We start from the raw sequence: 114014 nt of genomic DNA, 5'->3' as shown, positions 1-114014 counted from the left end.
TTCGGCGGCGGTGGCCGTCTCGAGGGTGCCTTCAAGTCGACCTGGGGTGGCGACCTCGTCTGGGTCGAGGACTGCCACGGCGACACCTACTCGGTCGCCGCGAACAGCACGGCCGTCTACATCGCCGGCCACCCGCACTATTGCGGCAACATCGGCGGCCAGCCGCAGACCGACCCCTGGACCTTCCAGCGGGCGATGGCCTTCAGCGACTCGGCGACCCAGACGGTCACCAACGACCCCATGGGCTACTACAATTTCGCGGGCAACCCGGCCCCGAGCATCCTGAACTGGTTCCCCGACTTCGGCACCGGCAGCTACACCGGCCAGAACCAGGGCCCGTGGAGCGTCGCTGCGAACGACAAGTACGTGGTCTACGGCGGGGAGTTCCCGACGGTCAACGGCAAGGCCCAGTACGGCCTGACCCGCTTCGCCGTGTCGAGCATCGCGCCGAACAAGGAGGGCCCGGTGTACTCGGGTGCCCTGTTCGAGCCCACCCTCGTCTCCCTCGAGTCCGGCAGCGTCCGGGTCGCGTGGCAGTCCAACTGGGACCGCGACAACGCCAACCTGGCCTACCAGGTCTACCGCGACGGCAACCTCACGACGCCCGTCTACTCGACGACGGCGTCCTCGACCTTCTGGAAACGCCCCTCCATCGGGTTCGTCGACAAGGGGCTCACGCCGGGCAGCACGCACGATTACCGCGTGCGCGCCACCGACCCGCTCGGCAACACCGTCCTCGGTGACACCGTCTCGGTGACGGTGTCGACCACCGCCCCCTCGCCCTACCAGCAGCAGGTGTCCGCCGACGGCGCCACGTCCCTCTGGCGCCTCGGCGAGAAGAGCGGCTCGACCGTCTACGACTCGATCGCGTTCGACGACCAGCAGGCCCAGGCCGGCGTGACACGCGGGGCCAGCGGCCAGGCGTCGACCGACTCGGACGGCTCGAGCACCTTCTCGGGCACGGACACCGGCCTCTCGTCGACGACGTCGGCCATCACCGCCCCCCAGACGTTCTCGGTGCAGGCGTGGTTCCGGACGACGTCGACGACCGGCGGCAAGATCGTCGGCTTCGGCAGCAACCGGACGGGCCTCTCGGGTTCGTACGACCGCCACCTCTACATGGACCCGCAGGGCCGCGTGTCGTTCGGCGTCTACCCCGGCTCGTCGCGCATCATCACGAGCCCGACCGCCCTCAACGACGGCCAGTGGCACCAGGTGGTCGGCACGCTGAGCTCGGCCGGCCAGTCGTTCTACGTCGACGGCAAGAAGATCGCGACCGACGCCGGGACCACCAGTGGCCAGGACTACACCGGCTTCTGGCGCATCGGCGGCGACAACAACTGGAACGGCGCCCCGTACTTCCAGGGCGACATCGACGACGTGTCGATCTACCCGACGGCCCTGAGCGGCAAGCAGGTCGACGGCCAGTGGGTCGCCTCGGGACGCGCGAGCAGGCTGCCGAAGGCCCCGACCGACGCCTACGGTGCCCGGGTGTTCCAGGACGACCCCGAGGCGTACTTCCGCCTCGACGGCGACGGGGGCTCCGTGGCGGCCGACTCCTCGCCCGTCGGCACCGACGGCCTGGTGAGCGGCGGCGTCACGACCGGTGACGCTCCGGCGATCTCGTCGGGGTCGGGCCACTCGGCGCGGTTCGACGGCTCGTCCGGCGGCGTCTCGACCACCACCTCGTACGACGCTCCGAACACCTACTCGCTCGAGACCTGGTTCAACACGACCACGACCTCGGGTGGCAAGCTGATCGGCTTCGGCAACCAGCAGACCGGCTACAGCGGCAACTACGACCGCCACGTCTACATGGAGCAGGACGGTCGCCTCCAGTTCGGCATCTGGACCGGTCAGATGAACCTGGCGAGCAGCACGGCCAGCTACAACGACGGCCGCTGGCACCACATGGTCGCGACCCAGGGCCCCGACGGGATGAAGCTCTACGTCGACGGCGCCCAGGTCGGGTCGAACCAGGCCACCGGGTCGGACGGCTTCCGCGGGTACTGGCGCCTCGGTGGCGACAGCTCGTGGAACTCGGGCTCGGGCTACTGGGCCGGCAGCCTCGACGAGGCCGCGGTCTACGCCCGCCCCCTCGACGCCACGACGGTCGCGCAGCACTACGCGCTCGGCGCGGACAAGCCGAACGCTTCGCCCACGGCGGCCTTCACCTCGTCGACCACCGGTCTCGGTGCCACGTTCGACGGCAGCACCTCGGTCGACGGTGACGGCTCGGTCGCCTCGTACGCCTGGGACTTCGGTGACGGCAGCGCCGCGGCGTCGGGGGTCAAGCCCTCGCACACCTACGCGGCGGGCGGCACCTACACGGTCACGCTGACCGTGACGGACGACCGGGGTGCGGTCGGCACGTCGACCGCGAGCGTGACGGTGACGGCGCCCCGCGTGAACCAGGCGCCCAGCGCTTCCTTCGCCTCGACCGTCGACCACCTGGTCGTCGCCGTCGACGGGACGGCCTCGACCGACCCCGACGGCAGCATCGCGTCGTACCGTTGGGACTTCGGCGACGGCACGGCGGCAGCCACCGGCTCCACGGCGAACCACACGTATGCCGTAGCGGGCACCTACACCGTGACCCTCACGGTGACCGACGACGAGGGCGCCACCGGCACCTCGACCGGCACGGTCACCGTCGCCCCGGCCCCGCCGGCGAACGTCGCCCCCACGGCGTCGTTCTCGAGCGCCTCGACGGGCCTGGCGGTGTCGACCGACGCGTCGGCGTCGTCCGACCCCGACGGGACCGTGGCCGGCTACGCCTGGACCTTCGGGGACGGCGGCACCGCCACCGGGAAGACCGCCTCGCACTCGTACGCGGCGGCCGGCACGTACACCGTGACCCTCACGGTGACCGACGACAAGGGTGCGTCGGGCAGCTCGACGGGAACCGTCACGGTCGCGCCGATCCCCAACGCGGCCCCCACGGCGTCGTTCACGACAGCCACCGACAAGCTCGCGGTCTCCACCGACGGACGCGCCTCGAGCGACTCCGACGGCACCGTCGCCACCTACGCCTGGGACTTCGGCGACGGCGGCACGGCGACCGGCAGCACGGCGAAGCACGACTACGCCACCGGGGGCACGTACACGGTGACCCTCGTCGTGACCGACGACAAGGGCGCCACGGGGACCCGCACCTCCACGGTGACCGTCACCGCGCCTCCCGTGGTCACGGCAGTCGCCCAGGACGGCTTCGGCCGCTCGGCGAGCAACGGCTGGGGTTCGGCCGACGTCGGCGGCGCGTGGACGCGCACCGGCCAGGCCTCGCAGTACGCGGTCGCGAAGGGCGTCGGCACCCAGTACCTGGGCGCCGCCGGCTGGAGCACCTCGATGTCCCTCACCGGCGTCAGCGCGACCGACAGCGACCTGCGCACCAGCGTCAGCCTCGACAAGGCGGCGACCGGAGGCGGCACGTTCGTCTACGTCACGGGCCGCAAGGTGGCGACGAACTCCGAGTACCGCGCGACCCTGCGCTATCGCTCGGACGGACGCGTCGTCGTCGCTCTCAACGCGTACAAGGGCACGTCGACCAACGTCACCCTGGTGAACGAGACGCTGGTGCCGGGCACGGTCACGCCGGGCGCCAAGGTCAACGTCCGACTCGAGGTCAGCGGCTCCGGCACGACGACGATCCGGGCGAAGGTCTGGATCGACGGCACGACCGAGCCCACGGCCTGGACCGTCTCGACGACCGACACGTTCGCCGGCCTGCAGGCCCCGGGCTCGGTGGCCCTGGCCGCCTACGCCTCGGGCTCCGCCACCAACGCCCCGCAGACGGTCTCGTTCGACGACCTGAGCGTCTTCAAACCGTGACCGACGTCGCCCCGGAGCACCCGAGCGGGCTCGTCGTCCAGCAGTCGTTCCCCCGACCGCGACCGACGACGAACCCCTACCTCGTGATGCTCCGGGACGCCGTCGGCGCGGTCCCCGGGGTCGAGGTGCGCACCTTCGACTGGAGGGGCGCGCTGTTCGGCCGTTACGACGTGTTCCACGTGCACTGGCCCGAGATCCTCGTCTCGGGGCAGAGCCCGCTCAAGGCGCTCGTGCGTCAGGCGTTGACCGTCGCCCTGGTGACGAAGCTGCGACTGACGCGCACCCCGATCGTCCGCACCGAGCACAACCTCGAGCTGCCGAGCGGCATCTCCCGCCGCGAGCGCGTCCTGCTGCGCTGGATCGAGCGACGCACCGCGCTCTGGGTGCGACTGAACGACGAGACGCCCGAGCACCCCGACGCCCTCGGCGCGCTCATCCCCCACGGCCACTACGTCGACTGGTTCGCGCGCTGGCCGTGGCCGTCGCGCGAGGCCGGCCGGGTGTCGTACTTCGGCTTCATCCGTCGCTACAAGGGGGTCGACGGCCTCGTCCGGGCCTTCCGTGGCGTGCGTGGCGACGACCGTCGACTGCACGCCGCCGGGAAGCCCTCCACTCCCGAGCTCGCCCACGGCCTCGAGCAGCTCGCGGCCGGCGACCCCCGGGTCAGCCTCGACCTGCGGTTCCTCGACGACGAAGCCCTCATCGACGTGGTGCGCCGGGCCGAGCTCGTCGTGCTCCCCTATCGCGAGATGCACAACTCGGGCGGTGTGCTGACGGCCCTGTCGCTCGGGCGGCCCGTGCTCGTGCCCGCCAACGAGGTCAACGCCCGCCTGGCCGACGAGGTCGGTGCCGACTGGGTCCGGCAGTACGCCGACGACCTCGGTCCCGACGACGTCGAGGACGCGCTCGACGCGGCCTCACGGCTGGACGACGACGCCCGCCCCGATCTGTCGGCCCGTGACTGGGACCGTGCCGGTGAGGCGCACGTCGCGGCGTACCGCCGGGCGATCGCCGCCACCCGAGGCCGAGGCGTCGGACGTCGGGTCCGCCCGTGAGGTCAGCCGTCGACGCGGCCGTACTCCCGGTACCCCGCGCCCCACGCGCCCGCCACCATGCCGGCGCCCCGGGCCATCGTGCGGACGCCGCGAGCGCGTTGCCCCAGCGACCGTCGCCCGAGGGGGCGGGTCACCGTGCCGATGGCGTACCGACCCAGACCGCCGACGACGCGCACGCCGCCCTTGGCCGACAGCCGGAGGCGCGTGCCCAGTCGCGAGGCCCCTCGCGCGGACAGCATCACCGAGGTGAGGCTCCAGCCGTTGCCGCTGCTGTAGGCGCGCTGCACGACCCAGCGCCGCGTGACCCGGTGTGCGGGGACGACGTCGGTGACGACCGCCTCGGCGCACCACAGGATCGTGCCGCCGCCCGCGACCAGGCTGCGGGTGAACAGCGTGTCCTCGCCGCCGAGCTGCCCGAGCGCGACGTCGAAGACCAGGCCCTGACGGCGCACCGCGGCGAGGTCGAGCAGCAGGTTGTTGGTGGCCGCGACGTCGACGGGCGTGCCGGTCGCGAGTCGGCGGCGCACGAAGAAGCGGCCCTCGACGATGAACGGCTCGGGCTCGACCTCGTACTCGCTGCGCACGGGGCCGACGACGGCCGCGGCACCGGTCTCGGCCTGGAGGGCGACCAGCGCGTGCAGCCACTGCTCGGACGGCCGCTCGTCGTCGTCGATGAAGACCAGCAGGTCGCTGTCGCCGCTCTCCGCGAGTGCCCGGTTGCGGGCCGAGGCGATGCCCGGGGTCGTCTCCACGACGTAGTCCACCGCCACGGGCTCGACATCGTCACCCGGGCCGGCCGCGGCGAGCGCCGCCGCCTCGACGCGCTCGCGCCCCGACCCGCTCGCGTCGTTGTCGACCACGAGCACGCGCGCCTCGACTCCGAGTCCGCGCACGCTGCGGGCCTGCTCGACGAGCAGCGGCAGCACCGCGTCGAGGTCCCGCGGCCGGCGGAAGGTCAGCACGGCGATGGTCAGGAGGCGCGGGGCGGTCGGGTCGGTCGTCACGGGCCCCAGCATGTCAGGTCGGTGACCGGTGTCGGGTCGGTCACCGCGCCTCCTGCGGGTGGACGGGGGACGAACCGTGGGTGAGTCGCTCGCCGGCCTCTCGGTGGTCGTCGTCAACTACGGCTCGACCGACCTGCTGCGGCAGAACCTCGTGCCCGTCTCGCGGGCGACCGAGGGTCTCGTCGTGGTCGTCGTCGACAACTGGTCGGGGGCGGCCGAGCGCGCCCGCGCGAGCGAGCTGGCCGCGGCCGAGGGCTGGCACCTCGTCGCGCCCGACGGCAACGAGGGCTTCGGCACCGGGGTCAACCTCGGCGTCGCCCGGGCCCGCGAGGCCGGGGCGCGCCACCACGTGCTGCTCAACCCGGACGCCCTCGCGGACGCGGGGGCCCTCGCCGCCTTGCACCGCGCCTCCTCGTCCGAACCGCTGACGATGGGCGCGCCGACCGTGCTGCGCCCCGACGGCAGCGTCTGGTCGGCCGGCAGCGACCTGTACCTGGACGACGGGCGCATCCGGTCGCGACGGCGACGACAGCCCGGCGCCCGCGTCGAGGAATGGCTCAGCGGTGCCTGCCTCGTGCTGAGCGACGAGCTGTGGCAACTCTGCGGCGGCTTCGACGACGACTACTTCCTCTATTGGGAGGACGTCGACCTGTCCCGCCGCGTCGTGAGCGCAGGAGGCGCGCTCCGGTTGCTCGACGACGTCACCGTCGTCCACGCCGAGGGCGGCACGCAGACCGCCGGCGGGGCCGACCGGTCGGGGCAGGCCAAGTCGGCCGGGTACTACCGGTACAACATCCGCAACCGTCTGCTGTTCGCGGCGAAGCACCTCGACGACGACGACCTGCGCCGGTGGCGACGCCTGACCCCGCGCATCGCGTGGGAGGTGCTGCTGCAGGGCGGTCGGCGGCAGTTCGTGCGGTCGCCGGGCACGCTGCTCGTCGGACTGCGGGCCGTGCTCGAGGGGCGTCGGATCGTGGCGGCCGAGCTGCGGCGCCGGGCCCGGTCGGCCCGCTGATAAATTTATCAAGGGTCGACCTCGACTCTGATAAATTTATCACCGTGCGATCTCCCCTCACCAACCCGTTCCAGGCAGGCTCCGACGTCGTGCCCGACGTCTGGGCCGGCCGAACCGAGCAGTTGAGCGACTGGCACCAGGTCCTGCGACCCCGTCGGCACGCCGGTCTCTACGAGACAGGACGGACGATCCTCGGCGAACCGGGCACCGGCAAGTCGAGCCTCGTCCGCCGCATCGCCCGCGACGCCGCCGAAGCCGGCGACTGGGTGACGCCGCAGCTGCGCATGCCCACCGGGGCCGATCCCCTCAAGATCATCGCCTCCGCCGTCCTGCGACTGGCCGACCGCGCCGGGCTCCGCACCTCGACCCGGAGGGGCGTCCTCGACCTGCTCGCCAGGGTCGAGCAGGTGGCCGTGACCGGGTTCTCGGTGACGACCCGCGGCGCCGACGGCCCCGAGCCGTTCACGGCCCTCTTCGAGCTCCTCGTCGAACTCGGCCAGGCGGCGATCGAGCAGGACGCCGTCGTGATGATCCACGTCGACGAGGTGCAGAACATCGGCGACGAGGCCGCCCTCTCGCAGCTCCTCATCGCCCTCGGCGACGCCCTGTCGCACGAGGTCGAGGTCACCGTGCCCGGCGGAGGCACGGTGTCCCGCTACCTGCCCGTCGCCGTCTACCTCACGGGCCTGCCCGACTTCGAAGACATGGCGGGTGCCCGGAAAGGGGCGACCTTCGCCCGACGGTTCCGCACCATCACGCTCGGTCCCCTCGACGAGGGCGACATCCTCGAGGCACTCCAGCCCTTCGTGATCGCGGGGTGGGAGACCGCCGGCGACCACGGTGCCGTCGAGACCGTCCGCATGGACCCTGCGGCGGCGAAGGCGATCGCGGCCCTCAGCTGCGGCGAGCCATTCCTGTTCCAGCTCGCCGGCCAGCGGGCGTGGAACGTCGCGACGGCACCCGTCGTCTCCGAGGAGGACGTCGTGGCCGGCTGGCGCGGAGCCGAGAGCGAGGCGTCGGCCCACGTCGAGCGCATCCTGAACCGCCTCCCCCCGCGTGAGCACGAGTTCTTGCGGGCCATGGCGTCGCTGCCCGCCGCAGAACGCACCCTCAACGCGATCGCCGAGGCGATGGGCCTGGCCTCGGGCGCCCAGCTCGGGCCCACCTCGCAACGGCTCGACACGGTGCGTGGCGTGGTCAGCCGGGGCAAGCCGTACGCGTTCCGCAACCGTGCCGTCGAGGCCTACCTGACGACGGACTGGCCCCGAGCGGGCTGAGTTCGAGCGGGCTGAGTTCGGGCACGGGCCGCCGCTCCTCGCGCACGGCGGCGCATCCCATGATCTCCGACCATCGGTCGATCCCCGCCCGCCGGCCGCTTCCTATGCTCGACCCATGAGCACAGCCACCGCACGACCCGCGACCGCGACGCCCGGGACCGACGACGGCGAGGGGTCCGCGGATGGTCCGCGGCCGTCCCGGGCCCGACGACTCTGGGCGGGGTCGTGGCGCCTCGGCGTGGCCCTGACGACCGGGCTGGTGGCCTTCGCCGTGGTCTGGCCGTCGACCGACATGAGCGGCTGGAGCGACGCCCGGGTCGGGGCCAGCATCGTCGGTGACGTGCTCGCCGGATCGGCCGCCCTCGTCCTCGTCCCGTTCCGCCACCGGGCACCGTTCGCCGTCACCCTCGTCGTCGTCGGCCTGGCGTCGTTCTCGACCCTCGCGGTCGGGGCCGCCGCCCTGGCCGTCGTGTCGCTGGCCACGCGCCGACGCCTCGGCGAGATCGTGGCCGCCGGAGCCGTGTTCGTCGCGGCCACGGTGGTCGCGGAACTCCTCGTGTTCCGCTCGACCGACGACGGGACCTCCGTCGGGTGGATGACCGTCGCCCTCGGTGCCGTCGTCCTCGCCTACGCGCTCCTCGCGCTGGTCGGCGTGGTGATCGGGTCGCGACGCGCCCTCGTCTCCTCGCTGCGCGAGCGGGCGCTCCTCGTCGAGCGCGACCAGGCACTCCGCGAGGAGCGGGCCCGGGACGGCGAACGGGCCCACCTGGCCCGCGAGATGCACGACGTCCTCGGGCACCGGCTCTCCCTCGTCGCCCTGCACGCCGGGGCGCTCGAGTACCGGGGCCGCGACCTCGACCCCGACGAGACCGTCGCCGCCGCGGCCGTCGTCCGGGCCGAGGCCCACTCGGCGCTCTCCGACCTGCGAGACGTGCTGGGGGTGCTGCGCGACCCGGACGCGGGCGGGGCCTCCGAGGTCACCGTCACCGCGCCTCCTCAACCCACGCTGCTCGAGCTCGACGCCCTCGTCACCGAGGCGCGTGAGGCGGGCTCGTCGGTCACGTCCTCGATCGACGACGCCGAGCGTCTGGCCGAGGTGCCGACCACCGTCGGCCGGCACGCCTACCGCATCGTCCAGGAGGCCCTGACGAACGCCCGTCGGCACGCACCCGGACAGCCGATCCGGGTGTCGGTCTCGATCGGCACGACGGACGTCGTCCGCATCCGTGTCACGAACCCCGCGCCCGACGCCACGGCCGAGAACCGCACGGGCCACGGCCTGGCAGGCCTGGCCGAGCGCGTGCGGCTGGTGGACGGCCACTTCGGGGCGGGCCCCGACGGGGACGACTTCGTCGTCGAGGCCGACCTGCCGTGGACGCGATGACCGGCCCGCGTCCGGTCCGGGTCGTGGTCGTCGACGACGACGCCCTGGTGCGGTCGGGACTCCGCCTCATCCTGGGCGGGCACGTCGACGTCGAGCTCGTGGGCGAGGCCGTGGACGGACTCGACGCCGCCGCCGTCATCGCCCGCACGGCACCGGACGTCGTGTTGATGGACATCCGCATGCCGCGCTGCGACGGGCTCGAGGCGACCGAGCGCGAGCTGGCCCGACGGCCCGACCTGCGGGTGGTCGTGCTGACGACGTTCGAGGCCGACGACCTCGTGCTGGGGGCGTTGCAACGCGGTGCCCGCGGATTCCTCGTGAAGGACACCCCGCCGGGTGAGCTCGTCGACGCCGTCCTCGCCGTCGCCCGCGGACGCTCGATCCTGTCGCCGAGCGTGCTCGATCGCGTGATCACCGCCGCCACCCGGGCCACCGGCCCGGACGAGTCCGCCTCGGCCGCCGATGCCCGGTCCCGGCTGGCCCTCCTGACCGACCGTGAGAGGGAGGTGGCCGTCGCGGTGGCCGAGGGTGCCACGAACGCCGAGATCGCCGCCGGCCTCTTCGTCAGCGTCGCCACCGTGAAGACCCACGTCGGCCACGCCTACGACAAGCTCGCCGTCACGAACCGGGTCCAGCTCGCGCTCGTCGTCCGCGCGGCCCGCCCTGACGGCACACGGCCCGTGCCGGCGACGACCGACTAGCGGAGCGCGGGCACGCCGCCGAGCAGAGCCGGACCCGACGCCCTCAGCCCGCGACGAACTCCGCCAGCGACGCCGCCAGGTCCCGCGTCGTCAGTCGTTCCTCGACGAGGGCCCGCCCCGCCACGCCGAACGCCCGGGCCTCGGCCTCGTCGTCGAGCAGCCGCAGCACGTGCGCCGCGAGCGCCGACGCATCTCCCACCGGCGCCAGCAACCCCGTGCGTTCGTGCTCCACGTAGTCCTCGATGCCCGGAGTGTTCGTCATCACGACGGGCCGCCCCGTCGCCATCGCCTCGAGGCTGACCGTCATGCCGGACGCGTGCAGGTTGTCGCGCGTCGCGACGGCCACGACCGACGCCCGTGCGTACAGCTCGGCCAGCTCGCGGTGCGAGACGTGCGGCACCACCGTGACGCCCTCGGGCGGTGCCGCGTCGCTCGTCGTCTGCACGACCAGCTCGACGTCCGGCCGCTCGGCGTGCACGCGCTCCAGCGTCGCGAACAGCGTCGCCGGGTCCCGGTCGCGGTCGCCCCCGATGCTCAGCACCATCGGTCGCGAGGGCCACGGACGCGCCGCGAAGAACTCCTCGTCGACCCCGAAGGTGAAGAACCCGACCGGGGGCCCGTCCTCACCGACGAACCGTCGCAGCGGCTCGACCTGCCCCCGGCTGATCACCCAGAGCCCGCTCATCCGTCGCAGCACGTCGCGCATGCGTCCGACGTCCTGCCCGCGCTCGACCCGGTCGGTCACCCAGATAACACCCGTGTACATCCGGTCGTGCGGCCGCGTCAGCAGCATCCGCCGCGCGACGTTCTCGTCCCAGGTCACCCCGACGTCACTCGACGGGACCCCGGACGAGGAGGCGCGGCGCGGCACCACCCGGTCGCGCAGCACCTGCAGGCGGCCGGGTTCCGCGACCGAGGCGATGCGCGCCTCCGGGTCCGAGTCGCGCAGCGCCTCGAGGCCGTAGGGCCAGAGGCCGGGCCGACGACCCGCCGCGTGGTCGGCGGCCCAGCCGGCCACGTCGCGTTCGGTCGCGAACAGGACCTCGATCACCGCGCCTCCTTCTCCTCGTCATCGGTGCGCTGGTCGTGCGCGCGCTCCTCGGCGGCCCGTTCGGCCACCGCTCGCTCGGCGATCGCCTGGTCGGTCGCGGTCTCGTCACCGCGCTGCTCGTCGACGTCGAGGCCCGCGGCCGCCGTGGCGCCCTCGCCGTCCGCCGACTCGTCGACCACGCCGCCGCCACCCGCACCGCCCGCCGCCGCCTCGGCCCGACGTCGACCCAGGTCGCGCGACACGTACCAGAGGTTCGGCACGAGCTGGCAGAGCGCCACCGAGATCGCCGAGCCCAGCACGGGTCCCGCCGCCCCGACCTGCCCGATGAACCACCACGACAGCCCGAGGTTGAGCGGGACCATCAGCACGATCGGCAGCACCTGGAAGACCAGTCCGGTCTTGTCGGTCATGTACATGCCGACCGGGTACTTGGCCGCCTGCAGGCCGACGAAGACCACGAAGCCGACGAGCATCCAGCCGTCGAGCGTGATCGCCCCGCCCGACACGAACCGCGCCAGGAACGGGCTGAGCACGGCGAGTGCCGTGCCCAGCACGAGTCCCCCGAGCAGGAACCACAGCGTCGGCACGGTCGGCGACTCGACGCGACCGGCCGACCGGGCCGCCGCGTAGACCGGCCAGAGGGCGATGCCCGCCGCGGCGACGGTCTGCAGCACGATGCCGAACAGCTGCGAGGCGAGGTTGTACTGGGCGAGCTCGTCGGGCCCGGCGAGGTGGCTGAGCAGCAGACGGCCGGTCTGCATCGCGACCGGCAGGGCGATCATCTGCACGAGCATCGGCCAGGCGAGGCCCAGGGCGGGCACGCCACGGTAGCTGCGGACGCGCGGCACGAGCTTGACGGCCGACCCGATCTGCGGCGACAGGGCGCGCGCCGCCACGATCAGGCAGATCACCGAGACGAGGCTGTTGGCCACGTACGAGACGACCGCGAGGTAACTGCCGATCGGCGCGCTGAACATGACGGCCGAGCCGATCGCGAGCAGCATGAACGGCGCCACGACGGCCTGGCTGGCCACCTGCGTGCTGGTCTTCTTCAGCCCCACGAGGATGCGCTGGCCGACCGTCAGCGGGATCACCAGGCCGAACACCGCCAGGCAGAGACCGGCCGCGAGCGAGCCGCCGTCGGGCAGCAGCCCTTCGCCGAGCAGCACCGGCCACCAGCCGGCGAGCGTGATGATCAGTGCGACGGCGACCATGATGCCGCCCGACACCAGCAGCACGCGGAAGGCCGTGACGATCGAGCGCTTGACGAAGTCGTCGGTGCGGACCGACGACGACCCGGCCACGGCGTTGATCACGATCGCCGCGATGCCGAGGTCGGCGAACGGTAGCAGGGTCGGGAACGTCGAGAGCAACCCGTACTGGGCGTAGGCGTCGGTGCCGAAGTTCTGGATGATCATGCGGCTCGTGATGATGCCGAGTACGCCCGACAGGCCCATCACGATCACCTTGATCGCCGCGGTCGATCCCACGGCGGCCATCGCGCCGCCCCGACGAGGACGACCGGCCGAGCCCGTCGTCGACCGGCTCACGAGGCGCGCCCGAAGAGTCGGTCGTCCGCGGCGAGGCGTCCGTCGCGGTCGGGCAGGTCGGCCAGCACGTCGTCGGCGGCGCGGCTCGCGTCGAGCGCCGCGACGATCGCGTCGGCCAGCACCTGGGGGGAACGCGGGTCGGACGCGACCACGTGGCCGTGGGCGTCGAGCCAGTCGGCGAGGCCGGTCTCGGTCGTCGTCACGACGGTGCAACCGTGCGACAGCCCCTCGACGATCGGCAGCCCCACCTGCTCGCGCCAGGTCGGGCTCGGCTGCGACCACAGCACGAGCACGCGCGCGTCGTCGAGCACGGAGTGGATGCGCGGGCGCGGCGGGTCGACCTCGAGGGTGACCGAGGGCTGCGCGACCGACAGGGCCCGCGCCTCCTGCTCGAGGGCGCCCTTGCCGAGCAGCGTGAGCGTCGCCTGCGGGCGGGCCGCGACGACGAGCGGCCAGGCAGCCGCCAGCACGCGCAACCCCTTGCGCTCGACGAACGAGCCGACGAACGCGACCGCGGGCGGGCGGACCCCGCCGCCGCGGGCGTCCTGGTGGCGCGTCGGCAGCGCGGGCACCGAGGCCACGGAGGCCCGCGGCGACGGGGAACCGAGGAGGCGCGTGTACGTCTCACGCGCCGCGTCCGTCCCGAAGACCACCCGGTCGAGTCGCCGCCAGACCGCCCGGGCGAGCACGCGTTCACCGCGTCGGCGCAGTCGCGTCCGCAACCGGGGAGCGGTCGCCGACGTGAACGGGTCGGCGTTGCCGATCAGGTAGCTCACGACGGTGGTCGGACGGCCGGTGACGCGGCGTCGCACCGCCAGGGCCGCCAGCACGAGGGCCGTCGCCGGCAGGCTCGACGTCATCAGCGGTTCGTTGACCTCAAGGGTGTCGACGTCGGACCGTGCGATGAGCCAGGCCGCCCGCACCGGGCCGGCCGGCACGAGGTCGAGGCCCTCGGCGAGCGAGGCGTCGAAGTCGTACCGCGTCACCCGGTAGACGATGCTGGCCGGGGCGAGCTCGTGGGCCCGTTCGAGGTGCGCCGTGCGCAGCGACTCGTACAACCGGACGGCCGGGAGGCGCGGTGCGGCCCCCCGGGACGGCCGAGCGACGGTCACGGGGCGTCGACGCCCCGACCGCCGGCCGGGCGGGGAGAGATCGGGGCCTTCGGCGCCGACGGGCCGCCGGCACGCTGTGCGCTCTCGGAGACGCCGTCGAGGACGACGCCGAGCACGGGCACCTGGACGCCGGTCAACGCCCGGGCGGCCTGGACCAACTGGCCGCGGGACGAGTGGCCGACCGTGGCGACGAGCACGACGCCGTCGGTCAGGCGTCCGAGCTCGAGGACGTCGGACGAGCTGAGCACACCGGGGGTGTCGACGATGACCACGTCGTAGCGTTCGCGCGCGGACTCGACGAACAAGGCCATCGACTTCGAGCTGAGCAGGGGGCTGGGGTTCGGGGGCACCTCGCCGGTGGGGATCACGTCGACCCGGTCGCGCCAGGGCGTGACGGCGTCGGCGAACTCGACGCGACCCACGACGACGTCGGTCAGGCCCGTCTCGTCCGACACGGCGGCGAGGTCGGCGAGTCCGCCGCCGCGGAGGTCGGCGTCGATCACGAGGACGGACTGACCACGTTCGGCGTAGGCCAGAGCCAGGTCGAGGATGACGGCCCCGCGGCTCTCGCGGTCGTCGGTGCTGACCGACGAGACGGCGATCGTGCGGGCGACCGCGTCCACGTCGGAGAACTGGAGCTGCGCGCGGATGCGTCGGAAGTCGTCGGCCGCCGCACCCTGGGGCTCGTCGGCGAACGCCAGGCTGCCGCGTCGACGGCGCACGACGCTGCCGAGCACGGGGGCGACGCGCAGCTCGTCGACGTCGGCCGTCGAGCGGAGGCGCGTGTCGACCACGGAGCGGACCAGGGCGAAGACGATGCCCAGGGCCGCACCGATGGCGAGGCCGGTGAGTGCGATGAGACGCCGGTTGGGGCCCGCGGGCGAGTTCGGCGGCGTGGCCTCGGCGATGGGTGCCACGCTCAGCGTCGACAGGCCGGCCGCGCTCTCGGGCGAGAGCGATCGGGCCTCGTCGCTGAGCGACCGGGTCACGGCGTTGGCGATGTCGGCCGCCCGCTGACGGTCGGGGTCGACCACGGTGACGTCGATGATGACGGTGTTCAGCGGGTTCTCGGCCGTGACCTGCCGGGCCAGCTGGACCGGCGTGAGGTCGAGCCCCAGGTCGGAGATGACCGGTTCGAGGACGACCGTCGACGTGGCCAGGCGGGTGTAGCTCTGCACCAGGTTCTGCGTGTACGACGAGCCCTGGAGCAGCTCGTTCGGGTCGGAGCCCTCGGCCGCGGAGACGAAGACGCTGCTGGTCGAGCGGAAGCTGTCGGGTCGCGTCTGGGCGTAGCCGTAACCGGCCGCACCACCGAGGAGGGCGAGGACGAGGATGACGGGCCAGCTCTTCACGAGCGCGCGCCAGTAGTGCTGAGGATCCAACTGACACTCCCGGGTTAAGTGGTTGAACCTGGCGAGCATACCCGCCGCCGACGGGGGGCCATGACCCCCCGACGGGGGCGCCCCGGCGGTCACAGACGAGGGATCACCCGCTCTCACCCGCTGACCGCCCGGTGGGGGGATGCGCGGCGAGCCGCCCTCGGCGGGCGGCCCGGTCAGCGGACGGGCAGCTCGACGCCCGCCCAGCGCGGCCCGTGCGGGGTGATCGCCACCCGGCGGGGTTCGTCGGGCTCGTCGGGGTCGTCGACGGGATCGCTCGGTGGGGTGACCTCGCGGGCACCCGTCGGTCGCTCGATCACGACGTCGAGCCACGACTCGGACACCCCGTCGAGCAGTCCCGCGCCCCACTCGACCACGACGATCGAGCCCTCGAAGTCGAGGTCCAGGTCGTCGAGCTCGGCCTCGCCGGACAGCCGGTACGCGTCGACGTGCACCAGGGGCGTGCCCGACGCGGTCGGGTGCGTGCGCGCCAGGACGAACGTCGGGCTCGCCACCTGGCCGCGGACCTCGAGGCCCTCGCCCAGGCCGCGCGTGAAGGTCGTCTTGCCGGCACCGAGCGGTCCGGTGAGGACCAGCAGGTCACCCGCTCGCAGCAGGCCGGACACCCGACGTCCCAGCGCCTCCATGGCGTCGGCGTCGGCGACGGCGAGCTCGACGGGACCGCCCGGGGTGGTCACGGCCGGCCGCCGACGTAGACGCGAGGCACCCGGGCGCCGACGCGGCAGGCGACCTCTTCCGGGATCGTGTCGGTGGCGTCGGCCCACTCGCCGATGGTCATCTCGCCCCGGTCGCCCGGCCCGAACAGCACGACCTCGTCGCCGACCGCGACCGGGTCGTCGCCCATGTCGACCAGGAACTGGTCCATGGCGACCCGGCCCACGATCGGTCGGGGCACGCCGTTCACGACGACGTGCACCGCCCCCTGCGCCCGGCGGCTGACGCCGTCGGCGTAGCCCAGGGGCACGAGGGCGAGCGTCGTGTCGGACGGAGCACGGAACGTGTAGTCGTACGAGACCCCGGTGCCCGCGGTGACGCGCTTGACCTTGACGACGGACGCGCTCAGCGTGAGCACCGGACGCAGTCCGCGGTCGGCGGCGGTCACGCCCTCGGTCACGGGGATCCCCAGGCCGTTCGACCCCATGCGGACCATGTCGAAACGCCGCTCGGGGTGCTCGAGCGCGGCCGAACTCGACGACATGTGCCGCTTCTCGACGGTGGCACCGAACGCCTCGGCGTCGGCCACGGCCTTCTCGAACACCCGGGCCGCGGCCTGGTCGTCGGCCTCGCTCGTCTCGCTGACGTGCGAGAAGATGCCGCGGAGGCGGACCACGCCCTCGTCGCGCAGCTCGACGGCACGGGCGACGAAGGCCGGCCAGTCCGAGGGCAGGCAGCCCTCTCGGTGCAGCCCGGTGTCGATCGTCAGGTGGAGGAGGGCGACGCCACCGCGCGCCCGCGCGACCGCGGCCACGGACTCGAGCTGCTCGAGGGTCGACACCCCCAGGTCGACGTGCAGGTCGACGGCGGCCTCGAGGTCGTCGGACGGGCTGAGCTGCCAGGCGAAGAACGAGGCGTCGCCGCCGATGCCCAGACGTCGCATCCTCAGGGCCGGCGCGAGCTCGACCGTGCCGAACCAGCGGATGCCCGCCGCGACGGCCTCGGGCACGAGTACGTCGGCCCCGTGCGAGTAGGCGTCGGCCTTGACGATGGCCAGGATCTCGACCGGGTCGAGACGGGCGATCAACGACTCGAGGTTCGCCCGGTACGCGGCCAGGTCGACCGTGGCCCGGCGCAGGGACGTCGCGGCGCTCATGCGGTGTACCTCCGGGTGAGGCCGGCGGCCAGGCACGCGACGACCTCGTAGGTGATGCCGCCCATGGCGTCGGCCCAGTCGGCCGCGGACTGCCGGCCCAGCACCGGGTCGCCGAACAGCACGACCTCGTCACCGATCTCGACGGGGTCGTCGCCCACGTCGATCACGAGGGCGTTCATGGCGATGCGGCCGCGGACCCGGTAGGTGCGCTGGCCGATCGTCACGGACGCGCGCTCGCTCGCGGCCCGGTCGATGCCGTCCGCGTACCCGGCCGGCACGATCGCGATCGACGTGTCGCGCTCGGGGCGGAAGAGGTAGCCGTAGGACACGCCTTCGCCCGCCGGTATCCGCTTGACGGTGGTCACCGGCGCCGTCACGGTCATGGCCGGACGCAGGCCGAGCTCGGCGGACGTGCGGTCGGGGTAGGGGCTGAGCCCGTAGCTCGCGAGGCCGAAGCGCACCATCGTGGCCCTCGACCCGACGTAGTCGAGCGCCGCCGCCGAGGCGGCGACGTGCAGCAGGGGCGGCCGCACGCCCAGCTCGTCGAGCATCGCGGAGGCACGGGCGAAGCGGGCCACCTGCAGGCCGTCCTCTTCGGACGAGGCGTTGGACACGTGGGTCATGAGGCCCTCGACCGGCACGACGTCGGCGTGGCCGGCCGCACGCTCGAACAGCTCGGGCCACTCGGACTCGACGGCCCCGTTGCGACTCAGGCCCGTGTCGATCGCCAGGTGGACCGCGCGGACGCCAGCCGCCACGGCCGCCTCGAGCTGGTCGACGCTCGACACCGCCGGGGTGATGCCGAGCGCGGCGGCCTCGGCGAAGTCCTCGTCGGGAGCGTGCAGCCAGGCGAGCACGGGCGCCTCGACACCGGCTCGTCGCAGGGCCACGGCCTCGGTCAGGTCGGCCACGCCGAGCCAGTCGACGCCGGCCTCGACGAAGGCCCGGGCGCACTCCACGGCACCGTGGCCGTAGGCGTTGGCCTTGACCACGGCCATGACGGCCGCCGGTGCGACGGCCGCCCGCAGCACCTCGACGTTGTGTCGCAGCGCGGCCGTGTCGACGGTGATGGTGACGTCGTGGGTCATCGGTCTGCCCCTTCGTGGTGTGCGTCGTCGTGGTCCGCAGCGCCGCGGCCGTCACCTTCGGCGACAACGTAGGCGACCGCCACCCCGCCGTCGTGGCTGAGCGACAGGTGGAGGCGCGCGACGCCCCGCGAGTCCGCCAGCGACCGTGCTCCCCCGCTGAGGACGAGCGACGGGGCTCCTTGGTCGTCGGAGACGACCACGACGTCGTGCCAGCGCACCCCGGTGGAGCCGCCCAGGGACTTGATCAGCGCCTCCTTGGCGGCGAAGCGGGCCGCCAGCGACTGGCGCCCGCGCGGGCTGCCGTCACGCAGGACGAGTTCGTCGGCCCGGAACAGTCGCGTCGCGAGAGCCGGGGTGCGCTCGATCGAGCGGCCGAAGCGTTCGAGGTCGACGACGTCGACGCCGATGCCCACGATCACGTCCTCACCCGCCTGATGCCCTGCCCCGGCTGCACGACCCGTTACTCGACGGTGACCGACTTGGCCAGGTTGCGCGGCTGGTCGACGTCGAGGCCCTTGGCGGCGGCGAGCTCCATGCCGAAGACGTGCAGCGGCACGACCGACAGCAGGGGCTCGAAGAGCGGGGCCGCCAGCGGGATGTGCAGCACCTCGTCGGCGAAGGGCAGCACCGCGGCGTCGCCCTCTTCGGCGATCGCGATGACCCGGGCGCCGCGCGCACGGATCTCTTGGATGTTCGAGACGACCTTGGGGTGCAACGAGCGCGGGTCGCGCGGGCTGGGGACGATGACGAAGACGATCTGACCGGGCTCGATCAGCGCGATCGGGCCGTGCTTGAGCTCGCCGGCGGCGAAGCCCTCGGCGTGGATGTAGGCCAGCTCTTTCAGCTTGAGCGCCCCCTCGAGGGCGATCGGGTAGCCCACGTGGCGACCGAGGAACAACACCGACCGGGTGTCGGCCATCCAGCCGGCGAGGGTCTTGATGCGCTCGGACGACTCGAGCACCTGCTCGATCTTGCCGGGGATCTCGTGCAGGTCGGCGACCTGCTCGGCGATGGCCTCGGTGCTGAGCGTGCCCCGCAGGGTCGCGAGGTGCAGGCCCAGCAGGAAGAGCGCGGTGCCCTGGGCGACGAACGCCTTGGTCGACGCGACGGCGACCTCGGGGCCCGCGTGCGTGTAGAGCACGGCGTCGGACTCGCGCGGGATCGTCGAGCCCTGGGTGTTGCAGATCGAGAGCACCTGGGCACCCTGCTCACGGGCGTACTTGACGGCCATCAGGGTGTCCATCGTCTCGCCCGACTGGCTGATCGACACGACGAGGGTCTTCTCGTCGAGCACCGGGTCGCGGTACCGGAACTCGTGCGCCAGCTCGACCTCGACGGGCACGCGGGCCCACTGCTCGATGGCGTACTTGCCGAGGATGCCCGCGTAGGCGGCGGTGCCGCAGGCGATGACGATGACGCGGTCGACGGTCAGCAGGCGTTCGCGCACGCCGTCGAGCTCGGACAGGGTCACGGCGCCGTCGGCGGTGATGCGGCCGAGCAGCGTCTTGGCGACGGCCTCGGGCTCCTCGCTGATCTCTTTCGCCATGAAGCTGGACCAGCCGCCCTTCTCGGCGGCCGAGGCGTCCCAGTCGACCTCGAACTCGGTCGTCTCGACCGGTGCGCCGGTGAAGTCGACGACCTCGACCGAGTCGGGACGGATCGTCACCAACTGGTCTTGACCGATCGACATGGCACGACGGGTGTGCGCGACGAAGGCCGCGACGTCGCTGCCGAGGAAGTTCTCGCCGTCGCCCAGGCCGATGACCAGGGGCGAGTTGCGGCGGGCGCCGACGACGACGCCCGGCTGGTCGGCGTGCACGACGAGCAGCGTGAAGGCGCCGTCGAGGGTGTTGACGACCGTGCGCAGGGCCTCGGTCAGGTCGCCGGAGGCACGGTAGGCGCGGGCGACCAGGTGCGCGGCGACCTCGGAGTCGGTCTCGCTGAGGAACTCGACGCCCTCGGCGAGCAGCTCGGCCTTGAGCTCGGAGAAGTTCTCGATGATGCCGTTGTGGATGAGGGCGAGCTTGCCGTCGTCCGACAGGTGGGGATGCGCGTTCTCGTCGGTCGGGCCACCGTGGGTCGCCCACCGGGTGTGGCCGATGCCGGTCGTGCCGTCGGTCAGCGGCGTCGCCTCGAGGTCGTCGACGAGCATCTGCAGCTTGCCGGCCTTCTTGCGGGTGCCGAGGTCGCCCGCGGCGTCGATCACGGCGACTCCCGCCGAGTCGTACCCGCGGTACTCGAGTCGCTTGAGACCGCCCAGCAGCACCTCGATGCTCTTGTCACCCGTTCCGACGTATCCCACGATTCCACACATGCGGTCGATCTTAGAGGTTCCCGTCCGAGAGCCCGGCGGGCCGTGCCGACTCGCGCCGACCCCGGACCGGTAGCCTCGTGCGCATGGCCGAAGCCAACCCGACGACCGCGCCCTCCGCCGTGCACGCGAGCCCCTTCGTCGAGATCGGGCGCGACGCCTGGGCCGACCTGGCCCCGACGACGCGCCTGCCGCTGACCGAGACCGAGATCGTGCAGTTGCGTGGTCTCGGCGACCGCCTCGACATGCGCGAGGTGCAGGACGTCTACGTCCCGCTCAGCCGCCTCCTCAACCTCTACGCCGCCGGCGCCCGCAACCTGCACCGGGCGACGAGCGACTTCCTCGGTGAGCGCGCCCAACGCACGCCCTTCGTGATCGGCGTCGCCGGGTCGGTGGCCGTCGGCAAGTCGACCGTGGCGCGCCTCCTGCGTGAACTGCTGAGCCGCTGGGACGACACCCCTCGCGTCGAGCTGGTGACCACCGACGGGTTCCTCTACCCGAACGCCGAGCTCGAACGCCGCGGCATCATGAGCCGCAAGGGGTTCCCCGAGTCGTACGACCGCCGCCACCTGCTGCGGTTCGTCTCGCAGGTCAAGAGCGGTGCCGAAGAGGTGCGTGCGCCGTTCTACTCGCACACCAGCTACGACATCATGCCGAGCGCCGAGGTCGTCGTGCGCCGGCCCGACATCCTGATCGTCGAGGGGCTCAACGTGCTGCAGCCCGCCGTCGCCGGCCGGCTCGCCCTCAGCGACCTGTTCGATTTCACGGTCTACGTCGACGCCCGCACCGGCGACATCGAGAACTGGTTCGTCGAGCGGTTCCTCGCCCTGCAGAAGAGCGCGTTCACTCAAGAGCGCTCGTTCTTCCACCGCTTCGCCGACATGAGCGAGCCCGAGGCCAGGTCGTTCGCCTCGGGCGTCTGGAAGTCGGTCAACGAGCCGAACCTGATCGAGAACGTGCTGCCGACCCGGTCACGGGCGACGCTCGTCCTGCGGAAGGCCGCCGACCACAAGGTCAGCTCGGTCCTGCTGCGCAAGATCTGACCCGCGGCGACGACGCCCCGTCCCGATGAGGGGCGGGGTCCGGTCAGGAGGCGCGGATGGCGTCACCGCGACGACGCACCCCGTCCGCCGCGCGGCTCAGAGGGCGAGTCGCTCGCGGACGACGTCGGCCAGCGCGTGGGCGACGCGGTCGGCGGTCGCCTGGTCGGCGGCCTCGACCATCACGCGCACGACGGGCTCGGTGCCCGAGGGGCGGAGCAGCACCCGGCCGGTGTCGCCGAGCTCGGCCTCGAACCGGCGCACGGCCTCGGCCACGCCCTCGTCGGACGCGGCGCGCGAACGGTCGACGTCGCGCACGTTGATCATGATCTGCGGGAAGACCGTCATGACCGAGGCGAGCTCTGCCAGGCTCTTGCCGGTCGCGGCCATGCGCGCCACGAGCGAGAGGCCGGTGAGGATGCCGTCGCCGGTGGTGGCGTAGTCGGCGAAGACGATGTGGCCGGACTGCTCGCCGCCGAGGGTGAAGCCGTGCTCGTTCATGTCCTCGAGCACGTAGCGGTCGCCGACCTTGGTCTGACGCACCGTGATGCCGTGGTCGGCCATGGCACGGATGAGGCCGAGGTTGCTCATGACGGTCGCGACGAGGGTGTCGCCGACGAGCGCGCCGCGCTCTTTCTGGGCCAGGGCGATGATGGCCATGATCTGGTCGCCGTCGACCACCGCACCCGTGGCGTCGACGGCCAGGCAGCGGTCGGCGTCGCCGTCGTGCGCGATGCCGACGTCGGCACCGTGCTCGAGGACGGCCTTCGCGAGGTTGTCGAGGTGGGTGGACCCCACGCCGTCGTTGATGTTGACGCCGTCGGGGTCGGCACCGATCAGGGTGACGGTCGCACCGGCGTCGGTGAAGACCTCGGGCGAGACCGCCGAGGCGGCGCCGTGGGCGCAGTCGAGGACGACGTGGATGCCGTCGAGTCGGTTGGGCAGGGCACCGAGCAGGTGCAGCACGTACCGGTCTTCGGCATCGGCGAAACGCCGGATGCGGCCGACGTCGCCACCGATGGGCATCAGCTGAGGATCGGCCATGGCGGCCTCGATGCGGTCTTCCACCTCGTCGGGCAGCTTCGTGCCGCCGAAGGCGAAGAACTTGATGCCGTTGTCGGGCGCCGGGTTGTGCGAGGCGCTGATCATCACGCCGAAGTCGGCCCCGATGTCGTCGACCAGGAAGGCCGCGGCGGGGGTCGGGATGACGCCGGCGTCGAGCACGTCGACGCCCGAGCTGGCGAGCCCTGCGCAGACGGCGGCGGTGAGGAACTCACCGGAGATGCGGGGGTCGCGCGCGACGACGGCGACGGGTCGCCGCCCTTCGGCGCGGCGGGCATCGGCGTGATGCCCCTTCGTGAGAACCACCGCGCTCGCCTGGGAGAGCCCCAGGGCGAGCGCGGCGGTCAATTCACGGTTGGCGAGGCCTCTGACACCGTCGGTACCGAACAAACGCGACATCGCGAGACCTGCCTTGTGTGGTGCTGGTTAGCGCTTCGAGAACTGCGAGGCCTTGCGGGCCTTCTTGAGACCGGCCTTCTTGCGCTCGATGACGCGGGCGTCACGGGTGAGGAAGCCGGCCTTCTTGAGCGTGGCGCGGTTGTTCTCGCGGTCGATCTCGTTCAGCGCACGGGCGATGGCGAGACGGAGGGCACCGGCCTGGCCCGAGGGGCCGCCACCGGTGACCTTGACGGCCACGTCGTACGAGCCGAGCAGGTCGAGGACCTTGAACGGGTCGTTGATCAGCTGCTGGTGCAGCTTGTTGGGGAAGTAGTCCTCGAGGGTGCGACCGTTCACGACGATCGTGCCGGAGCCGGGCGTGAGGCGCGCGCGGGCGATGGCCTCTTTGCGACGACCGACGGCGGAACCGCCGACGCTCAGCACGGGGCGGGGCGTCGCGGCGGCCTCGGGGGCCGAGCTCTCGGTGGTGAAGCTCTCGGGAGCCTGGTCGATGGAATCTGCGATCTGAGCCACTGTGTGGGGGTCCTTAAGTCTGAAGGCGGACGCTACTGGGCGACCTGGTCGAGGGTGTAAACCGTGGGCTGCTGAGCAGCGTGGGGGTGCTCGGCACCCGCGTACACCTTCAGCTTCTTGATCTGGGCACGGCCCAGCGAGTTCTTCGGCAGCATGCCACGGATGGCCTTCTCGACCGCACGGGTGGGGTGCTTCTCGACCATCTCGGAGTACGTGGTGGCCGTGATGCCGCCCGGGTAGCCCGAGTGACGGTAGTAGAGCTTCTCGGCCAGCTTGGAGCCGGTGAGGGCCACCTTGTCGGCGTTGATGACGATGACGAAGTCGCCCATGTCCATGTGGGGGGCGAAGGTCGGCTTGTGCTTGCCGCGCAGCAGGGCTGCCACGTGGCTCGCGAGGCGGCCGAGCACGACGTCGTTGGCGTCGATGATCAGCCAGTTCGGCTGAACGTCAGCCGGCTTGGGGGAGAAAGTGCGCGTCACAGTAGTGCTGCTTCCTGGTCGAGGTGAGAGGTTCGTGAATCCCGCTCCGTTGCCGTTGTCACCGCAGAGACGATGAGAACGAGTCAGGTGGAGGGCTCAACTTCGGGCGAAAGCGCGCAGTTGCGCAGACACCAAGAACCCACGATACCCGAGACAGGCGAGACGGTCAACCGCCGCCCGCCTCGCTCGAGGGAGTCACTCCCCCAGCTGGTCGTGTGACCGCTTCACCTGCGTCAGGGCCACCCGGGCGGCCATCTCGTCGTCGGGCGGGTAGCCGACCTCGACCATCGTGAGCCCGTGGGCGGGCACGACACGGAACTCGCCGTTGCGCCGGGCCTCGCGGCGCACGCCCACCGCACGATGCGCCTCCATCGCTCCCTCGCCGACGGCGACGCAGGCGCCCACCAGGTTGCGCACGAGGTTGTGGCAGAACGCGTCGGCCTGCACCGAGGCGACCAGCACGCCGTCGCCTTCGCGCCTCCACGAGAACACCTGCAGCTCGCGGATGGTGGTCGCGTAGTCGCGGTGCCGGCAGTAGGCGGCCCAGTCGTGCAGGCCGAGCAGGCCCGCGGCCGTGGCGTTCATCAGGTCGAGGTCGAGGTGCTGGTCGTACCAGAGCGTGTGGCTGCGTCGGGTGGGGTCGCGTTCGGCCCCACGGTCGGCGATGCGGTACTCGTACCGTCGCCAGAGGGCGCCGAAGCGGGCATGGAAACCGGGAGGCGCGACTCGCGCACCCGAGATCACGATCTCGTCGCTCGCGCCCGCCAACCCGTTCAAGCGACGGGCCAGCACGGTCGGGGCGTCGAGGGGCGACTGGTCACGCATGCCGCGGTGCGGCTTCTGCAGCTGGGCGATCTGGGCGTCGGTGAGGTCGAGGTGCACCACCTGCCCGCGCGCGTGCACGCCGGCGTCCGTGCGGCCCGCCACGGTCACGGTCGGCACGTCGCCCAGCCGGCGGAAGAGCGTCTGCAGCGCGGCCTCGATCTCGCCCTGGACCGTGCGACGGCCGGGCTGCTCGCTCCAGCCCGAGAAGCCGGTGCCGTCGTACGCGACCCCGAGACGGAGGCGCGTCAGGGCCGGGGCGTCGATCGTCACCCGACGATCCTACGGGGCCGACACCGCGCCTCCTCGGACCGCCGGGTGGCCGGACGACGACGGCGGTCGCGACCCGGTCACCCGGGTCACGACCGCCGTCCGGCGTGTCCGCCTAGCCCACGCGGGAGGCGCGGCGGCGGACCACGAGGACCGTGCCGCCCATCGCCAGCAGCACCAGGGCGAGCGCGAGCCACCCGGCCAGGGGCGCGGACCCCGTGAAGGCCAGCGAACCGTCCGCGGTCGGCACCGTCGTGCCCGGCGAGACGGCCCCGGGAGCACCCGGCGTGGTCGGGCCGGCGCCCGCACCGGGCGTCGTGCCCGGGTCGGTGACCGGCGGCACCGGGTCGACGGGAGCCTCGAGCAGCGACACCCCGACGACGACCGGGTCGTGGTCGCTGGAGCGGAACTGGTCGGCCTGGTAGAGCTGCTTCACGTTGTAGTTGAAGCGGCTGTACTCGAGGCCGATGCCCTCACCCGAGTTGATGTTCCAGATGTCCACGCCCGTGACGGCCTCCGCCGCGGCGGGCGAGGCGAGCACGTGGTCGAGCGAACCGCTGAGGCCGCTGAAGACGTAGCTGTACTCGTCGGTCTCGGTGGAGCCGAGGTCGACGTAGCCCGCGGCCCGCAGCACCTGGATCGGGTCCTCCTGGCTGTAGGCGTTGAAGTCGCCCAGCAGGAACACCTTGTCGGTGCCGGCGGCGGCCTCGCGTTCGGCGGCGAAGGCGACCAGGGCGTTCGCCTGGTTCACGCGCGAGCCGTTCGAACCGCCCTGGCCGTCGCCCTGATCGGCGTCCGAGCCCGAACCGCTGCCCTTCGACTTGAAGTGGTTCGCGATCGCGACGAAGGTCGACTCGGCGTCACCGCCGACGGGACGGAAGGCCTGCGCGAGCGGCTGGCGTGCGTTGCTGAACGCGGCGGAGCCGGTCAGGATCGTCGACCCGCCGACGGGCTCGGCGACGGCCTTCTTGTAGATGAACGCGAGACGGATGACGTCCTCGTTGGCGGGCAGCGCCTCCGGTGAGCGCGCGTAGTCCCAGACCTCGCTGCCGGCCGCGGCGTTGAGCGCGCCGACCAGGGTCGCGAGCGCCGAGTCGCGGTCGTCACCGAAACGAGCGGAGTTCTCGATCTCCTCGAGCGAGACCACGTCGGCACCCAGCGCGTTGATCGCCGTGACGATCTTCACCTGCTGGCGGGCGAGGTTCTCGGCGTTCGCGGCACCGCGAGCGTCGCAGCCGCTGTTCACGGTGAGCGGGTTCCCCGCCCGGTCGTCGTAGAAGGTGCACCCGGGGATCGAGTCACCCGTCGTCGTGAAGTAGTTCAGCACGTTGAAGCTGGCGAGCTTCACGTCGCCTCCCACCTCGCGCGGGGCGTCGGTGCGGATGTCCTCGAAGGTGACCGGCAGGTCGCCGTAGGCGGTGTCACCGGTGAGACGGGCGGTCGGCTGGTACTTCCAGGCCGAGTTGCGGAAGTCGAACACGACCGGCTTCGTGAAGGCCACGGAAGCGCCCACCGTCACCGGGTCCTCGTTCGAGAGGTAGGGCACCGGGATCGACTGGTTGGCGGCCGTGAAGAAGTTCGTCGTGGCGCCGTCGTCGAGGGTCACGGCACGGGCCGCGTTGTCGGCGACCACCGCCGCGTAGCCGGCCGAACCCGGACGGGCGACCTCGGTGGGCTGGATCAGCGGCCGGTCACCCGAGGCGAGTTTCACCTCGCCGTACTGGTTCGTCGTGTAGGTGTCCGCGACGGTGAAGTCGCCCTGGGGCAGCACGAGCATGCTTTCGAGCGATTCGCGCTGGGCGTCCGTGGCCGGCAGGCCGACGGTCGCCGCCTGCGGCGCCACGACGGTCGAGGCGTCGAGAGGCCGGAGCGAGGACGCACCCGTGACGGTGATCTGCGTCAGGCCGAAGAACTCGGTGACCGTCCCGTCGACCTCGACGTAGTCGCCGACGGCGACCGAGGAGGCGGTGCTCGCGGAGTACACGAACAGTGCGTCCGACGCGACGTGCGTCGACAGGTCGAGCGCGCCTCCGGTCCCCGGGGTCTGGATGACGTAGCCGTCCAGCCCGCCCGTGGGGTAGGTCGCCGTGACGATGCCGCGCGTGGTCACCGTGCGACCGCCGAACGGACTCGTGCCGGTCACGCCCTGGATCTGCGCGATCGTGACGTCGGCCTCGGGGGTGGGCTCGGGCTGCGGCTCGGGCTCGGGGCCCGGCTCGCTGCCCGTGCCGCCGGAGTTCTGCGGGGTGATCTGCCCCTGCTGCGTGAAGTCGGCCGCGTTGTCGTCGGTGTCGACGCCGTCGGTCCGCACGTACGAAGTCGGCACGGAGTTCGCCGAGCCGATCTCGGCGGCCCGGGTCTCGAACGTGACGGACGCGCCGTAACCGAGGACGTCGACGACCCCGGGCGTGCCCGTCGGGACGGCACCGCCGGGCAGGGTCAGGCCCGTCGCCTGGTCGGACAGCACGAGGGTGCCGCTGGCACCGCCGGGGTTGAGGCCGGTGACGACGTCGGGCGTGGGGAGGGGGGCACCTGCCGAGACGCCGTTCGTCGCGTTGCCCGCGAGCTGGACGAGGAAGTACCCACCGGGAGCGACGGAGCCGCTGAGGGCGCCGATGCTCGTGAAGGGCGCCGAGTTCGCTGCTGCCCGGTACTGCAGCGACCATCCGGCCAGCGAGACCGACGCCGTCGTCGGGTTGTAGAGCTCGACGAACTTGTTCGTGTACGGCGCGTTCGCGCTGCCACCCTTGAAGTACGCCTCGTTGATGACGATGCCGGAGCCGTCGGGGGCGGCGACGGCCGCGACCGGCACGAGGGCGCCGAGCAGCAGCGAGAGTCCGGCGACGAGGGCGGCGGTGCCCGATGCGGTGTGTCGAGGTCGGGGTGACATGGGTTCCTTCGGTGATTCGTAAGAGGACCCTGTGAATCTAGAGCCCTCGTCCGCCCGGCGGGTTTCCCCCGTGTGTCCCACAGGTAAACGACACCCGTTGTGGGTACGACGAAGGGCCCGTCACCTCACGGTGACGGGCCCTTCGGGTGGTGCTGGTGGGGCTACTTGGCTGCTTCGTCGTCCGACTTCGCAGCGGCGTCGGCCTCGACCTCGTCGGCGGCAGCCGTCTCGGTCTCGGTCTCGACGGGAGCGGACTCCTCGACCGTCTCGGTCTCGTCGACGGGGGCCTCGGTGGGCTCGTCGTCGGCGGGCTCGGCGACCGGAGCCGCCGTGGCGGTGGTCTTCGAGTTCTTGACCTTGGGGGTCACGGGCTCGAGGACGAGCTCGATCGACACCATCGACGCGTTGTCGCCCTTGCGGAAGCCGAGCTTCGTGATGCGGGTGTAGCCGCCGTCACGGTTCTCGACCAGCGGGGCGATCTCGGTGAAGAGGATGTGCGCGGCCTCTTTGTTGTTGCGCAGGGTCTGCATGGCGCGACGACGCGAGTGCAGGTCGCCACGCTTCGCGAAGGTCACGAGACGCTCGGCGACGGGACGGAGGCGCTTGGCCTTGGTCTCGGTCGTCTTGATCGTCTTGTGCTCGAAGAGCGAGGCGGCCAGGTTGGCCAGCATGAGGCGCTCGTGCGCCGGGCCGCCTCCGAGGCGGGGTCCCTTGGTGGGCTTGGGCATTGTCTGTTCCTAAGTGGTGTCGAGAGTGGAGGGCGTCGGGCGGAGAAACCTAGTTGGTGGTCTCTTCTTCGTCGTAACCGCTGTAGAAGTGGGCTCCGTCGAACCCGGGGACCGTGTCTTTCAGCGAGAGGCCGAGCTCGACGAGCTTGTCCTTCACCTCGTCGACCGACTTCTGACCGAAGTTGCGGATGTTCATCAACTGGGTCTCGGACAGGGCGACCAGCTCGGACACCGTGTTGATGCCCTCGCGCTTGAGGCAGTTGTAGCTGCGGACCGACAGGTCGAGGTCCTCGATCGGGGTCTGCAGCTCGCTCGACAGGACGGCGTCGACCGGCGCGGGGCCGATCTCGATGCCCTCGGCGGCGGTGTTGAGCTCGCGGGCCAGACCGAACAGCTCGGTCAGCGTGCGACCGGCCGACGCGATGGCGTCACGCGGCGAGATCGACGGCTTCGACTCGACGTCGACGACCAGACGGTCGAAGTCGGTGCGCTCACCGGCACGCGTCGCCTCGACACGGTAGGTGACCTTGAGCACGGGCGAGTAGATCGAGTCGATCGGGATCTGACCGGCTTCGCTGAACTCGCTGCGGTTCTGCACGGCCGACACGTAGCCGCGGCCACGCTCGATCGTGAGCTCGAGCTCGAACTTCGCCTTGTCGTTCAGCGTGGCGATGACGAGCTCGGGGTTGTGGATCTCGACACCGGCCGGAGCCGAGATGTCGGCGGCCGTGACCTGGCCGGCACCCTGCTTGCGCAGGTAGGCCGTGATGGGCTCGTCGTGCTCGCTGGCGACGACCAGCTGCTTGATGTTGAGGATGACCTCGGTGACGTCTTCCTTCACACCGGGGACGGTCGTGAACTCGTGCAGCACGCCGTCGATGCGGATGCTGGTGACAGCAGCGCCGGGGATCGACGAGAGAAGCGTGCGGCGCAGCGAGTTGCCGAGGGTGTAACCGAAGCCGGGCTCGAGCGGCTCGATCACGAAGCGGGAGCGGAACTCCGAGATGTTCTCCTCGGTGAGGGTGGGGCGCTGTGCAATGAGCACTGTTTATTCCTTTCGGCGAAGAGTCCGCTATATGACTCTTGGCGGTACGACAGGTGGCTGGCCCGTCGGGTCTGTTGAGTTGTGGGCACCTCGGGCGAACACGCGGGAGGCGGTGCTGACGCGGGGGTGCCCGCCGACCCGGCGGACCCCGATGACGGGGCCCGTGCCGGGTGCGGCGGGCGGTAACTCAGTTAGACGCGACGACGCTTCGGCGGGCGGCAGCCGTTGTGCGCCTGGGGGGTGACGTCGTTGATCGAACCGACCTCGAGGCCAGCGGCCTGGAGCGAACGGATCGCCGTCTCGCGACCCGAACCCGGGCCCTTGACGAAGACGTCGACCTTCTTGACACCGTGCTCCTGCGCCTGGCGGGCAGCGGACTCGGCGGCGAGCTGCGCGGCGAACGGGGTCGACTTGCGCGAACCCTTGAAGCCGACGGCGCCGGACGAGGCCCAGCTCAGGACGGCGCCCGAGGGGTCGGTGATCGAGACGATCGTGTTGTTGAACGTGCTCTTGATGTGGGCCTGGCCCACGGCGACGTTCTTCTTCTCTTTGCGGCGGGGCTTACGCGCGGCCGTCTTCGGTGCTGCCAATTTTTTCTCCTACAACCTTGAGGGGCGTACGGCGGGAGCCGAGGCCTATCGAGCCTTCTTCTTGCCGGCGACGGTGCGCTTCGGGCCCTTGCGGGTACGAGCGTTCGTCTTGGTGCGCTGGCCGCGGACGGGGAGGCCACGGCGGTGGCGGATGCCCTCGTAGCTGCCGATCTCGACCTTGCGGCGGATGTCGGCGGCCACCTCGCGGCGGAGGTCGCCCTCGACCTTGTAGTTGCCCTCGATGTAGTCGCGGAGCAGGACGAGTTGGTCGTCCGTGAGGTCCTTGACGCGGATGTTGCCGTCGATCTCGGTCTCGGCGAGAGTCTTGAGCGCGCTGGTGCGGCCGACTCCGTAGATGTAGGTCAGTGCGACTTCGACGCGCTTGTCGCGCGGGATGTCAACGCCTGCTAGACGTGCCATGATGGCCTCTTTTCAGAGATGGTGGAGGTCTGTCACAGCACCGGTGCCCGGGCCTCCGACCCGGGGTGTCCCCCGCCTCCGCCTACCCTGTCGGGTGACCGTGACGAGTTCTGGTGCTGCTGGGAGGGTGTTGCAGTGTGACCCGGCTCGGCCGGGTCGGCATCGGCACGCCGCAGGAGCGGCGGACGAGTCAGCCCTGGCGCTGCTTGTGGCGCGGGTTGCTCTTGCAGATGACCATGACGTTGCCCTTGCGGCGGATGACCTTGCAGTGCTCGCAGATGGGCTTGACGCTGGGGTTGACCTTCATCGTTGTTTCCTTGATCTCGCTGGCTTCGTGCCCCACGGGTGCGTGGGGCCGTTCCTTTCCAGCACGCCCTACTTGTAGCGGTAGACGATCCGGCCGCGGGTCAGGTCGTAGGGGCTGAGCTCCACGATCACACGGTCTTCGGGCAGGATGCGGATGTAGTGCTGCCGCATCTTGCCGGAGATGTGCGCGAGGACCCTGTGTCCGTTGGTCAACTCAACGCGGAACATCGCGTTGGGCAGAGCTTCGATCACTGCGCCTTCGATTTCGATGACACCGTCTTTTTTGGCCATAGCCTCACTGTCGCTAAGAATAGGGGTGTTGGTCGTGCGGGGATGCGATGCCCAGGCGCGCAGAAACGCACATGGAACACCAAAGATCGATCTTAGGTGATGCCGGTATAGTTCAGCAACCCGGCCGGTCAACCCGACACGCCGGAGCACCCGTCGACCTCTGGCGACCACGTCGGTCGTCGTCTCGTCGGATACGCGTCACGACTGCCGGGAGCACCATGCCTGACCGCTCGACCACCCGCTCTTCCCTTCGAGGGGTCGCTCGCCACGGTCGGCTCCGCCGCCGAGGCCCCGTTCGCATGCTGCTGGCCCTGATCGCCGGAGCCATGGCCGTCGTGCTCGTGAGCAGTGTGTCCGTCGCGGCGATCGCGGTCCGCACCGCGACCTCCGGGGTGCAGACCGTCTCCCTGGGCAACGAGGACGAGGTCGCCGGCGTCGACATCTCGGCCATCGAAGGCGGCGCGAACATCCTGCTGGTGGGCAGCGACGAGCGCGACGACGGCAGCCAGGTCGACGCCGGCGAGGTGGACGGCGTCCGCAACGACGTGACGATCCTGGCCCACCTCTCGGCGGACCACACGCAACTGACCGCCGTGAGCTTTCCGCGCGACCTCATGATCGACGTGCCCGAATGCGTCGGCGACGACGGGCAGGTCTACCCCGCCGAGGACCGCGTGCAATTCAACACCACCCTCGGACGCGGTGGACTCTCGTGCACCGTCAAGACGGTCGAGGGCATGACCGGCCTGGCGATCCCCTACGCCGGCAAGATCACCTTCGACGGCGTCATCGAGATGTCGAACGCGATCGGCGGGGTCGACGTCTGCGTCACGCGGACGATCCGTGACACCGACTCGGGCATCGACCTCGGCGCGGGCACCCACTCCCTGCAGGGCGCCGAGGCGCTCGCGTTCCTGCGCACCCGACACGGCGTGGGCGACGGCAGCGACATCGCCCGCATCAGCTCGCAGCAGGTCTTCCTGTCGTCGATGATGCGCAAGATCATCTCGGGCGGGACGCTCGGGGACGTCACGACGCTCTACAAACTCGCCTCGGCCGCCCTGAGCAACATGACGCTGTCATCGACCCTCGACTCCCCCGACACGCTCGTGCGCCTGGCCCTCGCGCTGAAGGACATCCAGCCCGCAGGGATCGTCTTCGTCCAGTACCCGGTCGTCGACGACCCGCGCGACTCCAACCGGGTGGTCGAATCCACGACCGATGCCGCAGCCCTCGATGCCGCTCTCAACGCCGACGAGAAGTTCACCCTCGGCGACGACAGCGCGGGGCGCGGTTCGGTCACGGACGGTACCGCGCCGGCGGAGACCACGGCCCCCGCCGTGCCGAGCGAGACGTCGTCACCGTCCGATGCGGCCGCCGGATCCACGGCCCCGGTCGACCCGTCGACGACGGCCGCACCGACGACGACACTGCCGTCGACGATCACGGGGCAGTCCGCGGCCGAGGCCACCTGCAGCGTCGGCTCGTCCCGCTGAGCCGCACCGCGCCTCCTCGGCGTCGCCGAGACGGACCGAGGAGGCGCGGGTCAGGCGATCGGGACGGGCGTCACACCCAGCGGCGCCAGTCCCGCGGCACCACCGTCGTGTGCCGTGAGCACCCAGATGCCGTCGGCGTGCACCGCGATCGAGTGCTCCCAGTGCGCGGCCAGCGAGCCGTCGCGTGTGCTGACGGTCCAGCCGTCGTCGTGGGTGACCGTGTCGATGCCGCCGGAGGTCACCATGGGCTCGATGGCGATCACCAGGCCCGGCCGGACGGCGGGGCCACGTCCGCGGACGCGGTAGTTGAAGACCGGCGGGTCTTCGTGCATCGATCGCCCGATGCCGTGACCGGTGTAGTCCTCGATGATGCCGTAGTCGCCCTGCGCGTCGATGTAGTCCTCGATGGCGCCACCGACCTCGTTGAGGTGCGAAGCCGACGCCAAGGCGGCGATGCCGTGCCAGAGGGATTGCTCGGTGACCTCGTTCAGACGACGGCGCTCGGCCACCACGTCGGGGCGGTCGGCGTCGTCCAGGACGAAGGTGCGTGCGCTGTCGCCGTTCCACCCGTCGAGTTGCGCGCCACTGTCGATCGAGACGAGGTCGCCCGCCGCCAGGACGCGGGAGCCCGGGATGCCGTGGACGACCTCGTCGCCGACCGACGCGCACACCGTGTGGCGGTAGCCGGGAACCAACATGAAGTTGGGTTCTCCCCCACCGTCACGGATGGCGGCCTCGGCGACGGCGTCGAGCTCGAGGGTCGACACGCCGGGTCGCACGACGGACTGGACGGCATCGAGCGACGCGGCCGTCAGGAGTCCCGGCGCGACCAGTCGTCGGAGTTCGTCGGCGGTCTTGTAGATGCCGGAGCGGCGGAACGCCACGAGGTCAGGAAGCCGAGGCGACGGACGTGAACCCGCGGGCGGCGAGAGCCGACTCGATGCGCCCGGCGACCTCGTCGATGCTGCCGAGACCGTCGACCTCGACCAGCAGGCCACGCTCTCGGTACGTGTCGATCAGTGGAGCGGTCTCGCGGAGGTAGACGTCCTGGCGGTGGCGGATGGCGTCCTCGGTGTCGTCGGAACGCCCCTGGTCGAGGGCACGCTTGCGGAGACGCTCGACGATCTCGTCGCGGTCGGCGACGAGCTGGACCACGGTCGTCAGGGACTGACCCTGCTCGGCGAGGTGCTCGTCGAGGAACTCGACCTGCTGGAGCGTGCGCGGGTACCCGTCGAGGAGGAAGCCCTCGGCCGCGTCGTCCTGCGAGAGCCGGTCGGAGATGAGCTCGTTGGTGAGGCTGTCCGGGACGTAGTCGCCCGCGTCGAGGATCGCCTTGACCTTGAGGCCGAGGTCGGTCTCGTTCTTGACGTTGGCGCGGAAGATGTCACCGGTCGAGATCGCCGGGATGCCCAGCGAGTCGGCGATGACGACCGCTTGGGTGCCCTTGCCGGCCCCGGGGGGACCGACGATCAGGAGGCGCGGGCTGAGTCGGGTCTCAGCGGCGCTCATCGGAGCAGACCCTCGTAGTGACGCTGCTGGAGCTGCGAGTCGATCTGCTTCACCGTCTCGAGACCGACGCCCACGATGATCAAGATGCTGGCACCTCCGAAGGGGAAGTTCTGGTTCGCACCGACCGTGGCCAGAGCGATCAGCGGGATGAGCGCGATGATGCCGAGGTACAGGGCACCGGGCAGGGTCACCCGCGTCAGCACGTAGTCGAGGTACTCGGCGGTGGGGCGACCGGCACGGATGCCGGGGATGAACCCGCCGTACTTCTTCATGTTGTCGGCGACCTCTTCGGGGTTGAAGGTGATCGCGACGTAGAAGTACGTGAACCCGACGATGAGCGCGAAGTACAGCACCATGTAGAGCGGGTTGTCACCCGAGGTGAGGTTGGCCTGCACCCAACTGACCCACGCCGGCGGAGCCGTGCCGTCGGAGGGCTGGTTGAACTGTGCCACCAGGGCAGGCAGGTAGAGCAACGACGAGGCGAAGATGACCGGCACGACGCCCGCCATGTTGACCTTGATCGGGATGTACGTGTTGTTTCCGCCGTAGGTTCGCCGCCCGACCATTCGCTTGGCGTACTGGACGGGAATCCGCCGCTGGGACTGCTCGACGAAGACGACGAGCGCCATGATGATCAGACCGACGGCGATGACGAGCAGGAAGATCTCGAAGCTGCGCGACTGGGCGATGCTCCAGAGGGCGGTCGGGAAGCGGGCGGCGATCGAGGTGAAGATCAGCAGCGACATGCCGTTGCCGATGCCGCGCTCGGTGATGAGTTCGCCCATCCACATGATGAGGCCGGTACCGGCGGTCATCGTGACGACCATGAGCATGACGGCGTACCACGCGTCGTTCGTGATCAGCTGGCTGCACTCGGCGATGCCCGACGAACCGAACAGGGCTCCGGAGCGGGCCACGGTGATGAGGGTCGTGGACTGGAGGACGCCCAGGGCGATGGTGAGGTACCGCGTGTACTGCGTGAGCTTCGCCTGCCCCGACTGGCCCTCTTTGTAGAGGGTGTCGAAGTGAGGGATGACCACGCGCAGCAACTGCACGATGATCGACGAGGTGATGTAGGGCATGATGCCCAGCGCGAAGACCGACAGCTGCAGCAGGGCGCCACCGCTGAACAGGTTGACGAGCTCGTAGAGACCCGAGGTGCCCTGGTTGCCGGCGAGGCAGGCCTGGACGTTCTGGTAGTCGACGAACGGCGCGGGGATGAAGCTACCCAGCCGGAAGAGCGCGATGATGCCGAGCGTGAACCCGATCTTGCGACGCAGGTCGGGGGTGCGCATGATGCGCGCGACAGCTCTGAACACGTGGGGCCTCCCGGTATGAAGGATGGACGACTGATGGGGGTGGCCCTGGCGGACCACCCCCTCAGGTGATTTTTACTTGCTGACGGACCCGCCGGCGGCGACGATCTTGTCTTCGGCGGAGCCGGAGACCTTGTCGACCGCGACGGTGAGCTTGACGCTCAGATCGCCCTGTCCGAGGACCTTGACCTTCTCGTTCTTCCGAACGGCACCCTTGGCGACGAGGTCACCGACGGTGACGTCACCACCCTGCGGGTAGAGCTCGTTCAGCTTCTCGAGGTTGACCACCTGGTACTCGACGCGGAACGGGTTCTTGAACCCGCGCAGCTTCGGAGTACGCATGTGGAGCGGCATCTGGCCACCCTCGAAGCCGACCTTGACCTGGTACCGGGCCTTCTGACCCTTGGTGCCACGACCGGCCGTCTTGCCCTTCGAGCCCTCACCACGACCGACGCGCGTCTTCGCCTTCTTGGCACCGGGAGCCGGACGAAGGTGGTGCACCTTGAGCACCTGGGGACGCGCGACGTCGTCGGAGGACGTCGTCGAGGCGGGAGCGACCTTGGTGGTCGAGCCCGTCGAAGCAGCGGCCTTGTCGGCGGCGGGCTTCTTGGCTGCGGCCTTGGGAGCTGCAGCCTTGGTGGTCGTCGCCTTGGGGGCGGCGGCCTTCTTCGGGGCGGCCTTCGCGGCGGCCTCGTTCTTCTCGTCAGCCATTAGTCAATCTCCTCGACCTTCACGAGGTGGGCGACCGTGTTGACGTAGCCGCGGTTCTGCTTGGTGTCCTCGCGAACGACCGACTGGCCGATGCGCTTGAGGCCCAGGCTCCGCAGCGTGTCACGCTGGTTCTGCTTCTCGCTGATTACGGACTTGATCTGGGTCACCTTGAGGTTGGCGGCCATCAGGCACCTGCCTTCTCGGTTGCGGCGGTACGAGCTGCCTGCTCGGCACGGACCATGAAGGCCGGCATGACAGCGTCGATGTCGAGTCCACGACGGGCGGCGACGGCGCGCGGCTCTTCGAGCTGCTGCAATGCCTCGACCGTGGCGTGGACGATGTTGATCGTGTTCGACGAACCGAGCGACTTGCTCAGGACGTCGTGCACGCCGGCGCACTCGAGCACGGCGCGGACGGGACCACCGGCGATGACACCGGTACCGGCCGAAGCCGGACGCAGCATGACGACGCCGGCAGCGGCCTCACCCTGCACGGGGTGCGGGATCGTGTTGCCGATGCGCGGGACGCGGAAGAAGTTCTTCTTGGCCTCTTCGACGCCCTTGCTGATGGCCGTGGGGACCTCTCGGGCCTTGCCGTAGCCGACACCCACGAGGCCGTTGCCGTCACCGACGACGACGAGCGCGGTGAAGCTGAAGCGACGACCGCCCTTGACGACCTTCGACACGCGGTTGATCGTGACGACGCGCTCCAGGAACTGGCTCTTGTCGTCACGGTCGCCGCGTCCGCGGCCACCCTGGTTGCGGTCACCGCGACCCTGGCCGCCACGGCGGTCGGTGCGACCACCCTCGCGGTTGTTCGACTCCGAGCCGGCAGCGGTCTCGACGGGACGCTCGACGACGGCCTCGGCCGGCGCCTTGGTCGCTTCGGTCTCTGCGGGGGGAGTGGTGTTCGTAGCGTCGCTCACAGGTTCAAACCAGCCTCTCGGGCGCCTTCGGCGATGGCCGCGACGCGTCCGGCGTACTTGTTGCCGCCGCGATCGAACACGACGGCCTCGATGCCCGCAGCCTTCGCACGCTCGGCGATGAGCTCGCCGACCTTGCGGGACTTCGCGGTCTTGTCACCGTCGAACGTGCGCAGGTCGGCCTCGAGGGTCGATGCGCTGGCGACGGTGAAGCCCTTGCTGTCGTCGACGACCTGCACGAAGACGTGCCGGGCCGAACGGGTGACGACGAGACGGGGGCGCTCTTCGGTGCCCACGACCTTCTTGCGCAGGCGGGTGTGACGGCGCTTGGTGGCAGCCGACTTGCTTTTTCCTCGTGTACCGAGACCCATGATTACTTACCTGACTTTCCGGCCTTGCGGCGGACGACCTCGCCGGCGTAGCGGACACCCTTGCCCTTGTAGGGCTCGGGCTTGCGCAGCTTGCGGATGTTGGCAGCCATCTCGCCGACGGCCTGCTTGTCGATCCCGACGACGGTGAGCTTGTTGTTGCCCTCGACCGTGAAGCTGATGCCCGCGGGCGGCTCGACGGTGATGGGGTGCGAGTAGCCCAGGGCGAACTCGACGTTCGAGCCCTTGGCCTGGACGCGGTAGCCGGTTCCGACGACCTCGAGGCCCTTGGTGTAGCCCTCGGTGACGCCGATGATCTGGTTGGCGATCAGGGTTCGCGTGAGGCCGTGGAGCGAACGCGACTCGCGCTCGTCGTCCGGACGGGTCACGACGACCGTGCCTTCTTCGATCTTGGCTTCGATGGGGCTCTTGACGACGAGCGAAAGCTCACCCTTGGGGCCCTTGACGCTGACGGCCTGGCCGTCGATCTTCACGTCGACCCCGGCAGGGATCGAGATGGGGAGTCTTCCGATTCGAGACATGACGAGTTACCACACGTAGGCGAGGACTTCTCCGCCTACGCCCTTCTTCTGGGCCTCGCGGTCGGTCAGCAGACCGGAGGACGTCGACAGGATGGCGACACCGAGGCCACCGAGCACCTGGGGGATCTCGGTCGACTTGGCGTAGACGCGGAGGCCGGGCTTCGACACGCGCTTGATGCCCTTGATGGAGCGCTCACGGGCGGGGCCGTACTTGAGGTCGATCGTGAGGGTCTGGCCCACGCGGGCGTCTTCGACCTTCCACGACTCGATGAAACCCTCACGCTTGAGGATCTCGGCGATGTGGGACTTGAGCTTGCTGCTCGGGAGCGACACGGTCTCGTGGAAAGCCGAGTTCGCGTTGCGCAGTCTGGTCAGCAGGTCTGCGACCGGATCTGTCATCGTCATGCGGTTTGTCACTTTCTCGTCCGGTTTCGACATCCGGTACACCGGATGCCGACCTGGGCGATCGATTGGTCGACGAGCGGTTCTCGTCGACCTCAGGGGAACGGCCGGCAACTCTACGAAAGAGTTGCCGACCGGACGATCTTAGTTGGCCGAGTCGGCCGAACGGAACGGGAAACCGAGCGCCTTGAGCAGCGCGCGCCCCTCGTCGTCGTTCTTGGCGGTCGTGACGACGGTGATGTCGAAGCCACGGACGCGGTCGATGCGGTCCTGATCGATCTCGTGGAACATGCTCTGCTCGTTGAGACCGAAGGTGTAGTTGCCGTTGCCGTCGAACTGGCGGTCGCTCAGACCACGGAAGTCACGGATGCGGGGAAGCGCGAGCGACAGCAGTCGGTCGAGGAACTCCCAGGCACGGTCGCCACGGAGCGTGACGTGTGCACCGATGGGCTGGCCCTCGCGGAGCTTGAACTGCGCGATGGACTTGCGAGCCTTGGTGACCTGGGGCTTCTGGCCGGTGATGGCCGTCAGGTCCTTGATGGCACCGTCGATGATCTTGCTGTCGCGAGCCGCTTCACCGACACCGGTGTTGACGACGATCTTCACGAGTCCGGGCACCTGGTGCACGTTCGTGAAACCGAAGTCGGACTTCAGCTGCTCGATGATCTCGGCGCGGTACTTGGCCTTCAGCCGCGGGAGGGCCGTGGCGGCCTGCGTGGTGGTGTCGGTCATCAGAGGTTCTCACCAGACTTCTTGGCGTAACGGACGCGGACGGTCTTGGACACGCCGTCCTTGGTGACCGTCTCTTCGCGGAAGCCGACGCGGGTCGGCTTCTTGGTCTTGGGGTCGACGACGGCGACGTTCGACACGTGGATCGGTGCCTCGTGCGTCTCGATGCCACCGGTCTTGGAACCACGCTGGGTCTGGCCGACACGAACGTGCTTGGTGACGAAGTTGACGCCTTCGACGACCACGCGGTTGCGCTCGACGAGCACCTCGAGGACCTTGCCCTGCTTGCCGCGGTCTCCGCCGCGGGCCTGCGAGGCACCGGTGATGACCTGCACGAGGTCACCCTTCTTGATGTTTGCCATGACTTAGATAACCTCCGGCGCCAGCGAGATGATCTTCATGAACTTCTTGTCGCGGAGTTCGCGACCGACCGGTCCGAAGATGCGGGTTCCGCGGGGATCTCCGTCGGCCTTCAGGATCACTGCGGCGTTCTCGTCGAACTTGATGTAAGAGCCGTCCGGACGACGGACCTCTTTCTTGGTGCGAACGATGACGGCCTTGACGACGTCACCCTTCTTCACGTTGCCACCGGGGATGGCGTCCTTCACCGTGGCGACGATCACGTCACCCAGGCCGGCGTAACGGCGGCCGGAGCCACCGAGGACGCGGATGGTGAGGATCTCTTTTGCCCCGGTGTTGTCGGCGATCTTGAGGCGGGATTCTTGCTGAATCACTTGTGTCTCCTTCTACGCAAGCAGGCCGCGAGGCCTACTTCGCCTTCTCGAGGATCTCGACCAGGCGCCAGCGCTTGGAGGCGCTGAGCGGACGGGTCTCGCTGATCACGACGAGGTCGCCGACACCGGCCGAGTTGGCCTCGTCGTGGACCTTGACCTTGGACGTGCGGCGGATGACCTTGCCGTACAGGGGGTGCTTTACGCGGTCCTCGACCTCGACGACGATGGTCTTGTCCATCTTGTCGCTGGTGACGTAGCCGCGACGCGTCTTGCGGTAGCCGCGGACCTCGACGGCAGCCGAGTCGACCTCGGTCTTGTTCTCGGTGGCCATTACTTGCTCTCCTCGGCGGTCTCGTCAGCCGTCACGGCCGGCTTGTCAGCCTTCTTGGTCGACTTCTTGGCAGCCTTGGGGGCCGCCTCGACCGGGGCGGGGGTGGCACGGATGCCGAGCTCGCGCTCACGCAGGACCGTGTAGATGCGAGCGATGTCGCGCTTCACGGCACGCAGGCGGCCGTGGCTCTCGAGCTGGCCGGTGGCCGACTGGAAGCGGAGGTTGAAGAGTTCTTCCTTCGCCTTCTTCAGCTCATCGACGAGACGCTCGTCTTCGAATGTGTCGAGCTCGACAGGACGGAGCTCCTTGGAACCGATCGCCATTATGCGTCGCCCTCCTCGCGCTTGATGATGCGTGCCTTGAGGGGCAGCTTGTGGATTGCACGAGTGAGCGCCTCTTTGGCGATCTCCTCGCTCACGCCGCTGAGCTCGAAGAGCACGCGACCCGGCTTGACGTTCGCGACCCACCACTCGGGCGAACCCTTACCGGAACCCATGCGGGTCTCGGCGGGCTTCTTCGTGAGGGGACGGTCGGGGTAGATGTTGATCCACACCTTTCCGCCACGCTTGATGTGACGCGTCATCGCGATACGAGCGGACTCGATCTGACGGTTGGTCACGTAAGCGGGCGTGAGGGCCTGGATGCCGTATTCACCGAAGCTGACCTTGGTGCCACCAGTGGCCTGACCACTGCGGCCGGGGTGGTGCTGCTTGCGGTGCTTGACACGACGGGGGATAAGCATGGTTACGCCTCAGCTCCTGTGGTGGCGGGTGCCTTCTGCTCGCGGGGAGCGCGGTCGCCCCCGCCGCGGCGGGCGCCGTCACGGTCGTTGCGGCGCTCGGGGCGAGACGACTTCTGGTTCGCCTGCTCGCGCGCGAGCTCCTTGTTGGTGATGTCGCCCTTGTAGATCCAGACCTTGACACCGATGCGACCGAAGGTGGTCTTGGCCTCGTAGAAGCCGTAGTCGATGTTGGCGCGGAGGGTGTGCAGGGGGACGCGGCCCTCGCGGTAGAACTCCGAGCGGCTCATCTCGGCGCCGCCGAGACGGCCCGACACCTGGATGCGGACACCCTTGGCACCGGCACGCTGAGCGCCCTGGAGCCCCTTGCGCATCGCACGACGGAACGCCACGCGAGCAGCGAGCTGCTCGGCGATGCCCTGGGCGACGAGCTGGGCCTCGGCCTCGGGGTTCTTGACCTCGAGGATGTTGAGCTGGATCTGCTTGCTCGTGAGCTTCTCGAGGTCGCCGCGGATGCGCTCGGCCTCGGCACCACGACGACCGATCACGATGCCCGGACGGGCGGTGTGGATGTCGACGCGGACGCGGTCACGGGTGCGCTCGATCTCGATCTTGGCCACGCCGGCGCGGTCGAGCGAGGTCTTGAGCAGGGTGCGGATCTTGACGTCCTCGGCGACGTAGTCGCTGTAACGCTGTCCCGGCTTGGTGCTGTCGGTGAACCACCGCGACACGTGGTCGGTGGTGATGCCCAGACGGAAGCCGTACGGGTTGACTTTCTGGCCCATTACTTGCTCGCCTTCTTCGTAGCGTCGGCAGCCTCGACCTCATCAGGCGTCGAGAGGACGATCGTGATGTGGCTGGTGCGCTTCAGGATCTTGAAGGCGCGGCCCTGTGCACGCGGCTGGAACCGCTTGAGGGTGGCGCCCTGGTCGACGAATGCACGACTGATGTACAGGTCCTGCTCGTCGAGGTAGCTGTTCGAGGCGTCCGCCTTGACCCGAGCGTTGGCCATGGCCGACGCGACGAGCTTGTAGACGGGCTCGCTGGCACCCTGAGGCGCGAACTTCAGGATCGCCAGAGCCTCGGCGGCCTGCTTGCCGCGGATCAGGTTGACGACACGACGGGCCTTCATGGGGGTGACGCGGATGTGACGCACGCGTGCGATCGACTCCACCATTTCTCTCCTCCTTCACGTCGCCGCGCTAGCGGCGACGACCCTTCTTGTCGTCCTTCACGTGACCACGGAAGGTGCGGGTGGGCGCGAACTCACCGAGCTTGTGGCCGATCATGCTCTCGGTCACGAACACGGGGATGTGCTTGCGTCCGTCGTGCACGGCGATGGTGTGCCCAAGCATGTTGGGGACGATCATCGAACGGCGCGACCAGGTCTTGATGACGTTCTTGGTGCTGGCCTCGTTCTGCGAGACGACCTTGCGAAGCAGGTGGTCGTCAACGAAGGGGCCCTTCTTAAGACTGCGTGGCATCTTCTACAACTCCTACTTACGCTTCTTGCCAGCGTTACGACGACGGACGATGAGCTTGTCGCTCTCTTTGTTGGGGTGACGCGTGCGGCCCTCTTTCTGGCCCCACGGGCTGACCGGGTGACGTCCACCGGAGGTCTTGCCCTCACCACCACCGTGCGGGTGGTCGACGGGGTTCATGGCGACACCACGCACGGTCGGGCGGACGCCCTTCCAGCGCATGCGGCCGGCCTTGCCCCAGTTGATGTTCGACTGCTCGGCGTTGCCGACCTCGCCGATCGTGGCGCGGCAGCGGGCGTCGACGTTGCGGACCTCGCCCGACGGCAGACGGAGCTGCGCGTAGGGGCCGTCCTTGGCGACGAGACGCACCGAGGCACCGGCCGAGCGGGCCATCTTCGCGCCTCCACCGGGCTTGAGCTCGATGGCGTGGATGACGGTACCGACCGGGATGTTCTTGAGCGGCAGGTTGTTGCCGGGCTTGATGTCGGCGGCGGCACCCGACTCGACGACGTCGCCCTGCTTCAGCTTGTTCGGCGCGATGATGTACCGCTTGGTGCCGTCCACGAAGTGCAGGAGCGCGATGCGAGCCGTGCGGTTGGGGTCGTACTCGATGTGAGCGACCTTGGCGTTGACGCCGTCCTTGTCGTTGCGACGGAAGTCGATCACGCGGTACTGGCGCTTGTGGCCACCACCGATGTGACGGGTCGTGATGCGACCGGCGTTGTTGCGGCCACCGGACTTCGAGAGCGGGCGCAGCAGCGACTTCTCGGGCGTCGAACGCGTGATCTCCGCGAAGTCGGCGACCGACGAACCGCGGCGACCCGGGGTCGTGGGCTTGTAGTTACGAATTGCCATGATTTATGCCTCTGCTCCCTAGCCGACAGCCGTGAAGATGTCGATGGAACCGGACTTCAGCGTGACGATGGCGCGCTTGGTGTCCTTGCGCTTGCCGGTGCCGAAGCGGGTGCGACGGGTCTTGCCCGTTCGGTTGAGCGTGTTGATGCTGTCGACCTTGACGTCGAAGATCTTCTCGATGGCGAGCTTGATCTCGGTCTTGTTCGAACGCGGGTCCACGAGGAAGGTGTACTTGCCCTGGTCGATCAGGGAGTAGCTCTTCTCGGAGACGACGGGCGCGATGATGACGTCGCGGGGGTCTTTTCCGTAGCCGCTCATGCGGTGGCCTCCTTCTTGGTCTTCGAGGCGACGAAGCCGTCGAAGGCGCTCTTCGTGAAGACGATGTCGTCGCTGACGAGGACGTCGTAGGCGTTCAGCTGGTCGAACGTGATCACGTGGACCGTGGGCACGTTGCGGACGCTCTTGAGGGTCAGCGTGTCGTCGCGGTCGGTGACGACCAGGACGTGCTTGCTCGAGGCGATCGACGCGAGCAGGTCGAGGGCGACCTTGGTCGAGATCGAGTCGGCGACGAAGCTCTCGACGACGTGGACGCGGGCGCCACGAGCGCGGTCGGACAACGCACCGAGCAGGGCTGCGGCGATCATCTTCTTGGGGGTGCGCTGGGCGTAGTCGCGGGGCTGCGGACCGTGGACGATGCCACCGCCGGTCATCTGGGGAGCGCGGATCGAACCCTGACGGGCGCGACCGGTGCCCTTCTGCTTGAACGGCTTGCGGCCGGCGCCGGAGACCTCGCCGCGACGCTTGGTCTTGTGCGTGCCCTGACGTGCGGCGGCCTGCTGGGCGACGACGACCTGGTGGATGAGCGGGACGTTCGTGACGACGTCGAACAGCTCGACGGGGAGCTCGACCGTGCTGGTCTTCTGGCCCTTGGCGTCGACGACGTCGACCGAGGTGGCCGATGCGGTAGTGGTGGCCATGAGCTACTTCCCCTTCACGGCGGTACGGACGAAAACGATGCGGCCACGAGCACCGGGGACGGCGCCCTTGACGAGCAGCAGACCCTTCTCGGCGTCGACGGCGTGCACCGTGAGGTTGAGGATGGTGACGCGCTCGCCACCCATGCGACCGGCCATGCGCATGCCCTTGAAGACACGGCTGGGGGTCGAGGAGGCGCCGATCGAACCGGGCTTGCGGTGGTTGCGGTGCGCACCGTGCGATGCGCTGACGCCCTTGAAGTTGTGACGCTTCATGACACCGGCGAAGCCCTTGCCCTTGGAGGTTCCGACGACGTCGACCTTCTGGCCGGCTTCGAAGGTGTCGACCGTGAGCTCTTGACCGAGTGCGTACTCGGCGGCGTCAGCGGTGCGGACCTCGGTGAGGTGGCGGCGGGGCGTGACGCCCGCGGCGTCGAAGTGACCCGTGGCGGGCTTGTTCGACTTGCGGGGGTCGATCTGGCCGGCCGCGATCTGCACGGCGGTGTAGCCGTCCTTCTCGAGCGAACGGACCTGGGTCACGACGTTCGGGGCGATCTCGACGACGGTGACGGGGACGAGCTTGTTGTTCTCGTCCCAGACCTGGGTCATGCCGAGCTTCTTGCCGAGCAGGCCCTTGACGTTCTTGGTGGTGCTGATGGTCATGGTCGCCCCCCCTACAGCTTGATCTCGATGTTGACGTCGGCAGGCAGGTCGAGACGCATGAGCGAGTCGACGGCCTTCGGCGTCGGGTCGACGATGTCGATGAGGCGCTTGTGCGTGCGCTTCTCGAAGTGCTCGCGCGAGTCCTTGTACTTGTGGGGCGAACGGATCACGACGACCACGTTCTTCTCGGTCGGGAGCGGCACGGGGCCGACGACCGTAGCGCCCGCGCGGGTGACCGTGTCGACGATCTTGCGCGCGGAAGTGTCGATGACCTCGTGGTCGTACGACTTAAGTCGGATGCGGATCTTCTGTCCCGCCATGTGTGACTCTCTCTCGTTCGGACGTCGCGCACCTCGGGGGCCGCCTGACGCTGTTCGCTGGGCGAACATCTGTTGGCACTACGTGTCTCTCGCGTACCGCTGTTCTTGTGTCAATCCATCTGCTGAAACCGGCCGGTGCCCGCGAGGAAGGACCCGGGGAGGGCCATCTTCGCCACCGCCACCTGCGACCAGGGCTTCGCCCCGGCGCACCGCGACCAGTGGTCACGGCGGTGGTTTCGTTGTGAGATGCGTCCTGCTACCCGCGGCCCAGACGCCTCGCGTCTGTGCACTGCCTGGCAGTGATCCGACACCCGGCGCAGAAGCCAGGCTCGAAATGTTGAACTAGACGATTTTGCCACACGCCTGCATTTGCTGCAACCCGGGCGTGTCGCGGATCTCAGACCGCTTCGACGACCGGAGCCGGCCGGAACCAGGGCGGGTAGACGGCGACGCGCGGTGCGTCGGCACCCAGCTCGGCGAGCGTGTCCTTCACGGCGTCGCGGACCTTGTCGTTCGGGACGCCCACGAGGGTCACCGAGGAGAAGGGCACCGACCCGGGAACGAGCACCTCGGGTCCGAGCAGGTCGGGGTCCTTCAGGCTGAAGCGGCGGACCATCGACGATGCGTCGTCGAGTCCTGCGGCCGCGCGGACGCCCTCGACGGCTGCATCGCCCTCGGTCACGACGAAGTCGTCGCCGAGCGAGGCGACGGGCACGACGAGCATGACGAAATCGATGGCGCGGGCCTCGCGTGCGGCATCGGACCATTCGTAGCCCTCGGCACCGGTGCGGACGGCGTCCCAGGCGGTCGCGTGGGGCGACAGCGAGAACGGCACGTGAGCCGCGACGGGCTGCCCCGAAGCGGTCGTGACGGACGCGCGGAGGGCCCGAGTGGCTTCGGAGCTGACGTCGAGCACGGGAGTGGCACCGGCCTGCAGTGCCCCGGTTTCGAGGATGGCGGGCAGGTTCGACACGTGGGTCCAGTGGTAGGCACGCTGGGTCGAGAACTCGGGGACGGGAGTGGCGGCCGACTGGGCGGCCACGGCCACGGCGGCCGAGTCACGGGCGAGTGCGGGCGTGCTGCGCAACGACTCGGGCTTGCGGTTGGAGGGGCGGCGGCGGGTGGTGACCGACCGTGCAGCGGTCGAGGGCATGCCGTCGGCGACGCCCTCGCGCTTGCGGGGAGCACAGATGTCGCACAACTCTCGCTCGAATCCGTGGATGCACTCGTCAGTCACTGCAGTTGTTCCTCTCGGGCGACCCGAACGGGACGCGACCCTCTAGGTTACGTCACGACGGGGACCGTCCGCAGACCGTGGTCGACGACGGCAGCCCGGGGCTCAGCGGAACAGCAGTGCCCGGACCTCGGATTCCGCGGCGTGCAGGCGCGCCGGGTCGATGGTCTCACCGTGGCGGTACGCATCGACCAGCCTGGGGTCGACGTAGGAGGACTTGGCTATCGCCGGGGTGTTGCCGAGCACGGCGGCCGCGTCGCGCATCGCCTGCGCGAGAGACCTCGATTGGCGGGAGGCCGACGCCTGCGGCCCGGAGCGGGCCAAGCTGACGGCGGCGGCGACGGTGCCGTGCAGGGTGCGGAAGTCCTTGGCGGTGAACTCGTCACCCGCCCTGTCCTTGACGTACTCGTTGATCTCGGCCGCTCGCAGCGGATGCCACGCCGCGCGCGCCTCCTCCGCTCCCCCGACGTCGGCCTTCCAGGCGAGCAACCGGGCCCGCCCACCCCGCCGTTTCAGAGTGCGGACGACGGACGCGAGGTCGGCATCCCGGATCTCGGAGTCCCAGTCCTGACCGCTCTTGCCGGGAAAGGCCAGTGACACCGTGTCACCGGAGACGGTCGCGTGCGCACAGAGCAGGGTCGAGAGCCCGTGGCTGCCGTGCTCCTGCGCATAGCGTTCGGACCCCACACGCAGGGAACCGGTGTCGAGCATGCGGAAAGCGGCGGCCAGGACACGTTCTCGCCCGGCACCGTCGAGGCGGAGGTCACGCGTCACGAACCGACGGGCGGTCGGCAGCGACTCGGCGAGGGCCAGCGCCCGGTCGAACTTGATGCGGTCCTTCTGCTCACGCCACGTCGGGTGGTAGATGTACTGACGTCGACCTGCGGCGTCCACGCCCGTCGCCTGGATGTGGCCGTTCTCGTACGGCGAGATCCAGACGTCGGTCCAGGCCGGCGGGATGGCGAGGTGCTCGATGCGTCCCCGCAGCTCGGTGTCGGCGACGGCCGTTCCGTCGGCGGTGCGGTACGAGAATCCCCGTCCGGCCCGGACCCGGGTCAACCCGGGTCGACTCGAATCGGTCCTCCGGAGGCGCGGCATCGGTCGAGTGAACACCGCCCGTCGCCGAAGGGGCTGGGCGGGGTACAGCGAAGCCCCCGCCGGAGAGACGGGGGCTTCGCTGGGGACGACCTACTGGTTGCCGAGCTTCTTGTCGGCCTGCTCTTTCGCCTGGTGGATCTTGTCGGTGTGCTTGCCACCGGTGGCCTTGTCGGCTGCAGAAGCGACGGCGTCGAGGATGTTGTCGCTGACTCCCTCGGCCTTCTCGCTCTTGAGTGCGTCCTGCACCTTGCCGTCCTTGAGGAAGGCCTGGGCCTTCTTGGTGATGTCGTCGAAGCCTGCCATGACGTCCTCCTGTCGGCGCCGGACCCTCCGACGTCTGGTCCATCGTGCTCCGAGAACGAGAAAGAGGCCAGACCCCGTAGGGCCTGACCTCTCTCGTCAGATCAGCAGTTCTGCGTGAACAGGACTTACTTGTTGATCTTGGTGACCGTCCCGGCACCGACCGTGCGACCACCCTCGCGGATGGCGAAACGCAGACCGGCTTCCATGGCGATCGGCTGGATCAGCTGGACGCTGATCTCGGTCGTGTCGCCGGGCATGACCATCTCGGTGCCCTCGGGCAGCGTGATGACACCCGTGACGTCGGTGGTGCGGAAGTAGAACTGTGGACGGTAGTTCGCGTAGAACGGGTTGTGACGGCCGCCCTCGTCCTTCGACAGGATGTAGACGTTCGCCTCGAACTCGGTGTGCGGCGTGACCGAACCGGGCTTGACGACGACCTGGCCGCGCTCGACGTCTTCGCGCTTGGTGCCGCGAAGGAGGAGACCGGTGTTGTCGCCGGCCTGAGCCGAGTCGAGCAGCTTGCGGAACATCTCGATGCCGGTGACGGTGGTCTTGACGGTCGGGCGGATGCCGACGATCTCGACCTCTTCGTTGACGTTGAGCTGACCGCGCTCGACACGACCGGTGACGACGGTGCCACGACCGGTGATCGTGAAGACGTCCTCGATGGGCATGAGGAAGGGCTGGTCGGTGGCGCGAACGGGCTCGGGCACGTTCTCGTCGACGGCGTTCATCAGCTCGGCGACCGTCTCGGCCCACTTCTCGTCGCCCTCGAGGGCCTTGAGAGCGGAGACCTGGACGATCGGGGCGTTGTCGCCGTCGAACTCCTGGCTCGAGAGGAGCTCGCGGACCTCGAGCTCGACGAGCTCCATGATCTCTTCGTCATCGACCATGTCGGCCTTGTTCAGGGCGACGACGATGTAGGGCACGCCGACCTGGCGGGCGAGCAGCACGTGCTCACGCGTCTGGGGCATGGGACCGTCGGTGGCGGCGACGACGAGGATCGCACCGTCCATCTGAGCCGCACCGGTGATCATGTTCTTGACGTAGTCGGCGTGGCCGGGAGCGTCGACGTGAGCGTAGTGGCGCTTCTCGGTCTGGTACTCGACGTGCGAGATGTTGATCGTGATGCCGCGCTGCTTCTCTTCAGGCGAGTTGTCGATCTGGTCGAACGCCGACGCCGTGTTGAGGTCGGGGTACTTGTCGTGCAGGACCTTGGTGATCGCCGCGGTGAGCGTGGTCTTGCCGTGGTCGACGTGACCGATGGTTCCGATGTTGACGTGCGGCTTGGTCCGCTCGAACTTGGCCTTAGCCACTGTGGGTCCTCCTCAGGACTCGGTTGCGGTGCGGCCGGGGGCCGGGTCGATGACCCGGCCTACCGGACGCCCCGCGGATTGGTGTGTGTACATGTTACGTGGTCGTCGGACGACCACGCGGTTCAGGACTATTCGCCCTTGTTCTTCTGGATGATCTCTTCGGCGACGGCCGAGGGCACCTCTTGGTACGACTCGAACGTCATCGAGTAGACGGCCCGGCCCGAGGTCTTCGACCGCAGGTCTCCGACGTAACCGAACATCTCCGACAGCGGCACGCTGGCCCGAACGACCTTCACACCACTGGCGTCTTCCATCGACGAGATCTGCCCGCGTCGCGAGCTGAGGTCGCCGATGACGTCGCCCATGTATTCCTCGGGCGTACGGACCTCGACCGCCATGAGCGGCTCGAGGAGAACGGGCTGGGCCTTGCGAGCCGCCTCTTTGTAGGCGATCGACCCAGCGATCTTGAACGCCATCTCGGACGAGTCGACGTCGTGCGCCGCACCGTCGAGCAGCAGCGCACGGACGCCCACCGTCGGGTAGCCGGCGAGCACGCCGACCTGCATGGCGTCCTGGATGCCGGCATCGACCGAGGGGATGTACTCGCGGGGGATGCGGCCACCGGTGACCTTGTTGACGAACTCGTAGGTCGACTCGGCCGTGACCTCGAAGGGCTCGAGAGCGATCTGCACCTTGGCGAACTGACCCGAACCACCGGTCTGCTTCTTGTGGGTGTAGTCGTAGCGCTCGATGCCCTTCTTGAGGGTCTCGCGGTACGCGACCTGGGGCTTGCCCACGTTGGCCTCGACGTTGAACTCGCGCTTCATCCGGTCGACCAGGATGTCGAGGTGGAGCTCGCCCATGCCCTTGATGACCGTCTGGCCCGTCTCGGCGTTGAGCTCGACGCGGAACGTCGGGTCTTCTTCAGCGAGCTTCTGGATGGCCAGCGACAGCTTCTCTTGGTCGGCCTTGGTCTTCGGCTCGATCGCGACCTCGATGACGGGCTCGGGGAAGGTCATCGACTCGAGGACGACCTGGTCGGACGGGTCGCACAGGGTGTCACCGGTGGTGGTGAACTTGAGCCCGATGACGGCGTAGATGTGACCGGCGGTCACGCTGTCGACCGGGTTCTCCTTGTTGGAGTGCATCTGGAAGATCTTGCCGATGCGCTCTTTCTTGTCCTTGGTCGAGTTGATGACCTGGGCGCCGGACTCGATCGAACCCGAGTAGACGCGGACGTAGGTGAGGCGACCGAAGAAGGGGTGCACCGCGACCTTGAACGCCAGAGCCGAGAAGGGCTCGGTCGACTCGGGCTTGCGGATGATGATCTTCTCGGCGTCGCGGACGTCGTGACCCTCCATGGGAGGCACGTCGAGCGGCGAGGGCAGGTAGTCGATGACCGCGTCGAGCATCGGCTGCACGCCACGGTTCTTGAAGGCCGAACCGCAGAAGATCGGGTAGAGCTCGGAGTTGACCGTCATCTTGCGGACGGCACCCTTGATCTCGGCGATCGTGAGCTCTTCGCCACCGAAGTACTTCTCGAGCAGCACGTCGTCGGACTCGGCGACCGTCTCGAGGAGCTTGGCACGGTACTCGGCCGCCTTCTCCTTGAGGTCTTCGGGGATCTCTTCGATCTCGTACTTCGCACCCAGCTCGACGTCACCCTTGGCGTCGCCGCGCCACGTGAGGGCACGCATCTCGACCAGGTCGACGACACCCTCGAAGGAGCTCTCGGCACCGATCGGGAGCTGCATCACCAGCGGCTTGGCGCCGAGGCGGTTGACGATCGTGTCGACCGTGAAGTAGAAGTCGGCACCGAGCTTGTCCATCTTGTTGACGAAGCAGATGCGGGGCACGTCGTACTTGTCGGCCTGACGCCAGACGGTCTCGGACTGGGGCTCGACGCCCTCTTTGCCGTCGAAGACGGCGACGGCACCGTCGAGCACGCGGAGCGAACGCTCGACCTCGACCGTGAAGTCGACGTGACCGGGGGTGTCGATGATGTTGATCTGGTTCTTGTTCCAGAAGCAGGTCGTCGCAGCCGACGTGATGGTGATGCCGCGCTCTTGCTCCTGCGCCATCCAGTCCATCGTGGCCGCACCGTCGTGGACCTCACCGATCTTGTGGGTGATGCCCGTGTAGTACAGGATGCGCTCGGTGGTCGTCGTCTTGCCAGCATCGATGTGAGCCATGATGCCGATGTTGCGGACCTTGTTCAGGTCGGTGAGCACATCTTGTGCCACGGGTTCCTCCGAAGGGATAGGTGGGGTAGTGGGGGGGACGAGGAGGTGCGGTGCGCGTCGTGCGCACACCGCGCCTCCTCGTGCCGGTTACCAGCGGTAGTGCGCGAAGGCCTTGTTCGACTCGGCCATCTTGTGCGTGTCTTCGCGACGCTTCACAGCGGCGCCGAGACCGTTCGACGCGTCGAGGATCTCGTTCATGAGACGCTCGGTCATCGTCTTCTCGCGACGAGCCTTGGCGTAGCTGGTGAGCCAGCGGAGGGCCAGGGTGTTGGCGCGGTGGGGCTTGACCTCGACGGGGACCTGGTAGGTCGAACCGCCGACGCGACGTGAGCGGACCTCGAGGGTCGGGCGCACGTTGTCGAGCGCCTTCTTCAGCGTGGCCACGGCATCTTGGTCGTTCTTGGCGGTGACGCCGGCGAGAGCACCGTAGACGATGCGCTCGGCGAGGCCCTTCTTGCCGTCGAGGAGGATCTTGTTGACGAGCTGGCTGACGATCGGCGCACCGTAGACCGGGTCGGCGACGACAGGGCGCTTGGGCGCGGGTCCTTTACGAGGCATTACTTCTTGTCCTTCTTCGCACCGTAGAGGCTGCGAGCCTGCTTGCGGTTCTTCACGGCCTGGGTGTCGAGGGCGCCACGGACGATCTTGTAGCGCACACCGGGGAGGTCTTTCACACGACCGCCGCGCACGAGCACCATCGAGTGCTCTTGCAGGTTGTGGCCCTCGCCGGGGATGTAGGCGGTGACCTCGGTGCCGTTCGAGAGCTTCACACGGGCGACCTTGCGGAGCGCGGAGTTCGGCTTCTTGGGGGTGGTGGTGTACACACGCGTGCACACGCCACGCTGCTGGGGGTTGGACCGCAGGGCGGGGGCCTTGGTCTTGACGACCTTCGGCGTACGTCCCTTGCGGACCAGCTGCTGAATAGTTGGCACTGGTTCTCCTCGTCGGATCTCGACGCTGTTCTCTCGAACACGCCGAGTCGCGCTGCTCTCGCATCGCTCTGCTCTGTCCGGCTGATCAGCCGGCATCCTCGTCTCGGTGGCCGAGACGGTCTGCCCGTCCCGGCCGCGAGGTCGAGGGGGCTTTTATTCGGGCGCGCGGTCAGGCGCACACCCGAAAGAGCTTATCTTGCGGTAGTGCCTTAATCAAATGGTCGAGGGTCGGCGTGCCCCGGGTCGATGCGGGACACGGCGAGCGTGCCCCCGACGACCAGTCCTGCGCAGATCGCCGAGCCGATCACGAAGGGCGACACGGCGTACCGGGCGGCGAAGAGCAGCACCCAGACGAGCTCCTCCCGCACGAGGCCGTAGACGACTCCCCCGACGGCGAGCATCAGGACGTACACGAGCGCTGCGGTGACGATCGCGACCACGAGGAGGCGCGATTCGGGCCCTCCAGGGCCGGTCACCTCGTCACCGGTGCCGGAGCGCGTTCCGCCCGCGGCGCCCGGGCGGGCGAACACGGCGGGCTGGGCGGGGAACGTGCCCCGCACCTCCGGAGCCCTGTCGTCGCGGGCGTCGGAGAGTGCCGCCGACCGCAGGAGCGACAGCAACACGACGAGCACGGCGGCGGCGACCATCAGGGGGCCGAGGAGCGTGCCGGCGTCGGGCTCGTCGATCGGGTCGCGGTCGAGCAGCAGCGCCTCGAAGCCCGCGACCATGATGACGAGCGCACCGAAGAGGACGGTGCCCATGACGGCGTAGACGGCTCGGGACATCCTTCGAGGCTACGCGTCCGCGGGAGGCGCGGTGGGCGTCGTCAGGCGACGGCCTCGGTCTGGGGTCGAGGGGCGTGGGTCTCGCTCGCCTGCTGGGTGTGCTGCGCGTGCTCCATCGCCGCCAGGGTGACGACGGCCAGGGCGGCTGTGATGACCGGGACGGAGTCCATCAGCGGGACGGGCTGGGTCGTCGGCTGCATCGTCGGTTCGGCTGCGACCGCGAGCGGCACGCCGGACGTCGAGGCGACGGCGCGAGCGGTTCGGCGGGGCCGGCGGGCCATGCGGACGAGGACGATCGCGGCGATGATCGCCCAGAGTGCGTTGACGATGGTCGAGGGCAACGCACCGTGACTGGCGACATTGATCGAGATGCACACCGAGCCGACCAGGTTGGCCAGTTGGTAGACGGGCCCGTTGGGCAGCTTGCCCAGCGAGAACAGGGCGTAACCAGCCAGGACGACGACGGCGCCGACCCAGCCCAGGACCTCGAAGACCACGCCTCTTCTCCTCACGATCGCGCAGCGGACGATCGATCATAAGGGGGCCTGGACGGGGTCCGGAACCGGGGGCCGAACCCCAGTCCGAGGGGGTCGCGAGCTACTGGCCGGCGGCGGTGTCCGAGCTCGTGCCGTCGGTGCCCTCGGCCGTGGCGGCGGGGGTCTCGGCGGCCTGGTCGGCCTGGGTCGCGGCGGCGTCCTGGAGGACGTAGACGAGGCCGCCGACGGTCCACTGGTCGGGGACACCGGTCGCGTCGCCGGCCTCGGAGCTGCCGGTGCTGGCGAAGGTCGTCACGAGGAAGAGTCGCGACCCGCCCTGCAACTTCGAGAGGAAGTCGCGGGCCTGCGCGTAGCTGCCCTGGATGCTGACCGTGATCGGGATCGACGAGAAGTTCGTCGCGGTGACGAGCGGGTCGGTCACGAGGTCGGGGGCGGTGGGCGCGGCGGGGGCGGTGGTCGCCGCGTCGGTCCCGGCCGCGTCGGATGCCGCCGCGTCGGTCGAGGCGGGTGCGGCGACGTCCGTGGTCGTGGGCTCGTAGGCCGTCGCGTCGGACGAGGTGAACCCCGTGACGGTCGTGCCCGAGGCCCCGGCCAGCTGGTCGAGTTCGGTCAGGAACGACGACAGGGCGGCCTGGGACGGCACGGACGTGTCGAGCGTCGCCAACTCGGACTTCAGGTCGGGGAGGGCGGCGTTGTCGGCCTCGAGGGTCGCGAGGCTCTCGCGCAGGGTCTCGTTCTGCGTCTCGACGCTCTGCTGTTGCGACTCGGCGAACGAGGCGGCGGCGAGTTGCGGCTGCACCCCCACGAGGAATCCGAGGGCGAGCACCACGACGCCGGTCAGGGCGGCGGCGATCAGCATCATCCGGTTGCGGTCCATGGTCACTCGCCGGCCTTCTGGTCGAAGCGGCCCGAGAAGGCGTCCGCCGTGATGTGCATCGTGATGTCGGCTCTGTAGACGCCTTCCTCGAGGGTCACCGAGCCCGGCTGGGCGTCGGCGAAACCGGGGAGGGTCGCGAGCCCGTTCAACCAGTCGGGCACGGACGGCAGGGTCGGACTCGACGCCTGGAACGTGAGGGTCGCCACACGCGAACCCTGCAGGGGCGCCGTGGGCTGCGTGTACTGGACGAGTGGCGAGGCCTGGTCGAGCGAGACGCTGACGATGGTCACGCCGACGGGAAGTGTGCCCTGCACCTTCTCGAGGTAGGTCGGCCAGTCGATGTCGGTCGAACCGCCGACCTTCTGGGCGGCCTCGACCAGGTCGAGCTTTCCCTGCGTGGTCTTCAGGTCCGCGTACTTCGTCTGCGACATGAGCAGCGACTGGGTCTCACCCTGGGCGGTCATCAGTCCGTCCTCGGCCTGCATGCGTTGGAGGAACGCCGCACCCGATCCGATTCCGACGACGACGGCGACCACGACGACGCCGGCCCAGACCCGACGGGTCAGGGCCGCGGCGCGACGCTCGGCGCGGACCTCCGGGGGCAGCAGGTCGACGCGGGGCGCGCCTCCTACGGTGATGCCGGTGTCTTTTCCGCGGGTTCTCATGCTGCGCTCCCCAGGGCCAGGCCGAGGGCCACGGTCAGGTCGGTCGAGCGGGACCGCAGGGCGGCCTCGTCGAGGTTCTTCGCGAAGCCCACCGTCGCGAACGGGTCGGCGAGGGCCACCGGCAGGCGGGTGACCTCGCTGAGCGCCTCGGGGAGGCCCGGCAGGGCCGCTCCCCCGCCGGCGATCATGATGCCCGCGACCGTCTCGGTCGGGCGGGTGTTGACGTAGTACTGGATCGTGTTGCGCAGGCTGCCGAGCAACTCGTTCACGGATTCGAAGATCGCAGCCGACGCGGCCTGCTCGTCGGGCGTCGCGACGGTCGTAGCGAGTCCGCGGCCGAACTTGATGCCCTCGGCGACCTGGACCGAGACCTCGAGCTTCGTCGCGACGGCCTGCGTGACGTCGTCTCCGCCCGAGGGGATGATGCGGACGAACTGGGGGACGCCGTCGGCGATCATGATGACCGAGGTCGTGCTGTGCCCGATCTCGACGAGCGCCACCGTGCCCGCGATGCGCGGACGGGTGACGAGGAGGCGCGTGTTCGAGAACGGGATGAGGTCGACCCCCAGCGTGGTCAGGCCGGCGAGCTTGCTCGCCTGAACGTTGCCGAGCACGGCGTCCTTGACCGCCGCGATCAGCAAGCCGTGGACGACGGGACCGTTCTCGCCGAGCCCCTCGGCGTAGGGGTAGAAGTCGAGTAGCGCGTCGGCGACCGGGACGGGCAGCATGTCCTGCACCTGGAACGGCAGCATCTCGCGGATGCGCTTGTGCGATGCCTTGGGCACGGTCATGTCGCGCGCGAGCACCCGCTGGTTTCCCATGCCCAGCACGACGCGCTTGCTCTTGAAGCCCCCGGCCGACCACAGCTGCTTGAGAGTGCCGGCCATGGTCTGCGACTCGATGACCTCTCCGCGGCTCGCGGCGCCGTCGGGCAGGGAGACCTCGCTGAACCGGACGATCGTCGGCCTGGCCTTGTCGACGTCGGCGACCTCGACCGCGCGCACGAAGCGGCTGCCGATGTCGATGCCCACGATGTTCTTGCCCATCAGTTCTGCTCTCTGTCAGTTCGCCGGGTCATGCCAGGCCGAGGAGGGTGAGGTACGCCGTGGCGACGGTGCCGCCGGCGAAGACGCCGACCCAGGCGCCCGCGAGCATCCAGGGGCCGAAGGGGATGCCACCGGTGCGTTCGACGCGTCGGGTGGCCAGGAGGACGACGGCGAACAGGCCGCCGAGCAGGAACGCCGCGAAGGCGCCCACGGCGAACTCGCCCCACCCGAGCCAGGCGAGGTAGAGGCCGAGCACGCCGGCGAGCTTGACGTCGCCGAAGCCCATGCCGCCCGGGTACGACAGGGCGGCGATCAGGTAGAAGGCGAAGAGGGAGGCCAGGCCGATGGCGGCACGGACGAGCGCCGGCCAGTCCCCGACGAGGATGCTCGAGGCGGCCAGGAGTGCGCCCCCGACGGCGTAGGACGGTAGCACGATCGCGTCCGGCAGTCGGTGGTGTTCGAGGTCGATCACGGCGAGCGCGACGCTGACGCCGGCCAGCCAGAGGAACGCGACGAGCGACAGGAGGCGCGACACGAGCGGCAACGCCTCGGTGGGCACGTCGAGGAGCGGCCACAGTCGCGCGGCGACGAGCACGAAGAACAGGCCGGTCGCCAGCTCGACGATCGGATAGCGGGCCGAGATGGACGTGCGGCAGTCGCGGCACTTCCCGCCGAGCGCGAGCCAACTGACCACGGGCACGTTGTCCCGGCGGCGGATCGGCGTCGAGCAGCTCGGGCAGGCGCTCGCGGGTCGCGCGATCGAGATGCCTGCGGGGACGCGGTACACCACGACGTTGAGGAACGATCCGATGAGCAGTCCGAAGCCACCCGCCACGAGGACGGCGGTGATCCACGGGGCCGCGATCACGAGGCGGCCCCGGTCGACGTGAAGGCGGCCTTGACCTCGGTCTGCGTAGTGACGCCGTACGAGGTCGTGACCGGGCTGAGGAACTTGGGCGGCGCGAGGTAGCGCAGGCGCGTGTCGTACGCGTAGGCCTTGATGTACCCGTTCGAACCGCTTCGCACGACGCCGCGGTACGCCTGCGAGATCGACCCCTTGATGGTCAGCGTGCCCCGGTCGCCACCGCGCCCGTAGTTCTGCACGAGGAACGAGTGCTGGACGGAGATGATCGCGGCGTCGATCTCACGGTCACGGTCGCCCAGCATGGAACCGCCGAAGACGTTGACCGGGTTGTGCACCCAGGTCACGCCGTCGGAGGCCAGGCCGAGGATGTTCGTGCTCGCGTTCATGGACGCGTAGGTCAGGTCGCCCGTGACGTAGAGGTAGTTCTTCGCCGCGATGGTCAGCTGCCCCTGGAAGGTGCCCTTGACGAAGGCGTCCCCGCTGCGGGCACCGTAGGCGCAGGCCCCGGAACCCGGACCGCCGGCCGTGCTCGCGATCGGGACGGACTCGCCGACCAGGGGGTAGCCGACGTGGTTGTTGGAGCACGAGGTCTCGGTGAGGTCGCCGGTGGAGGCCCACGCGTTGACGTTGGACTTACCCTTCCCCGACGCGGGCACGGGGATGTCCTGGACGTAGACCAGGTTGTTCACGGGCACGGTGATGGTCGCGCCCTCGGCCGAGCCGAGCTGGCCCTTCCCGGTGCCCGGCAGGCCGCACTCGGCCGGCGCGCTGCCCTCGGTGGCCTCGGCGTTCGCGAGTCGCGTCATCTTCGAGTACGGCGACTTGACGGTCATCTTGCCGTCGGCGGTGAAGACGATGTCGGTCGGCCCGGTGTAGAGGCAGCCGGGGCGCGGCACCTCGGTGGGGATGTCGGTGCGGGTCTCGCGCACCTTGTCGTTGTTGGTGTCGGGCATCTGCACGGTCGCCACCTGGCCGGGGACGCCCTTGTCGAAGGTCTGGCCCGCGCAGGCGCTGTTGTTCGAGTCGACCTTGGCGTACGTGCGTCCGAGGGTCGGGTCGGCCGTGGTCACGACCTCCTTGAAGGTCGCCGAGCAGACGCGCATCGTGTCGTTGGAGTGCGCCGGACCGTAGATCGTGTCTCCACCGCTGAACGCGATCTCGCCGCAGTCGTCCCCTTGGGTGCGTCCTTCCCAGGCGTGCTTCGTGCAGTCCGCGTTCGTGCTGCGGGTGAGCGTGGGGTCCTGGGACTCGATGTCCGTGAAGTACAGGTAGTCGATGAAGCCCTTCTGGCGCAGGTCGGCGATGACCGACCGCGTGGCCGAACCGACCTTGCCCGTCGAGCGGATGCGCAGGGCACCCGACCCGACGTACTTCGAGTTGTCGACCTCGTACCGGAACTGCGCGAGGTCGGAGCTGCCCGGCACCGAGGCCCACGAGCCCGAGGGGCCCGAGCCGAACGCCTTGTTGGCCTGGCTGCCCGAGGGCAAGGTCAGCTTGCTGGCTGTCGCCTTGCTGAACGGGGCGTCGGAGTCGCCGTACTGCTGGTAGCTGTTGTCGTTGGCGAGGCGCGACTGGTACTCCTCGACGCCGGCGTAGGCCGCGGCCAGGGCACCGTTGAAGTCCTGGTCGCCGTCGGCCTTCTTCAACCCACTGGTGGCCACGGTGAGGGCGGTGGCGGCCATGATGACCAGCACCATGCCGAAGATGAGGGTGATGGCCATGGCCATGCCGCTCTCGGCGGACGGGCCGCCCAGGCCGAGACGGGTGCGCAAGGAGGTCATGTCGTCGCCCCTCCGGCGAGGTTGGACAGCGAGACGGTGTTCTGCAGGGTGACCGCCTGGCTCGACATCGAGCTCGTGCGGTCGATGGTCAAGGAGATGGTCACCGCGGCGATGGAGGGCAGCTGCGACGCCGTGAGCGCACCCGAGGCGTCGGGGGTCAGCGCCTTGCCCGTGAAGTCGAGGTAGGTGAAGAGCGGCGCACCGCTGCTCGCGGCCGTGACGACGGTGCCGCCGAGGGCGCGCTTGGTCGCCGGCGAGGTGAACTGCCAGAAGTCGGCCTGGAGGGGCGTGGCCACGACGGTGGACGAGCTCAGGGTGCGGTCGGCCTCGACGCGGAAGGTCACGCGCCGCGGCACGGTGGTCAGGGAGTCCGCGGTGTTGACGGCTGTCGTCAGAGTGAGGCTCTCGGTCGTGGCGAGCGTGAACGACGACGCCTCGATGCCGCCGGGCTGGGCGATCGTGCGGGCGGCGCGGATGGTCCGACTGAGGTCGTTCAACCCGTTCGAGGCGACGCGGGTGTTGGCGTCGATGAAGCGGGCCTGGGCCGTGGCCTTCGTCAACGAGACGAAGGTGGTCGAGACGACTGTGAGGACGATGCCGAAGACCATGATCGCCACGAGCAGCTCGGCCAGGCTGACGCCCTCGTCACGGTGGGCCCGGGCGATGAGTCGTCGCAGCGCGGTCACTTGGCGGGCCTCGGGTCGAGCGTGACGACGTTGGCGGTGCCGCCGCTGCCGCCGAAGATGGCCCCGATGATGCTGCCGATCAACCCGCTGATGGTCAACGACCGGAGGTTCGAGGTCGACGTGCCCGAGCTGATCGCCCAGGTGCCGTAGGGCAGGGCGATCGTCACCTCGTTGGCCGGCGTCTTGTTCTTGACCGTGAAGGTGTAGGTCTGGGTGGCGGCGCAGCCCGGGTCGCCGTTCAGAGCAGTCGTGGACTTGGCCTGGATGACGGTGTCGCTGCCCGCGGCGAGCTTCACGGTCGTCACGCCCATCGGCAGCGGGTAGGCAGCGGTCTTGTCCGACGCGGCGACGAACGGCTGGCGCGTGGCCGTCTTGCCGGCGGCGTTGGCAGGCCACGAGGCCGGGTCGGGTGAGAGGCAGCTGCCGCCGGTCGTGCCGACGGGCAGATACGTGCCGGAGATCAGCTGGTAGCCGGTCGTCAGGGGGAAGAGGTAGGCGTCGCTCACCGGGCCGTTGAGCACGTACGCTTCGGGCCCGCCGAGGACGGTGGTCTTGAGGTCGTTCGGCAGCAGCACGGTGCCGCCGGCGTAGTTCGAGGCATAGCCGAGCTCGAAGTCGTCGCCGAGGTCGTAGGTGAACGACACACCCGCGGTGTCGCCCTTGACGACGGAGGTACCCGTCTTGACCGGCGCGGGCTGCTGCCGGGAGTCGCGATAGGGCGCGGCGTCGGCGCGCGAGACGGTCACCTTGTAGGAGCCCGGCAGCACCTTGATGGCGACCGCGCATCCGTCGGCGTTCGTCACGCCCGGCTTCGAGGCCGAGGTCAGCGCCTTGCCGGGCGTGTTCGAGCCGGCGTCGGGCTCGACCGTGACGACGACACCAGCGACCGGGGCGCCCTTGGTGTCCTTGACGCCGATCACGATCGTGCCGGTGTCCTGGTCGTTGAGCCGGCTGTTGGGGGCGAGGATCGTGTCGCTGCGCACGGGAGAGGTCGTCTTGCGCATGCCCGACCAGGTGACCGCGACCTGCAGACGCTTGTAGAACAGCGAACCGTTGCCCGACGACGCGGCCGGGGTGCAGGTCGCGTCCACGCCGGTGGTGGTGATCCAGGCGGCGGTCTGGGCCACGGTGAACGTTGTCCCGTTGACGACGGTCGTCGTCGTGCCCGAGGCCACCGCGACGACGTCGGTCACTGAGCGGGCGACGTCGACGGCCTGGGCGGCGAGGTTGGTGGCGACCTCACGGCTGCGGTTGTCGCTCGACATCGTCAGCGTGGTGCCGACGGCGACGATCGAGCCGACGGTGATGATCGCGAAGACCAGGAGGGCGACGACCACCTCGACGATCGACAGGCCGCCGTCACGCGCCTCGGGGTCGAGGGGACGGAGACGGGCGCTGAGGCGCTGGAACATGGTGGTTCACCTCCCGGTCGGGTCGAGGGTGGAAGCAGGGGCTGGGGGCGCGCAGGCTCGAGGCCTGGCACGCCCCCAGCGGAGGGTTACTTGATGGTGCAGGCTGTTTCGCTCACACCCGAGTTGCCCGTGGCGTAGAACTTCTTGTTCGTCGAGCTCGTGCCGATGATGCAGATCGAGTCGCCGGCGACGGTGTTCGCGCCGTACTTGAGTTCGGTCGTGCTGTCGCTGATGGTGGCCCCCGCGCCGGCCCAGTCGGGAGTAGTCCCCGTCCCCGCCGCGGGCTTCGCGGTCTGCGTGAAGGTGGCAGTGGCGGGCAGCGTGCTCGTCGCGTTCGTCTGCAGGCTGATCACAGCCGTCTTGAGGTTCGTCACGTCGCTCTTCACGCTGGAGTCCTTGGCGTTGTTCTGCACGCCGAGGTACACCGGGATGGCGATCGCGGCGAGGATGCCGATGATGATCACGACGACGAGGAGCTCGATCAGGGTGAAGCCCTTGTCCTTTTCTTCGGCGAGGTTCTGACGGCGGGCGCTGAGCTTGCCCATGAGGGTGAAGTACATGTCGCTGGTCCTGTTCGGTCGGGTGCGGGAGTGGTGTCCGAGTGATCGGGTCGGCGGTCACTGTGCTCCCGCCGAGATCGATGGTGCCAGCTGGGAAAGTGCCCGAGAATCCCTTGGAAGGGGGGTTTTGGGCTGCGACACGGCCCCAGTTCGGGTATCCCCCGAAAGGCCGAAAAGCGCTGGTCAGCACCCGTTTGCGGGGTAGACCGCCCAGTCGCGAGACGCCCGGCACGAGAAGGAGGCGCGAGTCGGCCTCGTGAGCCGGCCCGCGCCTCCTGCGGGGGTGCCTGGTGCGTTACTTGATCAGCGACGTGATCTGGAAGATGGGCAGGTACAACGCCACGATCATTCCGCCGACGACGACGCCCAGGAAGGCGATCAAGAGGGGCTCGATCAGGGCCGTGAGCGACTCGGTCGTCGACTTGACCTCTTGGTCGTAGAAGTCCGCGACCTTCTCGAGCATCGTCTGCAGCGAACCGCTGTCCTCACCGACCGAGATCATCTGCGTGACCATCGACGGGAAGACCCCCGACTCGGTCAGCGGTCCGGCGATGGACTCGCCCTGCCGCACCGACTCGGCCACCTTGACCAGCGCCTCCTCGAGGACGTAGTTGCCCGACACCTCGCCCACGATGCGCAGTGCCGTGAGGATGGGCACGCCGGCCCCGATCATGTTCGAGAAGTTGCGGCTGAACCGAGCGATCGCGATCTTGCGGAACAGCGCGCCGAAGACGGGCAGCCTCAGCTTCAGCGGGTCGAGGAACGCCCGCACCTTGACCGAGTTCTTGTTCGTCCGCCACCAGATCGAGAACGCGATGCCGACGACGATGCCGGCCGGCACCACGTACGGCATCGCCCGCGAGGCGTAGACGAGCATCATCGTCGGCAACGGCAGCTGCCCGCCGAGGTTCGTGAACATGTCCTGGAAGATCGGCACGATGAACAGCAGCATGATGACGACCGCGACGAGCGACATGACGAGCACGACGACCGGGTAGGTCATGGCCGACTTGATCGTCGACCGCAGCGCCACCTCTTTCTCGAAGTTCTCCGCCGTCGACTCGAGCGCCTTGTCGAGGAACCCGCCGGTCTCGCCCGCCTTGATCATGTTGATCATCAGCGGCGGGAAGTCCTTGTCGTGCTTGCCGACCGCGTCCGAGAACGAGACGCCGGTCTCGACGTCGTCACGCACCTCGGCCATGATCTTGGCCAGCCGCTTGTTCTCGACCTGGTCGGCGAGGATCGTCAGGGTGCGCAGCAGCGACAGCCCCGAGCCGATCATGGTCGCCATCTGGCGCGACATGACCGCGATGTCCTTCATCTTGACCGCACGGTCGCCGAGCCCGGGGATCGACACCTCGCGCTGCAGACCCGTGCCGGCGCCCGCCTCGCTGATCGAGATCGGCTGCACGCCCATCGTGCGGAGGCGGGTGATGACCGCGCCCTCGCTCGACGCGTCGACCTTGCCCTTGACGACCTTGCCGGCCCCGTCACGCCCCTTGTAGGCGTAGGCGACTGCCCCGGCCATCAGGCGGCCCCGCCCGAGAACGAGTCGCCGAAGTCGATGCCGCTGTCGAGGCCCTGGCTCTCGGACTTGTTGATCACACGCGTCACGAGACGGTCGAACCCTTCACGATCGTGCACCTTCTCCATGGCGGCCTTGTGCGTCACGACGCCGGTGTTCACCAGGTCGGCGAGCTTCTGGTCCATCGTGTGCATGCCGAGGTCGCGGCCGGCCTGCATCGACGAGGCGATCTGGTAGGTCTTGCCCTCGCGGACGAGGTTGCCGATGGCGGGGGTCATCATCATGATCTCGGTCGCCACGACCCGGCCCCGACCGCTGGCCTTGGGCAGCAGCGTCTGGCAGACGACGCCCTGCAGCGTCGAGGCGAGCTGCGTGCGCACCTGGTCCTGCTGGTACGGCGGGAACACGTCGATGACGCGGTCGATCGTCTGCGCCGCGCTCTGCGTGTGCAGGGTCGCGAACACCAGGTGGCCGGTCTCGGCGGCGGTCAGCGCGACCGAGATGGTCTCGAGGTCGCGGAGCTCGCCGATCAGGATGACGTCGGGGTCCTGCCGCAGCACGTGCTTGAGCGCCGCCGCGAAGCTGTGCGTGTCGTGCCCGACCTCGCGCTGGTTCACGAGCGACTTCTTGTGCTGGTGCATGAACTCGATCGGGTCCTCGACCGTCACGATGTGGTCGGCGCGCGTGCGGTTGACGAGGTCGATCAGTGCCGCGAGGGTCGTCGACTTGCCCGAACCCGTGGGGCCCGTGACGAGCACGAGACCGCGCGGCAGCTTGGCGAAGGTCGACACCGACTCGGGCACGCCCAGGTCGCCGAGCTGCTTGATCTCGGTCGGGATGAGCCGGAACGCCGCCCCCAACGAACCGCGCTGCTGGTAGAAGTTCACGCGGAAACGCGCCTCGTCCGAGAGCGAGTAGGCGAAGTCGAGCTCGAGCTCGTCGTCGAACCGCTGCTGCTGCTCGGGCGTGAGCAGGCTCTCCAGCGCCGTGCGGACGATGGCCGCATCCCAGACGGTCCCGCCGGCGAGGGCCGGTCGCAGGGCGCCGTCGACGCGGATCGTCGGCATCGCGTCGGTGGTGACGTGCAGGTCGGACGCGTTCTGCAGCACGACCTGGATCAACGCCGAGACGAGCCCGGCGTGCGCGTGGTCGCGCGGGTGGCGGTGCAGCTCGATGCCGTGGAAGTCGGCCGCGTCCTCGGGGGTGGTGAGGACGGCGGTCGGCGCGTCGGCCGCGACGTGCTGCGGGGCCGGGGCGTCCCAGGGGGCGACTGCGGACGGGGACGCCGGGGTGCCGGCGGCGGTCGGGAAGACGACGCCCTCGGCGGCGAACGGCGAGGCCGACGAGCTCGTCGCCGTCGTGCCGGCCGTCGCCGGGATCGCGACGGTGGGGGCGGTGGCGGTGAGGTCCGTCGCGAAGTCGGCCCGCGCCTCCTGCGTGGGGTCGGCCTGAGCCCGGGAGGCGCGGATCGGCTCCTCGAAGCGGGGGTCGACCCAGCCGGGCCGCGGCGTCGTGGGCAGCACGTGGCCGGCGGGCGGCGGGCTGAGCGGTGCCGGGGCGGGCACCGCAGGAGTCCCGGAGGACGGCGCGGCGACCGACGACGGTGCGGACAGGGACGACGGGGCCGCGGCCGACCGGGGCAGGACCGGCGAGGGACCGGTGTCGGGGACGAGCAGGGCCTCCTGGTCGGCGAGCGCGGCCTTGTCGACCAGGGCCTCGGCGAGTCGAGCGGCGCGGCGGCTCGAGGGGGCGCGCGTGGGCGTCCAGCCCATGACCGGGTCCTGACCACCGTCGAGGCTGTAGACGGGGGCCGTCGCGGCGGCACCGGGCGATGCGGGAGCGGACGGGAACGACGACGCGTCGGCCGGAGCCGTCGACGACGTGGTCGCGGAGGCGGTCGCGGACCGGACCTCGTTGCCCGGACGCCCCGGCGTCCACCCCGCGAGGGCGGCGGCCTCGGCAGCCGAGTCGTCGGGGAGGTCGTAGATCGAAGCGCTCATGAGAGGGCCTCCTCGTTCTCGGTCCGGGCTCGGCCGGAGACGGGCGTCACGCGACGACCCGCAGGATCTCTTCGACGCTGGTGAGGCCGAGCTTGGCCTTCTCCCAACCGTCCTGACGCAGGCTCAACATGCCCTGCTCGCGGGCGACGCGGCCGATTTCGGCGCTGGACGCGCGGGCGACGGCGAGGCGTTCGATCTCTTCCGAGACGCTCATCACCTCGTGCAGCGCGATGCGACCGCGGTAGCCCGTGTTCGAGCACTGCTGGCAGCCGACCGGCTGGTACACCGTGGGGTTCTCGTCCGGACCGACGCGGAACTTCAGGTGTGCCAGCTGCAGCGGCGAGTACGCCGTGGGAGTCTTGCACCGGTCGCAGAGACGACGCGCGAGGCGCTGGGCGACGACGCAGTCGATGGCCGACCCCACGAGGAAGGGCTCGATGCCCATCTCGGTGAGACGGGTGATCGCGCTCGGGGCGTCGTTCGTGTGCAACGTGCTCAACACGAGGTGGCCGGTGAGCGACGCCTCGATCGCGATCTGCGCCGTCTCGTGGTCGCGGATCTCACCGAGCAGGACGACGTCGGGGTCGGACCGCAGGATGCTGCGGAGCGCACTCGCGAAGGTCAGGCCCGCCTTGGGGTTGACCTGCACCTGGTTGATGCCCTTCATGCGGTACTCGACCGGGTCCTCGACCGTGATGACGTTGATCTCGGGACGGGCGACGGCGTTGAGCGTCGTGTACAGCGTCGTCGACTTGCCCGAACCCGTGGGACCGGTGACGAGGATCATGCCGTAGGGCTTCGAGTACGACTCGGCGTAGACGTCGAAGTTGCGCTCGAGCAGGTTGAGGTCGCGCAGGCTCATCGAGGTGTTCGAGTTGTCGAGGATGCGCATGACGACCTTCTCGCCCCACACGGTCGGCAGCGTCGCCACCCGCAGGTCGATCTGGCGCCCGCCGTGGCGCACCGACATGCGGCCGTCCTGGGGCTTGCGACGCTCGGCGATGTCGATCTCGCTCATGATCTTGAGGCGCGAGATGACGCCGTTCTGGATCGCCTTCGGCGCCGGTTGCATCTCGTGCAGCACACCGTCGATCCGGTAGCGGATGCGCACGTCGGTCTCGGACGGCTCGATGTGGATGTCGGAGGCGTGGTCGGTGATCGCCTGGCTCACGAGCAGGTTGACGAACCGGACGATCGGCACGTCGTCGTCGGGGCCGTCGGTGATGTCGGCCGCCGTCTCGTGCGCCCTCTCCTCTTCGAGGGTCGACGTCAGGTCGTTCAGCTCGTCGTCGGCGCGGAGGTAGCGGTCGATGGCGGCGCGCAGGTCGTTCTTCTCGGCGACGACGGGGTCGACGCCCATGCGGAGGCCGGCACGGACGTCGTCGATGGCGAAGACGTCGCCCGGGTCCTCCATGGCGAGGATCAACGAACCGTCGCGCACCCCGATCGGCAGGACCTTGTGCCGTCGGCACACGGCCGCGGGCACCATCGTCACGGCCGATCGGTCGACGGGGTAGTCGATCAGCTCGACGAAGTCGAGGTCGGCGGCGGTGGCCCGGGCCCTCGCCACCTGCATCTCGGTGACGACGCCTCGGGAGAGGAGGTCGCGGATCGACGCCTCTTCCTCGGCCGGGCCGCGCGGGATCACGTCGAGTTGCTCGATCGGCAACAGCCCGTGCAAGATCAGGATCTCGGTCATGGAAGCCACGCGTACCTCCTCGGAAGTACAGGGCCTCGGGGGTAGGACGACGAGGCCGTTCGACGCTCGGGGTCGGGACCGAGCTTGCCTCACGCTACGGCCGGGGTGCCACCGCCGGCACGTCCCAGAGCGGGTGCCCCTCGAAGGGGTGCGACGGTCGAGCCGGGTCGGACTCAGTAGGTGCGGACCACCGTGGCGGAGCGCCTCGCGGAGACGAACCGTGCCCGGTCGTACAGGCCCAGGGCACCCGTCGGGCTCACGGAGTCCACGTCGAGCACGGCCACCTCGAGCCCTTCGGCGACGTGCGCCTCCAACGTCGACGCGAGCAGCGACTGCGCGAGGTGCCGTCCGCGCCAGGAGCGCCGGACGCCGACGTACTCGACGTAGGCGCAACGCCGACCCAGGGCCGCCCAGTCCTCGGGGTCGACGTCGCTCAGCACGAACGCCACGACCTGCTCGGCACCCTCGGGATCGTCGAGCGGACGCGCGACGGCGAGCAGCGAGAGGTCCTGGCGGAAGGTGCTGGCCCCGACCATACGGCCCCAGCGGTCCTCGCTGGTCGGCTGGCTGCCCCAGTGGTCGCGGAAGGCGTCGTTGCGGGCCTGACGCGTCGCCTCGACCCACTCGTCGGTCAACGTGACCAGGCGGACGGCCGGGTCGAGCGCGACGCGGTCGATCGGTTCCGCCAGGTCGCGACGCAGCTCGGTCCACCACCGCGACTCCTCGAACCCGGCGTGACGGAACGCCGCCCGCGAGGCGAGGGCGTCCTCCTCGACGTCGGTCACGAGACCGGCGGGCAGCACCTCGTCACAGGTGGCCAGGTGCTGCTCGCCCCGGGCCCGTTGCCAGTCGAGGACACGACGGCCGAGACCCTCGCCACGTCGGTCGGGGTCGACGCCACCGGGGACCCCCACGCGCACGAGGTTGACCCGGGTCGGGGCGAGGTGGCTGAGCCCCCAGGCGACGAAGCGGCCGTCGGTGTCGACCCCGACGATGCTGTCGCGCTCGAGGTCGATGCCGGGCGACGTGAGGTCGTCACGCACGACCTCGAGCGCATGGCCACGGTCGGGGTGGTCGACGGACCCGATCCGGGCACAGAGGGCGTGCAGCGGCTCGAGGTCGTCGAGGGTGAGCGGGCGCCAGGTGACGCCCACGACGGGCTCGGGCGGCACCACGACGTCGGGCGCGTTCACCCGCTCGCGGACGGGACGGTCGGCCGTGCCGACGCTGACCCCCTCGGCGGCCTCGCCTCGGGCGACGACGACCGGGGAGGAGGTGGCCGGTTCTCCTGGGGCGGAGGCCGGCGTGGCGGTCTCGGCGCGGGACGCGGTGGGGGCGGTCTCGGCGGGCTGGTCGTCAGGCATCCGTCCATCCTGCCGGGTCGACTCCCGCCTCGGCGAGCCGAACCCGACCTCACCCCGACCTGAAGACGTGCACTTCCCGACAACTCGCCGCCGACACGCCGCCCATCTCGGCACCAGACGCCCGCGAGGCCCGGACTTGTCGCGAAGTGCACACACGGACGGGGCGGGGACGACGAAGGGCCCCGGTCCGCACGATGTGCGAGCCGGGGCCCTTCGAGGCGAGGCCTTCAGGAGGCGCGGTGCGGGTCAGACCCTCACCGCGCCTCCGTCAGTCGCTCAGTTGTAGGTGCCGGGCGTGAAGTCGTCCGACGAGAACGAGTCGAAGTCCACGAAGCTCAGGTCGGCTTCGTTGAACGACGCATCGTCGGTGAAGACGCGGTTGGGGTACCGCTCGGCCTTCGCCTCTTCCGTCGCCTCGACCGACACGTCGCGGTAACGCGACAGGCCGGTGCCCGCGGGGATGAGCTTTCCGATGATGACGTTCTCCTTCAGACCGACCAGCGGGTCGCTCTTGCCTTCCATGGCCGCCTGCGTCAGGACGCGGGTCGTCTCTTGGAAGGACGCGGCCGACAGCCACGACTCGGTCGCCAGCGAGGCCTTCGTGATGCCCATGACCTCTTGGCGGGCGGACGCGGTCCGCTTGCCCTCGGTCAGTGCCGCACGGTTGATCTCGTTGTACTTCGACCGGTCGACGAGCTCACCGGGCAGCAGGTCGGTGTCGGCGTGGTCGACGACGGTGACCTTGCGGAGCATCTGACGGACGATGACCTCGATGTGCTTGTCGTGGATCGGCACACCCTGCGAGCGGTAGACGTCCTGGACGCCACCCACGAGGTGCTGCTGCACCGCACGGACGCCCTTGACGCGCAGGACCTCTTTCGGGTCCACCGCACCGGCGATGATCTGCTCACCGAGCTCGACGTGCTGACCGTCCTCGACGAGGAGGGTCGAACGCTTGAGCACGGGGTAGATCACTTCTTCGTCGCCGTTGTCGGGCTGCAGGATGACGCGGCGAGCCTTGTCGGTGTCCTCGATGGTGATGCGACCGGCCGAGTCGGCGATCGGGGACGCACCCTTGGGGGTACGCGCCTCGAACAGCTCGGTCACGCGGGGCAGACCCTGCGTGATGTCGTCGGCCGAGGCCGAACCACCGGTGTGGAAGGTACGCATGGTCAGCTGCGTGCCGGGCTCACCGATCGACTGGGCCGCGATGATGCCGACGGCCTCACCGATGTCGACCAGGTTGCCGGTGGCCAGCGAGCGGCCATAGCACTGGGCGCAGACACCGACGGCGGCCTCACAGGTGAGGACCGAGCGGACCTTGATGGTCTCGACACCGGCCGCCACGAGCTCGTCGATCAGCACGTCTCCGACGTCGGCGCCGGCCTCGGCCAGCACCGTGCCCTCGGCGTCCACCGCGGCTGCCGCGAGCGACCGTGCGAACACGGTGTTCTCGACGGTCGCGTCGCGCACCATGACGCCGTTGGCGTCGGGTGCGGCGATCGGCATCTCGAGGCCACGCGAGGTGCCACAGTCGTCTTCACGGATGATGACGTCCTGCGACACGTCGACGAGACGACGGGTCAGGTACCCCGAGTCGGCCGTACGGAGGGCCGTGTCGGCCAGACCCTTGCGGGCACCGTGCGTCGCGATGAAGTACTCGGCCACCGACAGACCCTCGCGGTACGAGGAGATGATCGGGCGGGGGATGATGTCACCCTTCGGGTTGTTCACCAGGCCTCGCATGCCGGCGATGTTGCGCACCTGCAGCCAGTTACCACGTGCCCCGGACGTCACCATGCGGTTGATGGTGTTGTCGATCGGGAAGTTCGCCCGCATCTCGGCGGCGACCTCGTTCGTGGCCTCCGTCCAGATCTTGATCAGGTCGGCACGACGCTCGGCGTCGGAGATGAGGCCCTTGTCGAACTCGGACTGCACCGCCGCGGCCTGCTTCTCGTAGCCCGCGACGATCTCGGGCTTGCGCGGAGGCGTGAGCACGTCGGACAGCGCGACGGTGACACCCGAACGCGAGGCCCAGTAGAAGCCCGCGTCCTTGATGTTGTCGAGGGCTGCCGCGACGGCGACCTTCGGGTAGCGCTCGGCGAGGTCGTTGACGATCGTCGAGAGCATGCCCTTGTCGGTCACCTGCTGGACGAACGGGTAGTCCGCCGGCAGGTTCTCGTTGAAGAGCGCACGACCGAGGGTCGTCTCGAGCAGGATGTCCTGCCCGACCTCGTAACCCTCGGGTGCTTCGCCCTCGGCGAAGTGCACGCCGTTCATGCGGATCTTGACCATCGCGTTGAGGTCGAGCGAGCCCTGGTCCTTCGCGAGGATCGCCTCGGCGACCGACGAGAAGGCACGGCCTTCACCCTCGGCACCTTCGGTGACCGTCGTCAGGTAGTGCAGACCGATGATCATGTCCTGTGCGGGCAGGGTCACCGGGCGGCCGTCGGACGGCTTCAGGATGTTGTTCGAGGCGAGCATCAGGATGCGTGCCTCGGCCTGGGCCTCGACGGACAGCGGCAGGTGCACGGCCATCTGGTCACCGTCGAAGTCGGCGTTGAACGCCGCGCAGACGAGCGGGTGCAGCTGGATGGCCTTGCCCTCGACCAGCTGGGGCTCGAACGCCTGGATGCCGAGACGGTGCAGCGTGGGCGCACGGTTCAGCAGCACGGGGCGCTCGCGGATGATCTCTTCGAGGACGTCCCAGACCTGCGGGCGCGAACGCTCGACCATGCGCTTGGCCGACTTGATGTTCTGAGCGTGGCTCAGGTCGATCAGGCGCTTGATGACGAACGGCTTGAACAGCTCGAGGGCCATCTGCTTGGGCAGACCGCACTGGTGCAGCTTGAGCGTCGGGCCGACGATGATGACCGAACGACCCGAGTAGTCGACGCGCTTGCCGAGCAGGTTCTGGCGGAAGCGACCCTGCTTTCCCTTGAGCATGTCGCTCAGGGACTTCAGGGCACGGTTGCCGGTACCGGTGACGGGGCGACCACGACGACCGTTGTCGAACAGGGCGTCGACGGCCTCTTGCAGCATGCGCTTCTCGTTGTTCACGATGATCTCGGGAGCACCGAGGTCGAGCAGGCGGCGGAGGCGGTTGTTGCGGTTGATCACGCGACGGTAGAGGTCGTTCAGGTCGCTGGTCGCGAAACGGCCACCGTCGAGCTGCACCATCGGGCGCAGCTCGGGCGGGATGACCGGGACGACGTCGAGGACCATGGCTGCCGGCGAGTTGCCGGTGGCCAGGAACGAGCTGACGACGCGCAGGCGCTTGATGGCGCGGATCTTCTTCTGACCCTTGCCCTCGGAGATCTGCAGGTGGAGGTTCTCGGCCTCGGTGGTGAGGTCGAAGGCCTCGAGGCGCTTCTTGATCGCCTCGGCGCCCATGTGGGCCTCGAAGTAGATGCCGAAGCGGTCCTGCAGCTCGTGGAAGACGGCGTCCTCGGGCTTGAGGTCGCCGACCTTGAGGTTGCGGAAGTCCTCCCACACGCGCTCGAGGCGGTTGATGTCCTCGTCGAACGACTTGCGCGTCTGCGACATCTCTTTCTCGGCGCCGTCCTTCGCACGACGCTTCTGGTCGCTCTTCGCGCCTTCTTCCTCGAGGACGGCCAGGTCGTCCTCGAGCTTCTTCAGGCGATCGGCGATGCGCGTGTCGCGCTGCGACTCGAGCTGCTTGATCTCGAGGCGGAGCTCGTTCTCGAGCCCGGGCATGTCGGCGTGACGGCCCTCTTCGTCGATCGAGATGACCATGTAGGCCGCGAAGTAGATGACCTTCTCGAGGTCCTTCGGGGCCATGTCGAGCAGGTAGCCCAAGCGCGAGGGGACGCCCTTGAAGTACCAGATGTGCGTGACGGGGGCGGCGAGCTCGATGTGGCCCATGCGCTCACGACGCACGGACGACTTCGTGACCTCGACGCCGCAGCGCTCGCAGACGATGCCCTTGAAGCGGACACGCTTGTACTTGCCGCACGCGCACTCCCAGTCACGCGAGGGCCCGAAGATCTGTTCTCCGAAGAGGCCGTCCTTCTCGGGCTTCAGCGTGCGGTAGTTGATGGTCTCCGGCTTCTTGACCTCACCGTGCGACCAGGCGCGGATGTTCTCGGCAGTGGCGAGGCCGATCCGCAGCTCATCGAAAGTTGTTGCTTCGATCAAAATTTAATCCCTTGTCAGATGTATCGACGTGTCGTTGTGGGAAGGGGGCTTAGATCTCGTCGACGTTCGACGATTCGAAGCGGGAGGAGATGTTGATGCCGAGCTCTTCGGCGGCACGGAAGACCTCGTCGTCCGTGTCGCGCAGGCTGACCGTCTGGCCGTCGGCCGAGAGGACCTCGACGTTCAGGCACAGCGACTGCATCTCTTTGATGAGGACCTTGAAGCTCTCGGGGATGCCGGGCTCCTGGATGTTCTCGCCCTTGACGATGGCTTCGTACACCTTCACGCGGCCGAGGATGTCGTCCGACTTGATGGTCAGGAGCTCTTGCAGCGCGTACGCGGCGCCGTAGGCCTCGAGGGCCCAGACCTCCATCTCACCGAAGCGCTGGCCACCGAACTGTGCCTTACCACCCAGCGGCTGCTGCGTGATCATCGAGTACGGACCCGTCGAACGCGCGTGGATCTTGTCGTCGACGAGGTGGTGCAGCTTCAGGATGTACATGTAGCCGACCGAGATCGGGTTCGGGAACGGCTCACCCGAGCGACCGTCGAACAGGCGCGCCTTGCCGGACGAACCGATCAGACGCTCACCGTCGCGGGTCGGCAGGGTCGAGTCGAGCAGACCCTCGATCTCGCGCTCGGCGGCACCGTCGAACACCGGGGTGGCGACCTTCGTACCGGGAGCGGCGCTGAGCGCCTCTTCGGGCAGGTTCTTCGCCCACTCCTGGACGCCCTCGACGTTCCAGCCCTGCGCCGCGATCCACCCGAGGTGGATCTCGAGCACCTGGCCGAAGTTCATGCGGCCGGGCACGCCGAGCGGGTTGAGGATGATGTCGACCGGGGTGCCGTCCGCGAGGAAGGGCATGTCCTCGACGGGAAGGATCGTCGAGATGACGCCCTTGTTGCCGTGACGACCGGCGAGCTTGTCACCCGCGGTGATCTTGCGCTTCTGGGCGATGAACACGACGACGCGCTGGTTGACGCCCGAGCCGAGCTCGTCGTCTCCGTCTTGCGAGTCGAAGACCTTGACGCCGATGACCGTGCCCTGCTCGCCGTGGGGCACCTTCAGGGACGTGTCGCGGACCTCACGGCTCTTCTCGTTGAAGATCGCACGCAGCAGACGCTCTTCGGCGCTGAGCTCGGTCTCGCCCTTGGGCGTGACCTTGCCGACGAGGATGTCGCCGGGGCGCACCTCGGCACCGATGCGGATGATGCCGCGCTCGTCGAGGTCGGCCAGCAGGTCGGGGCTGACGTTGGGGAGATCACGGGTGATCTCTTCCTTGCCGAGCTTCGTGTCGCGGGCGTCGACTTCGTACTCTTCGATGTGGATCGACGAGAGCGTGTCGTCCTTGATGAGGTTCTGCGACAGGATCATCGCGTCCTCGTAGTTGTAGCCCTCCCACGGCATGAACGCGACGAGCAGGTTCTTGCCGAGCGCGAGCTCGCCGTTCTCGGTCGCGGGACCGTCGGCGATGACCTCGCCGACCTCGACGCGCTGGCCGGCGTCGACGATCACACGGTGGTTGTAGCTGGCGCCCTGGTTCGAACGGTCGAACTTGCGCAGGAAGTAGTCCTGCGTGCCGCCGTCGTCGAGCTGGACGGTGACGACGTCGGCCGACACCTCGGAGACCACGCCCGCGGCGTCGGCGGTGACGACGTCACCGGCGTCGATCGCGGTGTAGCCCTCCATGCCGGTGCCGACGAGGGGGCTCTCGCTGCGGACGAGCGGGACGGCCTGACGCTGCATGTTGGCACCCATGAGGGCGCGGTTCGCGTCGTCGTGCTCGAGGAACGGGATCAGCGACGTGGCCACCGACACCATCTGGCGCGGCGAGACGTCCATGTAGTCGACCTCGGCCTTGTCGACGAGCTCGACCTCGCCGCCCTTCTTGCGGACGAGCACCTTGTCGTCGACGAAGTCGAACTTGTCGTCGAGGGGGGCGTTCGCCTGGGCGACGACGTAGTCGTCTTCTTCCGACGCGGTGAGGTAGTCGATCGTCGTGGTGACGTTGCCCTTCTCCACGCGACGGTACGGCGTCTCGATGAAGCCGAACGAGTTGATCCGCGCGAAGGACGCGAGCGAACCGATCAGACCGATGTTCGGGCCTTCAGGGGTCTCGATCGGGCACATGCGGCCGTAGTGCGAGGGGTGGACGTCGCGGACCTCGACGCCGGCGCGCTCACGCGACAGACCGCCGGGGCCGAGCGCGCTCAGGCGACGCTTGTGCGTCAGACCCGAGAGCGGGTTGTTCTGGTCCATGAACTGCGACAGCTGCGAGGTGCCGAAGAACTCCTTGATCGCGGCGACGACGGGGCGCACGTTGATCAGGGTCTGCGGCGTGATCGCCTCGATGTCCTGCGTGGTCATGCGCTCGCGGACGACGCGCTCCATGCGCGACAGACCGGTGCGGACCTGGTTCTGGATCAGTTCGCCCACCGCGCGGATGCGACGGTTGCCGAAGTGGTCGATGTCGTCGACGTCGAGGCGCAGCTGGACGGGCTCGCCGTCGCGCGTGCCGTTCATCGTCTTCTCTTCGGCGTGCAGCGACACGAGGTACTTGATCGTCGCGACGATGTCGTCGACGGTCAGGACCGAGTCGCCCAGGGGCGCGTCGATGCCGAGCTTGCGGTTGATCTTGTAGCGACCCACCTTGGCCAGGTCGTAGCGCTTGTGGTTGAAGTAGAAGTTGTCGAGGAGCGCGCGCGCGGCCTCGGCGGCGACCTGCTCGCCCGGACGGAGCTTGCGGTAGATGTCCTTGAGCGCCTCTTCCTTGGTGAGGATGGCGTCCTTCTCGAGGGTGGCCTCGATCGAGGCGAAGCCCTTGAACTCTTCCATGATCTCTTCGCTCGTCAGGCCGAGGGCCTTGAGGAAGACGGTCACGCTCTGCTTGCGCTTGCGGTCGATGCGGACGCCGACCTGGTCGCGCTTGTCGATCTCGAACTCGAGCCAGGCACCGCGGCTCGGGATGACGCGAGCCGAGTAGATGTCCTTGTCGCTGGTCTTGTCGGAGGCGCGCTCGAAGTAGACGCCCGGGCTGCGGACGAGCTGCGAGACGACGACACGCTCGGTGCCGTTGATGATGAAGGTGCCGCGCTCGGTCATGAGCGGGAAGTCACCCATGAAGACCGTCTGGGTCTTGATCTCACCGGTGAGGTGGTTCATGAACTCGGCGTTCACGTAGAGCGGCGCGGCGTAGGTCTTGCCACGCTCTTTGCACTCGTCGATCGTGTACTTGGGCTCTTCGAGCTCAGGAGCCGTGAACGAGAGCTGCATGGTCTCGCCGAGGTCTTCGATCGGCGAGATCTCTTCGAAGATCTCTTCCAGGCCCGAGTGGAGGGCGAGGTCGGTGCGACCCTGCTCGGTCGCCTCGGCGAGACGGTCCTTCCAGATGTCGTTGCCGACGAGCCAGTCGAAGCTCTCGGTCTGGAGCGCCAGCAGGTCGGGGACCGTCAGCGTGTCGGTGATCTTGGCGAACGAGAGCCGCGATGCGTTGCGACCGTTCTTGGGTGAGTTGGTGGATGCGTTGTTCGCAGCAGCCAAGGAAGTAACCTCCGTGGACCCCGTCGGGTCATCACTGTCGGACAGTATGTGGTGAGTGAGTGAACGGCCCTACCCGGCGGACACCATCCACCCCGCCGTCATATTCGGGGGTGGGTGTCTCGAGACGTTGTCGACCGCAATATGACGACAGGACGCACGGGGAGCGCAAAGGTCCATACTAGGTCGCCCCGGACACGCCTGGCAAGCCCTGTCGTTGACCTTTCGCCCGAGCTTCGGTATAACCCGGGCGCATGCACAGGCATTCCACGGGATCGGGGGCCGCGTGCGCCTCCTCGTCCCCGGGGATGGGAGGCTGGAGGCATGGCCGCACAGCACGACGAACCGCCCGTCGAGATCTCGATCGGGGCGGGCCTCGCCCGCGTGGACGAGGACCGGCACCGCCCCGGTTCGTACACGCTCGTCGTCGACGGCACGCCCCAGTCGCACGTCGACCTCGACGACCCGACGCACCTGGCCTTCGAGTACGTCCGGCGCATCGGGCACGCGGTCGACCTGCTGCCCGAGGGGCCGGTGACGGCGCTGCACCTCGGCGCCGGCGCCCTGACCCTGCCGCGCTACGTCGAGGCGACCCGGCCGGGCTCGCGTCAGCAGGTGATCGAGCTCGAGGCCGACCTCGTCGCCCTGGTGCGCGAGACGCTGCCCCTGCCGCGCGGGGCATCGATCCGGGTGCGCTACGGCGACGCCCGCGAGGTGATGGTGAAGCTGCCCGCCGGGCTGCGCGGCACGGTCGACCTGTTGATCGTGGACGTGTTCGGCGGCTCGCAGATCCCCGCTCACGTGACCTCGCTCGAGTTCTACACGGCGGCGGCCGAGTTCCTGTCGCCGACCGGCATGCTGATCGTCAACTCGGCCGACGGTGCGGGGCTGGCCTTCGCCCGGGGCCAGGCGTCGACGCTCGCGACCGTGTTCGAGCACGTGGTCGCGGTCGCCGATCCCGCGACGCTCAAGGGGCGCCGCTTCGGCAACGTCGTGCTGATCGGCTCGCCGTCGCCGCTGCCGACCGACCGCATGCCGCGGCTCTACTCGTCGGACCCGCTGCCGGCCAAGGTCGTCCACGGCCGCGAGCTGCGCGACTTCGTCGCCGGGGCGCCGGTCGTCACCGACGCCACGGCCGTACCGTCGCCCGAGCCGTCGCGGAGCGTGTTCGGGGCGCGCTGATCGGTACCGCGCGCCGGAAGCCACACAACGCACCCCGCCACGATGTGGACACGACGCCACGCTGAAAGGTGGCGGCGTGTCCACATCGTGGCGGCGTGAGGGTGCGGCGGCATGACGGCACAACCGCGACGGCACGCGCGCGGCACGGCACGGGCCAGGTGCGGCGGGGGCCGGGCGGCGGGGCTACTGGTCGGCGCGGGGGGCGGGGGCGCCGAGGGCGGCGCGGAGGCGGGCCTCGGCGTCGTCGGGGACCTTCGCCGCCTCGACGTTGGCCTCGGTCACGGCCTTGATGACCTCTTCGCGCTGGATCTTCACGCCACGCGGTGCGTCGATGCCGATGCGCACGCCGTCGCCACGGGAGTCGAGCACCGTGATGACGATGTCGTCGCCGATCACGATGCGTTCTCCGACCTTGCGTGTCAGCACCAGCATCGGGCCAGCTTACTGAGCGCGGGCCGGTCCGGTCACGACGACAGGCAGGAGGCTCGGGTCGCGACCGCAGGAGGCGCGGGTCGGCGGGCCCGGGACGGCGGCGGCCACGAGGCACGACCGCGGGAGGACGACCACCGCAGGAGGCGCGGCTCAGCGGGCCGCGCCTCCTTCGCGCCAGCCCACCGGCACGCCGAGCAGGTGCACCGTGCCCGGGGTCGCCGTGTCGTCCTCGCCGACCACCGCGGCCGCGACCACGGGCGCGACGGCCCGGACGGCCTCGACCCAGCGGGCCGTGTCGTCGTGCTTGCGGCCGACGTCGACCGCGACCCAGACCTGGTCGGCGGCGATCGCCTCGAGGGTCGCGGGAGCGGCGGCGTCCCAGGCGAGGGCCGTCACGACGGCCGAGTTCTCGTGCACGCCGGTGGCGCGGGCCAGGATGCCGCTGCGGCGATCCGACACGTCGACCGAGCGCAGCCCGAAGGTCGACGCCATCTGGGCGGCCACGCGGAAGGCGTCGCCGGGGCGGCCGACCACCACGACGAGGTCGCCTGCCCCGCGCGACACGTCGGGGGCGGGCGGCACACCCGGGGAGGCCACGGCCCGGGCCTGCGCGGCGAGGGCGTCGGCGGCGGCCGCGAGCGAGGCGGCCGTGCGGCGGGGAGCGGCCCCGTGCGGCGCGTCGGGGTCGGCGGCGTCACCGTCGGCGAAGGCGGTCGGACCCGCACTCACGGCACCGACGCCGACACCCCCACCGGCACCGGCGGCCGGCGCGATGCCGTTGAAGGTGAGGTCGTCCATGATCGAGGCGAACGCGTCGGTGCGCGTCGACACGTCGGCCGGGGCCGCGACCGGCACCGCGCCTCCTGCGCTCGACGGCGAGGCCGACGCCCCGCCCGCGCTCGCGGCGGCAGCGGCTGCGGCGCGGGCGGCCCGACGCGGACTCACGGGCACGACCGAGCCGGTCAGCACGTCGTCGAAGCCGTCCCGGACGGGCGTGCTCGACGCGGCGGCATCCCCCGGGGCGATCGAGGCCGACCACGCGGCCCGGGGTGCCGGAGCCCCCGCCTGCAACGCGTCCTCGGCCTCGTCCGCCGACGCCAGCAACGCCGCGATGCCCGCACGCTCGGCCGGCACCGGCGTCGTGATGCGCACCCGCGCGACGGGCAGGTCGATCGCGGGGTCGGGCACCTCGACGGTGACCTCGTAGTGCTTGCGGGCGAAGAAGCCGGCGACTCCCCCGACGGTGACCTTCTGGGCCGCGACGATGCGGGCCGAGGCGCCGTGGGTCGCCCGCACCTCGCGGCGCAGACCGTCGAGCGTCTCGCCGGTCATGACGATCGTGGTCGCCATCTCAGGCCACGATCGAGTCGGTCGCGCGGACGACGCCGACGGTCTCGATGGTCGACCCGGCGGCGGTGGCCTCCTGGTACGACAGCACCGGCAGACCGTTCTGCTGCGCCGACACGAGTCGGTGGATGGCCGGCCGCAACGCCGGAGCGCAGACCAGCACCGCGCTGAGACCCTGGGCCTCGACCGACTGCACGGCCTCGCGCAGCGACCCGAGCACCTGCTCGACCCGGTGCCCGTCGAGCAGGATCTGCGTGCCCTGGTCGCTCGGCCGCAGCCCCTCGAGCATGGACTGCTCGAGGGTGGGGTCGATCATGATGACCCGCAGCACGCGGCCGTCGAGGTACTGCGCCGTGAGCGCGGGTCCCAAGGAGGCGCGGGCCGCCTCGACGAGTCCCTCCGGGTCGGTCGACACCTTCGCCCGCAGCGTCAGGCCCTCGCAGATCCGCGCGAGGTCGTTGATCGGGATGCGCTCCGACAGCAGGCCCTGGAGGACGCGTTGCAGCTCGGCGAGCGACAGCATGTTGGGCACGAGGTCGTCGACGGCCGGGGCGTTGACCTGCTTGACGCCCTCGGTCAGCACGCGGACGTCCTCGCGGGTGAGCAGTCGGGCGGCGTTGTCGGCGATGATCGACGACAGGTGCGTCACGAGCACCGAGACGCGGTCGATCACCGTGGCGCCGGTCATCTCGGCGCTGTGGCGCATCTCGGCGGGCACCCACTTGCCGGCGAGGCCGAAGACCGGCTCGACCGTGGCGGTGCCGGGCAGACCGTCGAGCGCGTCGCCGAGGGCGAGCACCGAGCGGGCCGGGGCCTGACCGCGACCGGCCTCGACGCCCGCGATGCGGATCGAGTAGGTGGCCGGCGGCAGGTCGACGCTGTCCCGGGTGCGGACGGGCGGCACCACGATGCCGAGGTCGACCGCGATCTTGCGGCGCAGTGCCTTGACCCGGCCGAGCAGGTCGTCCGACGCTCCCCCGACCATGTCGACGAGATCGGGTGCGAGCAGGATCTCGAGGGCGTGCACCCGCATCTGCTCGAGCAGGTCGTCGGTCGTGTCGGTGGGGGCGACGACCGCCGCCTGCTGCTCTGCGAGGGCCGCGCGCGCCTCCTCGGCCTTGGCGGCCACGCCGAGCCGGTAGGCGACGACCAACAGCGCCCCGCCGATCAGCAGGAAGGCGACGATCGGCATGCCCGGGATGAAGCCCATGCCGATGGCGGCGGTCCCGGCCACGGCGAGCGCGATGCGCGACTGCCCGAGCTGCGACGCGGCCTGCGCGCCCATCTCGGTGTCGGCGCCCGAGCGGGTGACGATCATGCCGGTCGAGACGGCCATCAGCAGCGCGGGGATCTGCGTGGTCAGGCCGTCGCCGATGGTGAGCAGGCCGTAGTGCGAGAGGGCGTCGCCGATGGCCATGCCGTTCTGCAGGGCGCCGATCGCGATGCCGCCGACCAGGTTGATGATGATGATGATGATGCCGGCGATCGCGTCGCCCTTGACGAACTTCGACGCACCGTCCATGGCGCCGTAGAAGTCGGCCTCGGCGCTGACGTCGGCGCGACGCTGCTTGGCGACCTCGTCGGTGATCAGGCCCGCGTTGAGGTCGGCGTCGATGGCCATCTGCTTGCCCGGCATGGCGTCGAGGGTGAAGCGCGCGCCCACCTCGGCGACGCGCTCGGCGCCCTTGGTCACGACCACGAACTGGATCACGACGAGGATCAGGAAGATCACCGACCCGATGATGATCGAGCCGCTCACGGCGACGTGCCCGAACGCCGCGATGACGTCGCCCGCGTAGCCGTCGCCGAGCACGAGGCGCGTCGAGGCCACGTTGAGCCCGAGGCGGAACAGCGTCGCGACGAGCAGCAGCGACGGGAACACCGAGAAGTCGAGCGGCTTCTTGACGAACAGCGTCGTCAGCAGGATCACCAACGCCAACAGGATGTTGAGGATGATCAGCACGTCGAGCAGCGGCGCGGGCACCGGCACGACGAGCAGCAGCACGATGCCGACGATGCCGACCGGGACGGCGAGCTTGGGCAGGGTGGACTTCATCGGGTGCCTCCAGAGGTGGCGGGGCGGACGGAGCGGGAGAGCGCAGGAGGCGCGGTGCGGGTCGGCGCGGAGGTCGCGCCGGTCGCGGTGCCGGTCGCGGCCTCGCGGGCGATGCGGAGGCGGCGGGGCACGGCGTCGGCCTCGAGCGACTCGGGCGCGAGGACGCCGGCCACCTCGTCGGCCGTGGTGACGCGGGGCGGCGTGTGCGTGCCCTTCAGCGTGCCGCGGGCCTTGAGCGCCATGACGAAGGTGAGGACGCGGGCGACCGGCGTGTAGAGGTCGACGGGGATCTCCTCGCCCAGGCCGCAGGCGGCGTGCAGGGCGCGGGTCAGGGGGACGTCGACGACGAGCGGCACGCCGTCGGCGGTGGCCTGCTCGCGGATGCGGGCGGCGACGGTGCCGGCACCCTTCGCGACGACGCGCGGCGCCGACTTGCCGGGTTCGTACTTCACGGCGACGGCGTAGTCGGTCGGGTTGACCATGACGACGTCGGCGTCGGCGATGGCCCCGATCATGCGGTTGCGGCTCATCGCGAGCTGACGGGAGCGCCGCTGCGACTTGACCAGGGGGTCGCCGTCGCTCGACTTGTTCTCGTCCTTGACCTCTTTCTTGGTCATGCGCGTCTTCTTGCGGTTGCGACGCATGACGACGAAGACGTCGGCGAAGGCGAGCAGCAGGCCGGCCGCGATCGCGGCCTTGATCAGGATGCCGGTGCCGACCTTCGCCTCGGCGAGCACGGCCGAGACGCTGAGGCCGCCGCCGCTCATGAGCACGGGCATCAGGCCCTGGATCGCGAACCACAGCACCAGGCCGACGACGGTCGTCTTGATCAGCGCCTTCGCGCCGTTCCACAGCGCCTGCGTGCCGAAGGTGTTCTTCAGGCCGTTGAGCAGGTTGAACTGCTCGTAGTTGCCGGTCATGCGCTTGATGTGCACGCCGCCCTGCACGATCGCGGTCGCGAGCACGGCCACGCCGACGACCGCGAGCATCGGCCCGATCGTCGCCCCCATCGAGCCCGCGCCCTGCATCAGTTCGGTGACGACGGTGGACGAGTCGGGGTGCGTGATCGCCTGGCGGATCGAGAACATCTGGTCGACGCCCGCCGAGGACGCCCGCTCGATGGTCGAGGGGATCATCACGGCGGCGGCGCCGACGCCCACCCAGGCGCTGAGGTCCTGCGACCGGGACAGCTGGCCCTTCGAGTGGACCTCTTTCATCCGCTTCTCGGTCGCGGCCTCGGAGCGCTCGCCGGAGTCGTCCGCCATGTCAGCCCACCCCCAGCAGCATGTCGGCGGCGTCGCCGGTCAACGAGGCCACGACACCGGGCAGCGCGAGGAAGACGCCGCCGGCCAGCATGACCGTCATGAGGATCTTGAGCGGGAAGCCCATCGCGTAGGCGTTGAGGGCCGGCGCGACGCGCGAGAGCAGCCCGAGGCCGACGTCGGCGAGGAAGAGCACGACGCAGAGCGGCCCGGCGATCTGGATGGTCGAGAGGAAGAGCTGGCTCACGCCGGTCGTCAGCAGCTCGACGGGACGGGAGAGGTCCATGCCGAGGCCGAGCGGGACGGCGTCGAACGAGCGGGTGAGTCCCCCGATGATCAGCTGGTAGCCCCCGGTCGCGAACATCAGCGCGAGTGCGGTCATCTGGAACAGCCGGGTGAACTGCGCGCCGTTGACCATCGACTGCGGGTCGAACGCCTGGGCGAGCGTGAAGCCGCCGAAGAGGTCGATCAGGCTGCCGGCCGCCTGCACCGCGGCGAAGGCGACGAACACCAGGAATCCCAGCACGGCGCCGACGACGAGCTCGAGCACGAGCGCCATGACGAACGGCCCCGTCTCGAGCGACACGTAGCCGGGGGTGACGCGCGGCGCGACGGCGAGCGCGAGCCCGATGCCGAGCATGGCCTTCACCCGCGCCGGGAACGCGCGGTACGAGAACGGAGGCGCGATCACGAGGAACGCGGTCATGCGCACGGCGGCGAGGAGGGTGGCCTCGAGCCAGCTGAGGTCGAACGACACGACGCGCCCCTACCCGCCGCTGAGCAGCTGGGGGATGCGGTCGAACACCATGGTCGTGAACGACACCATCTCGCTGATCATCCAGTGGCCCGTGACGATGAGCGCGATGCCGACGGCGACGGCCTTCGGCACGAACGAGAGGGTGACCTCCTGGATCTGGGTGATCGACTGCAGCAGCGAGATCGCGAAACCGACGACGAGCGAGGTGATCAGGACGGGCGCAGCGAGCTTGCCCGTGATGATCAGGGCCTGCATCGAGAGGTCGAGGACGGCGTTGGAATCCATCAGGCACCCACCTGGTAACTCTCGATGAGGCTCTTGATGATGAGGCCCCAGCCGTCGACGAGGACGAACAGCAGGATCTTGAACGGCAGCGAGATCATCACCGGCGGCAGCATCATCATGCCCATCGACATCAGCGCGGCGCTGACGACGAGGTCGATGACGAGGAAGGGGATGAAGATGACGAAGCCGATGATGAACGCGGCGCGCAGCTCGCTGATCATGAACGACGGGATGAGCGTGAGCATGGGCACGTCGGCCTGGCTGGCGGGGTTCGGCTGGTTCGCCGAGCGGGTCATCAGCGCGAGGTCCTCCTCGCGGGTGTGGGCGATCATGAACTCGCGCAGCGGGGCGATGCCGGCGTCGATCGCCCCCTGCAGGTCGAGGCGGCCGTCGAGGTAGGGCTGCACGGCGTCCGTGTTGATGTGGGTCAGGATCGGAGCCATGATGAACAGGCTCAGGAACAGGGCCAGCCCCGCGAGCACCTGGTTCGGCGGGATGGACGGCAGCGCGAGCGCGTTGCGTGTCATCGCGAGCACCACGAAGATCTTCGTGAACGACGTCATCATCAGCAACAGTGCGGGGGCGACGCTCAACAGCGTGATGCCGATCAGGGTGACGACGGCCTGGCTGGGTGCCCCGTCGGGGCCGTTGATGTCGATGTTCAGGCCGCCCGAGCCGGTGCCGTCGGACGTCGTCTGGTCGGTGTCGGTGAAGTCGGTGGGGGTCGTGCCCGTGGTGCCCTCGGTGCCGGTGCCGTCCGTGGCCGGGGCGGTGGGCGCGGTGGGGGCTGTCGGCGAGACGGGTGCCGCGTTGGCCTGCTGACCGATCAGCATCACGAGGGCGGACGCCACGACGAGCGCGAGCAGCGTGACGACGACCGCACGGGCGAACCGCGTGTCGGCGAAGCGCACGGGCACGGCCACCACGGAGCGGCCCAGGGGGGCTCCGTGCAGGCCGTCGTGCAGCGTCGGGCGGACGAGCCGGCGCAGGGCGGACGCGAAGGAGGGGCGGGTCGGGGACGCGGACGACCGGCGGCCGGTCATCCGGCTCGTCCGCTGCGCAGCACGGCTGCGGCCTGACGCCACGTGTCGGGGGCGAGGATCGAACCCTCGAGCGACTTCGCGGCCCGCCCGGTGCGGCGGTCGGCCGGGTCACGAGGCGCGCGGCCGCGGAGACCGGCCGTCGCGGCACGGCGGGCGGCACCGCGGGGGCGGAGCAGCTCGGCGGGGGTGGCGGAGGCCGACGCGAGGGACGGGGTCGTGGCGAGGGCCGGGACCGCCGAGGTCTCGGCCGACAGCACGGCGGCGAACGAGGCCGAGGGCGCCGGGGTCGCGACGGGCGCGATCGGGGTGACCCGCGCCTCCTGCACCGGCGTCGGCTCGTCGTCGGGCGCGCCCGACGGGACGAGTGTGAGAGGGGCGGACTCGACCGGACGGTCGGCGGCGGCCAGGACGGTCACCGACGACTCGGTCACGCCGAGCACGAGGCGCTCGCCCTCGACGTCGACCACGACGACGCTCGCCTTCGCGCCCACGCCCTGGCGGGCGACGACCGAGACCTGCGACGTGGCGCGGGTGACCCCGCGACCGCCCTTCACCAGGCGCTTCTGCAGCACCCAGAGCAGGGCGAGGACGACGCCCAACGAGAGGACGACCCGCAGGCCGACGACGACGGTGTCCACGATCAGGCGATGCCGTCGGCGACGTCGAGGATCTTGGTGATGCGGACGGCGTAGTCCTGGTCGACGACGACGACCTCGCCGTGCGCGATCAGGCGGCCGTTGAGCAGCACGTCGGCGGGGGCGCCGGCCGAGCGGTCGAGTTCGATGACCGCGCCGGGCTCGAGGCCCAGGACGTCGCGGACCGACATGCGGGTGCGGCCGATCTCGACCGTCAGCGCCATCTCGACGTTGTTGATGCGACCGAGGTTGCCGGTCGAGACGGCGCCCAGGGTCGGCACCACGGGCGACGATCCGCCGATCGTGCCGGTCTCGCGGAGGCGGAGGGCGAACCATCCGGCGGGCTGACCCGCGGCCGTGAGCTCGAAGACGACGGTCTCGGGGTCGGCCAGCAGGGCGTCGGCCGACTCGCGGCGGCTCTCGCCGAGCACGCCCGTGCCGAGAACGTCCGTCGCGGCCTCGAGCGCGGGACGCAGGACGTCCGAGACCGAGACCATCGGGTTGTCGGTGCCCGCGGCGGCGGCGAGCTGGTCCATGTCGGCCAGCAGGACCGCCGTGTCGGCCGAGACCGACCCGACGAACGAGGTGACCACGACGGACGAGCCCGCGAGGCGGAGGCCGTGGGCGGAGGCCGGGTCGACGGCCACGGCACGCAGGGGCGTGGGCGTCGGCAGCTGGGCGACCAGCGCCTCGACCGCCGCGGTGTGCAGGGTGATGGTCGTGCCGGTCATGAGGTTCCTTCTTCGGTGCCGGTCAGGGAGGTGGAGACGACGATGCCGGCCAGACGGGAGCCGGCGGCCCCGACGGCGGCGCGGCCGACGGGCTGGCCGTCGACGCTGATCTCGAGCGGTCGGTGCTGCGGGTGGGGCAGCGGCAGCAGGTCGCCGACTGCCAGCCCGAGCACGACGCTCGGCAGCACCGCGGCGGGGGCGAAGGTCAGCGAGACGCCGACCGGCACCGAGGCCAGCTGGGCGCCGAGCAGGTCCCGGGCGTCGGCGGCGTCGATCGTCGGGTTGGACTCGCCGAGCTGCGACAGCAGGACGTCGGCCGGGATCGCGACCGTGCCGGGTGCGACGCGCTCGCCGACGCGGATCTCGAACGAGGCCACGATCATGAGGTCGGACTTCTGCGCGGCCTGGGCGAACTGCGAGTTGTACTGGAACCCGCCGACGCTGATCGGGTCGGCGAGCATGGTGCCGAACGAGTAGCGCAGGTCGTCGAGGGCGTCGTCCATCAGGCGGCGCACGAGGGCCTGCTCGATGGGCGTGAAAGTGCGCTCGGGCAGGCTCGCCGGCTTGGCGGCCCCGAGCATGTGGCTGACCCAGGTCAGCGCGGCCGACGACGGGAACTGGATGACGGCCTTCGCGGAGACGCCCTCGAGGGTGCAGAGCACCATCGCGGTGGTCGCCGGCAGCGACGAGGCGTACTCGTCGTAGGTCAGCATCTGCACCTGGTCGCAGCTGACCGACGACAGCACGCGCACCTTGGCGGTGAGCTGCGTGCCCCACTGCCGCGCGAAGGTGTCGAAGGCCAGCTCGAGGACGCGCGAGTGCTCACGGGCGAGGGTGGTCGGACGGCGGAAGTCGTAGACCTCGACGGTCTTCTGCGGGCGCGTCGACGAGCCGACCGTCGCGGTCGGTGCGCTGCTGCCCGTCGGGGCGTCGAGGAGTGTCACGGACGGAGCTATCGGCCCGCCCCACCTGAGCGTTAGCCCAGGATCGGTCGTACCCCCCGGACTGGGTTGCCGTCGTCGAACTCGGTGCCGGGGTAGCGCCACCGGGCCGGAGGGGCCCGGCGGGGGTCAGTGGCCCGAGGACTCCTCCTTCTTCTCCGTCTTCTTCTCGGTCTTCTCGGTCTTCTCGGTCGTCGTCTCGGCCGCGGTGCCCGCCTTCGACGTGTCACCCGACTCGGCCGTGGTCGAGGTGCCGGCCGCCTGCTCGACGGTGGGGTTGCGACCGTCGGTCACCGCGCCTCCTGCGGCCGCCGCCGCCTGCTCGAGCTGCGGCAGCAGCGCGCTCACCGCGTCGGACTGGTTCGACAGGACGACGATGTCGACCCGACGGTTCGACGCGAGGTCGGCGTCGGTCGTGCCGGTGCTGAGGGGACGCGACGAGCCGAAGCCGACCGACTGGATGTGGTCGGCGCCCACGCCGCCGCGTTCGACCAGGTCGCGCAGCACCTGGGTGGCGCGGGCGGAGGAGAGCTCCCAGTTGGTCGCGAAGGGCGCGGTCGAGCTGCGCTGGTCGGCGTGCCCCTCGACCGAGACGTCGTGACCCGAGGTCTTCAGCACCGGCCCGATGGCGTTCATGACGTTGACGGCCGTGCCGCTCAGGTCGGCGCTGTTCGTGCCGAAGAAGGTCTCGGAGCCGATCAGGCGGACGGTGAGACCGCGGTCGTCGACGGCGAACTCGACGTCGGCGCTGAGCCCCGAGCCCTCGAGGTTCGCGGCGATCGCGGCCTTGATGGCGGTCAGGTCGTCGAGCTCGCCCTGGGCCGCGACGGTCGCGGCGGCGGCCTGTTCGGCGGTCTGGGCCTCGCCCGAGGCGGCGGCCTTGCTCAGGTCGGTCTCGTCGCCGGACGAGTAGCCCTTGCCCTCGGGGGTCACGTCGGAGGCGTTCACGACGGTGCCCGAGGCCGTGTCGACCTTGCCGACGTCGGTCTGACCGAAGCCGGTCGCGAGCGAGTTGCGCAGGGCGATGTACTTGTCCTGGTCGACGTTCGACATGGCGAACAGCACGATGAACATGCACATCAGCACGGTGATCATGTCCATGTACGAGGCCATCCAGCGCTCGTCGGGGTGCTCGTCCTCGGCGTGCCCCTTCTTCTTGCGTCCGCCACGTGCCCCGCTCATGCGGCCAGCCCCTGGTCGTCGCCGCCCTTCTTCGCGCCGGCCTTGGCCTTGCCGCCCTTGCCGCTCTTGCCGTCGCCGCCTTCGAGCGCGTGCGTCGGCACCATGGCCTTGAGGCGTTCGCCGAGGAGGCGCGGCTGGCTTCCCGCCTGGACCGCCAGGACCCCCTCCATCAGCAGCGTCATGCGCAGCTCGTCGAGGTCGGCCAGCTTCTTGAGGCGCGCACCGAGCGGCAGCCAGAGGAAGTTGGCGGTCAGCAGGCCCCACAGGGTCGCGACGAAGGCCGCGGCGATCATGTGGCCGAGCTCGTCGGGCTCGGCGAGGTTCTCGAGCACGTGGGTGAGGCTGACGACCGTGCCCACGATGCCGACCGTCGGGGCGTACCCGCCGAGGCTCATGAAGAACTTGCTGGCCGTGCGGTCGGCGGCGAGGCGGGATTCCATCTCGTCCTCGAGCAGGATGCGCAGCTCTTCGCCGTCGGTGCCGTCCGCGATGTTCTGCAGCGCGCCCTTCATGAAGGGGTCGTCGAGCTTCTCGGCCTCCTGCTCGAGCGAGAGCAGGCCCTCGCTGCGGGCCTTCTCGGCGAGCGACACGACACCGTCGATGACCGACTGCGGGGGGACGACCTTGCCGGTGAAGGCGCGGGTGATCTTCTTGAAGCTGAGGATCGCGTCCTTGATCGTCGTGCCGGCGATGCCGACGCCGATCGTGGCGCCGAAGACGAGGATGATCGGGGCCGGCAGCAGCAGCCCGGCGATGCTCACGCCCTCGAGCTGGATCATGCCGAAGAGGGCGCCCAGCGCGAGGACGATGCCGATGATCGTTGCGGGATCCACGGTCAGCGTCCCTGCGTGGTGTCGGCCGATGCGGCGGGCGCGGTCGGCACGGTCGGGGCGTGGGCGGCCGGAGCCTGCACGGCGGGACGGAACTCGGTGACGCGACCCGCGCCTCCTGGACCCGACGAGCCGCGGACGATGCCGAGCTGCGGGCCGGTCGAGGTGCGGTTGCCGAGGGCCTGGCTGGCCGGGGCGGTGGCCGACGGCTCGTCGTAGGCGAGCGAGACGATGCGAGCCCGGTAGCGGGCGATCATCTCGATGACCTCGGCCATCGGCTCGGTCACGACGTACTTGGCGCCGTCGACCATGATCAGGACCGTGTCGGGCGTCTCGTGGATGCGCTCGATGAGGTCAGGGTTGACAGCGAATCTGCTGTCGTTGAGTCGCGTGACGACGATCATCGGCCCGTCCTAGGTCTGTGTCTCCTGCCGCCGTCCGTGGGGCAGGTGTCGCTGCTCGTCCTGAGCGGCTACGGGTGACTATCGGCCGGGGGTGGCGGGGCGTTAGGTGCGGGTCGTCGATGTGTGTCCTCACGTGCGGCCGGTTGTCCACAGGCCCCCCACGCGGGTCGAACAGTCGGTATGGTGTGTGAAATTGCTCATATCGACGAGGGGAACCGCCGTGGCCGGGTACATGGACATCGATCTGGAGGCGCTGGGCGCGTTGGCGCGCGACCTCCAGACCCTGCACACCGACTTGTCGTCGGGCAGCGCCGGCGTGGCGGGTGAGGGCATCGGCTCGCCACGCCTGCAACAGGCCGTCACGGCGTTCGCCGACGACTGGGCGATCGCGCGCGGGCGCATGCTCGAGTCGATCGCGGCGGTCGGCGCCATGGCCGAGGGTGCGGCGAAGACCCTCACGCAGGCCGACGACGAGCTGGCGGCGGCGCTGACCCCGACCGACACGGCGGGTGCGGCATGAGCCGCCCGTGGGACTGGAGCCCTCTCGACCTGCCGTCCGACCCCGTGCCCGGTGACCCGACCGAGCTCCGTTCGTCGGCGGTCGCGGCTCGGGCCACGGGCACGTCGATCGAGACACAGTCGAGGAGGCTGCGTCGGTTGGCGAAGGCCGAGGGGTGGGACTCCGAGTCGGGCCGCACCTTCTCGACGTCGGCGGAGCCGCTCGCCGACGCGATCGACAAGGCGAAGCAGCGCTACCTCGACCTCGCCACGGCGCTCGACAGCTATGCGGACGGCCTCGAAGAGTTGCAGCGGCAGGCGGACGCCGCGCGCCTCGACGCCGACGAGGCGAAGGAGGCGCGGCGCACGGCCGACAAGTTCGTCGTCCCCGGCGAGACCGACCCGTTCGAGATCGACCGGCAAGAGGCCGCCCGGACGCGGGCCGTCGACCTCGCCGACACCGACCTCGCGGACGCGAAGGCGGTCATCACCCGCCTGGTCGGCACCGGGGGCGACACGGACGGCGAGTACGGCGCCCTCACCGACCAGGCGATCGCGGCGATCCGCCTGGCCGGCGACGACGAGCTGCGCGACACCTGGTGGGACGGGGTGAAGCAGGTGGTGCACGACGCTCAGGAAGCCCTGAACATCACCAAGGACGTCCTCAGCGTTCTCGGCTTCGTCCTCGGTATTGCTGCGATGTTCGCCGGCCCTTTCGCGCCGTTGTTGCTCGGGCTCTCGATAGCCATGGCCGCCCTGTCGCTTCTGATCACCCTGGCCCAGGCCGTGGTCGGCGACGCGACCCCTGCGGACGTGCTCGGCGATCTTGCCAACCTCGGCATGGCGTGCGTCGGCCTGGGAGGGCTTCGCGCCGTCAGCCGGGCCGTGTCGGCGACGAAGACGTCGGTGACCCATTCCGGTGCCGCCATGCGGGCCAACGCAGTTGCGCCGAGGCACGCCAATGCCGTCAGGGCGCAAGCTCGGCGCGAGCTCTCGGCCCAAGCCGACGCCATCGGGCGTAACCCTCTGGTTCGATTCGTGGACGAGATGGTCGGCGGCGGTGGCCTCGAACTCGTCCTCGTCCGCCGCCTGGCACGAGGTGGCCCGTCCGCCACCGCCCACTTCGGTCCAGGCATCCTCTGGGCCGGAGTCAGCGGTCCCGTCGGACTCGTGGGGCACGTGGGCGATGTCGTCACGATGAAGACGATCGTGTCCGACCTCGTCGATGGGTCGTACCAGCAGAAGCGGCGCGCACCGCTCGTGGGCTCTCTGTGATGCGGAGCGCTTTCTCGCTGACTTTCCCCGTCTCCTGGCAACGTGCCGACCTCCGAAGAGACAGCATCGTCGAATGCGAGCGTCTGTCCAGGGCTGCCTTTGAAGCACTTCCCGACAGGGATTCACGAGAGGTGGTGCTCGCCCGACGCCGATTCCAGGAAGCACTCCTGCTTCCAGTCACACGAGCGCGTGCGAGCGGAGCGCTCGATCTGTACTTCACGGCCGGGACGTCGCGGACAGGCATCGGGCCGATGTCGCTCATGTCCTTCGTTGCCAATGTTGGCAAGCAGGAAGGCGAGTCGGCGGCGGCTCTGATCCGACTGGGACTGCCATCGACGTCGATCAGCGTCTTCGAGACCCGAGGAATGACCTGGTCTCGGTCGATCCAGCGCATGAGCAAGACGGTCGGCGAGTGGAGCACAGTCCTGCGCGAGGGATTCGCCCATGATGCGACCGCTGGCAGGGCCCTATCGTCGGACATCTTGTCGCAGGGCTCCGTCCACTACGCGACGGGCATCCCTGGGTCGCCGGGGGACTTCCTCGTCCTGTCCGGGTCCGCACTCGGGACGTCGTTGCTGGGCGCCCAGATCGCGCATCTCGACTCGATCGTCAGGACGTTCTCGTGGACGGGCTGATGGCAACACGGGCCATGGTCCCCTTCATCACGGCGACGGCGAGGAGCCCTGTCCTCGCGGGAGCTCGGGCTCGCGTCGCCACAGGGGTCGATGACGACGACGCCATCGTCGTCGCCACTCATCGGGGTCGCCTTCGGACCCTCGCCCGAAAGGAGGACGTCATCCGGGCGGGCTGGAGCTCATCCGAGTCGCGGGCATTCCCGCTGACTCCGTTCGGACAAGAAGGCGCTGCGTGGATCGAGACCAGGCAGGGCACCTTCGTCTGGCCCCTTCACGAGTGGTGGCCGGGGCACCGATACCTTCATCCCGACCTCATGATGCGGAGTGCCGGGTTTGCCTCCCTTGCCGCCCACCTTGACGTTCCCTTGACCGGCGCTGGCCCGTCACTGACAGGAACCCCCGCACCCGGTGACCTCGTCCTCGTCGGCCTCCGGCCCACCCGGGAGAAGCGCGTCTGGCTCGGCGTCGAGGTGGCCGCCACGATCGCAGTCGTACTCTCGTTCCTCGTGGTCGCCGTGACCTCCTGGCTGGCCACGCGATCAAAAGACACGTCATTTCTCGTCGTCGGCGAGACCGTTCTCTGCATCGCGCTCGTCGGCGCGGGCATGACGGTCTTGGCGTCGTGCATCGAGTGGCTGCCATCGGTGACCGGTCGCCACCGTCGAGAAGACCGCGTCCAACCACGATCGCCACGCCGGTTCTCGCTCCGAGCCTGCCTCTGGGTGGATGCGGGTGGGTTGCACCTGCGAGACCAGCTGTCCGTCGGCATGGATTTCATCACCGCCGCCACCCGGAGCGGTTCCGGCGCCGAGCTGGTGTCTTACAGCCTTCGCTCCCGAAAGACGGCGGGGCTCCTCACGTTCGTCGACCGGGCAGGTGTCGAGCGGGTGACGTTGCCCATGACGCTGTGGGCACCGGACGAAGCTGCTCGTGCCCACCTGTTCACGCTCTTGGACTCGGCCGGACTCACGAGGGCGAAACACCGGGGACAAGCACCCCGGGCGGCCCGTTCGTTCGGGCCCGAATATCACCGAGGCTTGCACATCGACGCAGCGGCGGGGCACAGCGCCTTGCAGACACGAATGCTCGCCCCGAGTGTCCGCCTCATCGCCCTGTTGCTCGTCGGGCTTGTCTTCCTCCGCTCGAACGCGGGCCAGACTCTCGAGCCCTCGCAGACCGAGCTGCTGGTCGGGGTGGCGACGGCCGTCGTGGTCATCGCCGTTGTCGCTTTCACGAGTGTTCTCGCCCGCTTGATGGCCCTGTCCCGATCGACGTCCACCACCAACCGCCACGGCAGCGGCTTACGAACGAAGAGGGCCGAGTGAACATCACCGTGACCCACGACAACGCGTGGCAGCTCATTCACGACAGACACTCGCCTGAGAGGGTTGACCAGTCCAACTCTCATGAGCTGCCAGGCGCGGAAGAACTCGTGGCGGCACTCAGGGGTTTCGACTTGGCCTGGGCGCGCATCGATGCATCAGCCGGCCTCATCGGCTGGGCGACCCTTGTCATCGTGCGAGAGGGGGACGAGATCTCTTGTCCGCACCTCGACGCTCAAGGTCAGGGCCCGAGGACTGGTAGACCCGACCACGACCATCCCTCCACGGTCATGGGGCCTGCCTGCCGAACGGAGCACGTGCGCGTCCTCGGACTCGACCTGGAACCGACGTCGTGTGTCGCCGTCACACGCGTCACGTGGTCATGGGTCGTCTTCGCAGCGGACGGCACCCGTCAAGTCGCTCTCCTCGTCACCGAATGCCCACACCCCCAGCCCGCGGATCTCGTCGTTCCCGAAGTGGACGACATGGCAAGGCACCTGCGGATCTCGAGGTCGGCGTGAGTCGTCACACGTCCCCGACTCGACAGGGTGACGGCATAGAACATGTCCTACGGCCACGGTGGCGACACTATGCACGAAACGGGGTCCTCTCGGTCGGACCGACGGGCCTCATCCCGTTCTCCGTTCGGGACTCGGCGGTGGGCTGGGCTCTTGCAGCAGTCGTCCTGGTGCTCGTTGTCGGCGGTATCGGCCTCTACGTGGTGACCACCCGCGTCGTTTTGCACGACGACGGGTTGAGCTACTCGCGCTTCTTCTTGACTCGACATGTCCCTAGGACTCGTCCGACGGCCGGAATCTTCGCCAATGTGGATGGTCCTCGACCCGTTCTTCGTCTCATCCTGGGACGGGGCAAGCAGCCCATCGTGCGGCTGACGGGTGCCTACTGGGCCACCCCTGACCTGGAACGGATCGCGCGCCACTTTCCTCTCAGGTACTCCAACAGCAATGGCCTGCTGAGCCCTGCAGAAGCAGACGCCCTCGCACCAGGCATGCTGTCGCCCCTACAACGACACCCTTGGGCGACCCTCGTCATCGCCGTTTCCCTGACCATGATCACCGCGGTCCTTCTGGGTGTCGCCATCTGGTCATTCTGGGCTCCCCCGGGCGTCGCGGCGGCCAGCGCATGACGCCCGACCAAGACCTGGGGTTGATCATCCGTCCCTCACCCATCTGGCGATCACTCTTCGGGGTGGCGGGTCAGGTACTGCCCCATGACTCGAGTCCGGTCATCGGACTGCGGACGACCTCGGGAGAACAAGGCGCGATGGCCGCATTCGCGGCCCCAGGGCGTCAGGGCTCGAACCCGAGCGCCTGGGCCGCCATCTAAGCCGTTCCACCAACGACCCTGCATCAGACATCACCCCCAGAGGAAGAAGAACCATGACCAGCAGTCCCCTCACGTCCGCCGTCACCTACCGCCCGGATTGGTCGCACTTCTGGGCGAAGGCCAAAGGCCGACTCGTCCTGATACCCCTCGCCTTCCTGATCGGCTGGAACCGCATGGGAATGACCGTCGTCCCGTACCTTCTCGTCCTGCTGGTCATTCTGGTGGGCGGCCTGTGGATCTACCTCCGGACGACGAGCATCACCGTGTCCGAAACGGCGGTGGCCCGGCGTTGGTGGGGACGCACCACGACCGTCGAGTTCGACGGCTCACAGCGCGGCATCCTCTGCATGCTCAACTTCGGCGTACAGAACCTCGGATACCTCGCCGTCCGGGACGGCAAGGGCCGCCGACTCGTCCTCACCGAGGCCAACTGGCCCGGAGAACAATTGCTCGCGATCGCCCAGCACGCACGACTCACGATCATGCCGGCCGATCAGGTCTTCTCGGGCAAGAACGCCGCCGCCATCGTGCCCGGCGTCGTTCCCCTGACGACCCGACGTCCGGTGCTCTGCGCCCTCGTGGCCCTCGCCGGCCTCGTCGCCGTCGTCGTGCCGATCGCCATGCTGATGGCCGGCGCGGCCTGATCGCTCCAGCAGGACACCGTCGAGTGGACGAGATGCCGTGGCGCGCGGCGGTGCCTCGTCCACTCGACGGTACGGCAGGCTGAGTGGCAGGAGGCGCGGCGCGTCACGTGCGCGAAACAGGGGGCTGGCAGGATGTGCCGGTGACCCACGAACCCCTAGACGAGTCGCGCCCCGGCACCACCCCCGCCGCCCGCGCCGACGACGTCACCCGCACCTCCTCCGCCACCCCGACAGCGAGCACGGCCCGCGCCGCGAGCGCCGTACCGAACGCCGTCGGCAGCGACGACGCGTCTGCGCCCGAGTCCTCCCCCGCCGGCCTGCCGGACGCCGCGACCCCCGACGCCGCCGCGCCGGCTCGCCACGGCATCGACGACCCGGCCCTGACGGGCTCGATCGAGACCGTCGACTCGACGAAGCACTCGTTCCCCGAGAACGTGATGGGCGTCGTCACCGGCGTCTTCCTCGCCTCGTTCGGGCTCTTCCTGCTCAAGGAGAGCGGGGCGGTCTCGGGCGGCACGGCCGGGCTCGCGCTGCTGACCAGCTACGCCACGGGCTGGACCTTCGGGGTGCTGTTCATCCTGGTCAACGTGCCGTTCTTCGCCCTGGCGGTGTGGAAGAAGGGGTGGCCGTTCACCCTCCGCACGGTGCTGACCGTGGTCATGCTCTCCGCGTTCTCGTACCTGCACCCCCTGATGTTCGACATCGACGGCATCAACCCGATCTACGGCACCCTCGGAGGCAACCTGCTCGTCGGCGTGGGGCTGTTGATCCTCTTCCGCCACGGGGCGAGCCTCGGCGGCATCAACATCCTCGCGCTCGTCCTGCAGGAACGCGCCGGGCTGCGCGCCGGCTACGTCCAGATGGGCTTCGACGTCCTGATCGTGCTGACCTCGCTGACCGTCGTCTCACCGTGGATCGTGCTGCTCTCGGCCCTCGGCGCCGTCGTGCTGAACCTCGTCCTCGCGATGAACCACAAGGCCGGCCGGTATGTCGGCCACACGTGATCACAACTTTCTGCCAGACTTTCGTGCGCGACCGGTCTGTTTGAGGCATTCTCGTCTCGAAGCGGTCACTCTCGTCTTGCACGTCCCCGGACGTCACACCACCTAGGAGTCTCATGTCCAACAACACCGCCATGCCCCAGTCCGCCGGCACCGCCGCGGGCTACAACGTCCTCGCGATCGTCGGGTTCATCCTGGCCTTCGTCTTCAGCCTCGCCGGCCTGATCGTCAGCCTGATCGCCCTGTCGCAGATCAAGAAGACCGGCGAGCGCGGCCACGGCCTCGCCCTGGCCGGCGTCATCCTCAGCGCCGTCTTCCTCGTCGGCGGCATCATCATCGGCATCTCGGCCTTCAGCGCCGGGATGGCACAGGTCCAGACCTACTAGGTCGATCGACCCCGGCACACCAGCCGGGGAGCACAGGAGGCGCGGTGTCTGCAGAGCAGGCACCGCGCCTCCTTCGCGTCCCGGGCGGGCGCCCCGCCTGACACGGGTTCCACCTCGGGAGGGATCGCGGACGTCGGTGGCCGCCGTTAGCGTGTGGGCATGCGACGGTGTCTCGGCGAGGTGGACGGCACACGCGCTGTGCCTTCCTCTCCGGGGCTACCCCGGGGCACGCAGATCGACCACGGCACCGCTCCGCAGGCCGGTGACCGCGCTTCGCGCGGCTCGCGGCCCGCACCGATGCACGAGTCGCCGAGGCACCGCCGCAGCTACTCGCCCGGCCGGGCGGGCCCGGGGTGAGCGTCCCCTCGGCCGTCTCGGCCCGCGAGCCCGACCCGGGCCCCGATGCCGTGGCGACCGCCCTCGCCGCCGCCCTGCTCGGCTCGGAGTGGTCGGTCCGCGGGCTCGCTGCCGCAGCCGCCGAGGCGATCGACGGGCCCGCGCGCTTCTGGCGTCCGCTGGCCCGAGACCTCGTCCGCGCCCTGCCCCGGGCACCGCTCGACGACCCCCGCACGCTCGCCGCCCTCATCCGCCGCGACCCGTCCTTCACCGAGGCGGCGGCCGAGGCCCGGAGGCGCGGCCGTCCGCTACGCATCGTCCACCACGTGCCCGTGAGGCAGGAGGCGCGCTCGGCCGACCCGCGCCTCCTGCGTCTGGGCACCGTGGCCGACGTCGCCCGCCTGCTGCACCTGACCGTGGGCGAGCTCGACTGGTTCGCCGACCCGGGCCGGTGGCACCGCCGCGTCGAACGTGGCCCCCTGCAGCACCACCGGTACGAGTGGCGGGCGCGGCCCGGACGCACGCCACGACTGCTCGAGGTCCCCGGCTTCCGGCTGCGCGACCTGCAACGCGTCGTGCTCGACGAGGTGCTGGCGGCGGTCCCGCTGCACGACGCGGCGCACGGGTTCGTCCCCGGGCGCAGCGCGGTCACGGGGGCCCGGCAGCACGTCGGGCGTGAGGTCGTGATCGCCCTCGACCTGACCTCGTTCTTCGCCCGGGTCACCGCCGGCCAGGTGTTCGGTGCCCTGCGCCGCGAGGGACTGCCCGATGCCGTCGCCCACGTGCTCACCGGGTTGTGCACGACCTCCGTGCCGCCGGGCGTGCTCTCGCGCATGCCCCCGGGAGGCAGCCCCGAACAGCGGTTCGCCCTGCGTCGCGCACTCGCCGTCGCACATCTCGCCCAGGGTGCGCCGACCTCTCCGACCCTGGCGAACGTGGCGATCCGGCGGCTCGACTCGCGGCTCGACGGGTACGCCCGGGCGGCCGGCGCGACCTACACGCGGTACGCCGACGACCTCGTGTTCAGCGGCGACGCGGCGTTCGCGGCGCGGGCCGACGCGTTCGTGCGGGGCGTCGGACGCATCGTCGGCGACGAGGGACACCTTCTCAACCCGGCCAAGACCCGGGTGCGCGGGGCGGCCACGCGACAGGTCGTCACCGGCGTGGTGGTCAACCAGGGCACCAACACGGTGCGCTCCGAGTACGACCGGCTGCGGGCCGTGCTGCACAACGCCGCCACCACGGGGCTCGAGGCGCAGAACCGGGCCGGGTACCCGGACTTCGCCGCCCAGCTGTGGGGGCGCATCGGCTGGGTCGAGCAGCTGAACCCCGGGCGCGGGGCCCGGTTGCGCGCCGCGTTCGCGCGCGTCCCCCGCTGACTGGCACCGCGCCTCCTGGGTGACGCCGCGCCTCCGGACGACGAACGCACCGCGTTTCGTGCGGCACACCCGGTCTCGATCGGGTGAGGTGCACGAAACGCGGTGCGAAGGGTGCGGCAGCGGCAGCGGCAGCGGCAGCCGCAGCCGCAGCCGGCGGCTAGCGCTTGAGGTTGGTGAGCTCCTGCAGGACCTCGTCCGAGGTGGTGATGATGCGGGCGTTGGCCTGGAAGCCGCGCTGGGCGACGATCAGGTTGGTGAACTCCTGCGAGAGGTCGACGTTGGACATCTCGAGCGAGCCGCTGGCCAGCGAGCCGACGCCGGGCGAACCGGGGGCGCCGACCGTCGCGGCACCCGAGTTGGCCGTCGCGCGGTAGCCCGAGTTGCCCTCCTTCTCGAGACCGCCGGGGTTCGTGAAGGTCGCGAGCACGACGCGACCGAGGCCGACCGTCGAACCGTTGCTGAACTGGCCCATCAGCGTTCCGTCCTTCGACAACGAGAAGCCCTGCAGCGTGCCGGCCGCGCGGCCGTTCTGCTCGGTGATCGACGTGGTGTTGAGCGCCGCGAAGCCGGTGATGCCCGACAGGTCGACGGTGACGCCGTTGAGCCGCAGCGACGCGGCACCGGTCTGCTTGCCGTCGGCGAAGGCCATGGAGGCGGTGGCGCCCCCGTTGCCGTCGGTCGCGGAGGCGTCCCAGCCGGCCGTCGTGCGGGTGAAGGTGAGCGTCAGGGTGCGCTCGAGGCCGTTGGCGTCGAAGACCTTGGTGTCGCGCACGATCTTGTCGCCGACCGCCGACTCGCTCGGCAGGTTGCCGCCGACCGTGGCGCTCGAGGTCGCCGTGGCCGGGGCCGCGGCGTTCAGGGGCAGCGTGATGTCGCCGAGCGCGCCTCCGTCGTTGATGACGCCGTTCGTCGCCGAGTAGCCCTGCACGATCTTGCCGTCGGACGACACGAGGCGGCCGTCGGCGTCGAAGTCGAACGCACCCGAGCGGGTGTAGACGGTGTCGTTGCCGAGGCGGGTCACGAAGAAGCCGTCGCCCGAGATCATCAGGTCGGTGGCCTTGCCGGTGGCCTGCGCCGACCCCTGCGCGAAGTTCGTCGAGATGCCGGCGACCTGCACGCCGAGGCCGATCTGCGCGGGGTTCGTGCCGCCGATGCCGGTCTGCGGGCCGCCCGCGCCCTGCGTGATCTGCGACAGCGTGTCCTGGAACTGGGTGGTCGACGACTTGAAGCCGGCGGTGTTGACGTTGGCGATGTTGTTGCCGGTGACGTCGAGCATCGTCTGGTGCGAGCGGAGGCCAGAGATGCCGGAGTAGAGGGAGCGGAGCATGGGTGCTGCCTTTCAGCTGGGGAGAGATCCGGAGGCGCGTCCTGCGCGGGTGGTGCCGGTCGCGTCCTGCTCCCGGTGCGGTTCGAGGGGTGGTGCGGGTCGTGCGGGTGGCGCGGGTCGTGCGGGTCGTGTCACGCCTTCGTGGTGGCGATGCCCGAGATGAGATCCAAGGCGACCTCCTTCCCGCCGACCGAGACCTTGGGGACGGCCTCGGCGAACGACACGCTCGTGGCGGTGCCCTTCACCTCGACGCCGTCGGGGCCCGTGTAGCTGACCTCGCGGCCGACCAGGTTCGACGCGGCGATGCGCATCTGCAGCGAGAAGTTCTCGTTGGCCGTCGTCGTCTGGGCCGTGACCTGCTCCATCATCGCCAGCTGGGTGGTCTGCGACATCATGGCGTTGGTGTCCATCGGGGTCGACGGGTCCTGGTTCTTCAGCTGCGTGACGAGCAGCTTCATGAACATCTCGCTGTCCATCGTGTTCGCCGTGGCACGGCTCGAGCCGCTCTTCGCGGCGTTGGCGGCGGCGATCTGGGTCGCGACGTCGACGGTTCCCGATATCTGGTCGATCGAGGGCATGGGGTCTCCGGTTCAGGCCAGGACGTCGAGGGACGTCGAGAGGGACGAGGAGGCGCGGGCACGGTCGACCGCACCCGTCGCGTCGAGGGGGTCGGTTCCGTCGCGCGGCGCGCGTCCGGTGCGGGCGTCGGCGGTGCGCGCCTCGGCGGCGTCGCGAGACTGCCGGCCCGGCCCGCCGTCGGCACCGGCCTGCGCCCCGAGCGAGCCGGGCTGACCGGAACGGTCGCCCCGGGCGTCGGACGGCTGGTTCTGCGACGAGAGGTCGACGCTGGTCTGGTGACCCGCGCCTCCCGGGCCTGTGCCTCCCGGGTTCGACGCCGTCGCGAGGTCGCGACGCAGGTCGCCGAGGATCGCCCGGACGGCGTCGCGGCCGGCCTCCGACGCGGCGAACATCTCGACGTGCGTGCCGTGCGCCGAGACGTGGGCCCGGACGGTGACCGGGCCGAGCGCCTCGGGAGCGACGTCGACGGTCACGACGTGCACCCCGGGACCCGCCGCGGCGAGCGAGAACAGGGGGCGAGCGAGCTGCTGGGCCAACGGGGCCGGCTGCGCGGCGGCCGGCGTCGGGGTCGCGGACGAGGAGGCGCTGGTGGCGGAGGCCGCGGACGTCGCGACGGTCCCGGGGACGGCGAGCACGATCGGATCGACGGGCGCGGTCGCCGGGGCGGGGGCCGAGACGGCGGCGGGCGACGGTGTCGTCGTCGAGGAGGTCGAGGGAGCCGTCGTGCCGGACGGGCCGGACGGGCCGGACGTGCCGGTGGCGGGCGACGAGACGGGACGGCCGTTCGACGCCGCCGCCATCGCGGAGGGGGCAGGTCTCGGGATCGCTGATCCGGTACGGACCGGATCGCCGGCGACGGGCAGCGCCTCGGAGCGGCCGTCCGATCCGGTGGGTACCGGAGCGGACGGACCGGCAGGGGGCGGGTCGGCAGACACGCCGGCAGCCCCCGTTCCGGAGGGCGCGGCGGTCGCTGCGGTCGCTGCGGTGGTCGCGGTCGCTGCGACGACAGCGGGCGTGGCAGCGGGCGCGGCGGCGGTCCCCGGGGCGGACGCCGTGGTGGTCGGGGCGATCGCGGGGGTGACCGGGGGGATCGCCGCGGTGGCGGGAGCGGCACCGTCGGCGGCATCGGTGGAGGAGGTGGTGGTCGGTGTCGACGCCCCGAGGGGCGAGCCGGCGACGGTCGAGTCGGCCGATCCGGTACGTGCCGGATCGCGGCTCTCGCCCGAGGCGCCTGAGGAGGTCGACGCTCCGGTGCGTACCGGATCGGCGAACGCGGAAGGACGCAGCGACACGGCGGCAAGGGCAGGAGCCGCAGCGGGGACCGTCCCGGCGGCGTCCGTCGTCCCGGTGGACCCGGCCGAGGCGGAGGCGGAGGCGGTGGCGACGGCGCTGGCGCTGGCGACAGCGCCGGCAAGAGCGACGGGCAGACCGGGCGTCGCGACGCCGGATGCCGTGCCGACCGACGCGGCAGGCCCGCCGTCGGTCGCCGACAGGGGCTCGGCGGCACCGCTCGCGGTTCCGGGCTCGGCGGCACCTGCTGATCCGGCGGTCGGCGCCGAGGTCGCGCCGGCGAGCGACCGGCGCCAGGGCGCGACGGACGCGGGGTCGAGCGTCGACGGGGCGACGGCCTCGTCCGAAGCAGGGGTCGAGGAGTCCAGGGCGGCCGGGGCGTTCCGGTCGACGGGGCGGCCGGCGGTCCGCACGTCTCGGTCGGCGATGCGGGCGTCACGGTCCGCGACCTGGGCGTCGCGCCGGTCGGCGGCCCGCGAGGCGTGCTCGTCGCGCATGGCGGCGCCGAAGCCGGCGGCCGCACGGTCGGCGTCGCGGGCGGCACCGGCTCCTCCGGTGCCCGGCCCGCGCGACCCGACAGGAGCGCGCAGCGTCGAGGCCTCCGACAGGGCGGGAGGCGCGAACGGCAGGGTGCGGGACAGGGTCACGACGCCACCCCCGCGCTCATCAGCTTCTGGAGGGCCGCGGTCATCAGGTCGGTCCCCGACGAGGACGCGCCCGACGCACCGGCCGCACCGGAGAGGCCGGACAGGCCGGAGAGACCCGACAAGCCCGACAAGCCCGCCAGGCTCGACAGCGCCGACGACGGGGCCGACGTCGACGCGGCACCCGACGCGCCCTCGGCCGGGACGATGCGCCGGATCGTGCTGAGGTCGGAGTCCTTGTACCAGTTGTCGACGATCTGGACGTCCTTGCCCGGGCGGGGCGCGTGCAGCACCTTGCCGTCGCCGAGGTAGATCACGATGTGGCCCTCGCCCTTGGGCACGAGCAGGTCGCCGGGCTTCGCCTCGGCGAGCGACGACACCTCGGCGCCCATCCTCGCCTGGTCGGGCACGACCCGCGGCATGCTGACGCCGAGGTCCTTGAACACGGTCTGCACGAGACCCGAGCAGTCCATGCCCGTCCGGTCCTCGCCGCCGAACACGTACGGCACGCCGAGGTACTTCTTCGCGGCCTCGACCACGTCCGAGCCGTCGGCTCCGCTGCCGCTCGCGACCGATCCGGCCACGGCGTCCACGGAGGCGCTGGTCGCCGTCGCGCCCGTCCCGGACGTGCCGGCGAGCGCGTCGGCGAACGCCGTGGCCGACGTCGCGGACGCGGCCGTGGCCGTGGCCGTGGCGGACGTCGCACCGGTGGTGCCGGCGCGCAGCTGGGCGATGGTCGCCTGGATGTCCTGGATGCGGGACAGGACCTCGGTCACGGGACTCACGCCGCGCCTCCTGGGTTCTCGGGGTCGGTGCCGGACGGCGAGCCGTCGGGGCGGGGGCGCGAGGCGATCTCGTCGAGGGCGATCTGCTCGTCGCGCAGGTCGGCGGCCGCTTCGGCCACCACGTGCTTGTGCTCGAGCTTCTCGAGGCCGATCGCGGCACGACGCGCCTCGTTGAAGACGGCCTGCGCGGCGTCGGCGTCGGCCTGACGGCGCTGCGTGACCGCGTCGAGCTCGGCGAGCATGCCGCGCGACGAGGCCCGCGAGGCGGCGAGCGCGCTCAGCATGGCGGCGTCCGTGACCTCGGACGGCTCGTCGGCGAGGGTGCGCTTGGCGCGCACGCGCTCGTCGGCGGCCTCACGCAGGCGGTCGTTGGCCTCGGCGAGGACGGCACCGGCCTGGTCCTGCTGGGCGTGACGCAGCCGCAGCAGGCCGAGCAGCGAGAACGGACGGGCCATCAGATCGCTCCGAACCGTGAGGTGAGCGAGGCCAGGGCGTTCCACGAGTCGGCCGAGGCCGCCCGGTCGTCCATGCCCTGCTGCAGGAACGCGTCGATGGCGCCCTGGTGGTCGACCGCCGCGTCGACGAGCGGGTTGGTGCCGCGCTGGTACGCGCCGACGTCGAGCAGGTCCTGGGCGGCCCGGCGCGCGGCCATCACCTTGCGCAGGGTCGTCGCGGCGGCGCGCTGCGGCGGGCTGGTCACCTTCGAGGCGACGCGCGAGACCGAGCCGAGCGCGTCGACCGACGGGAAGTGCCCGGTCACGGCCAGCTTGCGGTCGAGCACGACGTGGCCGTCGAGGATGCTGCGGGCGGCGTCGGCGATCGGCTCGTTGTGGTCGTCGCCGTCGACCAGCACCGTGTAGAGCCCGGTGACCGAGCCGATGCGGTCGGTGCCGGCGCGCTCGAGCAGGCCGGCCAGCACCGAGAACGTCGACGGCGGGTAGCCCCGGGTCGCGGGCGGTTCGCCGACCGAGAGGCCGATCTCGCGCTGGGCCATCGCCACGCGGGTGAGCGAGTCCATCATCAGCACGACGTCGGCGCCCTGGTCGCGGAACGACTCGGCGATGCGGGTCGCGACGAAGGCGGCGCGGAGGCGCATCAGGGCGGGCTCGTCGCTGGTCGAGACGACGACGATCGAGCGGGCCAGGCCCTCGGGGCCGAGGTCGTCCTCGAGGAACTCGCGCACCTCGCGGCCACGCTCGCCGACCAGGGCGATCACGCTGACCTGGGCGTCCGAGCCGCGGGCGATCATCGACAGCAGCGACGACTTGCCGACGCCCGAGCCGGCGAACAGGCCGACGCGCTGGCCCTTGCCGACCGTGGTCAGGGTGTCGAGCACGCGCACGCCGAGCTGCAGGGGCGTGTCGATGCGCGCCCGGTGCATGGCGGACGGGGTCTCGTGGTCGAGCGGCACGAGGTCGACGCGACCCCCGTCGGCGCCGACGAGCGGCCCCTTGCCGTCGATCGGCCGACCGAGTCCGTCGAGCACGCGCCCGAACAGGCCCGTGCCGGTCGGGACGAGCAGCGGACGACCGGTCGAGCGGACGGGCGTGCCGGTCGTGATGCCGGTCAGGCGGCCGAGCGGCATGCAGCGCACGCCGTCGGGCGTGGTCGCGACGACCTCGGCGAGGTTCGAGCCGACGTCGGCGCCGCCGGACGTCGCGTCGCCGACGGCGACGATCTCTCCGACGGCAGCGTCGAGACCCTGCACGGTGAGGCCGAGGCCCACGGCCGAGCTGACCCGGCCCACGCGTTGCGGGCGGGCCGCGACGCGTGCGGCGGCGAGACGGGGGGCGAGGGCGGTCGGCACGCGCGGACGGCCGCCGTCGACGACGGCTCCCGTCGACACGAGAGCAGGAGGCGCGGTGAGGGTCACGAGACGCCCCCGTCCGACGCCGGGTCGCCGAGCAGCGCCGTCCGGGCCCGGTCGAGCGCGGTGCCGAGTCGGGCGTCGACCTGGCCGATGCGTCGCTCTGCCTCGGCGTCGCCGCGGGCCAGGCTCGCATCGGCCACGAAGGACACCTCGGCGGCCACGGAGTCGCGGGTCGCGACGTCGAGCTGGGCGAGGTCGGCGGGGTGCAGGCGCACGGTCACGACGTCGCCGGGGTCGGTCACGGCCAGAGCGCGGGCGACGGCCGCGCGAGCGGTGCGGCCGATGCGCGGGTTGACGCCGGCTTCGACGGTGGGGTCGGGCGTGGCGGTGGCGTCGACCCCGTGCGACCCGTCGTCGACGGACTCGGAGGCGCGCAGCTCGTAGCCGAGGACCGCCTCGGCGAGCTCGAAGGCGGTCGCGACCAGCGCCTCCTCGGCGTCGTCCAGGACGGGCGCGACACGGGCGTCGAGCGCGCGGGCCGACGTGGCGAGGGCCTCGACGGCCGAGACGGTCGCGGCCTGGAGGCGGTGCAGCAGGTCGGAGTGCTCGGCCTCGAGCACGGCCCGGCGGGCGCCGAGCTCGAGCTCGGCGGCGCGGAGGCCGGCGGCGTACCCGGCGGCGTGACCTCGGGCCTCGGCCCGGGCGTCGTGGGCCTGTCGGGTGGTGGCGGCGTCGGACCCCGGCAGCGAGACGGACGGGTAGCTGACGCGCGCGAAGGCCGGGGCAGCGCCCTCGGGGGTCATCACGGAGTCGAGCATCACGAGCCGTTCGGCGTTGGGGGTGACGGCCGATCCGTGGCCTGGGGTGAGGTGAGCGATCCGTGCTCACCGGCGACTCTCGGCCCGCGGCGGGCGGGCGTTAGGGCTTGCCCCGAAGGGGGGCCGCCCCGCGTGCCGGAGCCGGGACACGTCTCGCGGCCCGACGTGCCGAACCCGACCCGCACCTCCCGGCCCCGCGTGCCGAACCCGACCCGCACCTCCCGGCCCCGCGTGCCGAACCCGACCCGCACCTCCCGGCCCCGCGTGCCGAACCCGACCCGCACCTCCCGGCCCCGCGTGCCGAACCCGACCACGTCGGCCCGACTCGCCGCTCACCTTCGTCAGCAGCCGGCGTGTCGCCCTGCCGTTGTCGCGATTTGCACAGGGAAGGGGGGAGGGGGAAGGGGCCGGCGGGCGGGCGGGAGAGGAGGGGCGGGTGGGGTGGTCGGTGGGGGCCGGGCTACTCGACGAGGGCGTCGTCGTCGGAGCGGTGCATGGTGATCGCGCCCATCGCCTCGAGTTCGCGGATGGCGCGCACGACCGACGCCCGCGCCTCCTCGATCTGCGACTTGCGGACCGGACCCATCGACTGCAGCTCGTCGTCCAGCAGCTCGCGGTTGCGTTCGGAGACGTTGCCGCGGATGACCTCGGTCACCGCGGACGGTGCGCCCTTCATCGCCGTGGCGAGGATGGCCGCGTCGATGCCGCGCAGCACCTGCTGGATGTCGCGCGACTCGAGCTTGACGATGTCCTCGAAGGTCAGCATGCGCGAGCGGACCTCCTCGGCCAGCTCGGGGTCACGTTCGTCGAGACCTTCGAGCAGTGCCTTCTCGGTCGCCACGTCGCTGCGGTTGAGGATCTCGATCAGCGGCTGGATGCCCCCGACGACCTCGACCTGCTCGCGCGGGGCGACGACGGCGCCGGCCCGCACCTTGAGGGTGGCCGCGACGATGCCGACGGACTCGGGGGTGGCCGTGCCCATCGTCGCGATGGCCTGGGCGACGTCGGCGCGCAGCTCGACGTCCAGGCCGGACATCACGGCGGAGGCCTGCTGCGGTCGCAGGTGGGCGAGCACCAGGGCGATGGTCTGCGGCAGCTCGCCGTCGAGCAGCGTCACCACCTGACCGGCCTCGGCCTCGTCGAGGAACTCGAACGACTTGCCGGCCATGTTCGACGCCATGCGCTCCATGACGCCGGCGGCACGTTCCGAGCCGAACGACGCCTCGAGCAGACCCACGGCGACGTCGTGCCCGCCGCGGCGCTGGTAACGGCCGCTGACGCTGAGGTCGTGGAACTCGGCCACGGTGGCCTCGGCGAGCGACGGGTCGACGCGCCGCAGGCGCACGATCTCGGCCGCGATCTCCTCGGCCTCGACCTCGCTGAACTCCTTCATGACCGCGGCCGCCCGGGCCTGGTCCATCTGCATCAGGATGACCGCGACCTTCTGCGGGCCGGTCAGCGGCTTGCCGACGCCGGGGGCCGCCGGGGCGCCGAAGGTGGTGGGGACGAGGCTCATGCGGGCTGCCGGTCGTCCATCAGGCCGCGCAGCAACTCGGCGGTCTTGCCCGGGTCGCGCTCGGCCATCGCGTCGATCTCGGCGCGGCGGCGCTCGGCCGAGACGAACTCGGGCGACGGCGTCGGGGCGTCGACGTCGAGCAACTCGGTCTTCGCCTCGCCCATGCCGGGCAGCGTCAGCCGCGAGGTGGCGACGGCGTCGTCGAGCGACAGCGGCATCGTGGCGTCCCAGGTCTGGGCACCGTTCTGCGGGGCGAGCTCGCCGAGGTCGACGTCCTCGCGGTCCTGGCGGCGGCTGCGGCGGGCGAAGACGATCAGTCCCACGATCGCGGCGATCGCGATGGCCGCGACGATGCCGACCGTTCGGATGGTGCCCCACATCGCCTCGCTCGCGCTCGCCGCGTCGGCGGCCTTGAGCGCCTCGGCGGCGGCGTCAGCAGCCGAGGTGTCGAAGTCGACCTGGGCGACCTGGACGGTGTCGCCGCGGGCGGCGTCGATGCCGGCGGCGGCACCGACGAGGTCCCGCACGCTCTGCATGTTGACCCCGTTGGCCGCGGCCGAGTTCAGCGCGACCGACACGGTCTGCCGGCTGACCTCGCCGGCCGGCACGTTGAGGCTCTCGGTCACCTTGTCGACGGCGTTGTTCTTGGTGGTCGACTCGTTGGTGTAGCCCCCGTCGGTGCCGGTGCCCGCGGTGGTCGTGCCGTCGGCGGCGGTGCCGTTCGGCACGGCGATGTTGTCCGGGCCGAGCACGCCGGTCGCGCCGGTGCCGTTCGCCCCGTCCGCCCCAGAGCCGTACTGCTCGGTGGTGCCCGACTCGTTGAGGGCGATCGGCCCCGAGGTCGGCTGCGAGAACGACTCGGTCACCTTGGTGCCCGAGCTCTGGTCGAGGTCGGCGGCCACCACGACGGACGAGTTGCCGGGGCCCACCATCTTGTCGAGCATCGCCTGCACCGACGCCTGGACCTTGGACTCGTAGTCGCTCGCGTCGCCGTCCGCGCCTCCGACCGCTCCGCTGCCGACGGCCGACAGCACCGTGCCCGAGGCGTCGGTGACGGCGACGTCGGTCGCCTTCATGCCGTCGACGGAGGCGCTGGTCAGGTTGACGATGGCCTGCACCTGCTTCGAGTCCAGTGTCGCGCCGGCCTGGGTCTCGACGAACACCGAGGCGGTCGGGTCGCGCTGCTCGGCGACGAACACCGACTCCTCGGGGATCGCGAGCTGCACGCTGGCGTTCTTGACGCCGTCCATCGCCTTGATCGTGTTGGCGAGTTCGCCCTCGATGGCGCGCTTGTAGGTGACGTTCTGCTGGAACTCGGACGAGGTGACGCCCATCGTGTCGAGCAGTGAGTAGCCGCCGCCCGAGCTCGCGGCGGGCAGCCCGGCGGCCGCGGCCTTGAGGCGCTCGTCGTAGACGACGTCCTCGGGCACGAGGATCGTGCCGCCGCCGGCGGTCAGCTGGTACGGCACGCCGTCGGTCTGCAGCAGTTCGACGATGGCGCTCGCGTCGGTCGGGTCGATGCCGCTGAACAGCGGCGTGTAGGTGGGCTTGCCCAGCCAGCTGACGAGCGCGACGACGCCGAGCACGAGGGCGGCGAGCAGGATGACGGCGATCGTGCGCTGCGCGACCGTGAAGCTCTGGAGGGCGGCGCCGAGCTTGGCGAGCTGGCCCTTGACGGCGGTGGGCATCAGGCCTGCATCCTCATGATCTCGTTGAAGGCGTCGACGCCCTTGTTGCGGACGGCGCTGACCAGCTCGAGCGTGACCTGGGCACGCGTCGCGGCGATGGTCGCGTCGTGGATGTCGGTCAGGTCACCCGTGACGGCCTTGACCGCGAGGGTCTTCGACTCGGACTGCAGCTGCTGCAGGCCCTCGACGGCACCGGTCATGGTCGCGCCGAAGGTCGCGCCCGAGACCGAGGAGGCGTCGGTCGCGCCGGTCGCGCCCGTCACGTCGGACGCGCCGCCGGCCTTCATGAGCGCGCTCACGTCGGCGTAGCCGCTCTGCTGCACGGCCCCGAGGGCCTGGATTCCTGCGATGGGCATCAGCCACGTCCGATCTGGAGTGCGGCCTCGTAGGCCGTCTTGGCACGGTCGACCACGGCGGCGTTGGCCTGGTAGCCACGCTGCGCCATGATCAGGTCGCCCATCTGGGCGCCGAGGTCGATGTCGGGCATGCGCACGTATCCCTCGGCGTCGGCGAGCGGGTGGTCTGGGAGGTAGGTGACGCGGCCGGCCTCGCTGCCGTAGCGGTCGGCCTTGACGAAGACCCCCGAGGTGCCGGCACCCTCCTGCACCTCGACGTAGCGGGCCTGGAAGGCGGTGTCGTCCATCGACTTCACGGTGTTGACGTTGGCGATGTTGTCCGAGACGGCGTCGAGCCACTTGCGGTGCACGGTCAGGCCGGTGCTCGCGATGCCGATCGCGTCGAAGGCGGTCATCAGTTCGTCCGGAACGCGGCGCGCACGGCCGTCAGCTCGGAGTTCATGGCCTGCGTGGCGAACTGGTACCGCAGCACGGTGTCGACGTTCGACAGGGTCTCGGTGTCGAGGTTGACGTTGTTGCCGTCGAGGCGCGTGGGCTCGAGGCTGCGCGACGTGGACGCCTGGACCGCTCCGCTGCCGGCCGCGACCGACCTGCCCAGCGCCTCCTCGAACTGCACCCGCTTGGCGGTGTAGTTCGGGGTGTTGACGTTCGCGATGTTCGCGGCGATCGTCTTCTGGCGCAGCGAGAGACCGTCGAGGGCGCTCTGCAGCGCCGCTTGCGTCACGGATTCGAGTGGCATGCCTGTCCCGGTGGGGTCGGTGGAGTGCGGTGGCCGATCCGTGGCCGGGGTGTGCGAGCGATCCGTGCTCACGGCGCTCTATCGGCGGGGCGCGGGGTGACGTAAGCGGTGCGCGGGCAGCTGCCCCGTAGTGGGGGCGCACGCCCGCTGCTGCTAGCGTCGCGCCCAGGACCGGGGGACGGAGGCGCGCGCATGGACGAGGACGGCCGACGACTGCTGGGCGTCGGGGACGAGCACGCTCCCGACCCGGACGAGAAGATCGTCGTGGACGACGACGAAGCGGCTGCGGAGGATGCTCTGGGCCGCCGGTCGGTCGGCGCCTTGGTCGGGCTCGTGTTCCTCGCCCTCGTGGTCGCGGCGGTCGCGGTCGGGGTCGTGCTGCCCCTGCTCCTGTGGCCGGTCGGCTTGTGGATCGGCCTCCAGCGGCAGCCCGCCGAGATCGCGTCGCTCTGGTGGTTCGTGAGCCTCCGTGGGTGATCGCCGAGTGCTCTGCCTCGTGGTGCTGGGCCTCGCCCTCCTCACGGCGTGCAGCACGGGAACGACGGGCCCTCACGATGCGGACGACGGATGGACCCTCGAGGAGACCGGCGCGGTCGCCACGGAATTGATCGGCGGCCTCCAAGCCCAGATCGACCCGACGCTCGTGGCGAGCGTCGAGACCCAGGAGGACAGCGCGGCGGCGATCGGCGGCTCGGCGGACGACGCCGACGGCAGCATCCAGGAGTGGCGGGTGCTTCGGTACGTGAACCTCGTGCCGGACGCACCCCAGCTCGAGATCGCCGAGTCGGTGATCGACACCCGCGTCGCGGACGGCTGGACGTGGGTCTCGATCGGGAGACATCGAACGCGGGAGGCCGCTGGGTCACGTTGACCTCGGACGAGGACCGCTACGACGGCTTCGAGCTGACCGTGCAGGCCGGGGACGACGGCGCGTCGCCCGGGCAGAACTACGTCCTCCTCGGCGTCGTCGGACCGACGGTCGACGAGACGCCCACGGTGAGGTCGACCACCTCCATCGAAGACACCGGCCGACGTGCCGACGACCTCGTCGACCGGGTGGTCGCGCTCGTCGAGACCGCACCCGCGGACTGAGCCGAGCCGCGCCTCCTCGGCTGCACGCCTGACAAGGGGGCGCATCGCACCGCCGACTGGACGTCGCACCGCCGAAGTGGGCGGTGCGACCTTCAGTCAGCGGTGCGATGCGGCGGCAGGGCGACGGGCAGGAGGCGCGGGTCGCGTCAGGGGCGCGAGTAGCGGTGCTCGGGGCGGCCGGTGGTGCCGTAGCTGAGCTTCATCGTGACGAGGCCGTCGGCGGCGAGCGCCGCGAGGTAGCGCTGGGCCGTCGCGCGAGAGACCCCGACCCGGGCGGCGACGTCCGCCGCCGAGAGCTCGAACGGCCCGACATCGGCCCCGCCGGCGGCACCGGCACCGGCCTCCGCGCCGAACTGCTCGAGCACTGCCTGCTCGGTCGCCGACCGCGACGGCGAGGCCGCCTTCGCCGCGTCGCCGGAATGGAGGATGCGCAGGGCCCGTTCGAGCGCCTCCTGGTCCACGACCGTCCGCTCGTCGAGCACGTTGCGGTACCGCTGGTAGGCACGCAGCCGGTCGACGAGCGCGCCCGACGCGAAGGGCTTGATCAGGTAGCCCAGCGCCCCGCGCCGCAAGGCCTGCCGCACGGTCGTGGCATCCGACGCGGCGCTGAGCACGAACGCGTCGACGTCGACCTCGCGCAGCAGGTCGAGGCCGCTGCCGTCGGGCAGGTGCACGTCGAGCAGCAGCAGGTCGACGGACCGTTCGGCGAGGACGCGGCGCACCTCGGCGACCGTGCCGACGGCCGGCAGCGCGTGCAGCCCGGGCAGCTGCTCGACCTGACGACGGTGCAGGTCGGCGACGTAGAAGTCGTCGTCGACCACGAGCACGGTGAGTTCGGTCGTCATGGAGTCGTCCTCTCGGAGCTGCGGGGGTCGCTGCCGGTGCGCGGGTCGCGCGGGTCGCGCCGGTCGTGTGGTCCGTCGGTGGACGAGGAGGCGCGGGCCGACCCGGACGCGCCCGTCGCCACCGCCTCGCCCGAGACCGCGCCCACGAGCCTCGCGCAGAACACGGCGCCGTGCCCCTCACCACCGGGCGAACCCAGCCACACGTCGCCCCCGCGTCGCCGCGCGATGTCGCGCGACAGCGGCAGCCCGAAGCCCAGACCGTGCACGCGCGCAGGGTCGGCCTCGACGTCGGCCGCGTGCGGCCCGCGGTCGAACAGCTGCGCCGCGTCGGCGACGCCGTCTCCCGAATCCATCACCGACAGGTGCAGGTCGGTGCCGTCGTCGAGCACCTCGACCTCGATCCAGGCGGGGGTGACGCGGCCGGCCACGGCGGCCCGCACCGCGTTGTCGACCAGGTTGCCGAGCACGGTCGTGACGTCGCCGGGCTCGACGACCGACCCCGTGACGAGCGTCTCGGGTCCGAGCTTCAGCAGCACGCCCCGTTCGGCCGCCTCGACGCCCTTCGCCCCGAGGAACGCCTGCAGGTACGGCTCGGTCAACCGGTCGGCGTGGGCGACGGGGTAGCGCAGCGGCCCGTGGTCGAGCACGTCGGCGAGGTAGGCGCGGGCCTGCTCGGAACGACCGAGCTCGAGCATCCCCGACAGGGCGTGCAACCGGTTGGCGAACTCGTGTCGCTGTGCGCGGAGGGCCGTGGTCATCGCGCCGACGGCGTCGAGCCGACGCGTCAGGGCCTCGACGGCCGTGCGGTCGCGCACCACCGCGACCCGGCCGAGGTCGACCCCGTCGCGCGACACCGGGCGCACGTCGACGAGCAGCACGTGGTGGTCGACCACGAGCGTCGTGTCGGTCGTGGTGCCGACCGGCGTTCCTGCCGGGATCGCCTCGACGTCGTCGAGCCGACCGCTCGAGCCGAGCAGCGCGACGAGCCCCTCCGGAAGGTCGAGCCCGTCGAGCGGCTCCCCCACCACGGCGCCCGCGTCGAACCCGAGCAGTCGGGCGGCCTGGTCGTTGCACACCGTCACCACGCCCTCGCGCGACACCGCGAGCACGCCCTCGCCGACCCCGCCGAGCACGGCCTGCTGGTTCTGCACGAGGGTCGACAGTTCTTCCGGCTGCAACCCGAGGGTCGCCCGGTCGAGCCGCCGACGGATGAGCACCGACGCGACGACGCCGAGCGCGAGAGCCAGCACGGCCACCCCGACGACGGGCAGGGCGTCCTGGACGAGCGTGTCGTAGACCCGGGTCGGCGCGTAGCCGACGCTGACCTCGCCCACGACGTCCGCCGCCGGACCGGACCCCGCCGACGCCGCGCCGGCCGAGACGCCCGGCGCGTAGATCGGCACCTTCGCGCGGGCCGAGTCGCCGAGCGTGCCGCGCTCCCAGGCGACGACCTCCTCCCCGCGCAGGGCGGCGTCCGGGCTGGTGCTGACGCGCTCGCCGATGCGGGAGGGGTCCGGGTGCGCCAGCCGCACCCCGCGGTCGTCGGTCACGACGACGAAGAGCGCCCCGGTGCGCTGCCGGGCCGCGACCGCGGTGCGCTGCAGGGCTCCCCCGGCCAGCGCCTCCTGGTCGATCTCGGTGCCGTCGACGCTCAGCAGCGCGACCTGCTCGCGGACGTCGGCGTCGCTCGCGACGCTCTGCGCCACGGCGAGCGCCGTCGACTCGGCCTCGCGCGCCAGGCGCTGGACGGCGATCGTCGCGAAGACGGCGCTGGTCAGCAGCACGATGGCGGTGACGACGGCGAGCTGCAGCAGCAGCACCTCGGTGGCGAAACGCCGCTTCCGGAGGCGCGACGTCACCGCCAGCCCCGGCTCGCCTCGCGCACCCGCCCGACGGCTCGCCGGCGTGCGGCGTCCCCGTGGTGAGCTGTCGTCGGTCACGTCGGCCAGGGTACCGGGCGTGACCGACGCGCCCCGCGCCTCCTCGGGTCCCGGTCCGCCCGCCGGCCGCGCGCCGAGCGGCACGATCCACCGCCATCGCACCGCATCTCGTGCACCGCACCTCGACTAGTCGGGGTGCGGTGCACGACATGCGGTGCCGTGGGCGGATCGGCCGGACGCTGCCTAGGCTCGGGCCATGACGACCGAGCCGCAGCCGCAGCCGCACCGGACCCGGGGCGGCCGGGTGAGACGTGTGGTCCCGCTGCGCACGGTGTTCCCGTGGTGGTTCCTGGCCGGGACGCTCGTCACGCTGGGCGTGGCGATCGTGCTCGAGACCGGCAGCGGCGGGGCGATCATGTGGGGGCCCGTCATCGGCCTCGAGATCCGGGACCGGTGGCAGCTCGCTGCCCGACGACAGGACGACGGCCTCCCGGTCGAGCGGCGTGACCTCGTCGGCCAGACCTGGTCGGAGCCGGTCATGGCCGTCGTCTTCACCATCGTCGCGGTCGGGCTCGGTCTGACACTCGCCCGGATCGTCTCGGGAGGCGCCCCGTG

General features: G+C 70.3%; 117 protein-coding genes (2 of these 117 cut by a window edge). 23 read left to right on the top strand and 94 right to left on the bottom strand.

Features of this window, described 5'->3' with window-relative positions; translation table 11 throughout:
• Window positions 1–3831, top strand: the 3' portion of a protein-coding gene (locus AC1MBW_RS08680; protein WP_480024186.1) for a PKD domain-containing protein. The gene continues 888 nt to the left of window position 1, outside the view; only the last 3831 of its 4719 coding nucleotides appear in the window; its start codon lies beyond the left edge, outside the window; it ends in the stop codon at window positions 3829–3831.
• The gene (locus AC1MBW_RS08675) at window positions 3828–4886 is read left to right on the top strand and encodes a glycosyltransferase (protein WP_480024185.1); all 1059 of its coding nucleotides are present in this window, start codon (window positions 3828–3830) and stop codon (window positions 4884–4886) included. Before AC1MBW_RS08680 ends, AC1MBW_RS08675 begins: the two co-directional genes overlap by 4 nt.
• 2 nt (window positions 4887–4888) lie before the next feature.
• On the opposite strand, the gene AC1MBW_RS08670 is transcribed toward AC1MBW_RS08675, so the two are convergent.
• Window positions 4889–5890, bottom strand: a complete 1002-nt coding sequence (locus tag AC1MBW_RS08670) for a glycosyltransferase family 2 protein (RefSeq protein ID WP_235450963.1) — start codon at window positions 5888–5890, stop codon at window positions 4889–4891.
• 76 nt (window positions 5891–5966) lie between these two features.
• On the opposite strand from AC1MBW_RS08670, the gene AC1MBW_RS08665 reads away from it, so the two are divergent.
• The 4 genes from AC1MBW_RS08665 to AC1MBW_RS08650 all read left to right on the top strand — a co-directional run bounded on the left by AC1MBW_RS08665 (window position 5967) and on the right by AC1MBW_RS08650 (window position 10267).
• Entirely contained in the window at window positions 5967–6905 is a 939-nt protein-coding gene (locus AC1MBW_RS08665; protein WP_480024184.1) for a glycosyltransferase family 2 protein, read from the top strand.
• Between the two features lie 44 nt (window positions 6906–6949).
• The gene (locus AC1MBW_RS08660) at window positions 6950–8182 is read left to right on the top strand and encodes an ATP-binding protein (RefSeq protein WP_480024183.1); all 1233 of its coding nucleotides are present in this window, start codon (window positions 6950–6952) and stop codon (window positions 8180–8182) included.
• Between the two features lie 115 nt (window positions 8183–8297).
• Window positions 8298–9566, top strand: coding sequence for a sensor histidine kinase (locus AC1MBW_RS08655; protein WP_480024182.1), 1269 nt, complete (start codon window positions 8298–8300; stop codon window positions 9564–9566).
• Window positions 9563–10267, top strand: coding sequence for a response regulator (locus AC1MBW_RS08650; RefSeq protein WP_480024181.1), 705 nt, complete (start codon window positions 9563–9565; stop codon window positions 10265–10267). The genes AC1MBW_RS08655 and AC1MBW_RS08650 overlap by 4 nt, the downstream gene beginning before the upstream one ends.
• A 43-nt stretch (window positions 10268–10310) precedes the next feature.
• On the opposite strand, the gene AC1MBW_RS08645 is transcribed toward AC1MBW_RS08650, so the two are convergent.
• The 9 genes from AC1MBW_RS08645 to glmS form a co-directional block, all read right to left on the bottom strand.
• Entirely contained in the window at window positions 10311–11318 is a 1008-nt protein-coding gene (locus AC1MBW_RS08645; protein WP_480024180.1) for a glycosyltransferase family 4 protein, read from the bottom strand.
• A complete protein-coding gene (locus AC1MBW_RS08640) occupies window positions 11315–12817 on the bottom strand; it encodes a lipopolysaccharide biosynthesis protein (protein ID WP_480024179.1) in 1503 nt (500 codons plus the stop codon). The genes AC1MBW_RS08645 and AC1MBW_RS08640 overlap by 4 nt, the downstream gene beginning before the upstream one ends.
• Before the next feature lie 47 nt (window positions 12818–12864).
• Window positions 12865–13980: a glycosyltransferase family 4 protein gene (locus AC1MBW_RS08635; RefSeq protein WP_480024178.1), complete on the bottom strand. Its 1116-nt coding sequence runs from the start codon at window positions 13978–13980 to the stop codon at window positions 12865–12867.
• Window positions 13977–15362, bottom strand: a complete 1386-nt coding sequence (locus AC1MBW_RS08630; protein WP_161805466.1) for a tyrosine-protein kinase domain-containing protein — start codon at window positions 15360–15362, stop codon at window positions 13977–13979. The genes AC1MBW_RS08635 and AC1MBW_RS08630 overlap by 4 nt, the downstream gene beginning before the upstream one ends.
• A 173-nt stretch (window positions 15363–15535) precedes the next feature.
• Entirely contained in the window at window positions 15536–16057 is a 522-nt protein-coding gene (tsaE, locus tag AC1MBW_RS08625) for a tRNA (adenosine(37)-N6)-threonylcarbamoyltransferase complex ATPase subunit type 1 TsaE (RefSeq protein ID WP_480024177.1), read from the bottom strand.
• The gene (alr, locus tag AC1MBW_RS08620) at window positions 16054–17190 is read right to left on the bottom strand and encodes an alanine racemase (RefSeq protein ID WP_480024176.1); all 1137 of its coding nucleotides are present in this window, start codon (window positions 17188–17190) and stop codon (window positions 16054–16056) included. The genes tsaE and alr (AC1MBW_RS08620) overlap by 4 nt, the downstream gene beginning before the upstream one ends.
• Window positions 17187–18278: an alanine racemase gene (gene alr / locus AC1MBW_RS08615; protein ID WP_480024175.1), complete on the bottom strand. Its 1092-nt coding sequence runs from the start codon at window positions 18276–18278 to the stop codon at window positions 17187–17189. Before alr (AC1MBW_RS08615) ends, alr (AC1MBW_RS08620) begins: the two co-directional genes overlap by 4 nt.
• On the bottom strand, window positions 18275–18697 hold the full coding sequence (locus AC1MBW_RS08610; protein WP_054145435.1) for a holo-ACP synthase: 423 nt from the start codon (window positions 18695–18697) through the stop codon (window positions 18275–18277). Before AC1MBW_RS08610 ends, alr (AC1MBW_RS08615) begins: the two co-directional genes overlap by 4 nt.
• Before the next feature lie 41 nt (window positions 18698–18738).
• On the bottom strand, window positions 18739–20592 hold the full coding sequence (gene glmS, locus AC1MBW_RS08605; RefSeq protein ID WP_054145434.1) for a glutamine--fructose-6-phosphate transaminase (isomerizing): 1854 nt from the start codon (window positions 20590–20592) through the stop codon (window positions 18739–18741).
• 83 nt (window positions 20593–20675) lie between these two features.
• Here glmS and coaA point away from each other — a divergent pair, with 83 nt between their 5' ends.
• Window positions 20676–21632, top strand: a complete 957-nt coding sequence (gene coaA, locus AC1MBW_RS08600) for a type I pantothenate kinase (protein WP_054145433.1) — start codon at window positions 20676–20678, stop codon at window positions 21630–21632.
• A 96-nt stretch (window positions 21633–21728) separates the two neighbouring features.
• Here coaA and glmM read toward each other — a convergent pair whose 3' ends face one another.
• The 11 genes from glmM to infA form a co-directional block, all read right to left on the bottom strand.
• Window positions 21729–23090: a phosphoglucosamine mutase gene (glmM, locus tag AC1MBW_RS08595; RefSeq protein ID WP_054145432.1), complete on the bottom strand. Its 1362-nt coding sequence runs from the start codon at window positions 23088–23090 to the stop codon at window positions 21729–21731.
• 27 nt (window positions 23091–23117) lie between these two features.
• Window positions 23118–23603, bottom strand: a complete 486-nt coding sequence (gene rpsI, locus AC1MBW_RS08590; protein ID WP_082059799.1) for a 30S ribosomal protein S9 — start codon at window positions 23601–23603, stop codon at window positions 23118–23120.
• Between the two features lie 32 nt (window positions 23604–23635).
• Window positions 23636–24082 (bottom strand): 50S ribosomal protein L13, encoded by a 447-nt coding sequence (rplM, locus tag AC1MBW_RS08585; protein ID WP_043593314.1) that lies wholly within the window; start codon window positions 24080–24082, stop codon window positions 23636–23638.
• Between the two features lie 195 nt (window positions 24083–24277).
• Entirely contained in the window at window positions 24278–25177 is a 900-nt protein-coding gene (locus AC1MBW_RS08580; protein ID WP_480024174.1) for a tRNA pseudouridine synthase A, read from the bottom strand.
• Between the two features lie 112 nt (window positions 25178–25289).
• Complete coding sequence (locus AC1MBW_RS08575; RefSeq protein ID WP_480024173.1) at window positions 25290–28064, bottom strand: ExeM/NucH family extracellular endonuclease; 2775 nt, start codon at window positions 28062–28064, stop codon at window positions 25290–25292.
• A gap of 161 nt (window positions 28065–28225) precedes the next feature.
• Complete coding sequence (gene rplQ / locus AC1MBW_RS08570; RefSeq protein WP_480024172.1) at window positions 28226–28792, bottom strand: 50S ribosomal protein L17; 567 nt, start codon at window positions 28790–28792, stop codon at window positions 28226–28228.
• 49 nt (window positions 28793–28841) lie between these two features.
• Complete coding sequence (locus AC1MBW_RS08565; protein WP_043593322.1) at window positions 28842–29837, bottom strand: DNA-directed RNA polymerase subunit alpha; 996 nt, start codon at window positions 29835–29837, stop codon at window positions 28842–28844.
• A gap of 191 nt (window positions 29838–30028) precedes the next feature.
• Window positions 30029–30427, bottom strand: coding sequence for a 30S ribosomal protein S11 (rpsK, locus tag AC1MBW_RS08560; protein ID WP_043593323.1), 399 nt, complete (start codon window positions 30425–30427; stop codon window positions 30029–30031).
• 45 nt (window positions 30428–30472) lie between these two features.
• Window positions 30473–30847, bottom strand: a complete 375-nt coding sequence (gene rpsM, locus AC1MBW_RS08555; RefSeq protein WP_043593325.1) for a 30S ribosomal protein S13 — start codon at window positions 30845–30847, stop codon at window positions 30473–30475.
• Window positions 30848–31037: 190 nt separating this feature from the next.
• Complete coding sequence (rpmJ, locus tag AC1MBW_RS08550; protein WP_043593327.1) at window positions 31038–31154, bottom strand: 50S ribosomal protein L36; 117 nt, start codon at window positions 31152–31154, stop codon at window positions 31038–31040.
• A gap of 68 nt (window positions 31155–31222) precedes the next feature.
• Window positions 31223–31444 carry a translation initiation factor IF-1 gene (infA, locus tag AC1MBW_RS08545; protein WP_043593329.1) on the bottom strand — a complete coding sequence of 74 codons (222 nt, stop codon included), beginning with the start codon at window positions 31442–31444 and terminating at the stop codon, window positions 31223–31225.
• Window positions 31445–31743: 299 nt separating this feature from the next.
• Here infA and AC1MBW_RS08540 point away from each other — a divergent pair, with 299 nt between their 5' ends.
• On the top strand, window positions 31744–32940 hold the full coding sequence (locus AC1MBW_RS08540; RefSeq protein WP_480024171.1) for an LCP family protein: 1197 nt from the start codon (window positions 31744–31746) through the stop codon (window positions 32938–32940).
• Between the two features lie 50 nt (window positions 32941–32990).
• Here AC1MBW_RS08540 and map read toward each other — a convergent pair whose 3' ends face one another.
• The 46 genes from map to rpoB form a co-directional block, all read right to left on the bottom strand.
• Window positions 32991–33824, bottom strand: coding sequence for a type I methionyl aminopeptidase (gene map / locus AC1MBW_RS08535; protein ID WP_055975029.1), 834 nt, complete (start codon window positions 33822–33824; stop codon window positions 32991–32993).
• 4 nt (window positions 33825–33828) lie between these two features.
• Entirely contained in the window at window positions 33829–34449 is a 621-nt protein-coding gene (locus AC1MBW_RS08530) for an adenylate kinase (RefSeq protein ID WP_480024170.1), read from the bottom strand.
• On the bottom strand, window positions 34446–35768 hold the full coding sequence (gene secY / locus AC1MBW_RS08525) for a preprotein translocase subunit SecY (protein ID WP_043593336.1): 1323 nt from the start codon (window positions 35766–35768) through the stop codon (window positions 34446–34448). The genes AC1MBW_RS08530 and secY overlap by 4 nt, the downstream gene beginning before the upstream one ends.
• A 72-nt stretch (window positions 35769–35840) precedes the next feature.
• Window positions 35841–36476, bottom strand: coding sequence for a 50S ribosomal protein L15 (gene rplO / locus AC1MBW_RS08520; RefSeq protein WP_082059801.1), 636 nt, complete (start codon window positions 36474–36476; stop codon window positions 35841–35843).
• Window positions 36476–36661 (bottom strand): 50S ribosomal protein L30, encoded by a 186-nt coding sequence (gene rpmD, locus AC1MBW_RS08515; protein WP_043593338.1) that lies wholly within the window; start codon window positions 36659–36661, stop codon window positions 36476–36478. Before rpmD ends, rplO begins: the two co-directional genes overlap by 1 nt.
• Entirely contained in the window at window positions 36661–37401 is a 741-nt protein-coding gene (rpsE, locus tag AC1MBW_RS08510) for a 30S ribosomal protein S5 (RefSeq protein ID WP_043593339.1), read from the bottom strand. Before rpsE ends, rpmD begins: the two co-directional genes overlap by 1 nt.
• Window positions 37398–37769 (bottom strand): 50S ribosomal protein L18, encoded by a 372-nt coding sequence (rplR, locus tag AC1MBW_RS08505; protein ID WP_480024169.1) that lies wholly within the window; start codon window positions 37767–37769, stop codon window positions 37398–37400. The genes rpsE and rplR overlap by 4 nt, the downstream gene beginning before the upstream one ends.
• 2 nt (window positions 37770–37771) lie before the next feature.
• Window positions 37772–38308 carry a 50S ribosomal protein L6 gene (gene rplF, locus AC1MBW_RS08500; protein ID WP_043593343.1) on the bottom strand — a complete coding sequence of 179 codons (537 nt, stop codon included), beginning with the start codon at window positions 38306–38308 and terminating at the stop codon, window positions 37772–37774.
• Window positions 38309–38314: 6 nt separating this feature from the next.
• Window positions 38315–38713, bottom strand: a complete 399-nt coding sequence (rpsH, locus tag AC1MBW_RS08495; protein WP_043593344.1) for a 30S ribosomal protein S8 — start codon at window positions 38711–38713, stop codon at window positions 38315–38317.
• 141 nt (window positions 38714–38854) lie between these two features.
• Entirely contained in the window at window positions 38855–39442 is a 588-nt protein-coding gene (rplE, locus tag AC1MBW_RS08490; protein WP_043593346.1) for a 50S ribosomal protein L5, read from the bottom strand.
• Window positions 39442–39801 (bottom strand): 50S ribosomal protein L24, encoded by a 360-nt coding sequence (gene rplX, locus AC1MBW_RS08485; RefSeq protein ID WP_043593348.1) that lies wholly within the window; start codon window positions 39799–39801, stop codon window positions 39442–39444. The genes rplE and rplX overlap by 1 nt, the downstream gene beginning before the upstream one ends.
• A gap of 3 nt (window positions 39802–39804) precedes the next feature.
• The gene (gene rplN, locus AC1MBW_RS08480) at window positions 39805–40173 is read right to left on the bottom strand and encodes a 50S ribosomal protein L14 (RefSeq protein ID WP_043593350.1); all 369 of its coding nucleotides are present in this window, start codon (window positions 40171–40173) and stop codon (window positions 39805–39807) included.
• Between the two features lie 34 nt (window positions 40174–40207).
• The gene (gene rpsQ / locus AC1MBW_RS08475) at window positions 40208–40504 is read right to left on the bottom strand and encodes a 30S ribosomal protein S17 (RefSeq protein ID WP_054145425.1); all 297 of its coding nucleotides are present in this window, start codon (window positions 40502–40504) and stop codon (window positions 40208–40210) included.
• Window positions 40504–40827, bottom strand: a complete 324-nt coding sequence (gene rpmC, locus AC1MBW_RS08470) for a 50S ribosomal protein L29 (protein ID WP_480024168.1) — start codon at window positions 40825–40827, stop codon at window positions 40504–40506. The genes rpsQ and rpmC overlap by 1 nt, the downstream gene beginning before the upstream one ends.
• Window positions 40827–41246 carry a 50S ribosomal protein L16 gene (gene rplP / locus AC1MBW_RS08465; protein WP_043593355.1) on the bottom strand — a complete coding sequence of 140 codons (420 nt, stop codon included), beginning with the start codon at window positions 41244–41246 and terminating at the stop codon, window positions 40827–40829. The genes rpmC and rplP overlap by 1 nt, the downstream gene beginning before the upstream one ends.
• 2 nt (window positions 41247–41248) lie before the next feature.
• A complete protein-coding gene (rpsC, locus tag AC1MBW_RS08460; RefSeq protein WP_043593357.1) occupies window positions 41249–42028 on the bottom strand; it encodes a 30S ribosomal protein S3 in 780 nt (259 codons plus the stop codon).
• Entirely contained in the window at window positions 42028–42420 is a 393-nt protein-coding gene (gene rplV, locus AC1MBW_RS08455; protein ID WP_043593358.1) for a 50S ribosomal protein L22, read from the bottom strand. Before rplV ends, rpsC begins: the two co-directional genes overlap by 1 nt.
• Window positions 42421–42445: 25 nt before the next feature.
• Complete coding sequence (gene rpsS / locus AC1MBW_RS08450; protein WP_043593360.1) at window positions 42446–42727, bottom strand: 30S ribosomal protein S19; 282 nt, start codon at window positions 42725–42727, stop codon at window positions 42446–42448.
• A 12-nt stretch (window positions 42728–42739) separates the two neighbouring features.
• Window positions 42740–43579, bottom strand: a complete 840-nt coding sequence (rplB, locus tag AC1MBW_RS08445) for a 50S ribosomal protein L2 (protein ID WP_054145423.1) — start codon at window positions 43577–43579, stop codon at window positions 42740–42742.
• Between the two features lie 18 nt (window positions 43580–43597).
• The gene (gene rplW, locus AC1MBW_RS08440; protein ID WP_043593363.1) at window positions 43598–43897 is read right to left on the bottom strand and encodes a 50S ribosomal protein L23; all 300 of its coding nucleotides are present in this window, start codon (window positions 43895–43897) and stop codon (window positions 43598–43600) included.
• Entirely contained in the window at window positions 43894–44556 is a 663-nt protein-coding gene (rplD, locus tag AC1MBW_RS08435; RefSeq protein ID WP_054145422.1) for a 50S ribosomal protein L4, read from the bottom strand. Before rplD ends, rplW begins: the two co-directional genes overlap by 4 nt.
• Window positions 44557–44559: 3 nt before the next feature.
• Complete coding sequence (gene rplC, locus AC1MBW_RS08430) at window positions 44560–45210, bottom strand: 50S ribosomal protein L3 (RefSeq protein ID WP_167599061.1); 651 nt, start codon at window positions 45208–45210, stop codon at window positions 44560–44562.
• 17 nt (window positions 45211–45227) lie between these two features.
• A complete protein-coding gene (gene rpsJ / locus AC1MBW_RS08425) occupies window positions 45228–45536 on the bottom strand; it encodes a 30S ribosomal protein S10 (RefSeq protein WP_043593369.1) in 309 nt (102 codons plus the stop codon).
• Window positions 45537–45933: 397 nt separating this feature from the next.
• A complete protein-coding gene (locus AC1MBW_RS08420) occupies window positions 45934–46773 on the bottom strand; it encodes a DarT ssDNA thymidine ADP-ribosyltransferase family protein (protein ID WP_480024167.1) in 840 nt (279 codons plus the stop codon).
• A 102-nt stretch (window positions 46774–46875) separates the two neighbouring features.
• Window positions 46876–47868, bottom strand: coding sequence for a DNA topoisomerase IB (locus tag AC1MBW_RS08415; RefSeq protein WP_480024166.1), 993 nt, complete (start codon window positions 47866–47868; stop codon window positions 46876–46878).
• A 90-nt stretch (window positions 47869–47958) separates the two neighbouring features.
• Window positions 47959–48171 carry an Rv0909 family putative TA system antitoxin gene (locus tag AC1MBW_RS08410; RefSeq protein WP_054145419.1) on the bottom strand — a complete coding sequence of 71 codons (213 nt, stop codon included), beginning with the start codon at window positions 48169–48171 and terminating at the stop codon, window positions 47959–47961.
• Between the two features lie 125 nt (window positions 48172–48296).
• A complete protein-coding gene (gene tuf / locus AC1MBW_RS08405; RefSeq protein WP_054145418.1) occupies window positions 48297–49487 on the bottom strand; it encodes an elongation factor Tu in 1191 nt (396 codons plus the stop codon).
• A 128-nt stretch (window positions 49488–49615) separates the two neighbouring features.
• Window positions 49616–51730, bottom strand: a complete 2115-nt coding sequence (fusA, locus tag AC1MBW_RS08400; RefSeq protein WP_054145417.1) for an elongation factor G — start codon at window positions 51728–51730, stop codon at window positions 49616–49618.
• A gap of 87 nt (window positions 51731–51817) precedes the next feature.
• Entirely contained in the window at window positions 51818–52288 is a 471-nt protein-coding gene (rpsG, locus tag AC1MBW_RS08395) for a 30S ribosomal protein S7 (RefSeq protein WP_043593378.1), read from the bottom strand.
• Window positions 52288–52662: a 30S ribosomal protein S12 gene (rpsL, locus tag AC1MBW_RS08390; protein ID WP_043593380.1), complete on the bottom strand. Its 375-nt coding sequence runs from the start codon at window positions 52660–52662 to the stop codon at window positions 52288–52290. Before rpsL ends, rpsG begins: the two co-directional genes overlap by 1 nt.
• Before the next feature lie 209 nt (window positions 52663–52871).
• Window positions 52872–53447 carry a DUF6121 family protein gene (locus tag AC1MBW_RS08385; RefSeq protein ID WP_480024165.1) on the bottom strand — a complete coding sequence of 192 codons (576 nt, stop codon included), beginning with the start codon at window positions 53445–53447 and terminating at the stop codon, window positions 52872–52874.
• Window positions 53448–53488: 41 nt separating this feature from the next.
• A complete protein-coding gene (locus tag AC1MBW_RS08380; protein ID WP_054145415.1) occupies window positions 53489–53944 on the bottom strand; it encodes a CBU_0592 family membrane protein in 456 nt (151 codons plus the stop codon).
• Between the two features lie 100 nt (window positions 53945–54044).
• Window positions 54045–54821 (bottom strand): hypothetical protein, encoded by a 777-nt coding sequence (locus AC1MBW_RS08375; protein ID WP_480024164.1) that lies wholly within the window; start codon window positions 54819–54821, stop codon window positions 54045–54047.
• Between the two features lie 2 nt (window positions 54822–54823).
• Entirely contained in the window at window positions 54824–55486 is a 663-nt protein-coding gene (locus AC1MBW_RS08370; RefSeq protein ID WP_043596491.1) for a hypothetical protein, read from the bottom strand.
• Window positions 55483–56532: a type IV pilus assembly protein PilM gene (gene pilM / locus AC1MBW_RS08365; RefSeq protein WP_480024163.1), complete on the bottom strand. Its 1050-nt coding sequence runs from the start codon at window positions 56530–56532 to the stop codon at window positions 55483–55485. The genes AC1MBW_RS08370 and pilM overlap by 4 nt, the downstream gene beginning before the upstream one ends.
• Before the next feature lie 28 nt (window positions 56533–56560).
• Window positions 56561–57400 (bottom strand): prepilin peptidase, encoded by an 840-nt coding sequence (locus tag AC1MBW_RS08360; RefSeq protein WP_480024162.1) that lies wholly within the window; start codon window positions 57398–57400, stop codon window positions 56561–56563.
• Entirely contained in the window at window positions 57397–59178 is a 1782-nt protein-coding gene (locus AC1MBW_RS08355; protein ID WP_480024161.1) for a hypothetical protein, read from the bottom strand. The genes AC1MBW_RS08360 and AC1MBW_RS08355 overlap by 4 nt, the downstream gene beginning before the upstream one ends.
• Window positions 59175–59864 carry a PulJ/GspJ family protein gene (locus AC1MBW_RS08350; RefSeq protein ID WP_480024160.1) on the bottom strand — a complete coding sequence of 230 codons (690 nt, stop codon included), beginning with the start codon at window positions 59862–59864 and terminating at the stop codon, window positions 59175–59177. The genes AC1MBW_RS08355 and AC1MBW_RS08350 overlap by 4 nt, the downstream gene beginning before the upstream one ends.
• Window positions 59861–61276: a hypothetical protein gene (locus AC1MBW_RS08345; protein WP_480024159.1), complete on the bottom strand. Its 1416-nt coding sequence runs from the start codon at window positions 61274–61276 to the stop codon at window positions 59861–59863. Before AC1MBW_RS08345 ends, AC1MBW_RS08350 begins: the two co-directional genes overlap by 4 nt.
• Before the next feature lie 86 nt (window positions 61277–61362).
• Window positions 61363–61836 carry a type II secretion system protein gene (locus tag AC1MBW_RS08340; protein ID WP_480024158.1) on the bottom strand — a complete coding sequence of 158 codons (474 nt, stop codon included), beginning with the start codon at window positions 61834–61836 and terminating at the stop codon, window positions 61363–61365.
• A 295-nt stretch (window positions 61837–62131) separates the two neighbouring features.
• The gene (locus AC1MBW_RS08335) at window positions 62132–63364 is read right to left on the bottom strand and encodes a type II secretion system F family protein (protein ID WP_054145407.1); all 1233 of its coding nucleotides are present in this window, start codon (window positions 63362–63364) and stop codon (window positions 62132–62134) included.
• The gene (locus tag AC1MBW_RS08330; protein WP_480024157.1) at window positions 63364–65361 is read right to left on the bottom strand and encodes a type IV pilus twitching motility protein PilT; all 1998 of its coding nucleotides are present in this window, start codon (window positions 65359–65361) and stop codon (window positions 63364–63366) included. Before AC1MBW_RS08330 ends, AC1MBW_RS08335 begins: the two co-directional genes overlap by 1 nt.
• Before the next feature lie 46 nt (window positions 65362–65407).
• The gene (locus tag AC1MBW_RS08325; protein WP_480024156.1) at window positions 65408–67069 is read right to left on the bottom strand and encodes a GspE/PulE family protein; all 1662 of its coding nucleotides are present in this window, start codon (window positions 67067–67069) and stop codon (window positions 65408–65410) included.
• A gap of 164 nt (window positions 67070–67233) precedes the next feature.
• A complete protein-coding gene (locus AC1MBW_RS08320; protein WP_480024155.1) occupies window positions 67234–68424 on the bottom strand; it encodes a GNAT family N-acetyltransferase in 1191 nt (396 codons plus the stop codon).
• Window positions 68425–68700: 276 nt separating this feature from the next.
• Window positions 68701–72582, bottom strand: coding sequence for a DNA-directed RNA polymerase subunit beta' (locus AC1MBW_RS08315; protein ID WP_480024154.1), 3882 nt, complete (start codon window positions 72580–72582; stop codon window positions 68701–68703).
• 49 nt (window positions 72583–72631) lie between these two features.
• Window positions 72632–76123 carry a DNA-directed RNA polymerase subunit beta gene (gene rpoB / locus AC1MBW_RS08310; protein ID WP_054145403.1) on the bottom strand — a complete coding sequence of 1164 codons (3492 nt, stop codon included), beginning with the start codon at window positions 76121–76123 and terminating at the stop codon, window positions 72632–72634.
• A gap of 321 nt (window positions 76124–76444) precedes the next feature.
• On the opposite strand from rpoB, the gene AC1MBW_RS08305 reads away from it, so the two are divergent.
• Entirely contained in the window at window positions 76445–77302 is an 858-nt protein-coding gene (locus AC1MBW_RS08305) for a spermidine synthase (RefSeq protein WP_055975079.1), read from the top strand.
• A gap of 183 nt (window positions 77303–77485) precedes the next feature.
• On the opposite strand, the gene csrA is transcribed toward AC1MBW_RS08305, so the two are convergent.
• The 13 genes from csrA to AC1MBW_RS08240 form a co-directional block, all read right to left on the bottom strand.
• Window positions 77486–77734: a carbon storage regulator CsrA gene (csrA, locus tag AC1MBW_RS08300; RefSeq protein ID WP_480024153.1), complete on the bottom strand. Its 249-nt coding sequence runs from the start codon at window positions 77732–77734 to the stop codon at window positions 77486–77488.
• A 150-nt stretch (window positions 77735–77884) separates the two neighbouring features.
• Window positions 77885–79084: a hypothetical protein gene (locus AC1MBW_RS08295; RefSeq protein WP_480024152.1), complete on the bottom strand. Its 1200-nt coding sequence runs from the start codon at window positions 79082–79084 to the stop codon at window positions 77885–77887.
• Between the two features lies 1 nt (window position 79085).
• Window positions 79086–81137, bottom strand: coding sequence for a flagellar biosynthesis protein FlhA (locus AC1MBW_RS08290; RefSeq protein WP_480024151.1), 2052 nt, complete (start codon window positions 81135–81137; stop codon window positions 79086–79088).
• Window positions 81134–82402, bottom strand: coding sequence for an EscU/YscU/HrcU family type III secretion system export apparatus switch protein (locus AC1MBW_RS08285; protein WP_480024150.1), 1269 nt, complete (start codon window positions 82400–82402; stop codon window positions 81134–81136). Before AC1MBW_RS08285 ends, AC1MBW_RS08290 begins: the two co-directional genes overlap by 4 nt.
• A 1-nt stretch (window position 82403) precedes the next feature.
• Window positions 82404–83156: a flagellar biosynthetic protein FliR gene (locus AC1MBW_RS08280; protein WP_255349758.1), complete on the bottom strand. Its 753-nt coding sequence runs from the start codon at window positions 83154–83156 to the stop codon at window positions 82404–82406.
• Window positions 83157–83165: 9 nt separating this feature from the next.
• Window positions 83166–83441 (bottom strand): flagellar biosynthesis protein FliQ, encoded by a 276-nt coding sequence (gene fliQ / locus AC1MBW_RS08275; RefSeq protein WP_043596053.1) that lies wholly within the window; start codon window positions 83439–83441, stop codon window positions 83166–83168.
• Entirely contained in the window at window positions 83441–84484 is a 1044-nt protein-coding gene (gene fliP, locus AC1MBW_RS08270) for a flagellar type III secretion system pore protein FliP (RefSeq protein WP_480024149.1), read from the bottom strand. The genes fliQ and fliP overlap by 1 nt, the downstream gene beginning before the upstream one ends.
• Window positions 84481–85122, bottom strand: a complete 642-nt coding sequence (locus AC1MBW_RS08265) for a FliO/MopB family protein (RefSeq protein ID WP_480024148.1) — start codon at window positions 85120–85122, stop codon at window positions 84481–84483. Before AC1MBW_RS08265 ends, fliP begins: the two co-directional genes overlap by 4 nt.
• A 2-nt stretch (window positions 85123–85124) precedes the next feature.
• Window positions 85125–85850 carry a flagellar motor switch protein FliN gene (fliN, locus tag AC1MBW_RS08260; RefSeq protein ID WP_480024147.1) on the bottom strand — a complete coding sequence of 242 codons (726 nt, stop codon included), beginning with the start codon at window positions 85848–85850 and terminating at the stop codon, window positions 85125–85127.
• Window positions 85847–86794, bottom strand: coding sequence for a flagellar motor switch protein FliM (locus AC1MBW_RS08255; protein ID WP_480024146.1), 948 nt, complete (start codon window positions 86792–86794; stop codon window positions 85847–85849). Before AC1MBW_RS08255 ends, fliN begins: the two co-directional genes overlap by 4 nt.
• A 126-nt stretch (window positions 86795–86920) precedes the next feature.
• Window positions 86921–87973 carry an OmpA/MotB family protein gene (locus tag AC1MBW_RS08250; RefSeq protein ID WP_480024145.1) on the bottom strand — a complete coding sequence of 351 codons (1053 nt, stop codon included), beginning with the start codon at window positions 87971–87973 and terminating at the stop codon, window positions 86921–86923.
• On the bottom strand, window positions 87970–88806 hold the full coding sequence (locus AC1MBW_RS08245; RefSeq protein WP_480024144.1) for a motility protein A: 837 nt from the start codon (window positions 88804–88806) through the stop codon (window positions 87970–87972). The genes AC1MBW_RS08250 and AC1MBW_RS08245 overlap by 4 nt, the downstream gene beginning before the upstream one ends.
• Window positions 88807–88808: 2 nt before the next feature.
• The gene (locus AC1MBW_RS08240; protein WP_480024143.1) at window positions 88809–89207 is read right to left on the bottom strand and encodes a flagellar FlbD family protein; all 399 of its coding nucleotides are present in this window, start codon (window positions 89205–89207) and stop codon (window positions 88809–88811) included.
• A gap of 232 nt (window positions 89208–89439) precedes the next feature.
• On the opposite strand from AC1MBW_RS08240, the gene AC1MBW_RS08235 reads away from it, so the two are divergent.
• The 10 genes from AC1MBW_RS08235 to AC1MBW_RS08190 all read left to right on the top strand — a co-directional run bounded on the left by AC1MBW_RS08235 (window position 89440) and on the right by AC1MBW_RS08190 (window position 98030).
• A complete protein-coding gene (locus tag AC1MBW_RS08235) occupies window positions 89440–89727 on the top strand; it encodes a hypothetical protein (RefSeq protein ID WP_054146301.1) in 288 nt (95 codons plus the stop codon).
• Window positions 89724–90980, top strand: coding sequence for a hypothetical protein (locus AC1MBW_RS08230; RefSeq protein WP_480024142.1), 1257 nt, complete (start codon window positions 89724–89726; stop codon window positions 90978–90980). The genes AC1MBW_RS08235 and AC1MBW_RS08230 overlap by 4 nt, the downstream gene beginning before the upstream one ends.
• A 251-nt stretch (window positions 90981–91231) precedes the next feature.
• Window positions 91232–91615: a hypothetical protein gene (locus AC1MBW_RS08225; protein WP_480024141.1), complete on the top strand. Its 384-nt coding sequence runs from the start codon at window positions 91232–91234 to the stop codon at window positions 91613–91615.
• Window positions 91615–92940, top strand: coding sequence for a hypothetical protein (locus AC1MBW_RS08220; RefSeq protein ID WP_480024140.1), 1326 nt, complete (start codon window positions 91615–91617; stop codon window positions 92938–92940). Before AC1MBW_RS08225 ends, AC1MBW_RS08220 begins: the two co-directional genes overlap by 1 nt.
• On the top strand, window positions 92937–93458 hold the full coding sequence (locus AC1MBW_RS08215) for a hypothetical protein (RefSeq protein ID WP_480024139.1): 522 nt from the start codon (window positions 92937–92939) through the stop codon (window positions 93456–93458). Before AC1MBW_RS08220 ends, AC1MBW_RS08215 begins: the two co-directional genes overlap by 4 nt.
• Window positions 93459–93625: 167 nt before the next feature.
• Window positions 93626–94084, top strand: coding sequence for a hypothetical protein (locus AC1MBW_RS08210; RefSeq protein WP_480024138.1), 459 nt, complete (start codon window positions 93626–93628; stop codon window positions 94082–94084).
• A gap of 253 nt (window positions 94085–94337) precedes the next feature.
• A complete protein-coding gene (locus AC1MBW_RS08205; protein WP_480024137.1) occupies window positions 94338–94928 on the top strand; it encodes a hypothetical protein in 591 nt (196 codons plus the stop codon).
• A gap of 380 nt (window positions 94929–95308) precedes the next feature.
• Window positions 95309–95932 carry a DUF6198 family protein gene (locus AC1MBW_RS08200; protein WP_480026091.1) on the top strand — a complete coding sequence of 208 codons (624 nt, stop codon included), beginning with the start codon at window positions 95309–95311 and terminating at the stop codon, window positions 95930–95932.
• 113 nt (window positions 95933–96045) lie between these two features.
• On the top strand, window positions 96046–96315 hold the full coding sequence (locus AC1MBW_RS08195; protein ID WP_054146307.1) for a DUF4190 domain-containing protein: 270 nt from the start codon (window positions 96046–96048) through the stop codon (window positions 96313–96315).
• A 353-nt stretch (window positions 96316–96668) separates the two neighbouring features.
• Complete coding sequence (locus AC1MBW_RS08190) at window positions 96669–98030, top strand: reverse transcriptase family protein (protein ID WP_480024136.1); 1362 nt, start codon at window positions 96669–96671, stop codon at window positions 98028–98030.
• Window positions 98031–98187: 157 nt separating this feature from the next.
• Here AC1MBW_RS08190 and AC1MBW_RS08185 read toward each other — a convergent pair whose 3' ends face one another.
• The 12 genes from AC1MBW_RS08185 to AC1MBW_RS08130 all read right to left on the bottom strand — a co-directional run bounded on the left by AC1MBW_RS08185 (window position 98188) and on the right by AC1MBW_RS08130 (window position 109582).
• Complete coding sequence (locus tag AC1MBW_RS08185) at window positions 98188–99357, bottom strand: flagellar hook protein FlgE (RefSeq protein WP_054146309.1); 1170 nt, start codon at window positions 99355–99357, stop codon at window positions 98188–98190.
• A 131-nt stretch (window positions 99358–99488) separates the two neighbouring features.
• Entirely contained in the window at window positions 99489–99935 is a 447-nt protein-coding gene (locus AC1MBW_RS08180; protein WP_052505459.1) for a flagellar hook assembly protein FlgD, read from the bottom strand.
• Between the two features lie 12 nt (window positions 99936–99947).
• Entirely contained in the window at window positions 99948–101873 is a 1926-nt protein-coding gene (locus AC1MBW_RS08175; RefSeq protein WP_480024135.1) for a flagellar hook-length control protein FliK, read from the bottom strand.
• Window positions 101870–102655, bottom strand: coding sequence for a C40 family peptidase (locus tag AC1MBW_RS08170; protein ID WP_480024134.1), 786 nt, complete (start codon window positions 102653–102655; stop codon window positions 101870–101872). The genes AC1MBW_RS08175 and AC1MBW_RS08170 overlap by 4 nt, the downstream gene beginning before the upstream one ends.
• Window positions 102652–103110 (bottom strand): flagellar export protein FliJ, encoded by a 459-nt coding sequence (locus AC1MBW_RS08165; RefSeq protein ID WP_480024133.1) that lies wholly within the window; start codon window positions 103108–103110, stop codon window positions 102652–102654. The genes AC1MBW_RS08170 and AC1MBW_RS08165 overlap by 4 nt, the downstream gene beginning before the upstream one ends.
• Complete coding sequence (locus AC1MBW_RS08160) at window positions 103110–104462, bottom strand: FliI/YscN family ATPase (protein ID WP_480026090.1); 1353 nt, start codon at window positions 104460–104462, stop codon at window positions 103110–103112. Before AC1MBW_RS08160 ends, AC1MBW_RS08165 begins: the two co-directional genes overlap by 1 nt.
• A gap of 62 nt (window positions 104463–104524) precedes the next feature.
• A complete protein-coding gene (locus AC1MBW_RS08155) occupies window positions 104525–105283 on the bottom strand; it encodes a FliH/SctL family protein (protein ID WP_480024132.1) in 759 nt (252 codons plus the stop codon).
• Between the two features lie 460 nt (window positions 105284–105743).
• Window positions 105744–106799: a flagellar motor switch protein FliG gene (gene fliG, locus AC1MBW_RS08150; protein ID WP_071256179.1), complete on the bottom strand. Its 1056-nt coding sequence runs from the start codon at window positions 106797–106799 to the stop codon at window positions 105744–105746.
• Window positions 106796–108487 carry a flagellar basal-body MS-ring/collar protein FliF gene (fliF, locus tag AC1MBW_RS08145; RefSeq protein ID WP_054145346.1) on the bottom strand — a complete coding sequence of 564 codons (1692 nt, stop codon included), beginning with the start codon at window positions 108485–108487 and terminating at the stop codon, window positions 106796–106798. Before fliF ends, fliG begins: the two co-directional genes overlap by 4 nt.
• Window positions 108487–108843: a flagellar hook-basal body complex protein FliE gene (fliE, locus tag AC1MBW_RS08140; RefSeq protein WP_480024131.1), complete on the bottom strand. Its 357-nt coding sequence runs from the start codon at window positions 108841–108843 to the stop codon at window positions 108487–108489. Before fliE ends, fliF begins: the two co-directional genes overlap by 1 nt.
• Window positions 108843–109238 (bottom strand): flagellar basal body rod protein FlgC, encoded by a 396-nt coding sequence (locus AC1MBW_RS08135; RefSeq protein WP_043596823.1) that lies wholly within the window; start codon window positions 109236–109238, stop codon window positions 108843–108845. Before AC1MBW_RS08135 ends, fliE begins: the two co-directional genes overlap by 1 nt.
• Complete coding sequence (locus AC1MBW_RS08130) at window positions 109238–109582, bottom strand: flagellar basal body rod protein FlgB (RefSeq protein WP_054145348.1); 345 nt, start codon at window positions 109580–109582, stop codon at window positions 109238–109240. Before AC1MBW_RS08130 ends, AC1MBW_RS08135 begins: the two co-directional genes overlap by 1 nt.
• Before the next feature lie 192 nt (window positions 109583–109774).
• On the opposite strand from AC1MBW_RS08130, the gene AC1MBW_RS08125 reads away from it, so the two are divergent.
• From AC1MBW_RS08125 to AC1MBW_RS08115, 3 genes are read left to right on the top strand one after another with little or no spacing between them, the layout of a single operon-like run.
• Complete coding sequence (locus AC1MBW_RS08125) at window positions 109775–110059, top strand: hypothetical protein (RefSeq protein ID WP_054145349.1); 285 nt, start codon at window positions 109775–109777, stop codon at window positions 110057–110059.
• Complete coding sequence (locus AC1MBW_RS08120; protein WP_480024130.1) at window positions 110052–110453, top strand: hypothetical protein; 402 nt, start codon at window positions 110052–110054, stop codon at window positions 110451–110453. Before AC1MBW_RS08125 ends, AC1MBW_RS08120 begins: the two co-directional genes overlap by 8 nt.
• Window positions 110450–110674: a hypothetical protein gene (locus AC1MBW_RS08115; RefSeq protein ID WP_480024129.1), complete on the top strand. Its 225-nt coding sequence runs from the start codon at window positions 110450–110452 to the stop codon at window positions 110672–110674. Before AC1MBW_RS08120 ends, AC1MBW_RS08115 begins: the two co-directional genes overlap by 4 nt.
• 146 nt (window positions 110675–110820) lie before the next feature.
• On the opposite strand, the gene AC1MBW_RS08110 is transcribed toward AC1MBW_RS08115, so the two are convergent.
• Both AC1MBW_RS08110 and AC1MBW_RS08105 read right to left on the bottom strand, forming a co-directional pair.
• Window positions 110821–111519: a response regulator gene (locus AC1MBW_RS08110; RefSeq protein WP_480024128.1), complete on the bottom strand. Its 699-nt coding sequence runs from the start codon at window positions 111517–111519 to the stop codon at window positions 110821–110823.
• Entirely contained in the window at window positions 111516–113459 is a 1944-nt protein-coding gene (locus AC1MBW_RS08105; protein ID WP_480024127.1) for a sensor histidine kinase, read from the bottom strand. Before AC1MBW_RS08105 ends, AC1MBW_RS08110 begins: the two co-directional genes overlap by 4 nt.
• 196 nt (window positions 113460–113655) lie before the next feature.
• On the opposite strand from AC1MBW_RS08105, the gene AC1MBW_RS08100 reads away from it, so the two are divergent.
• Window positions 113656–114014 carry the 5' portion of a hypothetical protein gene (locus AC1MBW_RS08100; protein ID WP_480024126.1) on the top strand. It continues 112 nt past the right edge of the window, so only the first 359 of its 471 coding nucleotides appear in the window; its start codon is at window positions 113656–113658; its stop codon lies off the right edge, out of view.

The sequence above is a fragment of the Frigoribacterium sp. AP1 genome, assembly GCF_056680555.1.
This window is presented reverse-complemented; position numbering and strand designations above follow the sequence as displayed.

Coding starts and splice junctions, on each gene's coding strand:
- rplW (WP_043593363.1), bottom strand. CDS start 43,897: ATGAGCGGCTACGGAAAAGACCCCCGCGACGTCATCATCGCGCCCGTC.
- alr (WP_480024176.1), bottom strand. CDS start 17,190: ATGAGCGCCGCGACGTCCCTGCGCCGGGCCACGGTCGACCTGGCCGCG.
- AC1MBW_RS08575 (WP_480024173.1), bottom strand. CDS start 28,064: ATGTCACCCCGACCTCGACACACCGCATCGGGCACCGCCGCCCTCGTC.
- fliE (WP_480024131.1), bottom strand. CDS start 108,843: ATGCCCATCGCAGGAATCCAGGCCCTCGGGGCCGTGCAGCAGAGCGGC.
- rplD (WP_054145422.1), bottom strand. CDS start 44,556: ATGGCCACCACTACCGCATCGGCCACCTCGGTCGACGTCGTCGACGCC.
- AC1MBW_RS08240 (WP_480024143.1), bottom strand. CDS start 89,207: ATGATCGTCGTCACGCGACTCAACGACAGCAGATTCGCTGTCAACCCT.
- csrA (WP_480024153.1), bottom strand. CDS start 77,734: ATGCTGGTGCTGACACGCAAGGTCGGAGAACGCATCGTGATCGGCGAC.
- rplV (WP_043593358.1), bottom strand. CDS start 42,420: ATGGTGGAGTCGATCGCACGCGTGCGTCACATCCGCGTCACCCCCATG.
- AC1MBW_RS08110 (WP_480024128.1), bottom strand. CDS start 111,519: ATGACGACCGAACTCACCGTGCTCGTGGTCGACGACGACTTCTACGTC.
- rplP (WP_043593355.1), bottom strand. CDS start 41,246: ATGCTTATCCCCCGTCGTGTCAAGCACCGCAAGCAGCACCACCCCGGC.
- AC1MBW_RS08640 (WP_480024179.1), bottom strand. CDS start 12,817: ATGGCCGCCGTGGGATCGACCGCGGCGATCAAGGTGATCGTGATGGGC.
- AC1MBW_RS08340 (WP_480024158.1), bottom strand. CDS start 61,836: ATGTACTTCACCCTCATGGGCAAGCTCAGCGCCCGCCGTCAGAACCTC.
- AC1MBW_RS08385 (WP_480024165.1), bottom strand. CDS start 53,447: ATGTCCCGAGCCGTCTACGCCGTCATGGGCACCGTCCTCTTCGGTGCG.
- rplF (WP_043593343.1), bottom strand. CDS start 38,308: ATGTCTCGAATCGGAAGACTCCCCATCTCGATCCCTGCCGGGGTCGAC.
- AC1MBW_RS08125 (WP_054145349.1), top strand. CDS start 109,775: ATGGACGAGGACGGCCGACGACTGCTGGGCGTCGGGGACGAGCACGCT.
- fliP (WP_480024149.1), bottom strand. CDS start 84,484: ATGACCGGCCGCCGGTCGTCCGCGTCCCCGACCCGCCCCTCCTTCGCG.
- AC1MBW_RS08230 (WP_480024142.1), top strand. CDS start 89,724: ATGAGCCGCCCGTGGGACTGGAGCCCTCTCGACCTGCCGTCCGACCCC.
- AC1MBW_RS08655 (WP_480024182.1), top strand. CDS start 8,298: ATGAGCACAGCCACCGCACGACCCGCGACCGCGACGCCCGGGACCGAC.
- AC1MBW_RS08295 (WP_480024152.1), bottom strand. CDS start 79,084: ATGGCGACCACGATCGTCATGACCGGCGAGACGCTCGACGGTCTGCGC.
- coaA (WP_054145433.1), top strand. CDS start 20,676: ATGGCCGAAGCCAACCCGACGACCGCGCCCTCCGCCGTGCACGCGAGC.
- rpmC (WP_480024168.1), bottom strand. CDS start 40,827: ATGGCGATCGGTTCCAAGGAGCTCCGTCCTGTCGAGCTCGACACATTC.
- glmS (WP_054145434.1), bottom strand. CDS start 20,592: ATGTGTGGAATCGTGGGATACGTCGGAACGGGTGACAAGAGCATCGAG.
- rpmD (WP_043593338.1), bottom strand. CDS start 36,661: ATGGCCGCCAACCTCAAGGTGACCCAGATCAAGTCCGTAATCAGCGAG.
- AC1MBW_RS08330 (WP_480024157.1), bottom strand. CDS start 65,361: ATGAGCGCTTCGATCTACGACCTCCCCGACGACTCGGCTGCCGAGGCC.
- rplR (WP_480024169.1), bottom strand. CDS start 37,769: ATGGGTCTCGGTACACGAGGAAAAAGCAAGTCGGCTGCCACCAAGCGC.
- alr (WP_480024175.1), bottom strand. CDS start 18,278: ATGACCCACGACGTCACCATCACCGTCGACACGGCCGCGCTGCGACAC.
- AC1MBW_RS08335 (WP_054145407.1), bottom strand. CDS start 63,364: ATGGCCGGGGCAGTCGCCTACGCCTACAAGGGGCGTGACGGGGCCGGC.
- fliN (WP_480024147.1), bottom strand. CDS start 85,850: ATGACCGGCACGACCATCACCCTGCACACCGCGGCGGTCGAGGCGCTG.
- rpsQ (WP_054145425.1), bottom strand. CDS start 40,504: ATGGCCACCGAGAACAAGACCGAGGTCGACTCGGCTGCCGTCGAGGTC.
- AC1MBW_RS08305 (WP_055975079.1), top strand. CDS start 76,445: ATGGCCGCACAGCACGACGAACCGCCCGTCGAGATCTCGATCGGGGCG.
- rplX (WP_043593348.1), bottom strand. CDS start 39,801: ATGGCAAACATCAAGAAGGGTGACCTCGTGCAGGTCATCACCGGTGCC.
- rpsJ (WP_043593369.1), bottom strand. CDS start 45,536: ATGGCGGGACAGAAGATCCGCATCCGACTTAAGTCGTACGACCACGAG.
- AC1MBW_RS08410 (WP_054145419.1), bottom strand. CDS start 48,171: ATGGCAGGCTTCGACGACATCACCAAGAAGGCCCAGGCCTTCCTCAAG.
- fliF (WP_054145346.1), bottom strand. CDS start 108,487: ATGCCCACCGCCGTCAAGGGCCAGCTCGCCAAGCTCGGCGCCGCCCTC.
- AC1MBW_RS08155 (WP_480024132.1), bottom strand. CDS start 105,283: ATGCTCGACTCCGTGATGACCCCCGAGGGCGCTGCCCCGGCCTTCGCG.
- AC1MBW_RS08285 (WP_480024150.1), bottom strand. CDS start 82,402: ATGGCGGACGACTCCGGCGAGCGCTCCGAGGCCGCGACCGAGAAGCGG.
- AC1MBW_RS08320 (WP_480024155.1), bottom strand. CDS start 68,424: ATGCCTGACGACCAGCCCGCCGAGACCGCCCCCACCGCGTCCCGCGCC.
- AC1MBW_RS08345 (WP_480024159.1), bottom strand. CDS start 61,276: ATGTTCCAGCGCCTCAGCGCCCGTCTCCGTCCCCTCGACCCCGAGGCG.
- AC1MBW_RS08195 (WP_054146307.1), top strand. CDS start 96,046: ATGTCCAACAACACCGCCATGCCCCAGTCCGCCGGCACCGCCGCGGGC.
- fliG (WP_071256179.1), bottom strand. CDS start 106,799: ATGAGCCTCGTCCCCACCACCTTCGGCGCCCCGGCGGCCCCCGGCGTC.
- rplB (WP_054145423.1), bottom strand. CDS start 43,579: ATGGCAATTCGTAACTACAAGCCCACGACCCCGGGTCGCCGCGGTTCG.
- AC1MBW_RS08415 (WP_480024166.1), bottom strand. CDS start 47,868: ATGCCGCGCCTCCGGAGGACCGATTCGAGTCGACCCGGGTTGACCCGG.
- AC1MBW_RS08205 (WP_480024137.1), top strand. CDS start 94,338: ATGACCAGCAGTCCCCTCACGTCCGCCGTCACCTACCGCCCGGATTGG.
- glmM (WP_054145432.1), bottom strand. CDS start 23,090: ATGTCGCGTTTGTTCGGTACCGACGGTGTCAGAGGCCTCGCCAACCGT.
- AC1MBW_RS08375 (WP_480024164.1), bottom strand. CDS start 54,821: ATGGACCGCAACCGGATGATGCTGATCGCCGCCGCCCTGACCGGCGTC.
- rplE (WP_043593346.1), bottom strand. CDS start 39,442: ATGACCGACACCACCACGCAGGCCGCCACGGCCCTCCCGCGGCTGAAG.
- AC1MBW_RS08220 (WP_480024140.1), top strand. CDS start 91,615: ATGGCAACACGGGCCATGGTCCCCTTCATCACGGCGACGGCGAGGAGC.
- rpsC (WP_043593357.1), bottom strand. CDS start 42,028: ATGGGCCAGAAAGTCAACCCGTACGGCTTCCGTCTGGGCATCACCACC.
- infA (WP_043593329.1), bottom strand. CDS start 31,444: ATGGCCAAAAAAGACGGTGTCATCGAAATCGAAGGCGCAGTGATCGAA.
- AC1MBW_RS08225 (WP_480024141.1), top strand. CDS start 91,232: ATGTCGCTCATGTCCTTCGTTGCCAATGTTGGCAAGCAGGAAGGCGAG.
- AC1MBW_RS08290 (WP_480024151.1), bottom strand. CDS start 81,137: ATGAAGTCCACCCTGCCCAAGCTCGCCGTCCCGGTCGGCATCGTCGGC.
- AC1MBW_RS08540 (WP_480024171.1), top strand. CDS start 31,744: ATGCTGCTGGCCCTGATCGCCGGAGCCATGGCCGTCGTGCTCGTGAGC.
- rpmJ (WP_043593327.1), bottom strand. CDS start 31,154: ATGAAGGTCAACCCCAGCGTCAAGCCCATCTGCGAGCACTGCAAGGTC.
- fliQ (WP_043596053.1), bottom strand. CDS start 83,441: ATGGATTCCAACGCCGTCCTCGACCTCTCGATGCAGGCCCTGATCATC.
- rpsH (WP_043593344.1), bottom strand. CDS start 38,713: ATGACGATGACAGATCCGGTCGCAGACCTGCTGACCAGACTGCGCAAC.
- AC1MBW_RS08185 (WP_054146309.1), bottom strand. CDS start 99,357: ATGCTCCGCTCCCTCTACTCCGGCATCTCTGGCCTCCGCTCGCACCAG.
- AC1MBW_RS08130 (WP_054145348.1), bottom strand. CDS start 109,582: ATGCCACTCGAATCCGTGACGCAAGCGGCGCTGCAGAGCGCCCTCGAC.
- rpsM (WP_043593325.1), bottom strand. CDS start 30,847: ATGGCACGTCTAGCAGGCGTTGACATCCCGCGCGACAAGCGCGTCGAA.
- rplQ (WP_480024172.1), bottom strand. CDS start 28,792: ATGCCCAAGCCCACCAAGGGACCCCGCCTCGGAGGCGGCCCGGCGCAC.
- AC1MBW_RS08235 (WP_054146301.1), top strand. CDS start 89,440: ATGGACATCGATCTGGAGGCGCTGGGCGCGTTGGCGCGCGACCTCCAG.
- AC1MBW_RS08355 (WP_480024161.1), bottom strand. CDS start 59,178: ATGACCTCCTTGCGCACCCGTCTCGGCCTGGGCGGCCCGTCCGCCGAG.
- AC1MBW_RS08165 (WP_480024133.1), bottom strand. CDS start 103,110: ATGGCCCGTCCGTTCTCGCTGCTCGGCCTGCTGCGGCTGCGTCACGCC.
- AC1MBW_RS08180 (WP_052505459.1), bottom strand. CDS start 99,935: ATGCCCTCGATCGACCAGATATCGGGAACCGTCGACGTCGCGACCCAG.
- rplO (WP_082059801.1), bottom strand. CDS start 36,476: ATGGCTGACGAGAAGAACGAGGCCGCCGCGAAGGCCGCCCCGAAGAAG.
- AC1MBW_RS08135 (WP_043596823.1), bottom strand. CDS start 109,238: ATGACCGCCTTCGACGCGATCGGCATCGCGAGCACCGGCCTGACCGTG.
- rpsG (WP_043593378.1), bottom strand. CDS start 52,288: ATGCCTCGTAAAGGACCCGCGCCCAAGCGCCCTGTCGTCGCCGACCCG.
- AC1MBW_RS08530 (WP_480024170.1), bottom strand. CDS start 34,449: ATGAGCGCCGCTGAGACCCGACTCAGCCCGCGCCTCCTGATCGTCGGT.
- pilM (WP_480024163.1), bottom strand. CDS start 56,532: ATGGGCAAGAACATCGTGGGCATCGACATCGGCAGCCGCTTCGTGCGC.
- rpsS (WP_043593360.1), bottom strand. CDS start 42,727: ATGCCACGCAGTCTTAAGAAGGGCCCCTTCGTTGACGACCACCTGCTT.
- AC1MBW_RS08650 (WP_480024181.1), top strand. CDS start 9,563: ATGACCGGCCCGCGTCCGGTCCGGGTCGTGGTCGTCGACGACGACGCC.
- AC1MBW_RS08370 (WP_043596491.1), bottom strand. CDS start 55,486: ATGAGAACCCGCGGAAAAGACACCGGCATCACCGTAGGAGGCGCGCCC.
- AC1MBW_RS08250 (WP_480024145.1), bottom strand. CDS start 87,973: ATGAGCGGGGCACGTGGCGGACGCAAGAAGAAGGGGCACGCCGAGGAC.